Raw genomic sequence first — 115,343 nt, forward strand, 5'->3', positions numbered from 1 at the left:
TGCAGTACAGTACTGTTTTACCAATCACTTCATGCGCCTGACGGAAAGGTAAACCTTCGCCTACGAGGAAGTCGGCAATATCCGTAGCGTTGGAGAAATCCTGGTTGACCGCTTGACGCATTCGATCCTTGTTCACTGTCATTGTTGCGATCATTGGAGCAAACAGTTGCAGTGCACCCTCCAGCGTCGCTACTGTATCAAACATGCCTTCTTTGTCTTCCTGCATGTCTTTGTTGTATGCCAGTGGAAGAGATTTCAGTACCGTCAGCAAACCGATCAGGTTGCCGTACACACGTCCTGTTTTACCACGAACGAGTTCAGGAACGTCCGGATTTTTCTTCTGAGGCATAATGCTGCTGCCTGTGCAGAACGCATCGTCCAGTTCAACGAATCCAAACTCTGTGCTGCTCCACAGGACTAACTCTTCACTCAGACGAGACAAGTGAGTCATGATCAGCGAAGCTGCCGCCAGGAACTCAACGATGAAATCACGGTCACTTACTGCATCCAGACTGTTCTCGTACACACCATCAAAGCCCAGTTGTTCTGCCACAAAATGACGGTCAATTGGGAATGTTGTGCCTGCAAGCGCACCTGCGCCCAGTGGCAGGATGTTAATGCGTTTGTAGCTGTCCATCAGACGCTCTGCATCCCGTTGGAACATGGAGACATACGCCATCAGATGATGTGCGAACAGAATGGGCTGTGCCCGTTGAAGATGCGTATAACCCGGTACGATGGTATCGAGGTTATCTTTTGCTTGTCCAATCAGTGCTTCCTGCAAGGAATGCAGCATGCCTACAAATCCAACCACGCGCTCACGGAGGTACAAGTGCATATCTGTTGCAACCTGATCGTTCCGACTACGGCCTGTATGTAATTTGCCGCCTACAGGGCCAATCGTTTCGATCAGGTTTTTCTCAATATTCATGTGGATGTCTTCGTCCGATACGGAGAATTCCACTTCGCCCGCACGAATTTTGTGCAGAACGGTGATCAGTCCTTCTTTAATGGTCTCTACATCTTCCGCTGGCAGAATACCGCATTTGCCCAGCATCGTCACATGGGCCAGACTGCCCTGAATATCTTCCTCAGCCAAAGCCTTGTCAAAATTGATCGATGCCGTATATTCCTCAACCAAATGATTGGTTTGTTTTGTAAAACGTCCTCCCCACAGCTTGCTCACGGTGAGTACTCCCCTTTCGCTCATGGACAAAGCCGCTCCTGCCAGATGTGCAAGAACGGCCTGCCTTGTCATTTATATTGATATAGCTCTATAGATGCAGGTTGAAATTAGTTTTTGTTTTGCTCCACGCCGGAGTTTACTTTCAAACGCAGTGCATTCAGGCGGATAAAGCCTGTTGCATCACCTTGATCGTAGGCTTGCGTTGGATCAGCTTCCATCGTTGCGATGTCAGGATTGTAGAGGCTGACAGGACTTTTCACACCTGCGCCGATGATGTTGCCTTTATACAATTTCACACGAACGGTACCTGTTACATTTTTCTGGCTTTCAGTCACCAGCGCTTGCAGCGCCAAACGTTCCGGTGCGAACCAGAAACCGTTGTATACCAGTGTGCTATAACGTGTGATCAGGCTATCACGCAGGTTCATCACTTCACGGTCCATCGTGATGGATTCCATTTTGCGATGTGCTGTAAACAAGATTGTTCCACCTGGTGTCTCGTATACGCCACGGCTCTTCATACCAACAAAACGGTTCTCGACCATATCTACACGACCAATACCATGTTTGCCACCCAACTCGTTCAGTTGCTCCATCACTTGCAGTGGGCTCAAGCGCTCACCGTTCAGTGCAACACAGTCGCCTTGTTCGAACTCCAGTTCAACATATTCCGCTTGATCTGGTGCATCTTCAGGTGCACTGCTCAGCAGGAACATGTCTTTGTTCTCGTCCGCACTTGGATCGAACCAAGGATCTTCGAGCACACCGCTCTCATAGCTGATATGCAGCAGGTTACGGTCTGTCGAGTACGGTTTAGCCGCAGATGCGGTTACCGGAATGCCATGTTTTTCAGCGTAAGCAATCATCTCGGCACGTCCCGGGAACTGGTTACGGAATTCTTCCAGACGCCAAGGTGCAATTACGTTAATGTCTGGTGTCAGTGCAGCCGCGTTCAGCTCAAAGCGAACTTGGTCATTTCCTTTACCTGTAGCACCGTGAGCGATGGCTGTAGCACCTTCTGCACGAGCGATATCCACCATGCGTTTAGCGATCAGTGGACGAGCGATACTTGTACCAAGCAGGTATTGTCCTTCATAGAGGGCGCCAGCCTGGAACATCGGATAGATGAAATCTTTTGCGAACTCATCGCGCAGATCGTCAATGTATACTTTGGAAGCGCCTGTTGCCAGTGCTTTTTCCTCCAAACCGTCCAATTCATCCTTTTGTCCAATATCCGCTGTGAATGCGATAATCTCTGCATCATATGTTTCTTTCAACCATTTCAAAATTACAGATGTGTCCAACCCGCCTGAATATGCGAGTACAATTTTTTCCTTAGCCATGTTCAATGGTCCTCCCCAAGATCAGTTGCTATAAGTTAAACCCTTGTTCATCCACTGATCACTACGACTACAGAAAACCTTTTGATCGCTGTTATCCCCTAATTTTCTTGAATCCCTTTTAAAAGGAGAAAATTCGGTTATAAAGGCGAACGCTTCGCTTCTACAGGCTCTTTCTGTAATCTCCGTTTTTGTGTATGTTTCAGTATAAACTTATTAATCATTTATATTTTATCTATCATCGCGAAATCTGCGCCTAAAATCAACCCATTCAATGAAATAGCAGCTATTCGCTCATTAATGCAGCCATTAATGCTTTCTGTGCATGCAAGCGATTCTCCGCCTGATCAAAGATCAGGGAGTTCGGTCCGTCAATTACACCGGCACTCACTTCTTCACCGCGGTGTGCTGGCAGACAATGCAAGAACATGTAGTCCGGCTTCGCACCTTTCATCAGTTCCTCGTCCACTTGATATGCCGCAAATGCCTGCTCACGAATCTTCTGCTCTTCCTCAAAGCCCATGCTCGCCCATACATCCGTATACACGATATCTGCATCTTTGGCTGCTTCTTGTGCACTGTACGTTACAGTCACTTCAGAACCGCTCTCCTGTGCGATAATGCGCGCCTGTTCCACAACTGCGCTATCCGGCTCATAGCCTTCTGGCGTTGCTACAGCAACATGCATTCCCATCTTCGCTGCACCGAGCATCAGGGAGTGCGCCATGTTGTTGCCATCTCCGATGTAGGCCATTTTCAGACCTGCCAGTTTGCCTTTGTGCTCAAGCACCGTTTGGAAGTCCGCCAGTACCTGGCAAGGATGCGCTGCATCGCTCAGGCCATTAATGACTGGAACATCGGCATGCTCTGCCAGTTCAGTTACATTATGGTGTCCAAAGGTACGAATCATGATGCCATCCAGGTAGCGGGACAATACTTTGGCTGTATCATGTGTTGTTTCCCCGCGACCCAGCTGGATATCATTTTTGCTCAGGAAGAGCGCATGTCCACCCAATTGGAACATGCCGACTTCAAAAGATACACGTGTACGTGTGGATGATTTTTCAAAAATAAGTCCGATCGTTTTGCCTTTCAACGGTTGAAAAGGTACACCGCTTTTTTGCTTGCCTTTAATCTCAATCGCGAGATCAAGCAGATAACGAATCTCCTCTGCTGTGTAGTCCGTGAACTCGATAAAATCCCGGCCTCTCAGATCAATCTTCTGAATCTTTTCCGTCTGTTGTGCTGTCATCTATAATGTCCTCCTTATTTCCGGTTCCCTGCACCCGCATGGGCAGAAGAGAGCACCGTTAACATCGTGTTTGGTACTTCTCAAGTTTATCTTCCGCAAGTTCACCGCGCGGCTACAGGGATTCATCATCTCGTTCTGCTTCGAGGCCGGTAATGGCCCCGAGACAGAACGGTTCTCATTTTTATGTTAGGCTTTGGCCGTTACGTGCTCTTCGATCAATGTAGCTACCAGGGATACCGCCTCGTCGATCTCTTCTTTGCTCACATACAAGTTCGGAAGCAAACGAATCACATTCGGACCTGCAGAGACGAACAAGATCCCGCGTTTTTGCCCAGCAAGGACAATATCACCTACCGGCTCAGCACATTCGATGCCGACCAACAATCCCAAGCCACGAACTTCCTTCACAAAGGAGTTACCCGCCAAATGATCCCGCAGGGAGCTCATCAGGTATTCGCCCATCTCTGCTGCACGCTCTGGCAAGCGATCTTCCAGCATCGTTTCGATTGTTGCAATTACAACGGATGAAGCAAGTGGTGTTCCGCCAAATGTTGTCGCATGGCTACCTGGCGTGAATGCATCCCGCAGGAAACCTTTACCCAGCATCGCTCCTACTGGGAAACCACTACCGATACCTTTGGCAACGGTGAACACGTCCGGCTCAATACCATAATGCTCGTGCGCGAACAGTTTTCCTGTCCGTCCCATTCCCGTTTGAACTTCATCGACAATCAACAGCAACCCATGCTCGTCACACAGTTTCCGTACATGTTGGACGAATTCCGGTTCAACCGGATATACACCACCTTCGGCCTGAACCATTTCCAGCATAATAGCTGCTGTGTTGGGTCCAATTGCCGCTTCAAGGGCAGGGATATCATGCAAAGGTACGGTTACAAATCCGGCTGGCAATGGCAAAAATCCTTCTTTCACCTTATCCTGTCCAGTTGCTGTCAGTGTAGCAAGTGTCCGACCATGGAAGGACTGGGCAAATGTGATCACTTCATACCGATCTGTGCCTTTCACCTTCTGGTGATAACGACGTGCGACTTTAATAGCTGCTTCGTTCGCTTCGGCACCACTGTTACAGAAAAACACTGCGTCAGCGCACGTATTGGCTGTCAACAATGCTGCTGCTTTCTCCTGACCCGGAATCTGGAACAGGTTGGACACATGCCACAACTCATCAATCTGAGCTTTCAGCTTGGCTCCAACTTTCTCCGGTGCATGGCCCAGGCTAGTTACAGCGAGTCCGCACATGAAATCGAGATAGCGATTGCCCTGGTCATCCCACAACCAGCTGCCTTTACCTTTAACCAGACTGATTGGATAACGCGCATACGTTTGGAAAAGCGAGCTTTCCGTCTGTGCCGCTGCACCTGTTGCTGTTGCGCCCGCTACCGCTGTGCCAGAACCTGGCTGTTCGTTGCCTTTTGCCATGACCATATCACTCCTTATTGGTTGGTACACGCCTAAGGTGAATAAACATAACACTAGATCACTTCGATTGCAGTCCATCTTCCGAACGTATGCATACTTCCACTTCGATGACAGAACAACCTTCTGATCGCTGTTATCCCCGGATTTCTTTGATTAATTTTCTAAAGGGGGAAATCCATTGATAAAGGCGAACGCTTCGCTTCTTCAGGTTATTTCTGTCCTCTCCGTTCTTGCGTCTTTTCTTCAGATTGGCACTGCACTCTGCGTTATCGCGTTATGCCCAGATTCACAAAAAAGCCGTGCACATATTTTTTTATTTAATATAAGACTATTAAGACCCCAGCACACTGAGAGCAAATTATTGCATACGGATGATTCTTGTTCCGATGATTTCTCCGCCGAGCACTCGGCTCAGGATTTGGGGTTCGCTGCCGTCTACGATGACGACCTCACGTACTTGACCATGGATACAAGCGATAGCTGCACGCACTTTGGGAATCATGCCGCCATAGATTTCTCCAGTCTGGATCATGTCCTCAATCTCTTGTACAGATACGGATGGCAGTACTTTTTTCTCGCCGCCTACGTTCTTCATGATGCCAGGAACGTCGGTCACGACAATCATCCGGCTTACGCCGAGATGAGACGCCACTGCACCCGCAGCTGTATCTGCGTTGATGTTGTAGCGTTGTCCGGTTGTATCCACACCAACGGGCGCAATAACCGGCATATAACCCATGTTCACGATGCCTTGGATAATCTCTGCGTTCACACCAGTGACATCGCCTACCCAACCGATCTCTGCGTGGTTCGATACGGGCTTCGCCTGAATCAGACCTCCATCGACGCCGGACAAGCCTAGTGCACGACCGCCCACACGTTGAATCAGACGCACGATGTGTTTGTTGATGCTGCCCGCAAGCACCATCTCCACTACGTCCAGCACAGGTTCAGTTGTTTTGCGCAGGCCGTTAACGAATTCGGTTTCGATACCAAGCTTCGCCAAGTTATCTGAGATCGCAGGACCTCCACCATGCACGATTACCGGCTGTGTGCCCTGAGACTGCAGATCACGCAGATCCGCAAAGAAAGACTCGGGCAATGCTGCCAGCGTGCTGCCTCCACATTTCATGACAAACATCTGTTTCTCTGTGCTCGCTTCCGTTGCGGTACTCTCGTTTGGCATTGTTGAATTCATGAGGGCAAGCTCCTTCCATAGTAAAAATTACATTCAAAAAAATATAACACTTTTATAAGGTGACGAAGGCTGGTAGGAGTCCATTCCGAATTCGGATTGTTCTTTCGATCGCTGTTGTCTCCAGGTTTCTTGAATTATCCTTATATAGGGGAATACCCGGAGACAAAGGCGACCGCTCCGCTTCTGCAGAATCAATTCCGTCTTCTCCATTACTATCACTATATATCCAACACCAAACAACAAGTTTAAATTTCTTTTGATAATTTTTGAAACATCTCACGAAACAGCTTCACAATAGAAGACAGCTGTTTCGCAAAACTTTTATCCCAAAGACTAATCACGTGCGGTATGCGGCGTTAATTCGGACGTAGTCATACGTCAGGTCACAGCCCCAGGCTGTTGCTGTTCCTTCGCCGTGGTGCAGATCTACCACAATGCGAACTGTATCGGTCTGCAAATAGGCCAAGGCCGCTTCTTCGTCAAACACAACTGGGCGGGACTGCGCAAGTACCGAGATATCTCCCAAACGGATATCTACGGTATCCGGGTTCACCGGCTGTCCTGCACGCCCTACGGCTGCAATAATCCGTCCCCAGTTAGCATCTGCGCCGAACATGGCTGATTTCACCAGACTGGAACCGATGACAGTTTTCGCGATTGCTTGCGCGGACTCATCACTTACTGCTCCTGTAACTTCTACCTCGACCAGTTTAGTTGCTCCTTCACCATCGCGAGCAATGGCTTTGGCCAATACTTGGCATACATAGGTGAAGCCGGCTGCAAAAGCGTCCCAATCCGGATGCTCTGTCGTCAACTCTTCATTGCCTGCATATCCACTGGACATAGCTACCAGCATGTCGTTTGTACTTGTATCCCCATCGACGGTAATCATGTTGAATGTATGATTCGTAGCCTGGCGCAGCAGGCTCTGCAACGCTTTTGCACCAATGACCGCGTCAGATGTCATGAAAGCGAGCATTGTCGCCATATTCGGATGAATCATACCCGAGCCTTTGGCGGCTCCCGCAATCGTAACCGTCTTGCCGTTAACTATAACGGAGACGCAAGCTTCCTTTTTCACCAAATCCGTTGTCAGAATCGCTTGTGAAAATTGTTCCGCCTCATTCGACTCCTTGCCCATATGCGCCGGAAGTCCGGTGATGCCTGAATGTACAGCATCCATTTTGAGCAATTCCCCAATGACACCTGTGGATGCCACAGCCACGTCCTCTTCCGCCACACCCAACTCACGCGCAGCGGCCGAACGCATCGCATAAGCATCTTCTTCCCCTTGTTGCCCTGTACATGCATTCGCATTACCACTGTTAACGATAACAGCCTGAAGGCGTCCGTTGCTCAAGCTTTCGCGCGTTACTTTGAGTGGTGCCGCCTGAAACACGTTCGTTGTGTATACAGCAGCAGCTGTAGCAGGTACATCACAGCGGATCGCTCCGATGTCATTACGAGATGTCTTTTTCAATCCACAGTGAAGTCCACCAGCAGTGAATCCCCCAGGGGTTACAATTGTTCCGTTCTCAACCACGGTAAAAGTCTGTTGCTCCACATTCGTTCCCATATCATATCCCCCGTATGCGTTCAGCTATATGCTGATGATCGCTTGCTTAACCTTATCCGATCTCCCTAGTGACTCTGAGAGAGCACTTTTACACCGAATGTTCTAGTGCTCCTCCTGAATTCCAATCCCTTATGGATATACCGGTGTCATGTTCAGCCCGAGGTTCTCCTCCCATCCCATCATCAGGTTCATATTTTGAATCGCTTGCCCGGAAGCACCCTTCACCAGGTTGTCGATGACCGAAATAATCGTTAAACGCCCTGTGCGAGAATCCACCGCAAATCCGATATCACAATAGTTGGATCCGTACACTTCTTTGGTAGAAGGCCAGATGCCCGGTTCACGTACACGTACGAAAGGTCTGTTCTCATAATATTTGCGGTATAAATCTACGATCTCCCGGTCGCTGTGTTCCCCAACGAGGTTTGCATACATCGTACTCATGATTCCACGTGTCATTGGCACCAGATGTGTTGTGAAGGTAACCGTAACAGGCGTTCCCGTTATACTGCCAAGCACTTGTTCGATCTCGGGAATATGTTGATGTTTATTCAGTTTATAGGCTTTGAAATTCTCATTCATCTCTGCATAATGATTTGTCAGACTTGTTCCGCGTCCTGCTCCAGATACGCCTGATTTAGCATCAATAATAATAGTAGAAGGATCAATCCAGCCTGCCTCTACAGCAGGGATCAGTCCAAGAAGTGTAGCCGTTGGATAACAGCCTGGGTTGGATATAAAATTCTGTCCCTTCACTTCTTCGCCATACACCTCAGCCATGCCGTATACCGCTTGTTCCAGCAAATCAGCTGAAGGCGCCGGATGTTTGTACCACTCTTCGTACACCGTTCCATCCTTGAGTCTGAAATCGCCAGACAAGTCAATCACCTTAAGTCCTGCTGCCAGTAGGCTCGGTACGAGCTTTGCACTTACGCCGGACGGGGTCGCTGTGAATACCAGATCCGCACGACTCGCAATTTCAGCCGGATCTACACCGTCGAGTGGCCTGTGAATCACGCCCGTCAAATGCGGAAATCCATCTGCGATGGACTCACCACTGCTCGATGATGAGATCACCGATGTGATTTCAACCAGCGGATGGTTCTGGAAAAAACGAATCAGCTCCACCCCGCCGTAGCCGGTGGAACCGACGATTGCTACTTTTAATTTGTTATTCACTCTCGCTCCCCCAATCTCGATGTATGCGCTACTTGTGCTATGTCCTTCTCTGAAGGATAATCGAACACAGCAATTCCGTCGCTTATATGCATATTTGTGTATTATTATACGACTCTGGTTATATAAATACAACACTCTATCATCAATTTCACATGGATTTCCATCCAATCCGAACATATCTTTTTTAACATCTGGGACGAATAGGTATACATCTGTTAAAATACGTATTAGTAGGAAACATTACAATCAGGGTCTCATTCATAACTAACCTGCTAATCAAGGACATATGAATAGATTCATGATGGTCATAATGAGACATGGGGGACTATAGTGCATATCGAATCCATTTTACTTATTGTACTCCTTGGCCTGAATATTATTTTTGCGGCAGCAGTCGTTTTCTTCGAACGGAAGGATGCCAGCGCTTCCTGGGCTTGGCTGCTCGTCTTGAACTTTATTCCGGTGTTTGGGTTTGTACTTTATCTTTTAACCGGTCAGAATCTGACCCGATACCGGCTTTTCCAGTGGAAGGAACGTAAGAAGCTCGGGCTAGAGGAACGTATTGAAGCCCAGCTCACGCAGTTGCACGATAACCGCACCCCTTTCCGCAACCAAGCAACCGAGACTAGCCAGGACATGATTTATATGAACCTGAAGCAGAACGGTGCTCTGTTAACGGAGGATAATGCGGTTGAGATCATTACGGACGGAACAGACAAGTTCCAACGGCTCTTGGACGACATCGAAGCGGCTCAGGATCACGTGCACGTGCAATACTACATCTATAGAGGCGATCGTCTGGGTAAAAAAATCCGGGATGCACTTATCCGCAAAGCGCGGGAAGGCATCAAAGTCCGATTACTGTATGACGCGCTCGGATCACGGCGGGTTTCGAAACGCTTTTTCAAAGAATTGCGCGAAGCAGGCGGCTTGGTTGAAGTCTTTTTCCCCTCCAAATTCAGTCTGATCAACTTGCGTATGAACTACCGGAACCACCGGAAGATTGTCATCATCGATGGTAACCTGGGGTACACGGGCGGGTTTAATGTTGGAGATGAGTATCTTGGCTTGAACTCAAAATTCGGTTACTGGCGTGACACACATCTGCGTATTCAGGGAAATGCTGTCCATGCGCTGCAGACCCGTTTCCTTCTGGACTGGAATGAAGCGTCCAAACAACACGACACACCTTACGTTCCGGCGCATTTCCCTCATATCGAGGGCACAGGAAAGATTGCCATGCAGATTGTCTCCAGTGGACCAGATGCAGAGACTGAACATATCAAGAACAGTTATCTCAAGATGATTAACGGGGCCAAACAATCGATTCTGATTCAAACGCCTTATTTTATCCCGGATGCCAGTGTATTCGAAGCTATTCGTCTCGCGTGTCTGTCCGGCATAGATGTTCGCATCATGATTCCAAATAAACCCGACCATGCCTTTGTATATTGGGCTACGTTATCTTATATTGGTGAGTTGCTGAAGGTTGGCGCCAAAGTATTTATATATGATAATGGCTTCATTCATGCCAAAACACTTATCATTGACAGTTTGGTTGCATCCGTGGGAACCGCCAATATTGACTACCGCAGTTTCCGGTTGAACTTTGAGGTTAATGCCTTTATGTATGATGAAGCAATTGCAACAGCACTTGTACAAACCTTTGAGCACGACCTGCATGTATCGCGGGAAATGACGCTTGATGAATACCAAAAACGCAGTCTGATCATCCGCTTCAAAGAAGCGATTTCTCGTCTGCTGTCTCCGATTCTGTAGCGGTGGCACTCCAATGACAGAATCAACTTCCGATCGCTGTCATCCCCAGGTTTTTTTGATTTCTTCTTTTTGAAAAGGGAACAATCCGAGGATAGCTTACACTTCCGAAGTAGCTTCCTGCAGAAAGCTTTTAGGCGAGCGCTTCGCTTCTTCCGGCTATAAAAACAGGCACATCCTCTCCCGTCATTTTGGAGAAGGATGTGCCTGTTTTTTTCTTGTTTTGAACTCCCAAACTTATTAAGCCTATATGGCTCACTCGATATTCTTCACGCCGTTCACACATGTTCTCCACGCTTAAAACCTTCGCCGAGCACTTCGTGCGCGTTACTGATAATGACAAAAGCTCCCGGGTCCACAGACCGGATCAACGCTTTGAGTCTTGGCACCTCATTTTGCCCAACGACTACCATCAGTACGGTTCGCTGATCGTCAGTGTAACCACCTTTGGCTTCCAGCTTCGTTAATCCGCGATCCAGATCATCCAAAATCACTTTGCTAATCGCTTCCGTCTGGTTGGAGATAATATACGCCACCTTGGAAAAGCCTAGGCCCATCTCAACGGCATCGATCACTTTACCGGTAACATACAACCCAATCAGCGCATAGAGAGACTGCTCTAATGACAACACAAATGCAGCCATAATAATAACCGTAGCATCCATGATGACTACACACAATGAATAACTCAGTCCACTGTATTTCTGTACGATTCTGGCAAGAATGCTCATGCCACCTGTTGATCCTCTACCTCGGTATACAATTCCAATACCTAGACCAACGCCAATCCCACCATAAAGTGAACCAAGTAGCGGATTCGTTGTTGGAGTGGCCCAATCCTTCGTGAGATAAACTAACAGTGGCAGGACAATACTGCCCAGGACTGAACGAATACCATACTGCTTACCAATAAGCAGAAAACCCGCGATTAGAAGTGGGATGTTAATCGCCCATTGGGTATATGCCGGTTCCCAATTAAGCCATTCCTTGCCCAGGATCGATAACCCGGACACCCCACCTGAAGCGATCTGATTCGGTAATAAAAATAAATTAAAGGCCACTGCAATTAAAAACGAACCTAAAATGATAGATACCGTGTCCACGACGTTTCTCCATGGACCATTGAGTGGAATGAGGCTAGTTATCCTCTTTTTGCGGTTATTATGAAATTGTGATCGTTGTTGCATGTTCTCGTGCTCTCCTTTTATGTGACTGATCAGTTGATCGCTCATTTTTTCTATCCTATAAAATTATTCAAAAAAAAGCTCCTGCACACACCAGCATACGCCTACACGTATGGGTCCATACAGGAACTTATATTAATCGGTTTCTACTTTAATCTGGCTGCGCAAATAACCATCGATGAATGCATCGAGGTCGCCGTCCATTACTGCCCCTGTATTTCCAGTCTCTACGCTTGTACGGTGATCCTTTACCATACTATAGGGATGGAACACATAGGACCGAATCTGGCTACCCCATGAAATATCCGACTGATCTCCTCGGATTTCATCCAGCTGTTGTTTTTGCTCTTCAATTTTACGCTCATACAATTTCGAACGAAGCATTTTCATCGCCCGCTCACGGTTCTTGATCTGTGAACGTTCATTCTGACACGTTACAACTACACCTGTCGGAAGGTGGGTAATCCGCACGGCTGAGTCGGTGGTGTTGATATGCTGTCCACCCGCGCCACTCGCACGGTAGGTATCAATCTTGAGATCCTCTGTCCGAATGTCCAATTCAATCGTATCATCAATCTCAGGAACCACATCACATGATACGAAGGAAGTATGCCTACGGCCCGATGAGTCAAAAGGAGAGATCCGCACCAGTCGGTGTACACCCTTCTCGGCTTTCAGATAACCATAAGCATTGTGCCCCTTGATCGATAGCGTGACACTCTTGATCCCCGCCTCATCTCCTGGCAGATAATCCAGCACCTCAACCTTGAAGCCACGCTTCTCGGACCAACGTGTGTACATCCGGAGTAACATTTGTCCCCAGTCCTGTGACTCAGTACCACCTGCCCCCGGATGAAGCTCTAGAATGGCATCCATCTTATCATACGGCTGATTCAGGAGCAGCTGAAGTTCGAACTCTGCCACCTTGCTCACGATCGCTGTGACGCTTCTACCGATCTCTGCAGCGAGGTCTTCGTCGCCTTCCTCGTCAGCCAGTTCTACCATCATCACCGCATCATCATAATCCTGTTGGAGTTTGGTGTATTGATCCACAGATCCCTTCACCGCATTTAGCTCAGCGATTACGGATTGCGCCTTGTCACTATCGTCCCAAAAATCGGGGGCAGACATCTTCACTTCGAAGTTGCCGATCATCTCTTGCTTCAGATCTAAGTCAAAGAGACCCCCTAAGGTTTGTTAGTTTCTTGCCTATTTCACGCAGGTCATGCTTCACGTTTGGATCGATCATGTGCAATTCCTCTTTTCATTAAGATAAGCTCCCCGCATCCAGGGCATTCCTCCAGATCAAGTAAGTGATGCGCCACCCTGGTGTTGAGACTACTGTTGTATCAGTATATCTCTTCCCCGTGATCATGGTCATATTATTATAACTATGCACCATTAATCGGATTTGCATCCTTCACTTCATCCAATGAATACCCGGCTGCAAGGAGCCGTTCATGTCATGCTATTTAAGTTGACCTAGTAAATGTTACACCAGCCACTCCGATTGCAGTAGCATCTTCCGATCGCTCTACTCTTGACCGTGGCAGTGTTTGAACTTCTTGCCACTACCGCATGGGCATGGATCGTTACGCCCGATTTGGTCAGAAACCTTCACTGGACGTTTCTCAGCAGGTTCACCGCTTGTCGAGATCTGGCTTTCCTCAACAACCGCTTGACGCTCCTGATTGCTCTCGATCTGTGCTCTCATCACATAAGTCGCTACTTCTTCCTGAATCGAAGCGATCATCTGATGGAACATCTCGAAGCCTTCGAACTGGTACTCACGCAGTGGATCTGTACCGCCGTAGGCGCGAAGGTGGATACCTTGACGCAATTGATCCATAGCATCAATATGATCCATCCACTTGCTGTCTACTGCACGAAGCACAACCACTTTCTCGAACTCACGAACCATATCTTCGCCAATTCGCTCTTCACGTGCATTGTACTTGTTCTGAACTCTCTCGAACAGATACTCGATAATCTCTTCTGCTTCCTTGCCCCACAGATCATCTTTTGTTACCGAACCATCATCCAGCAATTTACTGTTCATGTAATCGGCAACTTCCTGCAGCTCCCAGTTTTCTGGAATATCGTCACCACAATGTGCTTCAACGATACGTTCAATGGAAGGTTTGATCATATCCATAACGATTTGTTTAATATTTTCGGACTCCAGTACCTCGCGGCGCTGTTTATATATAATTTCACGTTGTTGGTTCATGACATCATCATATTGGAGAACGACTTTACGAACGTCAAAGTTGTTACCTTCAACACGTTTCTGCGCTGATTCTACTGCACGGGTAATCATCCGGCTCTCGATCGGTTGGTCTTCTTCAAAACCAAGGCGTTCCATCATGTTCAGTACATTGTCTGCACCGAAACGTCTCATCAATTCATCACCCAGTGACAGGTAGAATTGTGTTGAACCCGGGTCACCTTGACGTCCTGCACGACCACGCAGCTGATTATCAATCCGGCGTGATTCGTGACGCTCTGTACCGATGATATGAAGGCCGCCTACTTCAGCTACACCTTCACCCAAAATAATATCCGTACCCCGTCCAGCCATGTTGGTTGCAATCGTTACCGCACCCGCTTGACCAGCTCCTGAGATGATCTCTGCTTCTTCCGCATGGTACTTGGCGTTCAGTACCTGGTGTTTTACACCACGGCGTTTGAGCATGTCAGACAGGCGCTCCGAGTTCTCGATGGACACTGTACCTACCAGAACCGGCTGGTTCTTACTGTGGCGTGCCACGATCTCTTCTACAACGGCATTGAACTTGCCATCGATGCTCTTATACACGACATCTGCCATGTCATCCCGTTTGTTCGGACGGTTAGTTGGAATCTGCAGTACTTCGAGACCATAGATTTTTTTAAACTCTTCTTCCTCGGTTTTCGCTGTACCCGTCATACCCGCAAGTTTACGGTACATCCGGAAATAGTTCTGGAAGGTAATCGTAGCAAGCGTCATGCTCTCATTTTGTACTTCGATGCCTTCTTTGGCTTCAATCGCTTGGTGCAATCCATCACTGTAACGACGTCCAGACATCAGACGACCCGTGAATTCATCAACGATCATAACTTCCTCATCACTGACCACATAATCCACGTCACGACGCATGATTGCATTAGCTTTCAAGCCCTGTACAATGTGATGGTTAAGAGTTACATTGGCATGATCATACAAGTTCTCGATACCAAATGCTTTCTCTGCTTTTGCCACGCCTGCCTCAGTCAACGCTACGGATTTCACCTTAATGTCTACCGTAAAGTCTTCTTCCGGCACCAAACGTTTCACAAAACGATCTGCTGCATAGTACATATCCGTCGACTTCTGAGCTTGTCCAGAGATAATGAGTGGCGTACGCGCCTCATCGACCAGGATGGAGTCTACTTCATCAATGATACAGAAGAACAATGGACGTTGTACCATTTGCTCTTTGTACAGCACCATGTTGTCACGCAGATAGTCAAAACCAAACTCGTTGTTCGTTCCGTACGTAATATCACATGCATATGCATGTTGTTTCAAAGCATGGTCCATACCGCTCAGGTTAACCCCTACCGTCATGCCCATGAATTCATAGATTTGTCCCATTTCCTGGCTATCCCGCTGTGCCAAATAGTCATTGACTGTGACCACGTGTACACCTTTGGACATCAACGCGTTCAGATATACCGGAAGTGTTCCTACCAGCGTTTTACCTTCACCCGTTTTCATCTCGGAAATACGGCCTTCATGCAGAGCTATACCGCCCAGCATCTGTACATCGTAGTGACGTTTGCCCAGTACACGGCGTGATGCCTCACGTACGGTTGCAAATGCCTCTGGAAGAAGCTCATCTGTTGTTTCTCCCTTTTCAATACGAGCACGGTATTCGTCCGTTTTACCTTTCAGTTGTTCATCAGACAACGCCTGAAATTGTGGTTCCAGTTTATTGATCACATCGACCGTCTTCATCAGACGTTTAACATCACGTTCATTCATGTCGCCGAAGATCTTTTTGACAAGTCCTAGCATGGTATACCCCTTTCGTGCAAAACAGAATAGACCCCCTGTTGCCGCCACGCGACACCATCGGATGGATGTTGCATCCACTTACCCGGGGGTGACAAACAATATGATTTGAGCTTAATGAAGGTACACTTCATCAACTCAGTTGCCAGAATGTCCTTTCGATCGCTGTTATCCCCTGATTTCTTTTAAACTCTCTTCGCAGAGGGGGAAATCCGGGGATAAAGGCGAACGCTTCGCTTCTACAGGTCATTTCTGCCCTCTTCGTCATCCGTGTAAAAATCAAATTCAAATCATATGCTAATAAGTAATATGATGAATCAACTCCAGGCTTGCCAAGGGTTCCTCATGAAGCTGATTCGGTATTCAAACGGATTCGGTTATTAAATATCTAGCCGAAGCCCGAGCCTTGCGAATCATGTTCATGGTGCTGTGCCTGTCATTGATTGTGATTAGCGATCATTCGTTGACAATTCCTCATCAGGACAATGATTCTCTTTGCATAAATTGTAACAGTTTGTAAGGGCCGCCGCAACACGCCACGTCACACTTCTTTGAACTTCTGAGACATATCAAATGGAGTTTAAGTGCAAAAAATCATAGTCGTTAGCGGAAGCGTCCGATTGTCATGTTTCCATTTTGCAGGGTAGACAGCCCTGTCAACGAATTTTGATGGTAAATTTGGATGGAAATCTCAATATCCAGTTCTCGAATGTAGGTATACCAATATTTTCGTAAGCATCGGAATCTGGCAGTAAACTTTTACAGTTTGTGCTTCTTCTTACTATCTATTAGACGCAGCAGCATAGGGAATAGTTTCACCATTTTATTTCCAAAGGTCATTTCCCAGCTCATCTACGCACAAAAGAGCCCCATCCCCTAAGGGATGGAAGCTCTTGTTAAGTCTAATCCAGGAATCTACAGTTCCTGTGTTCATTAATATTAGATATTCATATGCAAGTTCGATCCGATGATCCTGTACGTTAAGATTAACCTTGTTCGATCAATCCGTACTTACCATCGTTCCGTTTGTAAACAACGCTAACTTCTTCACTGTCAATGTTGGAGAATACGAAGAAATTGTGGCCAACCATGTTCATTTGGAGGATTGCCTCTTCCACGTCCATTGGTTTCAACATAAAGCGTTTCGTCCGTACAACTTCAAAATCATCGTCATCCGTATCCGTATCCAGTTCAGCTGTAGCTACAGTACCTGTTGGATCTTCAACGAAGAGTGTTTTCAGGCTGCCTTCCTGGCGGAACTTACGGTTAATTTTGGTTTTGTGTTTGCGGATCTGACGTTCCAGCTTGTCCACCACGGAGTCAATGGATGCGTACATATCGTCGCTCTCATCCTCAGCGCGGAGCACAATGCCTTTCAAAGGGATCGTCACCTCTACCGTATGCAAACCTCTCGTCGTGCTCAATGTAACAGCACCGTCAGAGTTAAGGGGTGCATCGAAATACTTCTCGAGTCTACTCAACTTTTTGTCGACATAATCCTTCAAAGCATCAGTAACCTCGATTTGTTGACCTCGAATACTTAAATTCATAGGGCACTCCTCCTTTTTCCTTTGCCACTTCATTATAACACGAATGTAAGCGCCATGTAAAAACTCCCGGTGACCGAATAATGACATCTGTTCAAGCCACATCTGCCAACATAGGCATAACGCCATATTTCGCGATATTTCATCATATTCAGCCATAATCGAATATTTACTTGGTATGAATTATTTGGCGCTTGATGATGTATTTAACCGTTTTTAAGCTTGCTCAATCTAATATGTAAAATGAACTTTAATCTATCTCTTAAATCGATTAAATTTACTAGAATTATGTGTCTAGGATGATCCTCAAATCTTAAATCTATGAGTACAAAAAAAGACCCCGGAACATACCGGAGTCTGATGCTAGCGATAATTCAATTTGGTAACCATCTAACCATATATGTAGGTCGGATTGTCCGGATGATTATAATTTGATTACGTTAGCTGCTTGCGGTCCACGCGCGCCTTCGACGATGTCGAATTCTACGGATTGACCTTCTTCCAAAGTTTTGAATCCTTCGGATTGAATTGCGGAGAAATGTACGAATACGTCGCCGCCATCTTCAGTCTCAATGAAACCGTAACCTTTTTCTGCGTTGAACCATTTTACTTTACCTTGCATGCACTAACATTCCCTTCGTCATCAAATGAAGTGAAGCTTTCGGCCTTAACCTCTGCCCACAATTCAGATGATACCACCCAAAGTTATCCATTGTCAATTGGTAAAGTAAATGTTTTCTTGGAATTTTTTGTAGATTAATTGGGGATTGTGTTGAATGGTGGGATATCTTGAATATATCAGGTAATTGGCGGGTTGGTAAGTTTAATTTTATCCTGTTTTGAAATGTAAAACAAATGTACGATGATTATTTCATATTAGACCTGGTGATAATCTACAGAAGAGAATGGTATTAGAAAAAATAATATATTATAAGAAAATAATAAAAAGTGAACAGACATAAAATTTTATGTTTGCTCACTCTTTTTATTATTTTTTTCTATCCATTAAAATGCTTTCAGGCGAGAAGTCACTCTCGTATGCATTACGCTGAGCCTTTGCCTGGTTACGCTTCATAAGCCAATCCTGAGCTTCAACACGTAGTAAATTCATTCGGCTTAAAATAGCATCATCATGGTCTGTTAACGCAACAATTCTAGCCTTCTGAGCTGAATCAATAGAAACATTGTTTAAATGATCTTGAATACGTTGAATGATTATTCCTCTTTTGTCCACATATTCAACCAATTCTTCATAATTCGCGTCTGACAATTCACTTATTATATTAGAGTTTAATAGTTCTAATTCTGCTATTAAATCATCCATGTGCACTCTCTGACTGCGATACAGCTATTTTAGAAGCCTGTATCCATGTTTCACGTAAGTCTGTAAGATACCCAATGGCTTCTTCAGCTTTATCAGGTTGTTTCTGAATATTAGCCTGTACTAGGAGATAATTAGTATATTCATACATTGAATACAATCCCTTTGAAATCTCAACGGAGTTGTCCAAGGTACTCATAAGTTCGCTAATAATAGTCTGAGCTTTACCCAAGTTAAGACTAGTCGCTTCATAATCATTTTGTTTCAATCCTTCAATACCGGTACGTGCAAATCGTATTGCACCGTCATACAACATAACAACGAGTTGTGAAGGAGACGATGTCTGAACCGAAGATTGCCGATACTTATCATAAGGAGATTTAATCATGTATTCACCCTCTTTAAGAATTCATTCCCAAGCTTGAAAACAAGCTAGAGGATTGGCTGCTAAGTTTACTCATAGCTGTTTCCATCGCAGTGAATTGTTTATAAAACCGTGTTTCAGCATTGTTCAAATTAGTTAGCATAACACTGATTCTATCATTATATTGTTTAAGTCTTTTTCCCATAACACTTTGATCATTAAATGTGGTGGTTAGATCTGTTGAGAACTTACTTGTACCCACACGCTTTACCATACTATCAAGGGTTTCAGTGAATTTAGATGCTAATTTATCAAAAATCCCACTTTCCGAATCACTAGCAGGACCTTGGAGTAAATCAATTGCTTTCTGTGGGTTAGCAGCCAGTGCTTGTTTCAATTTCGCTTCATCTAGCTCTAGCTTACCTTTGGTATTGTAATCTCCCAGATTAATTCCAATTTCTTTTAAGTTTACAACTTCTTTTGAAATAATGCTCCGCATTGAAGAAATTGTGCTTCGGAGAATGTCATCATTCTTCAAAAGTCCGCTTTTTGCTTTTTCTGTCCAGTTCTTTATGTCATCGTCCTTCATTGCCGATTTCTGCTCATCCGTCAAAGGTGTAAAATTACGATATTTGGCTTCATCTACTTTCGAATTCAGTAAATTAAGCAGCGAATTATAATCTTCTACAAAATTTTTAATATTTTGTACTGCCGTTTCAGTATCTGATTGGATTGAAATCTCAGCGGGTGTATCAGTTGTAACACTACCCACTGTGGTGGATGTTTCTTTTAATAAAGTTAAGGTTACACCGTTGACCGTGAAACTATTACTATTATTTTTAAATTCAACACCATTAACTAACGATATAGAATCTTTCCCTGTCTTTTCAACAAACTCTGTGGGATCGTTAACAGAATCATAACTTTGGTTAAATAATTTCAATGTGCTATTATCACCACTTGAGATTATTTCATCTGTATTACCTAAAGTACCACCTTTTTTTGAGGTAAACATCAATTTACCCGTAATTTCATCAAACTTAGCAGTAACATTTGACTTAGAGTTGCCGTTAATTGTGGATACTAGAGTTGCGATGGACGTAGTTCCATTAAACAATGGCTCCCCCTTATCGTCCTCAAAAGTAACCCCACCAATTGTTAATGGATACACTGCCTTGTTATAAGTCTCACGATCAGCATCAGTTAATACTGCCGGATCTGTCACACCATCACTAATCATTTTCAGGTCAGCAAGAGTTTTGGAGCTAGAAACGCTCTGCCCCACACCCCTTGTCTCCACAGTTTTGTTAGAAGCTAGTTGTGTTACACTTACCTTCATGTCTATTCCTGTAGCTGAAGGACCTGCCTCTGCTCTCACTGCTGTAGTATTACCATTAATAACTGATTTGTTCGTATTTAGGGCTGCACTTTTTCCGTACTTATCAACGAGTTTGTTGGTTCTAAACTCAACTAGCTTACTATTAATCTCTCGGTAGCTATCTCTTGTCCATTCTAAGATTTGTTTTTGCTGATTCATTTTGTCGAGTGGAACTCTCTTGGCAGCCATCATACTTTTGACCATACTATCAATATCCATACCCGAAAAACCATTAATACGAGTTACCATACCTTATCCCCTCTCTATATCTTCTCATCAACTAATATTCCGGCAATTTCCATCATTTTAGCAACTAAATCTAATGTCTTCTCTGGTGGAATTTCTCTAATCAACTCACCCGTATCTCTATTAAGAACTTTTACCATAATATCATGAGTTTTCTCATGCACGCTTATCTCTAAGGTTGTCTGAGGGCCCTGTAAGGACTGCACAGCACGCTCGATCGTTTTAATTAAATGTTCATCAGCAATAGAGACATTAGCACCTTGCAATTCTCTTAAATTCATCTCTTTCGTATTCTTTATAGCAGGTGTTGAGGTTACTGATTCACCCGTTCCTGAAGCATCAGATCTGGGCTGTCCGCTAACTGATCCTGAAGCAGATAGAGAAAGCTGTACATTCATGAGTCTATCCTCCAACAAAGCTTATTTATATTATATATCGGTTGCACTCAATCATATATTTAGGAAAATGCTAACAAAACAAAAAAAAGCTCCAGATTAATCCGGAGCTTTTAATAAGTTGAAAATTAACGAAGCAATTGCAGAACGCCTTGCGGTTGTTGGTTTGCTTGTGCCAACATTGCTTGTGCAGCTTGTGCAAGGATGTTATTTTTTGTTTGTTCCATCATTTCTTTTGCCATGTCTACGTCACGAATACGAGATTCGGAAGCAGTCAAGTTCTCAGAAGTTGTTCCCAAGTTGTTGATTGTGTGCTCCAAACGGTTTTGAACAGCACCCAGTTTAGAACGCTCAGAAGATACTTTAGAAATTGCGGAATCCAATTTAGTCAGAGCATTTTGTGCTCCAGTTTGGCTGGAGATATCTACACCGGAGATACCCAGAGCGTTAGATCTCATATCGTTAATGGAGAATGTAAGGTTTTGGCCTTTATTCGCACCAATTTGCAGAGAAACAGCACCCGTACCGGAAGCTTCGCGAGAAGCTTGATCAAGACCGAGTTTAGACAATACATCGCCATTAGCAAGTTCACCGAAATCAATTACTCCGCTTGGGCTAGTTACAGTCAGACGACCGTTTTCAGCTTTCACTTCAACGTCTTTAATTTCTTTGTCGGTGTCTGTAAATCCACCTTTGGTGTTGATATCGAGGATTTGAGCATTGATAGCTGTTGCGAGAGCATCAGCCAATGCTTTAGCATCGGAATTAGCAGCAGCATTGAGACCCGTAACTGTGCGAGTTTCACCATTGATGCTAAAGCTAAATTTATCAGCTGCGACAATTGCATCAAGAACTTTGTTCTCTCCAGCCGCCACTGTTACTGCAGTTGCTTGCTCAGCAGCCGCACCAACGAACACGTCTAATACAGAACCGCTTCCTGCAGCATCAGTTCCGTCTGCAAGCTTAGCTGTGAGGGTAGCACCGTCACCAAAGTAGTTTTCAACTTTCGAAGAAGTCCCTTTTGAACCACTTTCGATTTTGAACGTACCTGGAGTTGCGTCAGTCACTTTAATGTGCTCTACACCAGTTCCAGAATCATCAATAGATGCATTGATTGCTTTTTGCAATACATCACGGATTTTACCACTTGCAGTTGCATCCATTGCAGTTGTTGACCAGTCACCTGTCAATACAGCCTTATCAGCTTCGCTTAAATGTTTGCTCCAGTCGACAGTGATAGTTTTTCCATCAATTACGATTGCATCTTTTTTGTCAAACTTAAGCTCTTCTGCTCCACCCGTGTTAGTTGCTACTCCACTAGCGTCTGCACCTGTCAAAGTACCAGCAGTTTGTTTGAATACTTGGGAACCAGATAGTTGGTTGATACCGTTGGAACCACCAGCACCACTCAAGTTACCATTCAACAATTTTTGTGTATTGAACTCAGCAGTGTCACCGATACGGTCGATCTCAGATTTCAATTGGCTAACTTCGTTTTGAAGAGCTTTGCGGTCTTCTGCAGTGTTCGTTCCGTTGGCAGATTGGTCAGCCAATTCACGAACACGTTGTAGGATAGAGTGAGTTTCGTTCAAGTTACCCTCAGCCACTTGAATCAAAGAGATACCATCTTGAGCGTTACGGCTCGCTTGATCCAAACCGCGGATTTGGGAACGCATTTTTTCGGAAATTGCCAAACCAGCTGCATCGTCACCAGCACGGTTGATACGAAGACCGGAAGACAATTTTTCAATGTTTTTGTTTGTGTTAGCAGAGTTTGCACTCAGCTGACGGTGCGTATTCAACGCAGCGATATTGTGATTGATAATCATTAGATAGTTCCTCCCTGAAAATAAGTTAGTACCACATCCTTGTGGTAAACGCCGCGACATTAAGGTCGGCCGCCCTGCCGAAGCAGCGTCTAAATTATATATCGACAGGAGGAGAGCAAGTGTTTATAGCAAATTGGAATTTTTTTATTCTTTTTTGTTGCCACTATTTCGAAGACGTTCCATAAATGCTTCAACGTTAGCTGCAAGAGGTGTTGCAGACTCTCTGTTTGTCTCCTGAATCGATTGATATACTTCTTGTCTGAAGATATCAATATCTTTAGGTGCTGAAATACCAATACGCACCGTATCACCCTCTACAGATAATATTGTAACTTCAATATTATCTTGAATGATAATAGATTCACCCTTTTTCCGTGATAAAACCAGCATGTTACACCCCGCCCTTCACTGAAGTCTTCTCTTCTTCAGCCCAAATGAGATGGCGTGGTTCGTAACCAGATTGATGAAGTATAACCTGTTTACCTAGGCGATTTTCAGGATTCAAAACAATCGGCGCTAGCAAATTCATTGTAGAATTATTCGCCTGAGAATGTATTGTAACAATTGTGTATACGGTGACTTGATCTTCAATCGCGAGCTCTTCTTTGTCTATGTCGGCCAGTTCAAAACTATAGCTAGGCATAAACACAAATGGACTTACTAACAGAAATGAAAGTCCAGGCTCTTGTATCGACTGCAAATAAGTAAAAGGCGTATCCTCCCATGGGATTAATGTAAATTCTGTTTTATCTTCGAATCCCGGTAAACCTTTAGGAAACTTAAATATATCTTCTTCTTTAACTTCTATTTCTCCCCATATGCTTGTTTGGATATGAATGACAAACGCCTCCCTCGGCAAAAATTGATTAAAAAAAGCCATAGAGGACTGTATCAGAGACCGTCTATAGCTCTACATTATATCTTATAACCCCATATCTACAGTAGGTGGAGTATATTGAATTGATGCATACTGCTTAACATAGATATCGAGCTTTCCCCTCTGGTATTCAATCTCAGGTCTGTTGACCGTAACATTCATTTCTGAGACAGCGGCTTGAAAACGAATATCAGGCGGTCTCGTTTCAATACGAATATCTACGTTATCAAATGATGCAGGAGTTCTAGTCTCAGGGAAAGGCTGTGATTGCCAGTCCGTACCTATGATATTAGCAATCGTGTTACCCGGTTTGTGAATAGCTGCCAATTGATTGCCCTGTTGTACGCGATTGGCCATATTTTGCAGGAATTGCTGTTCAATACCTGAATATATTCTCGCATTCATATCTATCATATTTCCGCCAGTGTATGCAGAGAACGCCTTAGATTGATCTACATTCAGTCGAATAGGATAACTCTCCACCGTTAATTTAGAAGGCTTAGTATTAAGTTGCACATCTGCTTTTGGCTGGCGTATAGAAAATTGGCCAAGATCGGCATCTATACTTAATAACGATGGCGTTGTTCTAATTTGAACAATTGGAAGAGTACTCATAGATACATCCTCCTTTTATCTCAGGAAGTCTACTAACGATGGAGAGATGATTTTGGCTCCCGCAGACAAGGAAGCATTATAGATATTTTCCTGAATTTTAGATTGCATCGCAAGTTCCGAATAATCAGCATCCTCAACTTTGGCTTGAAGATTCGTTAAGTTTATGCCCAAATCGTCTAAGCGGCCTGCCATCAAGTCAACACGGTTCGTTTTCGCACCAATTTCAGAACGGATCGCTAACATCTTATCCATACGGCTATCGATATTTCCCAACTGATTGGAAAGTTCCGCCTTGTTACCACTGCCCAATGCCTTCATGATATTGTTCATGATACCAAATAAATTATCTTCTTCCGTAAAAGTACCAAACACTTCATTTCCACTCACATTTATCGGTAGCTGTACGCTCTCACCAACAATAAAATTAATTTTCCCTTTATCTGTAATGATTGATGTAGCTGTAGTTGTATCCATCGTCCCATCTGCATTAGTCGGGAAATCATAAGGCTTCACGTCATAGGTTTCACCATTAAATATATACTTGCCGTTAAGCTTACTGTTGGAAATATCAACAAGCTGTTCCTTAAGTTGACTAACCTCTTCTTTGATACTATCCAGTGCGGACTGAGGATTTGTTCCAGTCGATGCCTGAACCGTCAACTCACGCAGACGCTGAACCACATTACCCGCTTGATTCATTACGGTATCATTGAATTCTAGCCAGGATACTGCACTATCTACATTTTTCTGAAATTGTTCATTAGAAGACAGTTCAGCTCGATACCGAAGGGAGTATGTAATCCCTACCGGATCATCTGAAGGTTTGTTAATTTTACGGCCTGTTGCCAGTTGGGTCTGAGTATTGTTCATCTGCTGTGCATTCCGGTTCAGGTTCAAAAGCAACTGTGAACTAAGCATGTTATTCGTAATTCTCATGGTTGTTAGGTCACTCCCTTCTATTATCTGCCTACCATGCCGGTAGAGTTAATCAATTTATCGAGAAGTTGATCATATGTGGTCATAAAACGTGCAGAAGCACTATAAGCATGTTGGAACTTGATCATGTTGGCCATCTCTTCATCCAAGGATACACCACTGACGGATTGACGGCGGGTATCCACTTGCTCTACTAGGAACTCCGAGTTCGATGTTTGACGTGCGGCCTCTTGAGATTGCACCCCCAGTTGTCCCACAATCGCACTAAACTGTGCACCAATTGTTGCATTTCGCAGGCCGTCGGTCGTCTTCATTGGTGTATCCTTCAAATTAGCAATCAAAATCGCAAGTGTGTTGTTACCTTTAATTACAGTTTCAGTACCAGAAGCATCCGTTGTGCGGAGCGAAGTAGCAATCTTATTCGGATCAGCCAGAATCTCAGCGTTCAATGAGATGTTACCCGCTGTAATCACTGTTCCACCACCTGCTGCGGTAAAGAAAGGTAATCCTCCTGCATTGGTTCCATCCATGCTGTACCCGATTTGATGCAACCCGTTTAAGCCTTTAACCGTCACTGGATTTTGAAAACTTTCATCTATCTTGCGAGCTTCACCTGTGAGACCCCAAGGATTATTTTCAGGTAAAACAGAACCCACTGGAATTGTAATTTGAATATCACCGTTAGCAAGGGTATTAGCCAAGTCGTCCATTTGCTTCTGGTAATCACTCACCAACGTATCTCTGGACTTAATCATCCCATGGACTTCGCCGTTGGTGAGCGTACCTGCCGTATATGCAGCATTCAGAAAGACAGGGTCTACCGCAACTTGTACTGCCCCCCCTGTAACGAGTGCCTGTCCATTCATCTGAATCTGGTATCCTTGTGGAGAATCCGTAACCGTAATGTTCATAATTTTGGACAACTTATCTGACATCAAGTCTCGCTGGTCACGCAAATCGTTGGCATTATCGCCAAGAGACTCTACTTTCACAATGGCACTATTAAGGTTCGCAATGTTACCCAGGTAACCTTGGATCTCATTACCTTTGACCGCGATGTTACTATCCAAATCCTGACTGAGTGCATCCAGTTGGCGGCTAATCTGATTCATCGCATCCGTTAGAGCGAGTGTGGTTTCCTTGACAATCCGACGTGCTGTAACGTCCTCTGGGTTTTTACTTAGATCTGACCATGATTTGTAGAAGTTATCCATAACCGTTCGAAAACCCGTATTGGATGGTTCGTTTACAATAGCTTCGAGTTTCTCAAGTGTGTCTCGTTGAATAGACCAACTTCCGAAGTTGGTGTTTTCATTACGATATTGGTCGTCCAGGAATTTCTCACGCACACGGGTAATGGAATCGAACTCTACCCCTGTACCGAGCTGTCCTGGTGTTGTGCTATGCAGAAATGCGAACGGCTCCATTGGAATGGATGCCTGCATGTTTACCTTTTGGCGTGAGTACCCTTCCGTATTGGCATTGGCTACGTTATGGCCTGTTGTGCTAAGAGCTGTCGTCTGTGTGAACAAACTGCGTTTAGCCGTTTCGATTGAATGAAATGTAGATGTCACCTGGTTTCCCCCTAATTAATCAGGCACGCGTGTCAAACAGACCGATTCGCCCTGGATTGCCGTTCTTATCAGCAGGATGCTGATATGTGGCATCCTGTTCTGGCCGAGAAGCAAAGATATCCATTGAAAGATCAATAAACATCAACGATTGCTCGATCAGCTTTTGATTCAGTTGATTGATTTCCTTTAATTCATGCAGTGTTCCCGCCAGCTTCTTCTGGACTTCAAGCAATCGCTGTTTGTCAGCCGGATCAAAAATCAGCTTCGAGATCTCCGTAATGTTCAGGTTCAGCATGGACTTGATCCCACGCTCCTGAAGCAATTCGTGAACTGCGCTCTGCCGTTCAATCTCCAATGGCTCCTGTTGTTTCATGAAACGGGATTCTTTGTTCAGAACGGCAATGAGTTCATCCACATCGTTTTTGACAATGACCTGTCTCTTGACCTCGCTGAGTGCCAGCATATCGCGGTGACTTTGTTCCATTTGCTGCAAAACTGCAATTAATCTGTCCAGTGCTGCCATTACGTGATCACCTATTCCTTATCAAAAGACTTAAAATACGGTAGCAATTTGTCAGCAAGCTTGCTGCTGTCTACCTGATACGTTCCCGAATTGACCTGTTCTTTCAGTTCCTGTATCCGCTGAATGCGTCCTGCATCTTGTGTACGCCCTTGTTCCTCAAGCATCTTCATCGCCTCCGGAGAAATGGATACCTCGTCCTTACGGCGGCTCTTCTTGGCATCAGCCTGCTGATTGGATTCAACGTTCCTCTGATATGAATTGATGGCGCCAATCCTACTCGGTTCATTGATTTTCATTGAAATTGCACTTCCTTCCACATTAGGTTTTTACGATGATATACGTTTTTCTTACTTTATCTTTATGTTATCAAAATGATTAGGATAATATAAAAAACCGATAATCTTTAATAAGTTTATCGGTACGTTTCAAAACATTTGTTATAGCAAGATCTGTATTTAAGACCTCGTTCCTATGAATTGCGCAGTTTGTCGACAGCATTGTAGGTTCGTCCGCCTATATTGCCGTTATCCTTCTGACCTACTTCACGAGCTGCACCAGCCAAGTCTTTCGTCAAACGATTACGGCAAGAGTCACACATATGACCTTCACGAATCAATGTTCCGCATACTTCACAAGGATACATCATATTCGGGGCGTTTTCGATGGAAATCCGTCCCTCGCGGATGAACTTGGTAATCGTTTTGATCGAAACTTCTGTTGCATCTGATAGTTCCTGTATGTTGGTGCCTTTGTTTTCGCGCAAATAATCTACACAGATCTGATATTCCTGTTCCATCTCCTTAATACATTTCGAGCATACATCTCGAAAATTCAACGCATACAATTTACCACAGCGAGGACAATTACCTAGATTCATCGCTTAAACGCCCCTCTCAAACTTCCATTTCCGAATAGATAATAACTATACATTACCTTATTTTCTCTGATGAAGCCATAGTCTATTTACAAAACAAAAGAAGGGAACAGGATGCATATATACGCAAGCCCACTCATGACTACTTTAGTTAAATATCACTTCTATCTCCTCCCGTTGAATATATTATTCGTGTATCAAGAAGTGAAGCATTCCACAAATAGACAACAAGCCCATTTGTTAATTAGGATCTTGCCAGTGTCAGTGTGTAAATCTCGACCGGAATCTCCATGGAGAAGCCAGCATTTAGAATAACTCGCCCACAAGCATCCAAGGTGCTACCTGTTGTGTATATATCATCGATTAGCAGTAACTGTATGGGTTTGGCATGTGACATGCCCATCTGTGTTGGCAGATAAGATTCCCTGTATAGCTCTTCTATTAATTGCATGCCATCCGGGTTGATGGAAAAAGCGTTCTTCATCGTTTCAATACGCTCACCGCGTGATTTGAAGCTTTGTTTGGTGGTGTTGATCTGGCGCTGCAACAGATCAACACTGGGTAGGCGGCAGGCGGCGGCAAGTCCTGCTGCAAGCCGCTCTGCCTGATTGAAGCCACGCTCGGCCAGCCGCTCGCTGCTCACCGGGACATAGGTGACCGCGTCAGGCCGCCATTGTGGCTTCGTTTGTTGAGCATGTGTGGCGGAATGAGCCACGGGGGCTGGGGGTTCTTTTGCCAAAGCAGAATTTCGTTCTTCGCTCATCGCTTGAAAGGCTTGAATCAACAGCGCGGTTAGGAGCGGCGCGTATCGTTCATGACCTCGGAATTTGTACATGCCAATCCATTCTTTCATAAGAGCGTTGTACTGTACGGCGCTGCGGTTGAGGATAAAAGAACGGTTTTGCAAGTGTGGACGAGCACAGTCCGGGCAACCGACACCCCGACCACAACGCAGGCAACGGATGGAACGAATCCATGGAATCTGCTTCACACAACGTGGGCATATGCCTGGATAGGTAGAAGACAGAATCGCTCGTGTCCCACATGTCAGACAAGTCGCTCCCGGCGGGGCGAGCAGATGATGAAGGCGCTGAGTCAGGTACTGCACGTGATCGGTTATGTTGCTGAGCCAGTTGAACATAGGGGGACGCCTCCAGTATTGAGAATGTATTGTGAAATGCGGATACGAACTTGTCAGATGACAATTAGGTCTGGGATGGTGGATGCAGGTAACCTTTGCGACGAGCGATGGTGTTCATTTTCCGGATCTGTGCAACGGCCTTAACCTGGGAACGTGTCCGACGAGATGATGCAAAAACCACTCTACCCGCCGGGTCATCCATGGAACGCCCTGCTCTGCCCGCCATCTGAACCAGTGAAGCTTCATCAAAGAGACCATTGTCTGCATCAAATATAAAAACATCACTGCGCGGAATGGTCACGCCACGCTCCAGAATTGTTGTCGTTACGAGCAAACGAATTTTGCGTTCACGAAAGGCTATAACTTTGCTAGCGCGATCAGGATCCTGAGATGAAGTTCCTTCGATATGGATTCCGGGAAAGGTACGACGCATTAGATTCACAAACGCCTCAATCTGGGCAATACGTGTTACAAAGACAAATACCTGAGCGTCACGCTTCAATGAAATATGTATGTTAGCCTTCAAGGTAGAAGGAAGATTTCGTTTCTTAATACATTCAGCAACGGTAACCATTTTGATCAATCTTGGCACGGGCAAAGGATGACGGTGGAAACGTACTGGAACTTTGGCATGAGTGAGTTTTCCCTGCGCTGCTTCCCTCTGTAGCCGAGCTGGGGGTGTGGCAGATAGATAGACAAAATTCCCGTCCGGTTTACAAGAGGATGCCGCCGCGTGAGCGAGCATGGGATCATTGTGATAAGGGAACGCATCCAGTTCGTCGATGATAACGAGATCAAACCCCTGATAAAAACGCACCAGTTGATGTGTGGTCGCAAGCGTGAGCTGCGCGTCTTTCCAGCGTTCGTCACTGCCTCCGTAAAGGGTAGCGAGCGAGGTGTCCGGAAAAGCTTTGGCCAGACGCGGGGCTAGCTCCAGCACCACGTCCCTGCGCGGCGTAGCGACCAGTGCTCGTCCGCCACGATCCAATGTATGTTGGAGCAGGGGGAATATCATTTCCGTCTTGCCGGCCCCGGTCACGGCCCACAGCAAAAACCGCCCCGGCCCATCCCCTGCGGGTGGCCGGGCCAAAAACGCAAGCGCTGCGGCTGCTGCCGCGCTCTGCGCTGCGCTAAGCCCCCACCGGGCGAGCCCGCCGCCAGTGGGGGCCAAGGCCGTGCCACGCGGTGCTTCGCCGCGTCGTGGCACGGCTCCTTGCGCTGCACTGCGTAGCAGCAGCGCACAGGCACGGCTGCGCCCCAGCGCGAGGCAGGCCTCGCAGTAGGCGCACGCCGCCAGACCGCAGGCAGCGCAGGGCACGCGCTGCCTGGCTTCGCTGCCACAACGGTGGCAGCGGGCGCGCTCCGCGCGCGTCCAAGCCACGCGTGCCGACGGCGCGTGGCAGGCCCTTCGAGGGCGGCTGTGATGCTCAGCCGCCCGTGCAAGCGCGCGAGCTGCGCAGCCGCGCGCCACTCCCTTGGCGGCTGGGCGGTATCCGCCAGCAACGCCTCCGCCTCGGCCGCCAGTAATTGGCGGCCGCTGATCCGCTCAGCCAGCAGGGCCGCGTCCCGCTCCAGCTGAGCCCACTGCACGGCGGGATACGGCTCTGGCATCCCGCCTACCAAAGCACCACGCACAGTGGCACTCCCCGCTTTGCCCGCTGTAGCTTTCCTAGCCTCTGTTTCACCCGAGGCCGGTTCATACACATCCAGCTTCCGCGCAAGATAACTCTGCCATTCGCGCTCGCCCCACTGATCCATGCCCCGCCCCATCTCAAAATGTTCAACCAACCAAGATGCCTGACTTAACGGCAACGCTGTATCCAACAATAACCAGCGCAGCACATGTCGCCCACTTCTTCCCTCTAGCCACCAAGCTACATCCACTCGAATATCGAGAGACAAAGTCATGCTCCACCCTTCCCCTACACGGCATACATATAAGGCAACTTTCATTTACTCTCCTCCCCCATCGCACATTTTCCGAACGCAAAAAAAAGCACATGCCAACCCGGCTGTTCGCCGGAGCATGTGCTTCATGTCCATATTCTATCTCTTATTGATCACTCTACTTATTACTATATCAACTGAAACGCTACTCTACAAATTCAGCCATTCAAAAAACAGCTTATTTCCCAACTCGAATTACAGGTTGCTGATCAGGAGCTGTCTCAATATAGATCGACTCGCCAGGTTGTAGAATCTGACCATTCACCTCAAAAGTAAATATCGTTTCAGATGTCGTACCATATATATCAGGGACTTCTCCATCTTGTTTATATCCTTCTGCAATTACTTTGCTTGAGCTAAAACTCAATACCAGGATCAATGTTATCAAAAAAATCATTTTCTTTTTGTATTGCTGTCTCATTAGATCATTCTCCTCATGAACCACTTCATTAACAACCTATGACCGGAAACTTATATATAAAGAGAGATGAACCTTATTCTACGATGTACGTTTACTTCAATCATAATGGTCTGAAATGTCCAGGAACTGGTTATGTATTACTTAGTTTGGAGATGCCTGAGAACATTCGATTATATCGATTAATCAACTCATCTAAAATCTCGGATTGCTTAATTACGATTGGATGTTGTAAACCATACATCGCAACCAACGCGTGCAAACTTTCCCGTTCACGTTCCAAGTCACTTTCCTGATTGTTCACAACATATTTCATAGCATCCTCACCTCTATGAAATAGTGTAACCTTTTATGTAAAAACCAAGATTCATGTCAGATATACAAAAAACCTATAAGAAAATGAAATGTGGCCATCCTCTCACAGGTAATTATCTATAATCTATAAAATAAGATCTACCAACCACCTTGACCATGAGAATTAGTCGCTAAATTTTTTGGAACTTCAAGCGGTACATGCTCCGTAGCAGAAGACGTATTTAATGGTACCACCATCGTTGTGATGGTAATTAGGGTAGCAATAATCATATATTTAATCTTCATCTCTTTTTTCGAACCTCCTTCAGCAGTGTAGTGTACTTATGAATTTCTTCTTCTGTTGCTAAATGCCGAATGGAATCAAATGTACAGAACCCTCTCACCATACAAGCATCGTTGTTAATTTTAGCTGAGATTGCCAAACTATCCAGTACGAATTGAATCCCAACCCGGACCCGGTCTGAGTTTAGATAATAATCACCTACATCTGCCAAGAAATTCACGAACTGATCATCTATAATCTGATTGGTGTAGGAACCCACCTTCTCATGTGTGAACATATATGATGATATTGTGGTCTTAAAGCGTTCCAACACATGATCCATATTCATATTATATTTTAGTGCTGCCTTAATGAGCTTGAACAACCCACGTAGAATCTCATTTTCTTTTGTAGATAAATAATCCACATACTCATCTAAAATCTCAATTCTTCCTGCCATAATTTCAAAGAGGTACCTATTTGCTGTTGCCCACTCCCGAAACTGATTCTTTGTAAGCTCCGCCTCAAGATTATTCTCAATAATCCACTCATGATTCTCATAGCAAGATACGTAGTGTAACGCCTGCTGATACTCATTCTTTTCTCCATAAATTGATGCTATGATCAAATCCGAGTATAAAATATAACCAAACAAAGGTTTGGAAGGCTCCTGATAACTCTTCCCCATTCTAATCCGTTGCTGTTTGATTTTGTACTGCACCCTCGCCAGTTTGCCCATTCGTGTTGCCAGTTGTTCCGCTTTGTCCCAACGACGCAATGAGAGGTATAGATTCATCAGATCTTTCAGCGCATCCAGTTGATCCAACTCATTAAGGCGCGCGACATACGGATCAAATTGCACAGCACATTCCAGATTATTCTGCTGATCATCATTAATCGAGAGCTTGAATATTCGATACTGACAGATCGCCAATCTTTCGGCATGCTGGTACCGTTCCCCTTCACACACTTTACGATATATAATTAGCGCAGCTGCCGCGCTCCCTTCGGCATTAAATGATTCGGCACAATCAAACAAAGGTTTGATATACGAAGGATTTTCCATCATTAGATCTACTGTTCTTTCAATACAATCGTTTTTCCCAAGCTCTGCACAGCGAGTGATAAACGGACGCAGTCGTCTCCAGTTCATTGTAGGGTCATCAAACAACTCACTCACATACTGTTCATAAAAATATCCCTCTTCCAATCCCATGTATTCTGTCATGATATCCAGAATTTTCACCGATATGGGCTGTGAACCATTAATCACCCTGCTTAACGTTCCAGAATTAATGCCTGATTTCTCTGCAAAATGATAAAGAAGGATTTTGTTTTCCTCTATGTAATGTAAAAATTCTGTTCGGATCGTCTTATTCAATACACTCAAGAAGATACCCCCTTCCAGAAACACACTTTTCCCACGTCCAACATCCATTTTAAGTAATTATATGGTTTAATATACCATAGGTCAATATAATGGAAGAGTCCGCTCTCATTTTATGGGCTGATCTATCCCCTATAGTACACTCACACCACAATTCTGCTAATAACCAGAATCTTTCTTTAAAATTGCGAAACTTTTTCCAATCTGAATCGTCTATACTTTTAAATTAAGAGTTCTGACTTCGAAAAGTTTATTTTAGTGCTCATGAACTCATCGTAACCCAGTCAATAACCATAGATTGCATAAAAACCCATTTTTAATTTAAAAGCAGACTTGGCTACAATTACAAAAAAAGACTACAGCTTCTGCTGTAATCTTTTCACTGTAGATCTGCGAAATGTTAATCCCATTTCCCGCTCACATCATGATTTATTGCTCTGACTCGCGCAAATCAATCAGTCGAAACGTGTGATCGGTCTGTGCTACCCGTTCAATATCGGCAGGGACAGCAGGCAGATAAGATGTCTCCATGCCTTGCCTTTGCATAAGCTTTTCAATAATCGTAATCGTTTCCGCTTCTGTGCGATCAGCAACAACGGTTAATCTGAAGCTCTTACCACGGTATAATAATTCCCGGCAAAGTTCTCTTACAATGCCTTCGATCCGCCCTGCCTGATTGGAAGGGATGAGCAGAATCTGCTCGAAACCTTCAGATTCCGGACGGGAAAGATGGCGCTGGTGCATGGCATGAACGGCCATTGCCGCCAGGAAGTATATGAGCAGAATCATAGTCAGATGAGCAACCATGGCAACTGCACCTCCTCGGAAGGTCATGCTCACCCATGGCGAACATCCCTGTATACAACAAGTATATGCTGTACTTCCTGAAGGGTTACACTTGCATTTCCTATCACTCATATTCCACGCTGATCGACACCGGACGAAGAAAGACAGGCCAGGTCATTCATTCACGCCTAAGCTTGAACATATGTTCCGCACAACCTTACACTTTGCTCATTTGCAGTGATAAAGTCCATTAACCCGCAGACCAATCCAACATTCTGGAAAGGGCGCGAGTGAACACCAATCTATACTTCGTCTAGGTTGAATCAACCAATGGACTGACTTACCGTATGAATACTACTTTACGAAAAACATAAGGTATTAGAGCGTAACCCAACCATATTTGATCGAATTGATAACAGCTTGAGTACGGTCGTCCACTTCCATCTTCTGCAGAATACTGCTGACATGGTTTTTTACTGTTTTTTCACTGATGAACAAGAATTCACCAATCATTTTGTTGCTCTTACCTTCTGCCATCAAGCGAAGCACTTCAGCCTCACGACGTGTAAGCGGGTTATTGTCGCCAGCGACAAATTTAACACCTGCTTCCTTCGAAGCTCCTTCACTCATTGCCCCTGTTTCATTAAGATACGTCATACGACGCAGCTGCATGATCAGTTTGCCTGTTACTTTCGGATGTATGAACGCATGTCCTTCATGCACGGAACGAATCGCATTGATCAGAGACTCTGCCTCCATATCCTTCAGCAAATATCCGTTAGCCCCTTTACGAAGCGTCTCAAATACATAACTTTCATCATCATGAATGGACAAGATAATTACTTTGACATCAGGGAACAGCTCACGCAATTTCTCCGTTGCTTCAACCCCATTTTCGATTGGCATGTTAATGTCCATCAATACGATATCAGGTTTATCCTGATTGCAGAATTCGAGCACTTGAATTCCATCGCCGCATTCGCCGATGACCTCAATGTCGTCCTCCATATTTAAAATGCGTTTCAGTCCCTCACGGAACAGCTGATGATCATCAGCCAAAAGAACTTTAATCGATGCTTTACCAGTATCACGGTTTTCCATCATCCTGCTACTCCTTTCCCTTATCCACGTTTGTCGGGATATGAATCACTATTTTGGTTCCTTGATTTTCTCCGGATTCAATCTCTATTCTTCCTTCTAACAGTTCAACCCGTTCTCTCATCCCAATCAGACCGAAGTGGGTATGATCCTTGCTTTTCTTCGCAAGAAGCTCCGGTTTGAACCCAAGCCCATTGTCCTGAACGACAATTTTGACGAGCTGAGCCTGGTATGTAATTTCCACTACAACATATGTGGGATAAGCATGCTTTGCAGCATTCGACAGACCTTCCTGCACAAGGCGGTAGATTGCAGCCTCCATGGCTGAAGATAAACGATGTTCCTTACCTCTTGTTTCAAAAAGCGACCGGATTTTCGTTTTTACCTCAAAATCCTGCACGTACTTCCGAAGCGTTGGAATCAGTCCCAGATCATCCAGTGCCATAGGACGCAGATTGAAAATTACTTTTCTCATTTCTTCAAGACTGGAACGAACCTGGCCTTTCAAATCTACTATTTCGGCCTGGACCATCTTAAAATCCTGCTTAATGAGCATTCTTTCTACAATTTCCGTCCTAAGCACTAGATTGGCGAGCATCTGGGCAGGCCCGTCATGAATTTCACGAGCAATACGTTTCCGCTCTTCTTCCTGGGCCAAAATTATTTTCAAACCAATCATTTGTCGATTTTTGGCATTTTCAATGATCCGGGTCACTTGACCTAGTTCACCTGACAGGTATTCGAGTACAACACCCATCTGCGAACCGATGGTCTCGGCACGCTCCACAGAAGCTTCCACATTTTTGGCACGCTTCTGTAGGTCATCCCGACGGGCCTTCAGATACATTTCCTTCTCACGATAAATCATCAGATCCAGCTGCAGCTGTGTTGCTTTCTCATATGCCTGCTTGATATCATGCTCGGAATAACGGACAAAGTCGCGGCTAACCTCAGTCAGCCGGATCCGGGAACGGCGGTAGTTCAGCTCCAACTGATCTACTTTCTCGATCGTTTCCGCCGTCTCCTTCAACACCGACTTTAACTCCTCGTTGAGCGTTTTCAGCTCATCGCGAGTCGAGTCCATGATTTCGAACATTTGATATTTGCTGTTTTCCATGACTTGTATGGCGTTTTTAATGACGCGGTCTATGGCATCGGCTTGTAAATCCACGTTTGTTCGACTCCATTTCTATCGTTTCCGGTATATATCATACCATATCACGATGAGATGGTAACGGTCTTCGTTTTCTGTTCCCATTTTACAGTGAGACCAAGTTGCTCGGAAACGAGTCTGAGCGGGACTAAAGTCCTACCACCCGTTACGTATGGTGCAACAGTTGCGCTCTGTCTTTTACCATTCAGAATGAATTCTTTCTGCCCTACAACCAGATCAATCAGCTTGCCACCACGTAATACCGTGATCCGCTGATTTTTGCTATCCCAGCTTGCCTGACCACCAAAAGCGTCCAAAACATGTTTGATTGGCACATACGTTGTACCATTTTTTAGGACCGGTGCTGCATCAATCGCTTTTTTCGTTCCGTTCACCGTCATCGATTTCTGTCCAAGCACAAGTGAGGCAGTCCCCGTAGGCAATCCGACTTCACTGGACTTGGAAGGCATCGTGAATGCGATGTTGTCAAAAGCAACCGTACCTGATTTCGCACGCTCATCCTGACCTTCTTCCACGTTCACCACATAGACCCGCTTCAGCTTCGCGGGATAGGCGATGTTCAGTCCGTTCAGGTCCACGCTCAGCTTCTTCCAACCGTTCCAGTCAATCGCCTTGGCGAGATCGGCATATACCGTTTTGCCATTGGCATCCGTGAATTCGGCACGCAGCCAGTTCAGGCTTTTGTCACCCATAACATCCATCGACATTGATGTAGCTGCAGCAGATACCTCTCTGCCGGTAGAACCGTTCAGTTGTGCATAAGCGTACATTTTGCCTGTTCCAGCAGTCATATCATAATCGAGTTGCAGCACATTGGAGCCGGCTTTCTCACCAGTTCCTGCTGTAATACTTGCCGTACCAGTTACACCCGCTGCGTTCGTTGTGAAGTTGATCGGATAATTCACATTTTCGAAGTTCTCCCAGACCGTTTCGCTTGCAGAAGCCGAGAGTACTACCACTGTACTGTAACCATCATAACGACCAATTGCATATCCCACTTGTGCACCAGGATTGACAGAAGATACTGTTAATTGGTCAGCAGTAACTTTACCTTTGAATCCGATAAATTCCCATGTCAGTGAGTCCGCCGGAACCGTGACACTTTGTCCGCTCTTCGTTGTTGCCGTTACAGGAATCGACATCGTTGTGCCCGCTTTGAGCGAACCGAGACCTGATCCTGCTGTCAGGGAAGCCAATTCACTTCCACCCAATACCGATACTTTAATAGAAGATGAAGCTCCATTGCTCGTTGCTGTCAGCGTTGCTGTACCTGGCTTCACGCCTTTGATCGTTCCGTTGCTAACACTCACGATACTGTTGTTGCTGGACTTCCAGGACATGCTGATATCACCTGTTGCGATCGGGTTGTAGTAGGTGTCATATCCTTTGGCTGTGTACTTACCCTCTTGTCCCACCAGCAACGTTTGGCTGCCACTCACGGCAAAGCCCTTCAGTTTACCTACAGGAGCCGTAGAGAACACACCTAGCGTGTTTACAACCTGACGTTGCTCGGTGCCATACTCTGTGTTGAACGTCAGACCAGCGGTTTGCTCACCCAACGGACGGGTTACCATGGTTGTGGAGCCGCCTCCGTCAAGGTTCATGCCTTTCCAGACACCCACACTGGTCATAAAGGATTGCAGTTCCGTCAGCGACATACCGCTGCTGTTACTGTTTTTCTCCGCTGCAATGATGTAGACATACCGACCATCCTGGGAGTACCCTACTGCCGTTCTTGCACGAATGCCACCAATGCCGGAAGATGCGATATCACGCGAAAAGGAAGCTGCCTTTCCACCGTTCACCAAAATGGTATGACCGCCAATCATCATCTCCAGGTTACTAGGATCAACCGATTGCCCGGTTGTTTTGGCTTTTAGCTTGTAATCCGCATCCAAGGTTTGCCCAACGGATAGATGGCTCATGATCCATGTCGCCGCTGTTCCATGCGCACGCAAAATGTATCCATCCTTCGGCACCGTCATGTTTAGCGCTTTTTTATCCGAGATTTGGGTGATTACTCCGTTCTGCACAAGAACCTCTGTTGGCGTTGTGGAAGGATCATTTGGACGTTTGGAGGAGGTCCATGCCGGTGTATAAATATACATCGAGTTGGCATGACTATACTTCACCGCACCCGACTCTACCGTATAATCCTCTTTATTTATCCCACGCAAAGCAAAGGTTGAACCATCCTGCGCCTTCACAGTCCCATCAAAGGAGTACTCGTCGATCATCGGCTTGCCATCCTTGGTCACCGTAAGGGCATACATGCCCGACAGTTCGGAAGGTGTGGAGACCAGTACGCCATCGGAGACCTGTCCACCAATCGGCGCGAGCTCGCCGGATACATTGAAGTAATCGCCATTCACAGCGGCTACTGCACCATTTTCTTTAGCCATGGCACCTGTGCTCTGTTTACTGTTCAGATTACCGCCCTTGCCTGTCATCACATCCAGCTTCACATACGGGTTCTGCAGATCCACCTGGATGACATCTGCCAGTACGTTGACCTTGGAACCGGAACGTGTTGTCGTATATCTGTATTTCATGAGCTTCGCACCCGAAGTCAGAATTTCTTCACTCAACTTGCTTGTATTTGTAGATGCTGCAGCGGCCACCGATTGCCACGAAGTGCCTGACCATATCTGCCCGCCTGCGTTCATCACCGGTGCAATCCAGATCACACCCGCCAGCGTCACAATCGCCCATTTCTTCACCTTACTGCCCTTAACGTCTTCCAGCTGTTTCTCATGTTTCCCCAGCATGTCTGAAACGTCTCTCCCATCTTGTATATCAATCTTAGACATCACGAACACTGCCAAGTAGGCAGCAGATAGCGAGATCTCTAGTATACTCTTCTATTAATAGACTGCTTTTTGTGGAAAAAGTTACGCCCATAGCCAAGATTGAGGTATATATTGGTTAAATGACTTGTCACGAATAATCGTTTCTGGACCTAACAAAAATCCATGTATTGGTTGAAAATCTTGATAAATCAATTCTCAAAATCTTTCATATTGAGAATCTAGGTAATGTTCAAAAAGGTTCCCGTTCCTATATAAGGATACTTCTTTTTCCCTTTATCTAATTGTAAGGGAATTACAAATAGCTTAATAGATATGTATATTTCAATAAAAAATCACCCCATAGTTGGACTTTTTAAGTAAGTCCACACTATAGGGTACAATTATTACAACATTTCATATTCTCTGACATTTTGGAAGACTTTTATGAACTATACAAGCCCTAATATGGTCAGTGATTCAATAATTTTTCTTTCCACCAAACATAAAGATCACTTAACATGTTTATATTTCCAACATCACTTAAAGCCCTTGCCGTACAAACATCCACGACTCGAATTGGATTCAGTCGTATCTTCCCTGTCCCAGCCAGTAATGGTTGATTAACATCAACATGATTCCGTGGTTTATTAATTACCACCCATTTCAATTTATTGGATGAATGCAGCAATACACTGCTAAAATAAATACCAATATCTATTATTTGAATTTCTGTATCTCTACTAAACTTTAATACATTTTGTTCTACTTCAGGTCTCATCCAATCCGGTACTAGATCCAATTCTTCATTTATTTCTTCTATCGTCATTTTTTTCTGTTCAATTCTAGGAATAAACCATTCCCACAGAGAAATCAAAGAATCTTGACTGAAATCCAGCTGTACATGAGAACCAGATAATTCAACATATTCCTGTAATAATTCGATTCTTCGCGGGATGATCGAAAGGAACCATTCATAATATTCCTTAGCTTCAGTTCTGGACATCACTGAAAAGGGAGTGAATTCAAATGGCATCTCTATAGTTGGATACAACATGTCCACCGCACAATTACAATGATTCTAATTCCACATAGATTTCATTTAACTCCATGATTAGTTGTTTAAACAACTTATTATTCTCGTCAGAGTCAATATTCTTAAAATTAGTTTTTCCCAGAAAGGCCATATAGACACTCATCAACTTTTCTTGAATTCTGTTCTCCTCTTCTCTATAAAGATCCCTATCAAAAAAATTGTCAATCCTTACTCTCTCTGATTTTGGAAAGCCCTTATGTTCTATAGAAGCTTCCAATACTTCTACCACATAAGTTGCTTCATATACAAAATTACTTCCATTAGTCATATTACACCCCATTTGTAACAGAATCAGAAGGAAGGAACTAATTAGTTTAGTTGTCAAACTACCTTCTCCTTTTTTTGGTTTTAAAGTTGAATTCAGGCGGGTACAAGTGATTCGCATCCACATAATTTTCTGCCTGTCTAGTTGTCATTGACACAGTTTTACCATTACCATAATCCAAATAGAACTCGTAGAATATCTTCCCTTTATCGAAAAATTCAATATCCATATATAAATCACCTTCTACAATTATTCCTTTTATTGTTCGATACTGCGCTCCCCTAACAAGCTTTCCATTTACAGATTGATATTTTGTCAGTTGTTCTTCTGCATCTTCATAGTACCCGTCAGTATCACCGTAAGGAACATCTCGTCTGGCCTTTAATTCCCACATTTGACCGTTTGATGTTACTATATCTACCCAATAATGCTTATTAGGCCACCATGCAATTTCTTGTTCTATATGATATTCCAAAGTTGTGCTCAAGCCTGTTTTTAAATGTATTGCTTTTGCTGTATGAATTTGGGCAATTTCATGGAACGCTAAATATATTCGATTATCTCCATTAGCATTCAACACAGCATCGGATAATTGTAAATCTGTATATTTCGTTCCATCATTCCTACCATTCAAGAAGTCCTTCAAGAAGCCGTTTAAGAGATTTTTTGGCATGTGCCCACTAGGGTCCACGTACTTCAACGGGTTATTGTTTACATACGAATACAAATTCAAACTCAGTGGATCGTTCAGTTCACCTTCGTACGTATCCTCACCAATGAATCGACCCATGCCTGGATCGTACCATCGGGCTCGCAAATACTGTAACCCTATCGTTTCATCCCAATACTCGCCAGCATAACGAAGTATATTCGGTACGGTTTGTTCCGTCGTTGATGGCCCACCCCAGATATCATACGTATACTGGTTCAATACTTGACCGGCATCATCCACGAGTCCAACCACGTCTCCGTGACCGTTGAATTGGTAGTATTCCAGCTTGCCTGTTTGCTTGTCCTGACGTGCCCATAGTTGTCCATACAAATCATAGATGTAAGCATAAGTCAATTCTGCTTTTCCAGAAGTTACACTGGCCTCAGCCATGAGTTTGGCTTCTTCATCGTAGTAATAACGAATCGTTTGGTCGCCTTCCGTACGTTCATACAACAGTCCATCTCCATTATAGCTGTAGGTTACCGTTTTGCCTTCACCCGTTGCTTTAATCAGACGATTCTGGCTGTCATACGTATACTGTGCATCCTTTAGACCGTATATCTTACCACTTCCGGTACTGTACCGGTTACCATTCGGGTCATAAGTATACGTTTCTTTTTGTGTGCCCGTTTCGGTCTGAATCCGGCTCAATTCATCGTATGTGTATTGATCGGTTTCCCCGTTCTGTGTACGAGACGTGATGTTTTTATTACCATCATATTCATAGGCGAACTGTTGCACCGCAGATGTCCCTTGAGAGATCGTGATTCCCGACAGGTCATAGCCATTGAACTGGTAGCTTGTGCTGAGACCCTTGCCAAACGACAATTTCTCCAGCAAGCTATTGGACGCATAACTGAATGTCATACGATCCACAGGCGTCGTCCCCGATGCTGCGAGTGCAGAAGCCCCTCCTGAACCCGAGGTAATATCCATGGAGGTTACCCGATTCATGGCATCTACTTCGCCGTGAATGCGCAAGGATTGTCCTTTGGCATCCGTTAAGGTATACCCTAGACGTTGCTGGGTATTGTTTTCGTAATCAAGTCGTGTCCCATCCGGGAACGTCAGTCCGTTCAACATCCCATCTGCTGCTCGATAACTGTACGTGGTCTTTCCATGATCATCAGTCATCGATGTTCTGCGGCCAATCTCGTCGTACGTATAGGATACATTCGTATCTGGTGCTTTCATAGCTGTGAGCATATTGTCACTGTTATACGTATACTCTGTTACTTTCCCAAGTCGATCCTGCATCTTAACCAGATTACTCTTCTTATCATAATAGTAAGTTGTCGCAGCTCCATCCAGCATGGGTGGTGTCTGTTTGATGATGCGGCCCAGTTCATCATATTGTTTGGTCACCGTTTGCCCGTTAGCAGATACAACTTGGGTCACCTGGCCCTGATAGCTGTAAAAATATCGGCTGGTTTCTTGTTTGGGCGTGGTTGCCGTTGCTATTTGTCCGAGCGCATCGTACGTATATGTTGTGCGCTCCCCATTACCATCAATAGAAGCAGTCACGTTTCCGCTGAGGTCATATTCACTTTGCTGTAAAGGTACAAATGCGCCGTCCCGGTATTCTTCTACTGCTGTCGAGCGTCCCAGCAAGTCTTTCTTTTCACGAGTTTTATACCCTGAAGCATCCTGAACCGTTACGGTTTGACCAACAGAATCAATCGTTGTTGTATCCGTAGTTCCATCGGGATATTGGGTATCGGTCGTTTGCCCAAACGCGTTGACCACATACCTCGTCACATTCCCCTCAGCATCTTCCGAAGCCGTCACGTTTCCTTCGCCATCATAGGCATATTTATATGTTGCGTCCGCCGTTTGCTCTTCCACGAGTAAACCTAATGGATTGTATCGCTCGAAAGTCACAATGCCGTCTGGCGATGTGCTTGTAATGATGTTATTTGTATCATCATATGTCGTTGTTGATTTCGTGCCATCAGCATGCGTGATTTGAAGAAGTCGTCCTGCTTGGTCATATTGATTCGTTTCCTGTTCTCCTACAGCATTCGTTGTCGTTTCCAGTTTACCTGCAGATGTGTAGCTATATGACTCCACAAGATTTTCTGCTTTTCCAGCAACGTCATGGACTGTCATTGATGTCGACCTCATTAAATGTCCAGCAATAGAATCATAACTGAATGTCGCCGTCCGATCTTTGGCCAGCGTGCCGCCTTTGTCGGTTGTGCTGATGACACGGCCTTTGTCATCAAGCTTAACTTCCGATTCAGAAAGCAATTGTCCGCCATATCCGTTCTTGGTGCTAGTCCTCAACATGGAACCTTGATTGTTGTATGTCGTCTCGGTATATCGCTCCAACGTGCTATTAATCTTCGTGGTGACTCTCACAGGCTTAATCCAGTGATATGGTGCTTTGCCTGTTTCGTATGCATAGGTGGATTCTTGCCCTGTGCTAAGCTTTTTAGAGGTCACCATACCGCTTGCATCATACTTAATGGTCGTAGTCAGCTTTTCGCCTGAACGACCGCTCTCGCTCACCCACTCTGTCATTTGAGTTGGAAGATTTCGCTTCGTTTGGTCATCATACTGGAACTCCGTAGAGTAAGTCACATCATCTCCAGTTAACGTGTGCTGATCTGCGTGAATCAAATCTGGATGCGCTGCAGCGCTAAACGTTTTGGAGAACGTCCAAGTATCTACAGTGTTCTCTGCTTTCACTTTCGTTGTCCATGTTGCAGATTGACCGTAGGTGTCCAGATCTTCTCCAGAGTACTCAAAGTTAACCTTGTCCAGAACGCCTTCGCCTTCCGTTGTACTAAACTGGCTCTTGCGCTCTCTTACTTTGAATACGAAATGGGATGAAGCTTCACCGATCTGCTTCAGCGCCGGAATATATGCATAATCCGTTATAGCTGATGAAGGGCTTGTAATACGAGATAGCAACGCTGTATGCATCACACCGTGAACGTTTTGGTTGCTTTGTAACTCAGGTAAAAAGTTGAATTTGGATTCCGGATAATAATACGTATACTTCGTTGTCCGATCGAGAGCATCCGTGAATTCTCGCAAAATGCGAATGCCTTCGTCCTCGCGTTGCGTGTACGTTGCTTTCCGATCCGTTCCAGCAAGCTGTACAGTAACCTTCAGGTTGTCATAAGCAAATGTCAACACCTGACCTTGACTGTTTTCAATTCGTGCAATGGCTTGATTTCCGTTCAATGTTGTATAGTGAAAGTTCACGGTATTCCGGTAGCCATCTGTAATTTGCAACAGTTCTCCGGCTTCATTAAATAGATAATCGTAGCCGTTTCGGATGGATAAACGATAAGTGCTAGATACGCCATTAACAGTCACGGTCGCATCTCGCTTAACGGTTAAGTCATTCCATACGTAACCTTCCAGTTCCAGATTCGCGTTTAAGCGATAATAGCCTACGCCTGGAATCTGAATATACTGATTATCGCCACGTTTTTCCATGAAAGGAATGTCCCAACGCCAGCCTTGCCCCAATCCAGCAGAGAGTTCTTCCTTGCGTGGCGTAACTATATTGGAATACGTCAGTGTCGTTTCGTCATATTCAACGCCCAGCTGTCCACTCGCTCTAGCGCTGTCATAGACGCGTGTCAGATCAAACGGAATGAGTCCAGGAAGAGAAAGGTCAGTACTCTGAATCATCATTTCCCCTGTAGCAGTTGAGATAGATTCTGCTCCATAAGACGTCATATAAAGCGATGCGTCATCTCGGATATCTACATGGTTAAGTCCAGTTTCGTCCACGGTTGTTCCTGTACCTGGAGCATCCTCATTAAGAGCATTAATCGAGAAGTTGTTTTGCTGTGATGACCCGGAAGGGCGTAGCCCCTCCATTTGAATCGGTTCCCTTATTTCTTGTGCTTCTAGCCATTTTTCAGCAGCCTCGCCGCCTGTGCGATCTGTCTGTAAAGCTTTATACAACTGGTACAGCGAGTAACCTTGATCTAGTTTTTTCTCAATCCAATCTTCCTTAATACCAAATTGCTCTTTTAAACTATGGATAGTAATGTAGGTAGCGGAAGTGAGGGAATCCCTACCTTCTGCCGCCGCTGCTTGTCCTCCATATCCAAAAGAACCGAACCCACTAAGTACCAATATGACGCATAACCAAATAATCGTTATTTTCTTAAACACTCCATCACCTCAACCTAGATTTAGACAATCATTAATTAAATGGGAAAATCTTTTTCGTTCGTTTCGTTAAATTACCGTTGCGATCATACTCAAACACAATTTGATCTCCTGTGAATAGAACGACTTTAAGCAATTGATTGCCATAGCCGTACTCATAACTATTGTCATTACGAATGTTCATCCATGCTGCTTTTATGGCTCCCTGAATCGGTTTTCCTTCTTTTTCACTTAGCTTGAGATAATAATTCTGTCCACCTTCAAGCTCCCATTCAAGAACGGTATATTGCTCACCATATACCTGTTCTTGCTCGATTGAAGCAGCTACCGGAATGCTCAATTCCTTATCTGAATACAATTCGATCCGAGGTTCAATGGAAAAATCACCTGATTCCTTTATGGCAATCCGATACTTGTCAGAGCTATACGGACTAAAACGGTAGTACACATTCCCTTGCTGAACTGTGGGAAGCGCCGTCTCTGTGTTTTCATACAAAGTCAGAAACTCCACTTCCGCTTCCTTGACCGTAAAATGGCGGTAAGCAGCTACAAATTTCAGCGTTTGGGATGACACATTATGCACCTGAATATCAGACTTTCCAGGTATGTGTTGTGATCCTACCGTATTCTCACCTTCCTTAACAATCACTTGGTTCTGGTTCCGGATAACGTAATCATAGGTTAATCCTTCTGTATGAGATGTAAAGAGCAATGACGAATAAGATGATGTGTTTGAAAACAATACCGTGGTGTTTGGCTCCACACTCTGTTTGATAAGTGCAGGCTCCTGACTGGGACTGGCTGTCACAGGAATGTTATATTGAATCGTTACCGGTTCTGGAGATATTACAGTGATGACAAGCGTTCCACCCGCTGGAATATCCCATGTTTCAAGACTTGAACCTACCACTAAATACAAATATTTATTGTTTGCTTCGTAGACCACAAAATCCACAATGGAATTGGTTACTCCAATCCGGTTAAGCTGTGCCGGTTCCGAACTCGGATTCGTAAATACTGCGCTCTGCCCCTGGTTAACAGTGATTTCCGATTCTGGTGAAGGGACTTGATCGTCTTGTCCACGGAAAACACGGTAAATGCCACCATACGTTATGGGTTGATCTGAGATGTTGGTAACGACAACTTTTTTACCACCCAGGACATACGCTTCGATCGCTGTTGCTGTTCTACTACTTGACTCTGTTCCATCTACGTTATAAATCGTGTAATCATACACCCGCCCCGCGCTGCTGGAAGCATCATTTCGGAGCCTTTCCGAATCCGAACTTGTATTGGTGAAGGCATAGCTTTCACCTTTGTTCAACGTCACGCGCAGATAAGCCGGTTCCTGGCTATCCACTACCGAGAAATCATCCGTGTATTCTAATAACACAGGTGTACTTCCCCCTACGGTAACGATGGCTTCACCACCAGCTGGAATGGTAGCGAGACTTACATTGCTATTGAATTTGTCACTATGTGCTCTGCCGTCTGCCTTATACACAACAATATCAAACAGTGCGCCTATTTTTTTGGCGTTACTCCGTATTGGATTGCTGAGTGAGCCTCCATTATGGAATTTGACCGATTGGCCTGGTGATAAGGTAATCTTGGTTAGTGCTTCATTTGGTCGATCCTCCACATCAAAAATGGTGTAAATCGCACCTATGGTTACAGGTTGAGCGGATACACCCGTGACTACTGCTTTATTTCCATAGTAAACAACAGGTTCAACCGCTGTTGCTTTTCTTGTGCTCCGTTCTGTGCCATCCGGATAATAGGTGACGTAATCAAATATCCGCCCTTGACTGGTAGAAGCATCACTGTCTAGATATTCCCGATCGGTGCTGTTATTCCAAAATGTCACGCTTTCTCCCTGTTTCAGTGTTACACGATGGTATGCAGGTTCCATGCTTTCTTCAACCGAGAAATCATCTGTGTAACTAAACTCAATAGGGACTTGCCCAGCTACCGTCACAATCGCATACCCTTGTGAGCGAATGATCGGATTGGTATTTTTGTTAAAACCATCCGAATGAACGACGTTTTCTGCTGTATACAGGACGTAATCAAAAACGGCTCCATTGGTACTGCTTGCATTGTTTTTTATCGGATTGGCCAACGAACCATTATTACTGAAAATCATAGATTCTCCAGGATATACAGTAATTCGAGTAATCGCATCACCACCTGCTTTTTGGACATCAAATGTCCGATATGGCACACCATATGTTACAGGCGTTGCTGTAACCAAGGTTACAACAGCGGTTCTTCCTGCTGCTACAGTAGGCTTAGTGGATGTATTCGTACCTGTAGAACTTTCTGTTCCATTTGGAAGATAAACGACATAGTCATGCTTATCTTTGGTGGAACCATCACTTTGGAGCGCATCTGATTTGGAACTGATATTGGTGAACTGGTAGCTCTCGCCCTGATGTAAAGTCGTACGCGCATAGGCTGGTTCATCACTCCATTCACCAGTATATACTTCGTAAGGTAGTCCAACGGTGACAGGCTGTGCTCCGGCCCCCGTAAATATGATCTCATTTCCTCCCCCTAAGTATGGTTTGCCGGTTGATTCAAAATTCGAACTAGAAAGGCTTCCATCTTCATTGTAGTTTGCATAGTCATATCTCCGATCTTGAGCTGTGGAGGTATCCGCACTAACCGCTCTCGTTTGTGTTCCTTCATTGACGAACCGATAGCTCTCACCTTTGGACAAGGTCGCTTTATGTAAGGCAGGATTCGCAGATACACTATAAGTAAATTCAGCAGGTATTGTTACTGTAAATGCATTGCTCCCACTTGAAGTCACGACGGCGGTGTACCCTGCTCCTACGGATAAGCTACTAGTCGAATTCATGTTATCCGTTGAAATACTTCCATCTGTTTTATAAACAGCATAATCATAAGAACTGCTTCTCGATGTCGCAGCATCTGTGCTCAAGGATCTTGAGCGAATTCCATTATTAGTGAAGCTATAGGAATCACCAGGATACATAACTATAACTTGCTCTTCGGCAAATGCCATGGCTTGAGGAGTAAAGAAATCTTCTTCGTACGTATCCTCAGTTACGGTCTGTGCATCATCTACATCTTCGTCTACACCTTCTGGTTCTTCGTGGATATCCGGATCAATAAGATCTAGATATTCGTCGTCTGCTACAGCTGATTCCTCCATAAAAACATCGACATTCTCAGCGCTACTTTCAGTCGTTATTATGGCATCCGATTGATCGGAAAGCGCATAACTGCTAGTTGGATACATGGTTCCAATCAACAACAAAGCCATCAGAAAAACAATAAAACTTTTTCTTAAACTCATGAAATTTGTATTCCTCCTTTATGTTTTTTCTCCATTTCCTCCCTCAAAAGATGTATAAATGGAGCCTGATAAATCATTATCGTCATTTTCCTTATTTTAAGTAATAGTAAGATGGTCCTTATTTTCAGGTACTATCCTCCTCTTGAATTTCAGATAACAAGAAGTCAATCATACTTATTTGACATGAAAAGATAATCCAGACAACGAGGGTTGCAGTAACTTTACCTTTAACTTAAGACGTAAGACAGAGCTTACATCCTTAGACAAAAAAAGAACACCCCAAGAAATGCGCTTCCTTGAAGTGTCCCAATTAATTTATAGATATCCTAACTTGTCCAAAACCCGTTTCAACATGACTGCTGCCTGTGCACGAGTTGCATTTCCTTGAGGTTCAAATGTTCTGGCTGTCATGCCTTGAATGATTCCCTCCTGCACCGCTTTGGCAACAGAATCCTTAGACTGGATTTTGTTGCTGTCCTTGAACTTGGATAGAGTGGTAGCAGCCGAAGATTGAAGAGAGACTGTTTTCCCACCGTAGTTCATCGCACGTACCATCATAAGTGCCATCTGTTCACGCGTAATGGGGCGATCCGGCTTAAACGTACCATCGGTATTCCCCGTAATGATCCCCGCTTCAGCGGCAGCACCGATATAGGCACTTGTCACGCTACCACTACGAACGTCTTGGAAACGACTTGCTGCGGTTGGTTCTCCATTCAGTCCAAGACCTCTAGCGACCAATTCAGCAAATTCCGCACGTGAAATGTTCTCATTCGGTCGGTAGAAGGAACCACTTGGTGTGCTAATAATCCATTTGGCTGAGAGCTCCTTAATGACTTCACTAGCCCAGTGTGACGTCGTATCCGGATAACTAACGATGTTGTTAACAGGGACTACCGACTGATTGCCATTCAGCTGTCCTTGAACTACTACACCACCTGTCGTATTTTTAAAGGAACTAGGTACATTGGATAACCTAAACGTAACTGGATCGATATAAGTAAATCCGGATGTTACACTTGGGGTATTGGCAGCCAATTGCATGGCCAGTTGGCTTTTGGCATTCTGATCTACACGTTGATCGCTTGTTCCATTACCGGCATACAAATATACATCCGTATAATTCGCAAGCTTCTGCGCTCCTGCACCTGCAATTAAACTTTCCATCGTCCCTGATGCAGACACAGGCACCGTCTCTAACTGAACGTATAAGGATGGAACTGCTGCTCCTGCCGTTATACTTGTGTTTGACGTTCCTACACTTCGACTCATAGCTGCCAAATCTATATTAGACAGTTGTACCGTCCAGAGACGATCGCCATATTGCACACCAATCGTGCCTGTGCGGTTACTTGCAGCAATAGAAGTCAATGCATTCAACGGGAAACCAACATACGCAGCGGATTCGCTGGCCGGAATCTCGAACACCACCGGCTGATTCAATTTCCCCACCGTCGAAGCATATTCAAAGGACTGGATCAATTTGGTTGCATCCACGTTGAATTGACGAGTCGGGCGGTTAAAATGTGACATAGCAGATACAGCAGATGCTGTATTATTATTCATCACAAGTAAAGACTGACCATAGCTCGATGCATCCAATTCCGACAACCAGGAAGGACGGTCTCCCGACTGATTATTGTTCGAACTATTATTCGTCTGTTGCAACGTAAGTGGACCAAATGCTGTTATCGTGACATTCGACGCATCCCGTAACGGCACTGCCCCAGGTACATAACTCACCGTTCCCGTCTGAGTAGCTGTCGATGTTACTGCTGAAGTATCCACTTTCAACGTCACCACAGAGCCAGAAGCTGAAGCAGACAATACAGTTGTGGTTGAATTACCAATCACTACACTGAACTGAGATGCTGTTAGTGCAGCCTGGGACTGGATTGAATCACGAAAATTAATCTGAACCGTGTCTCCCTGAAGCGTAGCCGAAAGAATTTTGCCATTTCCATATGTGTACGTTACTGGAGTCAGATTGAGATATCCTGCCGGGTTATTGTTCAAATCCGTTAATCGCAATGCTCCGGGTACATATGATAACGATATATTTTGTGTATCTTTCACCGCTGAAGCCAGCGTTAACGTGACCAGATCATTTTCGATTTCAGAATCATTAACGAAGACTGGCTTGCCATCGACCAGAACAGAATATTGGCTGTTGAGCGGTTTATTCGTCGTGTTCAGTGGTTCATTGTAACGCACCCATAACTTGTTACCACTCACCTCAGCACTCTTAAACTCAGGTGGTTTGGTATCAATTGAATTGCGGACATAGAAGCCGCTGAATCCAGCAAGAGCCTGTCCACGTGTATCTTTTACAGGCCATGAACCTGGCGTGTATGCGATTCGCACGACTTCACCATCCGTAACGGATCGACTGAGATTCAAAGTCACAACCGAGCTATTATTAACCGAGATGCTATTAATGCCTACAGCCGACTGATCCGCAGTTACACTGAATTGTCTTGCTGCATCACTTGAAGTGATATATACCGTCTCAGGGTAGTACAACGTAATTGTACTGTAATACACGTTACCTTCTCGCGGCTTGGACATAACAGAATCTAAACCGTTCTCCACATCTCGTGCGCCAAAAGCAGCCGCAGCATTGGAAGACTGATCTGTAAGACGATTACCTGTAGTACCGGGTGCATATGCGATCCGCACAACCTGTCCTACCGCTACACCCGTATCCAAGACAACATATACACTGTCACCTGAGATATAAGTGGAGCTGACATTTCTCTTTTCCCCATTTACAGTTACAACATAAGTACTACTCAGCGAATTAGTGCTGTACAGCCACTCATCATAAGTCAGGCGAATGGTGTTATTGCTATGCATCTTAGCATTCTTCAACACAGGTGCAGTTGTATCTGCACTTAATGTTTTAAATGCCCATGATGTAGACCCATTAAGGCCTGTAAATGTATTTCCTGCTTTATCACGAAACGTATTGGCTGGAATGTCTACCACATAATTTGTGTTGCTATCCAATGCGTTCGTAGGTGTAATCAGCAATTGTCTATTGTTTGCACTATTAATGACTGTCTTGGATGCAACCGTTGCTCCATTTGATTTTTTGAGCGTTACATTCTGAATGTAATTCGGATCAAGTTCTTTGTTGAACGTAACTGTTAAATTTCCCGTTAAGGGTGCATTGGTAGTACCGTTTGCGGGAGATACAGTAGATACCATGAGGGACGTCGGATCGGATATGATATTGAATCCCCAAACATTCCCACTAATTGCACTGATATCATTCTCATTGCTATCCCGCAAATAACCTTCTGGCATTACGATGTAATATGTAGTGTTGTTGTTCCAATTATTCGTGGGAACGATCGTAATCGTATTGGTTCCAAAACCTGTAATTCGAGGTGCTCCTGCGTTTACTGGAATCTGCTCAAATACAGTACCACCAACTCTTCCCTGATAAATAATGAGATTCCCTCTACCTGCGGTTACAGGCTTATCGAACGTCATCACTACCTTAGTTGAAGGGGATACCATTGCTGCGTTATCAGGAACTCTACTCACAAGGGAAGCTGAGCCTAGCCCCAAAGTACTGAAGGTCCACTCTTTGTTAGTCAGTCCCGGAAATGCAGTATTGTCCGCGTAAACAAATGATTTATTATCTATCTCTACGTAGTATGTTGCTCCCGGTAGAGTCTTGCCCAGTGTAATCGTCACTCGTAGGCCAACAGCTGGTACAGGCGTACTGTCTCCCGCATCCGGTGTCGTAGGATCTGTAATCGGTGGTGTGGGATCAATCAATACTTGTTCACTGGATACCGGCACCGAACCCATCGTTGTATTGTCATCCAAACGCTTAATCAAGATTGAACTTTGTGTACCTGGTGCCTTCTGAACAGGTTTATCAAAATCAATAACGAATGGTATTGAACTATCCACATTCGTTCCTTTCACGGCAGGAACAGTATTCGTTATTCCATTTGCACTTAATACGTGTGCAGCATATGCTCCCTGTTCGACTCCACTCCAACCCGTAAGCCAACCTTGAGCGGTCAGCATAACAATTAAGATTCCGAGCATGCCTTTTCTTGCAATTCTCTTCAATTCCACTGATCTTCCCCCTTATCTGCATTTCTTCTCCTGTCTGATGTACAGACCTCATTATGTATTTCGGTTAGAGAAGGGATTTCATTTAGTTATTTGGGGATTTATTCCATAATTTTTCCTTTGTCCATGACAAGCAGTGAAATCGATGGAAGCACAAAAAAGCCCTTAATTCCTTTAACGGAATCAAGGGCTTCATTACTTTTGAATCTAACTTACAGACCTGCTTGAGTTTTCAAAAGGTCTACTTTGTCCACTTGCTCCCAAGGTACATCCAGGTCTGTACGGCCGAAGTGACCGTAAGCAGCGGTTTGTTTGTAGATTGGGCGACGCAGATCCAGCATACGAATGATGCCAGCCGGACGAAGATCGAAGTTGTTACGCACAAGCTCAACCAATTTCTCTTCGCTGACTTTGCCAGTTCCGTATGTATCCACGTTAATCGATACCGGGTTGGCTACACCAATCGCGTAAGCGAGCTGGATTTCAACTTTGTCTGCAAGACCTGCAGCTACAAGGTTTTTCGCTACGTAACGTGCCGCATATGCTGCGGAGCGGTCTACTTTTGTTGGATCTTTACCAGAGAACGCACCACCGCCGTGACGTGCATAACCGCCGTAGGTATCTACGATGATTTTACGTCCAGTAAGGCCTGCATCTCCCTGAGGTCCGCCAATAACGAAACGTCCTGTTGGGTTGATGAAATATTTAGTCTGCTCATCCAGCAATCCAGCTGGAACGACAGGCAAGATTACATGTTCTTTGATATCTTTTTGGATCTGCTCCAGCGTAGTCTCTTCAGCGTGCTGAGTAGACACAACGATTGTATCCACACGTACCGGTTTGTCACCGTCGTATTCAATCGTTACTTGCGTTTTACCATCCGGACGAAGATATTCCAATGTACCATTCTTGCGCACTTCCGCCAGACGACGCGCGATACGGTGGGACAGAGCGATTGGCAAAGGCATGAGTTCAGGTGTTTCGTTCGTTGCAAAACCGAACATCAAACCTTGGTCACCTGCACCAATGTTTTCTGTTTCACGAGCGACTTGTTCCGGGTCACGGTTCTCAAGCGCTGCGTTAACGCCTTGGGCAATATCAGCGGACTGCTCATTCAGAGAAGTCAGAACTGCACAAGTGTTATAATCAAAACCGAACTTGGCACGTGTGTAGCCAATATCCTTAATTGTATTACGAACGATGGACGGAATGTCCACGTATTCAGAAGCTGAACTGATTTCACCGATGACAAGCACTAAGCCTGTGGCTACGGAAACTTCGCAAGCTACGCGAGCATTGGGGTCGTTTGCAAGAAATGCGTCCAATACGGCGTCTGAGATCTGATCGCAGATTTTATCCGGATGTCCTTCGGTTACAGACTCCGATGTAAATAGATGCCGGCCTTTAACAGACATGAAGTTTCAACCTCCCATAACTAGTAGTATGGCGATTGCCCGAACAAAACATGACAGCGATTCGTTCACTGTACCCTCGAAGCTTTCCAAAATGGAATAAGGACGCAGGGTCCGCAGTACCGAAGATAAGGATTTTTCAGGTAATTGCCTCAAACGAAAATCAACCTTTCCCTAGTGGAAAAGGTTGCATACCTCAAGTGCCATCTTAACGTATTTGTCAAGACGTGTCAAACGAAACGGGGTAAGGAAAATGCCCTATAAGTGCTGTTCTGCCTGGCGAATTAGCCTTTTCGTGATCTCTCCACCAACCGATCCATTCTCGCGGGAAGTCAGATGTCCCCACCCTTTGTATTGCCCATAAGAGTGATCACTCACTTCACCCAGTTCAGATCCAAATTCTGTATCCGCACCAGCCAAACCTCTGCCACCATAACCTACATTGAGACCAAACTCTGCAGCAATCTCATACTTCATTTGATCCAGAATTTGACGACTTTCGGGTACCACTTTGCGATTGCTTCTAGCCATGATTCCTGCACCTCCATTAATTGATTGTCAACAGTTATAGAGTGAGCAGGAACAAGGCTGGCTAGCCGTATTAATGTTTGTTAGAACTGGGTAATCTGAGCAAATGAAATGTATAACTAATGAATAATTCCTTTAACAGCTACAAATCCTATTTCAGAGTATATCCACCACGAACCATTACAGTTAAGCTGTATTTGTTTCCTTCCAATACCGTGATCCCCCGTCCATCCCTTGGAAAAGAGAGCAGGTGATTGGTCGGCGCTGCCTGTCCATTCGTCAGGTCAATCCCGTCCGTCAGATCAGCTACGCCATTCGTACCTTCACTGACGATCACAGCTTTACCGCTACGTACAATGAATTCCGCGCCAGACTTGCCGATCAGCTGTTGACCCGGCTTCACCGTTACGATCTCAACGGCATCAGAAGCGCCCGAGACCAGTGGAGGAAGTGAAGTGTCTCCACCTGTGCTACCGGAGTTCCCGGTTCCTGTAGAGCCAGTGTTGTTACCATTTCCTGCATTGCTGTCTGTTCCCGTATTGGTACTACCGTTTCCAGTCGGGATTTTACCACCCAAAGCCTGTTGGATCTGCTGATCTACATAACTCTTTGTTACCACCGGATCATCTGCTGTTCCTGGCTGGCTGGTACCTGCTCCAATGGCTGTATTGCTGTATACCGACCCAACCCACACGCCAACACCAATGGCCAGCGCAGCGAGGGATACTTTCATATAAGGTTTCATGTGAATCATTTTCCTCCTCTGGTAATCTATTAACTTTAACTATAGAGAAAAAGTAGGGATGCGACAAGCAAAACCTCGTCTCCATATTGTCGAAGACGAGGTTTTGCTTTCATAAATAGCAAGAAATAATAGCAAGTATATATAGTACGTATTCTTGAATTGTTGTTATCTGGTTATTCAGCTCCACCCTCAGGAATCACAGGAATTTCAGGTTCTTCTTTTGGCAACTTGGACACATCGTATCCATAAGCTTGCTCTGCAAGGAGCAAACGTTGTCCTTGGAACTGATCATATATCGCTAAGCGGTAAGACCCACCTCTCAATTTTTCGAAGAAGCTGTCCTCTAAGCTCCAACTTAAAGTCTGATTACTTCCCACTTTCAAATCCGTACCTGGAGTCAGTTCTTTCTCAAATACTTTTCCATTCTGAGCTGTAAATGCAAGAATCCATTTGTGTTCATACTCAGCCATTTCGATCTCTTCACTACGATTAAGCGTGTAATTCATGTCAACTTGTACAGAATTGCTGCCCACAAGATATGCTCGAACACTGTTAGCAGTTAATGTGTACGGATAAAGATCAATGTTGTTGAAGTTCCCTTGAACACTTATTGAGGTTGGTGGTACCTCGAATGCCATTGCATTCACATAAGCGGTAGCTTCACCTTCACCAGTAACAAACTTGCTATCTGCAACGCCCTCACCCACAAGCAGACGCAAATCTGAAAATGTAACTGACTTCGGAAGTTTCGCCGAGAACGTCACAATTGACTTCTGACCTGGGCCAGGTGAGCGTTCAGATTGTTTAGCAGTGGCTTTGTAATATTGACCGTCCGATGTCTTAAAATATCCTACCAATTTGCCAAGTCCGTTCTGACGTAGTGATTTATTGGTCATCTCAAATTCGGTATATACTATATCTGAGGATGTTCCAGGATAACGTATCGTTCTACGAACACTCATTTCAGTCTCTTTATCCAGAGCACCAGATGTATAAGTCTTACCTGAGCCAACATAAGATACAGGTTGAATCAATCCTGATGTGTTCAAGGTAATCCACTCATTCGTTTCTTCTTCACTAATTTTCTCGATCAAACTCACTTCAAGACGCCCCATGAGGAGTTCAGAAGGGATTTTGGTCAGAAGATACGCTTCAGTGGTCATGCCTGCCCCAAGAAGCTTCCCACTTTGGGTGTAGATCAGTTTCTTGTCACCATCGATCTGAGCTGAATCAATCGTGAACATTGCTTCGAGCTCTGGAAGCTGCACTGTTTTGGTTCCCGCATTACGAATCGTGACTTTAGCTGCCACAATATCACTGTCTAACCACGGCAAGCGTTGTAATGAACCCAAAGATACGCCAAATGTACCTTTATTGTTCTTGATTACAGTCTCTGTAGTTAGACCATCACCGCTTGATACAGATTCTGGTATAGCATAGATTCCTACAGGATAGGAAAAAACTAAGGTGCTAGATGAACTCGTGGATTCTGTAGTCTCGCTCTTATCCAAAGGACTCATCGCATATAACTTGATCTGACTTGCGTCACCGTTGCCTTGAATTGTGGTATTAAGTTTAATAGTTTTGATATCTCCAGGATTTAACTTCAACGTATCTAATGCCTTTGTTTCAATGGGATAAATGGTACCATCTGCAGTACGAACTTCAAAAGTGTAAGTAGGAACCTTAATCACCTTTTTGCCCTCATTCTTCAATACAAACTGCATATTCAAATCATATTCATTCTCATTTACACGTATTTTTGCAGACTCAAGTAAAGTGGACAGTCGTTGTCCGTCTACAGAAATTATATTAGGTTCATTTGCTGTCGTTTCTACGTTTGATGTGCTTGCCTGCGGTAATTGTAAAGCCGCAACAGGTAGTGCTGTCTTCTCTTCACCCTGTTCCTCTACCAGTAACAATTCTGATTTTAATAGCTTTACCGATGTTGGTAAGGATACCATTAAGCTAAGTGTCTTGTTTGCCTGCGCCTGAATACTGATGCTTGCACTATCCTTATCTGGAGTTAAGGGATAATTGGTACCGCTTGGCGTGCGCAAGATCCATTTGATATTCGGGTTCTCAAGCAATTTGTAGCTGATATTATTGAGGTTCACACCGACTTTGACATATTGATTCTTATTTTCCCCAGGAAACACCTTAATACCTGATACCTTAACCTTCACAGACGAGTCACTGAGACGAACTGTTTTTATCTTCCCTACAGGTGTTGTAATACTATATGATGCAGGAACATTAAATTTCCCTAAGGTACTTTCATAATTAGGCTTACTGAAATCCCACTTCACGATTAGGAAATTCAGATCACTCAATTTCACTTCTCGTCCGACCTTCATCGTATAAGTTAGCTCTATACTTGATCCAGCAGCTACGGTTTTCTTTTCTTGATCCTTCGCAATCAGTTTAGGAGAGAACAATGTACCACCTTTTGTTTTCACCTTACTCCAGTAATCTAGCATCATTAATGGTTTGCTATCATTGTTCTTATAGGTCAATGTGTATGTAACAATATTACCGTCATCTTGTGAAAGAATGTTTACGTCAGTTAATCTAACTGAACTACGCGCGGTTACCTTAACAGGAGACAAGTTCCCTAAAGTATGTACTACCTTATTCTCTGTCGCTGATTTACTAGATGTGGTATTTGAACTATTGGTAGTTGTTTTATTTGCATTATTATCAGTGTTCGCTGCAACTGTAAGTCCAGCAGTTGAACTCAAAACCAAGGCACTTGCCAGAAAACTCACTAAAACCTTTCTTTGCTCCACTTCCAAACCTCCCATAAGTTTCTTATTGCTTTATAGTATAAACGTTTGAGAGAGCGAGAAAGTTACGATGTTGTTGGTTTTAGTAAATAAATAGGTTTGAGAAATAGGTTATTCTCACGAAGTACATATATATAAGATAGAACCTCGCTCCTTCATTTTCAATCCGATAAAAAATACTTATAGTTTAGATATTTTTTAATAAAAGTTATTTTACATATCTCATTTCAAGGACCGATACTGTTATTTCCAGGAGTAGTAAGTGCCCGAAGATTATAGTACGTTCCTAAAATACTAATTTTGTTAAAATTAAATATATTGATTAAAAAAGCCCTGTAGAGATCACTCTCTACAGGGCTTCTTCTGATTCAACGATCTTATTCAACAGAACAAGATTGTCTGATCTTTATTTAGTTCTTAGTAACTCCAGTGATAACAGTACCATCACCAACTACATCAAAAGTAGCTGTAGTAGAAGTACCTGTTCCTTTAGTAAATGTTGCAGTTAAAGTTGCAGTATCAGCAGAACCTGATGCTTGGTAAACACCTGCATTATTAATTACTGTTGGAGCATTTGAAGTCCATGTTACAGTTACTCCATCACCAGCTGTAGCCGGCAGAGTTACTGAAAGATTATTAGCAGCCACTGTTAGTGTAGTGAGACCAGCTTCTGCAGCATTAATCGATAATGTGTTTTCAGCGGCAGTAACAACAGCATTATGAGCATTAACAGAAGTTGTCAAAGCATTTGTATCTGCTGTTGGAGCACCTGCAGTTACAGCTTCTGCGATCTTACCAGTAGCAACTACACCTGCAGCTTTAGCAAGAGTAATCTGATTGCTAGTAGTCAAAGGCAATGCAACATAATCAGCAACCGCATCTTGAGCAGCTACTAAAGCAGCTTCTGCAGCAGTTTCAGCAGAACTTGGTGCAGCTTTAGCAACTGTTACTGTAGTTACAGCACCAGCTGGGATTGCTGGAGTAGATCCAGAAGCAGCAATTGCAGCAACACGTACATTGTAAGTACCAGCAGCCAGACCATCAATCTCAGTCGCATTTGCTGCTACAGTAGTGTAACTTGTAGCAGTAGAAAGTTTATATTCATAGCGTTTCGCAGCATCAAGACCTTTGATTACACCATCATTGTTATTAGCATATGATGCATTTACTGTAGTCAAAGTTGGTGCAGCCGTACCTGTGACAGTACCATTAGTTTCTTTACCAGTAAAAGCAGCAGCTTCATTTTTCACGACTGAAGTATCTGTAAGATACTTAGATCCTTTGAAGTTCACTGTGTATTTAGTAGTAGTAGTTCTGCTAGCTGCATCTTTAAGTGCAATAGTAACATAATCATTTCCAGCTACAAATGTTACATCGAAGTCAACACCTGCTACCAATGTTTTGTTGTCACTATAACGAATAACTTCAAAGTCTTTAGTAAGCAATGTGTTATTCGCATCGGAATCCAATTGAAGGTTCTCAGAGAAATCTACTTTGATGTTCTCGCCGCTCAATTGAAGATTTTGGTACCCACCAGAAACGTTAGGTTTAACAACTGGAGCCACTTTATCAAGTACAGTAGTAGTTTGTTCTGCCACAGTTGCAGAAGAACCAGCCAGTGTGCCCAGTCTATTAACGTTAACCTTCACGTTCAAACCACTTGCAGCAGTACCGATATCATTTTCAAGAGTCAATTTAACAACAGAAGTTCCATCCAGTACAACTTCTTTGATAGCAACTACATTACCAGCTGCATTAGTTACAGTAAATGCATCCTTAGGAGCAGATGATACGCTTGAAGAAAGTTTAACTTGAACAGTGTTTTGTGCTGTCAGAGCTGCACTAAATCCAGCATAGTCTGTGTCATAAGTAGCCAATCCAACAGTAATATCAGCAGTTGTAGGAATCACATTCAATCCGCTGTTATCAACAAATTGTTTCAACAAGTTACCAGCTGTATCTTTCACACCAAGAACATACAAGTTTTGAACATTTCTTTGTGTAGTAGAGTTACCAGCTGCAAATACAACAGGTTGATTTTTGTAAGTTTCAACAAATTTGATAGAAACCGCTTTGCTGTCGTTCAATACAGTGATATCAGCCAATTCAGGAGTCAAAGTAACTCTGTCTCCGTTAATTTGGACATGATAGTTAGAGTAGTCAGCAAGTGTTGCTGGATCCATTTTCTTGTCAAATCCAACAATTACAGTACGGTTACTAACGCTAACCAATTTGGAATCCAATTTAGGAGTCGTTACATCAGCCAAGTTCACTTTACCGCTGTAGTCAAGCATTGTGTTACCAAGTCTTGTGTTGTCTTTGATGTTTTTGATTGTCACTGTGTTATCGCCTGTGGACAATGCAGTGTACAATTCAATTGTAATAACATTATTGTCATTACCACTTCTTACTGCGTCTTTCACAGCAACAACTTTTCCATCTTTATCAGTTACACTATAGTTCTTAGTTTCTTTTACAGAATCATTAAGAAGTGCTTTAGAGAAAGTAACTTGAATGTGTTTGGAGTCAATTGCTTCTGCTTTTCTTACTTCAGGACGAGTTTGGTCAATTTCAGCGTTAACTGTAACTGAAGTGTCCTTAGCAATTTGGTTACCGGAGTAATCCTTCACTCCTTCAACATAGATCAATACAGCACCTGTTGGCAGAGCATTTGCTTTGTCAAAAGTAAATTTGTATTTGTTGTCAGCCAATGCTTTTGGTGTTCCAGTAGCTTTGATTTTGTCAGTACCGGTTTTCCAGTATACGTTGTCTGAATCCAGAGTTTCTGGATCAACTTCTTCGGAGAATGTAAGAGTTACACTTTCCAAAGTTGCAGTTGCTGCAGTGATTGTTGGAGCATCTTTGTCTTCAACAACTGTGATGTCATGTGTAGAAGTCAGGGATACAAAACCAGCATAGTCTTTAGCGCCAACTACAGTCAGTTTGTGATCTCCAACAGTAAGAGCTGAAGTGCTGTAAGGTGTCAACACAACTGTTCTCAATGTAGGTTGAGTGATTTTACCGAAGTATGCTTTGCCATCAAGTTCGAAGTTACCTTGTGCTGGCAATTGTACCGGCTCACTGAATACTACTTTAACGGATTTAGTACCCAAAGATTTAACTGATTCAACTTTAGGAAGCTCATTGTCCGCGATTGAGAATTCAACGTCTTTTGCACTTACTACAACATTACCAGCTTTAACGTTGGAAACATTCAAGAAGTCAACTTTATTGTTGTTCAAAGTACCTTGCAATTCAACTGTAACTGATTTCTTATCATCAGACAATGTAGCAGTTTTGATTGCTTTGCCTGATTTCAAAGAGTAGTTAGAGATGTCAGTAGCAGTATCTTCATCAACAGTACCATCAAATGCAACAGTTACTTCTTTCAAGTTAGCTGCAGATACTTTTTCTACTTTAGTAGCTGTAGTTACTACATAAGTAACTTTCTCAGTGAACTCTTTATCTTTGTAAGTGAATTTCACTTCAGTTTCTTTGTTAGCTTCAAGAGCTTTATCCAAAGTTACTTTTACAGTTTCGCCATCGCTGATTTTGAACTCAACTACTTTACCAGCTTCAGATACTGTGTAAGATTCAACTTTGATGCTTTGAGCTTCGTCAATTGCGTAAGCAGCGCCTACAAGCAATTCACGGGAAGCATTTCCAGCGAAGTTAGCGTTAGCGTCGATCAGACCTGCATTGATCGCTGCTTGAGCATAACCTTTAGCCCATGCTGCTGCACTGTTGTTTGTTTCAGCTGGGATTTCAAGGTCAAGTGCACGAGTCAGGATTGTAGCCATTTCAGCTACTGTCACTTTACCATTGAAGTCGAAGATTTTTTTCTCAACGTTTTTACCTTCCATGATACCTGCAGCAGTTACTGCTTCGATGTAAGGTACAGCCCAGTTTTTAGCTGTGTAGTTTTTGTCAGTGTAAGAAAGAGTTCCAGTGATCTCTTTCAGACCCAGCAATTTAGTGATAACTTTTGCAAACTCAGCACGAGTCATGTCTTTGTCAAGACCTGCTGTACCATCCGGATAACCGTTGAAGATACCTTTTGCTTTCAATGCATCAAACTGTTGTTGTGGGGAAACTGCTGTGTCACCGAATGCTACAGATGCAAACATTGAGAATGCCATTGCTGTAGACAATGCTACGGATAAAATTTTCTTCATAACCTTTTTTTCTCCTCCTTGGGCGTTCATAACATTTGAATTTTCTTTAATAGGGTCGCTCGTATTTCTCATATATTGTTGCACCCCCTTTCCAGAGTTTGTGAGCAAGTTAATATAAATGATGTCTGTGAGCATATCACAGAAACTTGTAAACTAGGTTGTAAAACAGATTTATACGAAAATAGAGTAGTTTCCTAATCCTACCTACGTATTATACAATGGGTCTTCTGAGTCGTAAAGCAATTTTTTCTAATAAATAGACAAGATTCTTCACGAGGTCATTCTTGGTAACAGGCCCAATGTTTTCGACTCTACACTTTAAACGCAGTAGATTTCAAAAAGTTGCGGATTGCACAAAAAAAGTTTTGATTTTTTTTATGTATAGGTACAGTGCGGGTATTGAAGCCATTCAAAACCTTTTCAAACCGTTGATACAGCAGTGAATCTGGAATGGTGATCTCTGGTTTGTCTGTGCTTCCAACGTTTATTTATACCCGCAACTTCAACCTATGAAGCGACAAAATTCACAAAAAACAAAATAAAGTAGGGGAACCACTCTCATGGCTCCCCCCTTATCGAACCGCACGTGCCCTACTAAGGCATACGGCTCACCAACGTGATTCAACCTGTAATCAATATGTCGCTAAACGTTGTGCGTATTGCATCTTACGGACGAGTTCAGGAGTGTAATACTCTTGTCCTCGTTCCTTTGCTTTTTGCACCTTCCGGGCATGCTTTGTCTTCTGTCTGTTCTTCATGTACTCGATGTAGTTTTCCAGTGTATAACCATACTGCGCATTGTAATATACCCAGAACGCAGGAACAAGTCCAATTCGAGCAAAGAATTCGTTGTTCCATTTCGTCTTCATCGCATGCCCTTTTCTTTGGCTTGGATGGCTGTGAATCATGGCGACTCGCAGTCGTTGTCTTACATACCCGTCCAGATCCATGAGCTGGTTTCTGCATGCATTAAAGAAACAACGACTTTCCTGTCCATATCGTTTGTTTTCCTCTACGGCTTTGTACAGGTTTAGGTAGTAGTTTACCTTTCCATGAATAATCGGATTGACGCGTTCGAGCCATCCTTTCTTGTTCAGCGTTAGTGTTTTCCTCGTTTTTGCCTTAACCTTCTGCTTGAAATCCTTCCACGTGGCGTCCTTTGGCTTTGCGATGAAGTAAGGTTTCCCGTCCTTCTTTCGATTTCGCCAATGCTCAAACGTGAAGCCCAGGAAGTCGAAGTCGTCTTTCTTGAAGTTCACCGTTTTCTCCATGGCCACTTCCAATCCTAGCTCTTTCAACGTTCCACGGGTGACTTCTGCCGCTTTCCGGATTTCTTCCTCCGTTTTCGCGAACAACAGAAAATCATCAGCATAACGCACGAATCGTATGCCTTTTTCCTCCAACTTCCAGTCCAACTCATTGAGATACAGCTTGGCTAGTATCGGGGAAATGACACCGCCTTGCGGCGTTCCAGCATCCACTTCATGGTATTTTCCTTCTTCCATGTATCCAGCCTTGAGCCACTGCCAGATCATATCCAACACTGTTCCGTCCGCTATGTATTTCGTTAACACTCCCATCAATTTCTTATGCGGGATATTATCGAAGAAGCCGCGAATGTCACAGTCATAGATATAATTATAGTCTGTCTCAATGTTCCACAGGATAATCTGGGCGACGCGTTTCGCTCCATAGTTTGGGCGATACCCGCATGACCAACGATGGAATATGCTTTCCTCACACTTTGGCTGTAACACGTTCACAATGGCTTGTTGTACAATCCGGTCTTCAATGTTGGGTATACCTAGCGGACGCATCTTCCCGTTTTTCTTTGGGATGTATCGTCTGCGTACGGGGAGGGAACATACGCTTTGTCCCGGAGTTTTTGCAAGAGTTCGCTTAGATTTTCGTCTAGCTTCTTCTCATAACTCTCCAAGGTTTCGCCGTCGATTCCACCTGCACCTTTGTTTTCCTTCACTTGTAACCATGCTGCGTGAAGTTTTCGATCAAACAGAATTTGCCCATAAATACTGTGCCATTTTAGCTTCAATTCTTGATTCAAGTCTATCGCTCACCTTTCATCGTACCCATTCCGTTCGTTCTTACCGCAGTAGCGTGACGGTTGTTCAGCACCACATTCAAGTGTTTGTCCACGAGGTCATTCCCCTTCCGTTCAGCAAACGTTTAGTCATCTGCCTACTTCCGTACTATGAGAACGTCTGAATTCTCTACCATGTCTACAACTTCGGTGAAACCTTATATGTAGCCATCCTGTTTTTTTTCCAGGGAAGCAGAGAACCTCACGGGGTCATCGTATCTTCCTTCTGAACATACCCAGCACCTTCACTTGATAAGCCATCGTTGTTCGTCTGGTTCATTGGACAACTTTTTTTCCTAGGCTTCCCGTTATTTACGCACAGTCGCCGACTTATCCTGCCGCTGCGTGCTTCACGCTTTCGCATTTGGGTCTGCTCATCTGCCTGCGGGTCTCTCGATTATCCGCATCTCCTTCAGACAAGTACCTCGCGATATTGCCCTAGATTAGGCTTCTCAAGTCGCACCAGAGCGCCTGAGGAGGGACTTTCACCCTCCAGAAAACATCCTTCCAAGCTCTCGGCTCGTGTTTACCTAAGGTAACGTAGCCGCCGCTTTTAACAGATTGCTTATAGCGAATAGTTCGCTAAAGATACGACTGCCCGTCGCACATAAAAAAGCACCCCTATTGGGATGCTTTTCCTGCATTTCCGGAAATATAAGTTATTTAATCTTCATCGCGAGTTCAATAATTTGAGCACGCATATTTGGATCACTGTTCAATCTCAGATACATATCGTCAATTGGTTGTCTGTTCTCACGGTACGTTTTCTCATGCTTCATCGTCGTGTGAGACCATTCAATCAACTCATTCTCAGCCAGAACCAGATTGTTATACGCATCATGGAAGCCAGTGGACTGTACAAGCCCTTCCATAACTTCCTGAGAGATCTCCTGAGTCTTGCGTGTATCTTCCAACTTTTTCTCCAGAATGACTGCCTGCTTCTCAAACTGTGTCTTTGCCTTCATGTAGCCCAGCTGGGCTTTCGAATAAATCGGTTTCATTAGCTAACTTCACCCTCTAGATCATTGTGTATTTACCGTTATTGTATCTTAAACTCTAGCAAATTACAAAAATAGTTATTGGTAAAAATTCTGTTTCTTCTATTATAAAAGTACTCTATGTCAATTCATTGACAGCCATGAAAAGGACCTGCCCCTTTAGAGTAAGGGACAGGTCCTTCCTAAATTGCATCAATGTATTACATGAATTAACTCAAAGTTTTAGGGAATAAACCTGTGCTCTTTTTGAGTAATTCCACAGCAATCTTCGCCGCTTCCGCGCGAGTCATGTTCCCTTTTGGATTGAATTGATATGAAGGTTTCTTAGCCCCTGGAACAGTCACAGGGCTTCCCTCCATGATCTTCGCTTTTGTTACTGCTTGTACAGCTGGACGAGCATAATACTCGATTGAAGATGAATCCAGGAATGACTTGCCTAGTGCTGAAGATAACTTGCTATCATTGGCCGCAAGTTTCGCGTTCATTGCACGCGCAATCATAACAGCCGCCTCTTCTCTGGAGACTGGTAATTGTGGCTGGAAGAATCCATCACTGCGTCCTTGTACAATCCCCACAAGCGCTGCTGTCTCAATGGCTTCATAACTCCAAATCTCAGCTCCAGTGCCTTTCCCTACGTCACTGAACGTTTGTTTGGTTGGATTTATCAATGGAATATTCATTCCCTTAACCAACAATGTTGCGAATTCCCCACGTGTTGTTTGATCATCTGCACCGAATGAATTACTCTTCAACGGCTTCATCAACCCTTTGGAATACATCGCATTGAGTACATTTCTTGCCCATGGATGATTTGTGATATCCGAATAACTTCTGCTCTGCTTCATGACTTTGTAATAACCAAACTCATCAAACGGTACAGTAATCGTATGCTTCTTCGTATCTACTTTACCACCAATGGATACCCAGTTACCTGGATTTGTTTTATCTGAGTATTTGTAAACCGTAATTGTAGACCCTACATCATCTACAATGGATGGATCATAATTCAATGTTAATGTTCCCCGCTGTGAAGGTGTCAGGATACGTTCTGCAGCATAGTTGGTAAATGTCCCTTCTACGCTATAAGGAGCTAGACCGTTTGTGCCAGGTTTGTATCCATTGTCACTTTTGTTACCTAGCTCTCCTAAGCCACCATTGATCCAGTAGATATCCGAAATCAGTGTAAAATCACCTGTACTTAAAGTAGATGCGAAATTACCAGAAATCGTTGGAGACACTTGTATTGGTGTTTTTTGAACATTTGTACCTCTTTCATCCGAATCAACGCCGATTGAATTTCCATAATCATTAATTCGCTCTACAATACCTTTTGCTGGTTCTGCAATACCAAACAAAAGTTTGTTGTTAGGATAAAATTTCGTGATTCCTATCGAGTTCTCCGACTGAAGAACCGTCCCTTTAGGGAAGGACAACGTTAATTCTTTATTGAACACAGTGTATTTATTGGCTACTTTAGGCGCCATATACTGCGTATCTGTTGTAACCGCACTGGTGTAATACACAGTTACCGTATCATTAGTAGTTCCACCATCACGAGTAATGCTAATCTTGATTTTGTTTTCTTTGTCGGCTTTTAATCCCACGTAATCTAGTATGAAACGATTGTTAAAGTCAGGACGTTTAACCGCTGCTTCTTTTCCAATAAGAACCTCCGTTGCTCCCTCTGCCTCGATATCAAACCGAACAAAGTTTTTATTAACCACAATCTGATTACCAACTGTTGGCTGAGGTGCAACAATTCGATATGCCGAAGGTTCGCGGACAATTTCGATTCTCTGTGTAGAGCGGGCACCTGTACTATTAATTAATTCGAGTGTATACACTTGAGTTCCCGGTGCATCAAACTTCAGCCCACGAAGCCGAGCAATAAACTGATCTTCATTACCCGCAAAGTCAGAGCCGGTCGTTTCTCCTCCAAGTGATCCATTGTTAATAGTGTCTCTAACTGGCGCTGTGCCAACGGTTTTACTAAAGATTACTTTTGATCCATATGACACATTAATGTTCTGTGCACCACTACCCCGGAATACCAAGTCATATTCTTTTTCACTTGTTACGTATTTGTTATCTTTGAGCACAAAGTCTGGAGTAACGGCAAAGATCTTACTCAATTCATCTTCCGTATAAGCCGATACTGTGTCTTTATCAATAGGACTTCTGGCATCTTTAGGAATCAATGTGGGCATGAATGTAGAAATCGTTGAATTATTCGTATCAACTACATTGATCTTCAAAATTATGGATATCGTTCTAGGGAGTCCACCTGCATCTTCTTCGATAGCCCGTATTTCAATGGTATTCTCTCCGTAGAAGATAGGACCTGTTCTCTGAATCGGAAGACTGAAGTTAAAGTCTTTAGTTTTAGGGAAAGCAAGAACTGGAGCTTGTACCAGACTTGCATCAGTCGTTGCCTTTAATTGACCATTTACAATCAACTCAGCCTTGAGATCTGTCAGGGATTTGAAACCAAGCAATTCCCCTTTAAGAGTCAGGTTTTGAGTGCCTTTAGAAGAGTCAAAGGTATATGTTCTACCATTCTGCAGGCTCTCTACATAGATCGAACTGATTGTAGCATAAGTCAGCTCAACAACTTTTGAGAGTTCTGGTGAAACATTAGTTCCAAATGAGAAGCGGATCTGTTGTTTACCGCTCGCAAGCTTCTTAATAACGTATACTTTTTGATTGGACTCTAAGCCACTAGCAGCCGGAGTGCCAGTATATTCTGTAATATCAAGCTCATTAGCTCCAGCAGGCAGATATACAGCTTTTAGTGTTTTTGAGATCGGTCTGCTAGACTCGACTAATATATACACTTCATCATCCTGCAATGTTGCCCCATTCAACGCAGTTCTGGAGTCGATCACCCCACCCTTATAATTAGGTAAGTAGTATATGTTAGTGATATCCTGTGCATCCGATGAATATACATAATTTGCTGCATACTCTGCACTGAATGTTCCTTGTGTTACTTTAACTTTAAGAATTTGATTCTTCGCTACGATTGATCCCTCAGGTGTCAAATTATAGGTTGCATTCCCCTGGAACTTAACCATTCTATATTTCACAGATTTTCCATCTGGACCTGTAATCAGTTTCTCATCTTCTACCGTAACATCATAATCCTCAAAGGTTAATTGTCCTCCAGGCTGTATTGTTACTTCCCCGTCTGTTTCAAAGTTATTACTACCTTCCTCAAACGGAATCAACACTTCACCAGACAACGTTGCAGTACTTTGGTTTGGATCTGTGAACGTTGCTGGATCATTTCTGCTCAATACAGATTTCGTTTCACTACCAATATTCACTTCGAGTTCGACGAACGGCTTCGTTTTATCAAAATAATAAACCGCACGCTCTGTTTCAATTTGATTGGCTTCACTTATAATTTTAAACTTCAGAATATTTTTACCTGGCAACAATTTCATTTGTGCAGCAAAAAAACTCCCATCTGGTCGTACAGGTGTATCAATGTCATCCTTACCATTAACAGACACGATCACTTGAGTTGCATTCTTCACATTACCTTGAAAATCCACTCGTTCTGTATCAACTACAGTCTCTGTACCTTCATTCAGATTGTAAGCTACGCTACCTCCCTCAGCCGAAGGATCTGTGAAGAGCGTGAAATTTTCAATAAATGGGGCAGGATCATATAAAACATAGAATGTATCTGAACTTTCCACAGTGCTCTGTCCTTGTGTCCCGATAAATGTAACTTTGTTAAATCCAGAAAACAAACCTACACTATTTGCTGTAAACCGATTGTTACCATTGTCAGTTATGGCAGTCGTAGTCGTACGTGTCTCATCAACTTTCCATTCTTGGACAGCTCCAGTTTGAGTAAGATTCAACTGCTCTACTTTCACTTTAAGTGATGTTCCATTAACCATAGAAAATGTACCTGATATCGTTAATGATGACGTTGGGCTTTTATAAACATTATCCCGAGTGATAAATTCACCTTTGTTAGAGACTAACGAAAGTCTTGAACTTTCTCGGATCGTTCGATCGGATGGCGTAAAATACGTTGAAAATGCATCTGCAGCGGACGCAACGGACCCACCGAACAGACCTTGTGGGAACAATGAGAACACCATGGTGACCAACATGATCCATACCAACGGCCGTTTCTTCTGTTGCATTAAATATCATCTCTCCTCTTTTTAAGTCAGTTACCTTATATATCGGCAAAAGGTTCCAATTATTTAGTAAAAATCTCAAAATAAACAAAAAACCTTATCCACAAGGGATAAGGTTGGGTCTGGAATAATATTCAAGAATAGCTATAACCATTACATTTATCTATTTATGATTTCGAACGGGTCTCCGGATTCAGCTTGACGCGCATGCGCATCAGGAAGTTAATAACCGGTCTTCTCGTTTTGCTAACAAGCCCGATGACTTCTGCTCCCACCTGGAGGAAGAACATCATGATACAGATGACCACAAACGTTACCCAGTTCGCTTCAAACATGGCAGCGGAAGATTGGATAATCGCCAGAACTCCGAAGAACGCGGCAATTCCATAGATGATCAGTACCGTCTGACGGTGACTGAATCCAAGTTCACGCAAGCAGTGATGCAGGTGACCTTTGTCCGGTGCGAAAATCGGTTTCCGTTGTACCGCACGACGAATAATCGCGAAGAAGGTATCCGAGAGCGGCACACCGATAATGATCAGCGGTGTAATAAAGGACACGATAGCAATTTGTTTGAATCCGAGCATGGATAACATCGCCAGAGAGAAACCAAGGAATAGTGACCCGGTATCCCCCATGAAGATCTTGGCCGGGTGGAAGTTGAAGAATAGGAATCCGATAATACTACCCAGCAATACAAGACACATCAAGGCAATCATCATGTTACCCATCAGGAAGGACATCACGGCAATGGTACCAATTGCAATGCCAGATACACCGGCAGCCAGGCCATCCAGACCATCAATCAGGTTAATCGCATTGGTTACACCAACGATCCAGAAGATCGTCAGGGGAATGGATACCCAAGCTTCGAGTGAAGAATAGGAATCCTGAAAAGGAATGTTAACGAAATCTACCCGGATATTAAATCCAAATACAACGACAGAAGCAGCAACGATCTGACCAAGCAGCTTCACTTTGGCCGATAGTTCAAACCGATCATCGAGTGCTCCGATCAGCACGATAATGGTTCCACCAATCAGAAACGCACTGACAAAACTCATGTCCCGAGTCGTGAACCACGCCGATACAAACGGAAGCAATGCAGCAACTGTAATAATAAAGGCCAGGAATATCCCCAGACCACCAAGCCGTGGCATGATCCGTGTGTGTACTTTACGTGCATTCGGCGTATCCATTGCACCAATGCGGACTGCGAACTTTTTGACAAGTGGTGTCAGGGCAAGAGCCAGTCCCATTGACACGATAAATCCAATGATAAAGATCGCTACCATTTGAACATTCGACCCCCAATTATAATACCTGTACGAAATTATAAATCCCCTGATCTCTTTTTATATATAAAAAATATTGTTAGTCACTTTTGATGAAAAATCATGTTACACGATAACGAAGAGTGCAAGGAAAACCTAGAGAATTGTAGCGTTCGCATTTATCGCGGGATTTCAACCTTGCAAAGGTGGATAAAAGAAATCCAGAGATAACAGCGATCAAAAGGTTATTCTGACATCGAAGTGGCCGTATGCAACAACTTCCGTTTTTCATGGAGTGGCACACATGTAATCCGGAATGAATTATACGCTCATCACACCCGAAAAGCCATCCTCAATTTCTAGCAAAAACACGCATTTATCTCGCAATTACCTGTTTTTAACGGACTTTCGTCACGTTTTCTTTGTCACGCATCACCTTAACAGCGAATTTCGGAAGCGCAAGCATCCGGCCAGCCCGGCTTGGTTCACGCAATAAGCGATAGAACCACTCCAGTCTTAACTTTTGGAACAGCATAGGCGCACGTTTGGCTTTGCCCGAAATCACATCAAAGCTGCCGCCAACGCCCATGGTTACAGGAACCTGTAGTGCATCTTTGTGCTTGTGAATCCACGGTTCTTGGGTGTCCGCCCCACGTGCTACAAACAACAGATCAGGTGCCGCTTCCCGAATGGAAGCGATGACCTGTTCATCCTCAGCCGGACCAAAATAACCGTCGCGATAACCTACAATTCGAATCGCCGGATATTGCTGTTGTAACCGAACTGCCGTTTCTTGAATCACCTCAGGTGTGGAACCCAGCAGATATACACCCCATCGATAGTTTTCTCCAACACGCAGCAATTCATGTAAAAGCTCAAATCCCGGCACTCGCTCAGCTACAGGATCTCCACAATAATTCGCAGCCCATACGACACCTGTTCCATCAGGAACAATCAATTCCGCAGCTTGCATGACTTCCATGATTGCGGGATTTTCCAATGCGGCCATGACCATAATTGGATTGGCTGTAATGACCTGATGTGGTGTCTGCTTGGACAGCACAGCTTCCTGGAGAACCTTCACCGTTTCTTTCATCGTCAGTTTGGAAAAAGGAATGCCGTAGATCGAAACGGTAGGTATTGATCCGGTCTGACTCATCTTTATCTCATCCTTTGCGGCCTAAATAGTTAATAATTTGCTGTGCAGGCACTCTGGCTTCCTGCTTCAGTTGGGTGATACCTTCTTCATGTTCCTTCAACCACTGTGAACGTTGATCCAGCAGTCTAACAACAGTCTTGGCGAGTTTGTCACCATCTAGTGTATCCGTATTGCCTGCTGGTTCACTATCCAGACGAAGCAGGAATTGATCAATTTTCGGATCATACGAGATGCCCACCGGAGGCACATACTGCGAAGCTGCATAGATCAGACTGTGCAGACGCATACCGATGACGAGATCACACTTGCTGACTTCCTCCAGCATAAGCTGAGGGTCGGTCAGATCCTGTGTGATGCTAATCTCACTGCCTTTGCTGGTCACATCACCGAGCATTTCCATAAGGAATCGTGATGCCTGTTCATCAACTGGCAAATGAAATGGTAGAAAACGCAAGTGCACTGCTCTTTTGGAGCACAGCTTTTTCAATCCGGCAGCAATAGCCGTAAGTTCCTTCCGGTCTGACTCCCAGAAACGTACCGATACGCCGATCACAGGAAGCTTGGTATGTTCTCCAGTTGAAGGTTCCACTCGATTAGCCTGGTTAGCAGCATCTGCTGAAGTAGCGCCAGCTACAGCTTTCGAATTTGTTTCAGGTAATGGCAAACCCATTACTGGGTCGGGTACAACATGGATCTGATTCCACTGTAACCCGAGCCCACGCAGGTAGTCTGCAGATTGTTCATCCCGAACGGATAAATAGGTGCAGGCCTTAAAAACCGATTTGATCATCGGATTAAAAATTTTACGATGCACAGGGCCAATCCCCTGTGCATAGATAAATGTTGGTTTTTTCAGCCACTGGGCCAGCTTAATTACACCCAGATAATAAGGAATGGATTTCAGTCCAGTTGCATCCTGCAATAGACTTCCTCCGCCACTGATTAACCCGTCGCTCTCCTTGAGTGCTTCACGGACTTCCTTCAATTTCATACGATGCACGGAGCGCACACCGTACATGGCGGTTGTCGACTCGGGATCACCCGAGAGAACAATAGGTTCAATGGTTATGTTCGACCTTTGGCTTTCCTCTTCCAGCGCTGTCAAAATCGACTTTAGCACCGCTTCGTCTCCGCTATTGCGGAATCCGTAATACCCCGAGATGACTAACTTTTGAGAAGTGGTGACCATTTTTTCCAACATCCTTCCGCTACTTGCCACACACCCACAGCAATGATACCGAAGATTAAGCCAAGTCCCAATCCCATCACTCCACGAATGAGTGACAATACAGCCGGCGTATGGATATGCGCGAACGTATCCACCATGGACAACTGTCCAATCGCTGCAATAATGAGCACAAAGATGACTTTACGATATTTTAAAGCGGCGAACACGCCAACGATAAATAGCGGGTGTCCCAGCATAAATTCTTTGAATCTCGGCCGCACACCGAACGTATCCTCCAACGTGGTACGAAGGAACATCTCGAATGGCGTTACTGAACCCGAGTTGCCTGTACGGCTCAAGTAATAGTACCCAACAACGGCAGCAACAAGCGCCAAAACAACCATTAACACATTAATTGGCATACGAAGCATTTCTTTAATTTTCTTAATAGAGAACGAACCCGAACCACGATAAAACACAATGTAAATCGCTACCAGTGCCATAGGTGCAAAGTGCAACAAACTCACGCCGCGGAACTGGTTAATCACCAGACTGTACGTAATACTGTTAAGCAACGCGATGACAAAAGGTACCGCCAGGAATGACAGAATCGAAGTTCTTACATATAAAATTAACGTTTGTTTCAAACGACGACCTGCAGATGCGTCGGGTTGACGCTGTTGCTGATAGTTCACTGTCCGAACGGCCAGCACCATCGCTATGGTCGGCGCGGCAATTGCCACAAGCAAGGCGATTCCTTGCTCCAGCAGCGTTGGTTTCAAGAGGAACAATCCTGCACTGCCCACCAAAGCAACCACAAATGCGATCAAAGTCAGTAGTGGGATAAAATAAGAAACCATAAGTGCAATCATAGCAATTGCACCTACAAGAGCAACCAGCTTGGCATAACGCTGAATCGAAGAATCCTTAACTGTAAATGCTTCTGCTTGTCCTAGCTCGAATCCATGCTTCGCCATGCGTTCTACCGCATGACCCGGCTCACCTAGGCTATTGATCAGATTCTCAATTGGATCTGTAATCATGGCCTTTGCTGTATTCCGGCTTGGCGATGCATTCATATAGAGCATACGAATGTTACGATCCTTGGTTGCGAGAACAAAACGGTCAGCAATGACATCAACGTCCAGATTGGCATCTCCATCACTAAGCGAGTACAGACGCGTAACGTTGTAATCCGTTTTATAAGCGAGGGTCTGGAACCCAGACTGCGGTTTCTTCAAGTTCTCGATGGCTGCAAGACCAATATTGTGCTTGTTCAGCAACTGTGCGAATTGGTCGAGACTTTTCATCTCTGCATTATCATTGTACCCTTTCACAGCATCCCCATCAAACAAGATGCGCTTTACGCCATTCTCTTCGAAGAAGGTAAGCAAGCGCTCCATCGATTCCTGGCTGTATGGCACACTGTCCGAGATCCGCGGCAAAATGTAGAAACCTTTATCACGCAGCATCTTCACAGCAACCGGATCGGGCTGCAAAGGCTGCATGTTGGCATTCTCTGGAGGAGTCTGCAATATTAAGCCGCTACGACCTTCATATTCCCATGGTACTACCGGAATCTGCCGATCAGCGAACGTTTGTTCAATAATAGGGGTATACGTCTGTGCATTTTCCTCCGATGTAAATAACACATACGTGTAATTTTCATTAGAAGGAATCACATTTTTGGTCAGGTTCGCGAGATCCTGACCATTATATACCATTAGTCGGCGTGTCTTTCTCAGCTCGTCCAATGTACTTTCGAACACAGCCATCGTTGTTACGCCTGCGTCTTTCAGACGAGTCAATTGTTCATTCATAAAATCTTGCGGATGTGCCTGATAGGCGGAGATATCCAGAAGACCCCGATAGTTGAAAACAAGCTCTACCTTTTTGGCAGAAGATTCCGTCTGCACCCGATCACTGATTACAGGGATGGACGCAACCAGACCGATAATAACGACGAGCCACAACCACTTCCGAGAAGCGTTATTCCAATAAAGCCATTTTTGACGCACTACATGTACCTCCTCAAGTGTTGGAACCAAATGCACGTTCAGCTCAAGTAATTCGTTCAATTAACATTTATACAATAATAGGATACAAACAGCTTGTGTCAACAAGCCCTCTTATATGCTAGATAGATTGAACTAAAGCATTATTTACACTTGCCACTTCGATGACAGAACAACCTTCCGGTCGCTGTTATCCCCCGATTTTTTTGATTCACTTTTAATAAAGGTGAAAATCTGGTGATAAAGGCGAAGCATATCCTTCCGATGTAGCTTTCTCTTAGAAAGCTTTTAGTTCCACTTCTTCAGGTTATTTCTGCCCTCTACGTTCTCGTGTAAATGTTCAGTTCAATTTATATAGATCCATCTGTAATATTATTTCAAAGAAAAACCCCTCCGCCAACCAACCTTACGGTGCGGAGAGGCCTTCTCATGTTCTTGCTCATTGTTGCATTATTATTATTGTGCGTCTACACGCGACATTACGGTAGTCACCAGACGCTCGATCCGGCTTTCCGCATCTTCCAAATTCTCTCCACGCACGGCGAAGTATACTTTGATCTTCGGTTCTGTTCCTGAAGGGCGCAAGCAGAACCATGAACCGTCTGCCAAAATGAACTTCAGTACGTTCTCCTTCGGAAGACCGTCCAGACCAAGGGAGTAGTCCAGTACATCTTGTACAGCAATTCCCGCTACTTCTTGTGGCGGATTGGAACGCCAGTCCGTCATTTTGGCCTGAATCTGAGCTACGCCGTCTTTGCCTTTCAGCGTACGGGATTCAAGCTTCTCCAAGAAGTATCCGAATTGGTTGTACAGCTCTTGCAAGACATCATACAACGTCTTGCCTTGACTCTTATAATACGCAGCGGCTTCAGCAATCAGCATCGAGGCAAGGACAGCATCCTTGTCGCGGGCATAGTTACCTGAAAGGTAGCCATAACTCTCTTCATATCCGAACAAGAAAGTATGACTTCCTGTTGCTTCGAACTGGTTCATTTTTTCACCAATATATTTGAAGCCTGTCAGTGTGTTCATCACTTCTGCACCGTAATGTTCAGCAATGACAGCACCCATCTCACTTGTTACGATTGTTTTCACAACCGCACCGTTACTTGGGAGTGTTCCGGTCTCTTGCAGGCGACTGAGCAGGTAATGTACCATAATGGCACCAGACTGGTTACCGGACAAGACGAAATATTTGCCATCATTATCTTTCACGACAGCACCCATACGGTCTGCATCCGGATCTGTTCCGATCAGAATGTCAGCGCCTACGGATTCTCCCAGCTTCATTGCAAGCGTAAACGCTTCGCGTTCTTCCGGGTTAGGGGATTTCACGGTAGAGAACTCAGCATCCGGCTGTTCTTGTTCAGCTACAATGTGCACTTGCTCGAATCCGATCTGCTCCAGCACGCGACGTACAGGAATGTTACCTGTTCCGTGAAGCGGTGTGTAAACGATTTTGAAATCACGGCCTATGCCGGATTGGATCAGTTCACGGCTCAGACTGCGGCTCGCTACGGTATCCACAAACGCTTGGTCTTGGTCTTCACCCAACCAGATCAGGAGTCCTTGAGCTTCTGCTTCTTCTTGCGTCAGCTTCTTCACGTCAGCAAGGGAAGGGACTTCCTGAATGTACTGAATGACTTTTTCCGCTTCATCCGGAACCAATTGACCGCCCTCATGATTGTAGACTTTGTAGCCGTTATATTCCGGTGGGTTATGACTCGCTGTTACGACGATTCCGCCAGTAGCCTTCTGATTACGCACCGCAAATGACAACTCAGGAGTTGAACGCAGGGATGGGAACAGCTTGGCTACGATGCCGTTTCCAGCCAGTACAAGCGCAGCATCCAGTGTGAATTCAGGTGAGAAATGACGGGAATCATGAGCAATGACAACAGAAGGTTTGCCTTCTTGGTCACCATGCTGCTCAAGCAAATAACGCGCAAATCCTTGCGTTGCCCGACCTACGGTGTAACGGTTCATCCGGTTGCTTCCGGCACCAATGACTCCGCGCAATCCACCTGTACCAAACTCCAGGTTTCTATAAAAACGTTCCTCCAGCTCTTTCGGCTGATCCTGCAAGTCACGAAGCTCCTGTTTCGTTGCTTCATCAATCGAAGCATCCTCCAACCATTGCTGCAACGTCTCTGCTGCTGCTGTGCTTAACTGTTCCATTCCGATAAACCCCTTCCGTCTATATAAATTCAGGTGTGCTGAGTTACTTCAGCATCTTGCATCATTTGGTCCGTCTACGTTCCTGCATGATGTAAATGCTCACGTATGTAATCAGCTTGGGTCAGACAGTGCAAACATGATCTCGCCTTCAGCGACCACTTTGTCGTTCACTCGGGCAGTTGCTTTACCTTTACCGATAGAACCCTTCAGACGTGTAATCTCCACTTCCAGAATCAATGTATCTCCGGGCACAACTTGTCCACGGAATCGGAAGTTGTCCAGTCCCGCCAAAAATCCGATTTTTCCTTTGTTGCCTTCCAAATTCAGAATGGCTACCGCACCAACTTGCGCCAGCGCTTCTGTAATCAGTACACCCGGCATTACCGGATACTCTGGGAAATGACCAATGAAGAAAGGTTCGTTAATGGTTACGTTTTTCAAACCAACGGCACGTTTGCCATCCTCAATCTCTAGAATCTTGTCCACCAGCAGAAACGGGGGGCGGTGCGGGATGATTTCTTGAATCTGTTTGATATCGAGCACAGTTTAATCTCCTCTCGGGATGTTTATATGAGCGTTCTTCATCATGGATTTTTCATGTGCGCATAGGTGACCGTTACGGTTACGGATCGTTCTTTCGATCGCTGTTGTTTCCTAATGTTTCTGAACTATTTTTCAGATGGATAACATTAGGAAACAAAGGCGAGCGCTTCGCTTCTTTCGAACGATTCCGTTCCCTTCACTGACTTTAGTGCGGACATGGAAAACCTGATTATGATCAAGTCGAAGCTCATATAAAAGGTTTTTAATTTTTGAATTTTGTATGGAAAGCATATTTTCGGTTAACACTAGTTATATCCTTCATGACTGCAGTAGTGAAGGTTAAGATAAGGGGTCTCTCTTCGCGATGACGAATGTCTTTCGCAGGGGAGGCCTCTTTTGCTATGAAACGTCATCCATCATTATACTGTTTTCAACGTCAAAAAGAAAACTCCTGCCTGCGCAGGAGTTTTCGCTTAACTCGTTACATTATGGAGCGAATACCAGATTATATACATGTTCCCATGTACTCCATTGCCATACGGAACCGATATCCTGTTTGCCCAGTACCACATATCCAGCTACCATTCCGCCAGCGAGGGCAAGAACAAGCAGGACAGGAACCAGGAACCATCTTGCGATGCGCCATCCACTCTTCTTCTTCTTGACTTCCTTTTTCTCCGGCTTACTGTTCTGCTGCTGTGTTTCTGTCATCACATTCACCTTTTACGCTCTCATATTGTTGGCAAGACCCAACATGGAATCACTTGAAGTTAGCGCCTTTGCCGCCAGCTGATATGTCCGCTGTCCTTGCATAAGCAAAGACATCTCCTGTGTTAGATCAACATTAGATTGCTCCAGGAATCCTGGACGGATCAAGGCAGCTGCTTGACGTGTAGCTGCATTAGCGCCAAATACATCATCTTCGGTTAATCCCGCATCCAGACCAAACAGGTTATCCGCAAACTGCACCAGCCCCTCTGGACGTTCAATGTCTACCACTTGCAACTGTGCTCCAATGGTTGCGTTTGCCGCATTACCGCGTCGGATTAACAGGTTGCCATTTTCATCAAAAGCAACTTTGCTATTATTCGGTGCCGTAATACGATTGCCTTGACGATCCAGGGCAAAGTGGCCTTCGCCATTGACCATCACCATCATATCTGGTGAGTTCGGAGTAGGCTTAGGTCTTGTATCAGGTACAAAATGAAATGCACCCTGACGTGTCCACATTTTCTCCCCATTCGCTTCAACCGCAAACATCGCATTTCCCTCAATGGCCAGATCCGTCGGAAGGCCAGTCTCGTTCAAGGGACCTTGAGACATATCCTTCGTTACATCTGCTAAACGAGCACCAAAACCGAGGTTATATCCCATCGGTGTGGAACGTCCATCCAGTTTGTACTTGTCCGGTTGTTGTTGAACCCGGGTGAGCACATCCTCGAAGGCCGCTTGTTTGCTCTTATAGCCTGCCGTATTCACGTTGGCAATATTATCGGAAATGACATCCAGACGCTGCTGTATGGCAGTCATGGACACCTTGGCACTAATCATAGAATTATTCATCGGTGGTTACCCTCCCGCTGCGCGGTTATATTTAAAGGTCAGCGTTATACACGCCCGACTTCATTGACGGCTTTATCCAGACTGCGGTCATAGAATTGCACGATCTTCTGGTTTGCTTCATACGCACGGTATGCAGCGTTCATATCAACCGTTGCCTGTGAAGCATCCACATTGGAGCCTTCCAGGTACCCCTGACGGATCTGCACATTATCACCGGCAGCCATCATCCGGGACGTTGCCCCGTTTGCATCGCTAAGACTGAAATTGCCATTACCTTGACGAACCAGTTGATTCGGCTGGTCAATGACACTAATGCCAAGAGTAACCCCTGTTGGTGCACCTGTTGCTGCATCCACGAGACGGCCTTGCTCATCCACTTTAAATTGCTCTACGGAACCTGTCAACACTACAGGTTGTCCATTATTATCCAACACTTGTGAACCTGTTGAACTCAGTAATTGTCCCGTTCCTGTGATCTCGAAGTGACCATCGCGTGTATATCCGGTGTTACCTTCTGCATCCTGAACTGTAAAATACGCCTGAGGCTGGTAAGTTACCGTGCCGTCGGCCCGTACAAATTTGCCTGATGCGTCAAACGGGACAGGTTGTCCAGTCTGCGGATCATTGACCGTCATATTGGATGAAATGGAAAAATCATTTTTCTGCCCAGTCTCCATAATGGTCCCCTGCAAATTCATGGACAAACTCTCTTCCGCGAACACCCCCGTGTTCAGCTTGCCCAGCCGCTTTGTTGGAAGATTTGCATCTCCACCTACCAAAGTAATGAGCATTTCCGGGAAGGAACGGCTTACGCTGTTCACCTGTTTATATCCCGTGGTGTTCATATTTACGATATTCTGTGTTGCTGTGTCATGGCGGCGTTGTTGCGTAATCATTCCCGCAGTAGCGGTGTACAGACCTCTTAACATGAATTAACCCCTCTCCTCAAGCGCTTGACCTGCATCGCAGGTTGGCTGCTTGTCCGTTCTGCTTGCCGAGCATGGCGAACCTTTGCTATTTATATCGGCAGATTAGAACTTTTTCTTAACCACCTGATCCAAATTATTAAGCATTATGCCTGTCCCCTTCACGACACAGTGCATTGGATCTTCCGCAACCCATACCGGTACATGCAATTCATTGGACAAAAGCTCGTCCAGTCCATTCAGCAATGCTCCTCCGCCAGTCAATACAACACCACGGTCGATAATGTCCGCTGACAATTCAGGCGGTGTACGTTCCAATACCGATTTGGCTGCCACGATGATGGATTGAACGGAATCCCACAGTGCTTCCTGTACTTCTTTTCCCGATACCGTTACAGTAACTGGCAGACCGGATACCATATCGCGTCCGCGAATATCCATCTCCGTTTGGCCTCCATCCGGATGCACGGAACCAATCGCAATTTTGAGATCTTCAGCGGTCCGTTCTCCGATCATGAGCTTGTACTTGGCTTTGATAAACTTGATAATGGCTTCGTCGAACTTGTCCCCTGCAACTTTAATAGAAGAGGCGGTGACCACGTCGCCCATAGAAAGGACTGCAACGTCAGTCGTACCGCCGCCGATATCCACGACCATATTGCCGCTCGGCTGAAAAATATCCATTCCCGCACCGATCGCTGCCGCTTTCGGCTCTTCTTCCAGAAACACTTCTTTGGCACCACTGCGTTCTGCCGCCTCACGGATGGCCTTCTGCTCCACGGAAGTAATGTTCGTTGGTGCACAGATCAAAATCCGAGGGTGGCTGTACCAGCTTCTTGCACCCACACGATTAATGAAATGTCTGAGCATCGCTTCTGTAATCTCGAAGTCCGCAATAACGCCGTCACGCAGCGGTCTAATGGCAACAATGTTACCTGGAGTACGCCCCACCATACGACGCGCTTCTTCCCCAACAGCAAGGACACGCTTCGTATCTCTTTCAATGGTCACGACGGAAGGTTCATCGAGGACAACCCCACTTCCTTTCACGTGAATAAGCACGTTCGCCGTGCCAAGATCAATACCGATATCCTTGCTAAACATAAAAGAGCCCCCAAAGTGATATTATTTGGTCAGCGTATCCTGTGAAAAAGAGTCCCTTATCACGTCACCGCTCGTTCGACAAAGTGCAACATATATATGTAAAAATCGGGCTGATAAGATGTCATAATTCGATCCTGTACCAGCATTTAACATATCATACTTCAGGGGAGGGATTCAATGCATGTGTGAGCTTTTTGGCCTACGTCTTTAAGAAGAGGCTTACGATTTGGCGGAAGCCAACACCTCACGTTTCTTGCCACTCGTTTTTTTGTATTTGATTTTGGTCGCCTCACCGCCCCGCAAATGGCGGATCGACTTGTGATACTCCAAAATGTGTTTCACCTGGTCAGCAAGATCAGGGTTGATTTCCGGCAGACGCTCCGTCAGATCCTTATGCACAGTACTCTTTGACACGCCGAATTCCTTGGCTATGGTACGGACCGTATTCCTCGTCTCAACAATGCAGCGACCAATTTTGATGGTCCGTTCCTTGATGTAATCGTGCACGCTCCCGCCTCCCTACTGTGTGGATAGTTTGGTACATTATATGAGGAGCATGCCTATATATTCGCGGTTTAGAGGTGTGACAAGCTTCGAAGGTCCCATTATTTTCTGAAAAGCACAAAAAGAGCAGAGGTTTAACCCTCTGCCCGTCATGTTGCTGCGGTAAAATTCATTTATTTTTCCGGAAGATATCCTTGCGGGTTAACTGGCTGTCCGTCTTCGTACACTTCAAAGTGAAGGTGGTTGCCAAGCGTTTTACCCAATTCATTGACGCCAGCGGATGCAATCGCATCTCCCTGTTTCACTTCGTCGTCCTGTTTCACTTTGACGTCTGCCAAGCTTTGGTATACCGTTTTCAGGTTATCGCTGTGTGTGATTTCCACAACTTGACCTGTGAGCGGATTTTGCTCAACCCGGGTAACTTTACCGGCAAGCGCTGCTTTGACTTCAAACGTTTTGTTATCCCCACGTGCCAGATCCACACCTGTGTTCGGGATGAATGTATCATTGTACTGCACCATTGCCGCTTCATGTTCCTCGGTTGAAGCTTCGCTATCATAGAAAGGCTTTACTACCGAAATTTCGGACGGTACCGCTACCGGCCATACAAAATTCTCCGACTTTGCAACAACTTCCACACTTTCTTCTTCTCCGCCTACTGCTGTTCCTTCTGTACCCGCCAATGCGCCTGTTTCAACTACCCCGCTAGCAGGGTCCGAGTTCAGCGTTTTGTCGCCTGTGCCCTGATAGACCCACACTAAGGTTAGTATAATGCCTGCTGCTGCGATGTAGGCTGCCGGGAAGACCCAGCGTTTGGACATTGCTCTTTTCCATGAAGAGGGCTGACTAGCCGGTACTCCTTGAGTTGTTTTAGGAGTTTCTTCTTGGATTGTTTTTTTGTTTTGTTCATTCATGTTAATCACCTCAGTAACAAGTGTTACCGGGTGCAACTCTTTTATACACGCGCGACTCTAATTATTTTCACGGAAGTTTCAGAGAGTGCTATATATGGAGTGTGTGTGCAGCTAGTTGGTGCGCCGCTTCGGGGCCAGAAAACCTTTCGACCGCTGGTTACTACCAGATTTCTTCTATCCCCTTCTTCAAAGGTGAAATCCGGTAGTAAAGGCGGACACTTTGTTTCTACAGGTCTTTTCTATCCCCTGCGCTCCCCATACACTAGCACTCTCCTCATATATAGCCAAATCTCGAAAGCTCCGGAATGGGTGTTGGTAGACTGGTCTGGATTGGCTGTAGAGGCCAATCCTTCTATGAAGTGCTTTTATCGGTGAGAGCGAAATGATATAGGATGTGACTGGACAATACAGATGTAAGGTACTCTAGGTTCGTTAAAGTGAGATGTCTGAGATTTGTTAGAATTCCCATTCGCTGTGATAACGCCCAGTAAGGTCTCTCAGATTCGTTAGCGCGCCAATGTTGTATGGGAAGTCTGATGAGTTCCAAACCTATACTGCTCTCATTCACATACATTTGCATACATTCGTATCCATTTAAATTATTTTGCCTTATCCGTGTTCATCCCTCCTACTTCGATGCAAGCATCTTGGATGCCTGTCCGAATGAAATGCCGGTATAATAGTGTTTGAGAATCTGGGTGGCGGTGTGTCCCTCCTGCGCCATGCCGTTTGCTCCCCATTGGCTCATGCCAACCCCATGCCCATACCCGAACGTTGTAATTTGGACCTCGTCACCTGTGGTCTTCCAACTGAACTGGCTGGATCTTAATCCAAGCAGCTTGCGAACTTCGGGTCCGCTGAATGTCTCACCTGCAATCTGCATTTCCTTAATCCGATGCCCTTTGGTTGTAGACAATACTTCCATCCACGATCCACCCTTCTGGGCGGTAACCGGAATGGCATCCAAGTTTAACTTCTGCAGAATATCATTACGCTTCATGGTGACGGTCTGCTTGAATCCTGGTGCCAAATTTTTGTCCCACGGACTGTCTACACTTTGCAGATACGGCACAGCGTTCCCCCACACATCCTCCGCATTCTCGGTATACCCATTACTTGTGGAAAAAAAGGATGCGGTGATTGCCTTGCCCTGATATGTCATCACCGTATCTCGACTTTCGCGTACAGCCTGTTGCAGCTTCTCCCATTCCTTCGCCTTCCCTAGACGCGTCCAATCCGCTTTCACCTGATCTGGCGGAATAAACACCTGATGGCTGACCGTATCTGTCACATCCGCCGCCCCCGATGGAACACCGCTTGTATCACTCGCAGCTAACCTACGCACGATAAATGTCCGAGCAGCTATTGCCTGTGCCTTTAACGCCTCCAGTCTGAATTCCGCCGGCATCTCAGCTGCCACCACCCCGGTAACATAGTCTTCCAATGGCAGATTCATCGTTGTGCCCGTTGCGGACAGGTATACGCGTACTTTAGGTTCAGGGTAGGTAACTGGAACGGCTGGCGCAGGAGCTGGGGTCCTTACACTGCTTGAATCTGTTGGAGCAGGGATCGGCTTTGGTGATTCGCTTGTCCGGGGCCATACCAGAATTACCGGAATCAGCAACGCCATTGCCAATAAGGCAGATACAGCGGCGGCAGGTTGCCATCGCTTCGTATTACGTCCCCATCGGGGTTTTCGTCCAAATGTCCGCATTCGGCGACGCTTCACTCGGCGGAATTGGTCCAGCTCAATAACAGGTATATGAATATGCTCGGTTGTCTTCCGGTTCAGTTCATCTGTCGAAACCCGTCCTGGATTGGAGAAACTTGCAGGCTGTGATGGAACAGTCCTCAGGTTCGATGGGGCAGGCTTGTCTTTTTCCACTCCAGAAACGGTATTTCCCTCCTGCTCTTGCATACCTGGACGAGGGACAAGGGGTACCTTTACCTGTACACGAGCTTCTTTCATTCGAATATAACCCTCCATTATCTATGGCCGGTCATGTGCCGGTCGTGTTGTTCAAATCCATAGTTTAGGTTATGAGCTGACTTGATCTGATAGAACCTGATTTGAGAGAAACGAGGCCCTTTTCGTTCTGTTCAATTTCCTTTTTTCTTTTGCTATGTACATCTTAGAAACGTTGATCTGTCGCTGAATACCGGTGTTTAATTGGAACCGACACCCTATATAAAGTACACTCTTTCATTTGGTTAAGAATCGATACAGAAACAATGTTATGCTATACAAGGTTAGGACCAGCTATTAATAGAATCAGGTATCAAATATCTCGTTGTCTTCTTAAAAGTAAACACAAAAAAAGCCAAGCCAGATGGCTTAGCTTTATCATTTTTTACAATATACGTTCCTTCACATTCATAATCCACACAACTGTGTGACTCATCATAGGGGGATCATATTTTTTCTAATCAATCCAGTGTTAAGCCAAAGTTGGTTGCACCTTAAACATTGGTACTTCTTTCTCCACTTTTTCACTAGGTGCTTTGGTTGCTTCCAGCTTAGGCTCATCAACCGAGATCCGATAGATGTCAGCGCCAAGTCCATTAAGCTTCTCAGCGAGATGTACATAACCACGGTCTATGTGATGAGTACCGCCCACTTCCGTTGTACCTTCAGCAACAAGACCTGCAATAATGAGTGCGGCACCCGCACGCAAATCGGTAGCCGTTACTTTGGCACCCTTCAGTTTGGCATTACCTGTGATGATGGACGAACGTCCTTCAACTTTGATCTCCGCATTCATCAATTGGAACTCATCCACATGCATGAATCGGTTTTCAAAAACAGTCTCTGTCACGACACTTGTTCCTTCAGATGCGAGCAAGAGTGCCATCATCTGGGATTGCATATCTGTCGGGAATCCTGGGTATGGTAATGTTTTCACATCCACAGCCTTAAGAGGACGATCTGCGATTACACGCACGCCATTCTCATCCGGTTGGATTGTAACACCCATCTCTTCAAGCTTCGCGATAACGGAGCCTAAATGATCAGAGATCGCACCTTCAATGTACACGTCACCACCAGAAATTGCTGCAGCAGCCATATACGTACCAGCTTCTACCCGATCCGGAATAACTGTGTGTGTAACACCTTTAAGTTTCTCCACACCTTCAATGCGGATGACTCCAGTACCAGCACCACGTACGATAGCACCCATTCCATTCAGGAAGTTGGCAAGATCCACAATCTCAGGTTCTTTCGCCGCGTTCTCCAGAACAGTTACACCTTCGGCCAATGTTGCAGCCATCATAATATTTTGAGTGGCACCTACGGAAGCCACATCCAGATAAATTTTCGCGCCACGCAACCGTCCTTGGCTACGAGCTTCGATATAACCTTGGCCCAAGCTGATCTCTGCGCCCATGGCTTCAAAACCTTTCAAATGCTGATCAATAGGCCGTGTACCGATGGCACATCCACCAGGAAGTGAGATTCTTGTATGACCCATACGAGTCAACAAAGGCCCCATGACCAGGAAAGACGCCCGCATTTTACTTACCCATTCATACGGGGCTTCACAGGAAGTAAGTTTCTCCGCATTTACGGTAATCACTTCGTCCCGGTATGTAACTCCCGCTCCCAGCGATTCCAACACCTTGTTAATCGTCATCACATCGTCTAGAGGAGGCGCGTCAATAATAACGCTTTGTCCTTCTTCCCCTAAGAGAGAGGCAGCGATGATCGGAAGAACAGAATTTTTAGCGCCGCTAACTTTGACACTTCCGGTCAACCTTTTGCCACCGCGGACGATAAATTTGCTCATCATGGTTCCCTCCGCGCTTTTATTCCCTTTTCTTCATTCCGGAATACGTAAGCCCCACTGTGTGTAGAAAGGACTGTTGCTGTGTGTGGAATTTCGACATATTCTGGCATATTGCCACAGATGTCTGTTCAGAAAAGAATTGGTTTTTATAATCCATATCAATGATACCATGTGCCGTGCATCTTGCTATTCAGCTGTAAAATAAGTGTCTTACAAGCCAGCAGAGCATCAGAACAGACAGAGTGGGATGGTTATTAGCCGGCATGAACCGGATATCCCGTTTATAACTACAAAATAAGTGAACAATTGTGAATTCCCTAACTTCCATCATAACATTGTTGAATTGTACGATACAAGCATTTTTACATAAAACATCTCAAATTCATCCAATTTTACGTCACATTTTTTTCTTAATTTCTTTACCGACAACTCATACTCTAATTGTTAACACAATTAATCGATGTTATTCGACAATGAGCAGCTTGAAGAACCTAACAGATGATTAACCAACCATCTCAACATTAAAACAAATTACGCAACATTTGAGTCCAGGACAAGTAGTCAATGACAAAGCCAGCAACGGCATGCCCCAAAATGATTGCGAGCAACAAATGCAACAGTCTTCCCTGAGCACCTCGTGGTTGCCTGATGATTAAATCCAGTTTGAGATTTGTCAAAGCCCACCAAGACAACGCAATACATAACAGGGAGACGATGATTGAGACCAAGCCATTGGTGCTTAACGCCTGGTTCACCTGATTCGTCAGATCAGTATCCATATATTCTTTACCTCCACATTTGTTGCAGCGATCAGCATATCATATGCCCGGCACCCATAACTTGTTAGTATACTGGAATGTCTTGAGCACAACATACTGAGCGTACTGTCAGATTTACTCCTGCCAGGCAGGAATCTCCTGATGCCCAATCACCGAGCAGCAACAATGCGGCTGTGCATGACTATGGAATCTACTACGCAGCTTCCTGCTTCTGCTGACTCTATGGAATATAGGCTCTTTCATCATACATTGTCAATTACATTGATTTCCACTTCTAAAATATTTTAATTTTAAAATGCCGGGATTTTGTGACTAAAACGACATAAAAGAGCGCTATTTCGATATCGATTCTGTCATTTCCTCGGAAATAATTTAAATTCATTCATGAAAAAAATGGTTCTCTTAGTGGTAAAAGCGCCCACTACTTTAGTCCTACATTCTATTCAAATCCTCATAATCGGTGAATATTTTGTTTAAAATACTTCTGTTTACTGAAGGAATAGGATGGATATGTGGTCAGCCATTTTGATATATTCGATAGAACAATTCTATCAAACAAACTCAAAAAAGCCCGGCAGACTAAGCCGCCAGGCTTCCAAGAATCGTTTATTTGCCGAATACATTAATCCGGTTAACCGCTTTTTGAAGTGCAATCTCTGCACGACGGTGATCAAAGTGGTCCTGATTGCTTTGGCTTGCAAGCCGACGTTCAGCCCGCTCTTTCGCCGCACGCGCACGATCCACATCAATGCTTTCCGGGAATTCAGCACTCTCTGCGAGTACAACAACCTTATCTTTACGAACTTCGATAAACCCGCCACCAATAGCAACTCGTTTATTTTCTTTTCCGTTATGGATATAGATTGGTGCAATCTGCAAAGGTGTAACCATAGGAATATGACCTGGCATAATGCCAAGTTCCCCTTCAATACCACGAGCCGTAATGCTATTCACCTGTTCTGAATAGACCAAACGCTCGGGTGTTACAATTTCCAACAAAAAGGTGCTCAATTCCATCCCTCCTGAAATATCCGAAGGATAGCCCGCTTCATAAGGACAATCCTGGATTCAGACTAAACCAGTGTTTTGGCTTTCTCCACTGCCTCTTCAATTGTACCAACAAAGAGGAAAGCTGCTTCCGGAAGATCATCATACTTACCTTCGAGAATCTCTTTAAAGCTGCGCACCGTTTCTTTAACTGGAACGTATTTACCCGGAATACCGTTAAATGCTTCAGCAACGTGGAAAGGCTGGGACAAGAAACGTTGGATTTTACGAGCACGGTATACAAGCGCTCTGTCTTCTTCACTCAACTCGTCCATACCCAGGATTGCAATGATATCTTGCAATTCATTGTAACGTGCCAAGATACGTTTAACGCCTTGAGCGACGCTGTAGTGTTCTTCTCCTACAACTTCAGGGGACAAGATCCGGGAGCTGGAAGCCAGTGGATCTACCGCAGGATAGATACCCATCTCGGAAATTTTACGCTCCAGGTTCGTCGTTGCATCCAAGTGGGCAAACGTCGTTGCAGGAGCCGGGTCAGTGTAGTCATCCGCAGGCACGTAGATGGCCTGGATGGATGTTACAGAACCTTTTTTCGTTGATGTGATACGTTCTTGCAGTTGACCCATTTCTGTTGCCAGTGTAGGTTGGTAACCTACCGCGGAAGGCATACGTCCAAGCAAGGCAGATACTTCTGAACCCGCTTGGGTGAAACGGAAGATATTATCGATAAAGAGCAACACGTCACGGCCTTCTTCATCACGGAAGTATTCCGCCATCGTCAGACCTGTGAGAGCTACACGAAGACGTGCACCTGGAGGCTCGTTCATTTGTCCGAAGACCATTGCTGTTTTGTTGATAACGCCGGAATCACTCATCTCGTGATACAAGTCATTACCTTCACGTGTACGCTCACCAACACCCGCAAATACGGAGATACCGCCGTGTTCTTGTGCGATGTTGTTGATCAATTCCTGAATGGTTACCGTCTTACCTACACCGGCACCACCGAAGAGACCGATTTTACCACCTTTAGCGTAAGGAGCAAGCAAGTCGATAACTTTGATTCCTGTCTCCAGCATCTCTGCTTGGGTAGTCAGTTCATCAAATGCAGGTGCCGAACGGTGAATCGGGTTCTTGTGCTCAGCAGCTACGGCACCGCCAGTATCAATTGCTTCGCCGAGTACGTTAAATACACGACCCAGTGTTGCTTCTCCGACAGGTACAGAGATTGGTGCTCCTGTATCTAAAGCTTCCATACCACGAACAAGTCCATCCGTGGAGGACATCGCAATACAACGTACTCGGTTGTCACCCAGATGTTTCGAAGCTTCGAGTGTAAGGTTTACACTAACGCCGCTCTCACTTACTGTAGTGATCGTAATGGCATTGAGGATTTCCGGCAGACCGCCGCGATCAAACTCGACGTCAACAACCGGACCCATGATGCTCACAACGCGTCCTTTGTTCATCTTAACGTTCCCCTCCTACAAGCCTGCTACTTTTGCAAAAATAATGTACCGTTCGTTTATCTTTGCTCTGCAAGCCTTCATTAATAAAAAAACGGTTAGCCTTGTGCTGCGTTGGCACCTGCCACAATTTCCGTAATCTCCTGCGTAATCGCCGCTTGACGGGCACGGTTGTATGTCAATGACAAGTCGTTAATGAGTTTGGATGCATTTTTGGTTGCATTACCCATTGCCGTCATTTTCGCGCCGAGCTCACTTGCCTTACCGTTCAGAAGTGCACCATAGATCAGCGTTTCCGCGTAACGCGGAAGCAGAACCTCCAGTACAGCTTCAGCAGACGGCTCGTATTCGTAGCTTGCCGTTGGTCCTTCCGCAGCAGTTACCTCAGGTGTTTCCATCGGAAGAAGTTTCTCTACCGTAGGAATCTGGGTCAACGCATTCACAAAGCGGTTATAACAAATGTACAATTCATCAAATTCAGCCAGTTCAAACCCATGAACCGCTTCGTGTGCGATGGATTTGATATCTGCAAATGAAGGCGAATCCGACAGATCCGTTGTTGTGGATGCCATCGCCATTTCACGACGTCTGAAGTAATCGCGTCCTTTACGTCCAATGACGAACAATTCGTAGTCATCCTGGGAGTTGTGGCGCTCTTTGAGCGTCTGGTTAACCTGACGCAAAACGTTTGCATTGTATCCACCTGCAAGACCACGGTCCGATGTAATGATCAGGTAAGCTGTCTTTTTGACCGGACGGCTCTCCAGCATCGGATGCTGTATCCCTTGCGTGCTTGATGCAATACTAGCTACAACTTCTTTCAGCTTCTCCGAATAAGGACGGGCTGCTTCCGCTTTTTCCTGCGCTTTACGCAGTTTTGCAGCAGCTACCATCTCCATTGCTTTGGTGATCTGCTTGGTGCTTTGTACGCTTTTAATTTGCCGCTTAATTTCGCGCATGCCTTTTGCCATGATTTCACCACCTTAAAGTTTTGACAAAGTCAAAACTACATCGTAAGCACAACCCTACTTTGACGGGGTCAAAGTTACTTCGTAAGCATCACCACTAGTTTTGACAGAGTCAAAACTACATCGTAAGCATCATCTTTTTTGACAGAGTCAAAGTATTACATGCAGACATGCGGAATCGGTTAGACAACTCCGCACCTGCAATCATTTATTTAGACAGAGACAGCAAAGCTCTTTCTGAACTTCTCAATTGCACCTTTCAGTGCATTTTCGTTGTCTGCAGTCAATTCTTTAGTATCACGGATGGATGCAAGAATCTCCGGATGGCTGCTCTCCATGAACGCGAGGAACTCACGCTCGAAACGAGTAACATCACCTGTTGGAATCTCATCCAGGAATCCTTTAACCGCAGTGTACAAGCTAACAACCTGTTGTTCTACAGGCAGAGGCTGGTTAACACCTTGCTTCAGGATTTCCATCATACGCGCACCACGATTCAGGCGGGCCTGAGTCGCTTTATCCAGATCGGAACCGAACTGGGAGAACGCTTGAAGCTCACGATATTGAGCGAGGTCGAGACGCAGGGAACCTGCAACCTTTTTCATCGCTTTGATCTGAGCAGAACCACCGACACGGGATACGGAAATACCTACGTTGATCGCTGGGCGTTGTCCAGCATTGAACAAGTCAGCTTCCAAGAAGATTTGTCCGTCCGTGATGGAGATTACGTTCGTTGGGATGTATGCAGATACGTCGGAAGCTTGTGTTTCAATAAACGGCAGTGCGGTTAAAGAACCACCACCAAGTTCATCATTCAGCTTCGCAGCACGCTCCAGCAAACGGGAGTGCAGGTAGAAGACGTCACCCGGATAAGCCTCACGGCCCGGTGGACGACGAAGCAACAAGGAAAGCTCACGATATGCAGAGGCTTGTTTGGTCAAGTCATCATAGATAACCAGAACGTGCTCGCCTTTGTACATGAAGTACTCACCCATCGAACAGCCGGAATACGGTGCGATGTACAAGAGTGGTGATGGATCGGAAGCTGCTGCAGTTACAACGATTGTGTACTCCATTGCGCCTTTACGACGAAGAGTTTCCACAACTTGAGCAACCGTAGACTGTTTCTGACCAATAGCCACGTAGATACACTTCATGCCGCTGCCTTTTTGGTTCAGGATCGCATCAATTGCGATGGATGTTTTACCTGTTTGACGGTCACCGATGATCAACTCACGTTGTCCACGACCGATTGGAACCATTGCATCAATGGCTTTGATCCCTGTTTGCATCGGCTCATGAACCGATTTACGATCCATTACGCCTGGTGCTTTACCTTCAACCGGACGGAATTCCGTTGTAGCGATTGGCCCTTTGCCATCTACAGGAATACCGAGCGGGTTCACAACGCGTCCAATCAATGCTTCGCCTACAGGCACTTGCATGATTTGACCAGTACGTTTCACTTGGTCACCTTCACGAATATCGTAGTAAGGTCCCAGGATAACGACACCGACATTGCTTTCTTCGACGTTCATGGCGAGTCCCATAACACCGCTTGGGAATTCAACCAACTCGTTGGACATGACGTTCTCAAGTCCGTAAACACGAGCGATACCATCACCAACCTCGATTACCGTTCCGACTTCGACTACATCGATATCGGTCTTGTATTGTTCGATTTGGCTCTTAATTAATGTACTGATTTCTTCTGGTTTGATACTCAAGTGTCCTCACCCCAATCTACTGTACTCGTCTGTTAAAAGACTGCTCAAGACGTTCGAGCTTGCCAGCCAAGCTGCCGTCATAGATCGTATCGCCAATGGCGACTTTCAATCCGCCCAGCAGAGTCGGATCAACAATGTTCTCGATACGAATCTTTTTATTCACACGGCCACCGAATTCACGGGCTACCGCTTCTTTTTCTTCATCATTCAACGCATAAGTCGAGTAGACACGTGCATCAGCGATGCCCAGCGACTCACCTTGGATCTTCCGATAATCATTCAGCAAGTCTCCCAGCAATTCAACGCGTCCGCGCTCAATCAACAACAAGACTGTACGAAGGACTGAATCGGATACCTTGCCATCAAGACTTGAGTGAATTACGTTCTGCTTGGCTTCATCAGAAATATTAGGGGATACGATAAATTTCTCGATATCTGCATCTCCAGTCAACGCACTGACTACTGCAACCAGTTCCTGTTCAACCTCAAGCACCTGCTGTTGCTGAAGAGCAACTTCGAACAATGCTTTCGCATAACGCTTGGCAACTATCGTATCGCGGCTCATTGTCGGCCTCCTACCTCATTGAGGTATTGGTTCACAAGCTCTTCTTGTGCAGGACCGTTCTCAACTTCTTTTTTGATCAACTTGGATGCAATCTGAACGGAAGCTGTACCCAGTTCGCTGCGAAGTGCTGCGACTGCTTTGTTCTTCTCGCTCTCGATTTCGCGTACTGCATCGTCTTTCAGACGATTAGCTTCAGCTTTTGCATCAGCCAAAATCGATTCAGCTTGTTTGCCACCTGTTTGTTTTGACTGTTCAATGATGTCGTAAGCATCTTGACGTGCTTGCTCAAGAGCTTGTTTTTGTTCCTCCACATAGGCAATGGCCTGTTCCCGAGTCTGTGCAGCCTCATTCATCTGCGTCATCACGAGTTCACGACGTTTTTCCATAATGGAGAACAAAGGCCCGAAGGCATAACGGCTAAGCAGCCAATATAAAATTGCAAATGCAACAATCGCAAGAAGCGTATTTTCCCATATGAAACTCAATCTGTTCACTCCTTCCTGGAGGTATCCTTGAAACGTCATCCGTTAGAACGGACATTACCTAAAAAGAAGGCGCGGATGGCTATGGCCTTCCCCGCCAAACCTTTAAAATTTAATTAAGCCATACCATAGAACATGAACGCGAGTACCACACCGATGATCGGCAATACCTCGATCAAACCTACACCGATAAACATTGTTGTTTGAAGAGTGGATTTTGCTTCAGGTTGACGGGCAATACCTTCCACCGTTTTGCTGATTACCATACCGTTACCAATACCTGCGCCAAACGCGCCCAGTCCTGCAACAATTGCTGCTGCGATTAATGCCATTGCTCCCATTTGTATATCCTCCTTAAAATAATAAATCGAATTTTTTATTGTTCAGCCTGGTGAAGAAATCTTCGTAGGGCTTGAAACTTAATGCTCGTCGTGCGTCTCGATGCTCTGTGAAATGTACACCATCATCAAGATAACAAACACAAATGCCTGGATCGCGCCGATAAAGATACTGAAGCCTTGCCACACCATCAGCAGCGGAATCGCTGCAATAGCACCAAACACTTTAAATGTGGTCAGTTTCAGGATCGTTGCGATCAGTACCTCACCCGCGAAGATATTCGCGAATAGACGCATACCGTGTGTCAACAGCTTGGATGCCGTCTCAATCAAGTTGATTGGCAAGAACAAGGCGAATGGCTTCAGGTAATGCTGGAGATATCCTTTTGTGTTGCGGAACAATCCTAGTCCATGAGATACAAGGAACGCTACAAGAGCTAGTCCCATCGTTACAGACAAGTCGGCTGTCGGTGATTTCCACCAAGCCAATTCAACGTGTGGGTGTGCTTCAGGGTCCTTGGCATGCGCTTTTTCAAACGCCTCCACCGCTGTAACAATCGGTTTACCAAATACCTGTGCCTGATTAACATCTGTTACCTCAGATACAGCCACGAGCGGAAGGCCAAGCATGTTCCCTACAAAAATGAACATAATCATGGAAAGAGCGAGAGAGATAAAATGTTTACCTTTCTTCATATCCATTGTGCTGGAAATCAGATTGCGGACGAATTCTACTGCCCACTCCATAAAATTTTGCAGCTTGCCGGGATTTTCAACGGATAATCTCCGTGTTGCCAGTACAGCAAAAATAAAAACAATTGCACCTGTAACTACCAGCATCAACAGAACTGATAGATCCAGTCGAAATCCGCCAAGCATAATAATTGGAGCTTCATGCATATTTTTCTCACCCCTTTCTCGACTTGAAAGCTGCAGCCCTTAACATCATTCTGCTCTGCGGGAATAGACAATCCCTATAATCAATAAGGAATATTGTGCAATGACGAGACCGCCTGCAACCGCATATGTATTGAAGTACTGCGGAAAGCGCATCGATATGAATATACCGAGCACAGCGAATGCCGCTCTTGTCAAAAATCCCAAGTTGACACGCTTCAAGTTACCTTCTGCCGCATCATCAGACATTTTCCTTACTTTGTAGCCCAGGTAAAATGCATTGATCCAGCTAACTCCTGTACCCAGGGCCAGTCCCAAAGCAATTGTCTCCACACGTGGCATAAAGGCCGCTGCGAGAAAACAAATCATAAGAAAGTACATGACGAAAACAGTCATCGATCTGCGGTATCTGGTTAGTTCACTCATCACTTTCCCCCATGATTTTTTTCGCGATAAAGTAGATGCTTACACCGCCTGCCGCAAGAAAAAAGAGAACGCTTACGGCGATCCATATTCCGTTACCTCCGATGGTCTTGTCCAACCAGGAGCCAGCGTAATATCCGGCAACAGCGAGAATGGCAATCTCGATCCCAAAAGCTGTCACGAGTCCCATCGCTTTCCATACATTATCGTCATGGTTACGGGATGAATTTGGTTTGTTCGAATCGGCCATTTTCCACGCCACCCTTGCAATCCCAGTTAATTTTACTGAATGATGAGAGCCTTTGTCAATTGAATGATTTTAGCGTTTTAAAGGGGGAAACGACGGGAATACAGACCCTCAAAGCCCATAAACCCGCGTAAACCGTACAGTTTAACTGTATGCTTGCCCTTTATAAATCCGTCAGAAAAAATGTATTATTTTTTGAATTTTCTGTGAAATGATTCCGGACGCTCACTATTTACACCGAAATGATGCAAAATCGCATTGACAATTCTTTCCGAAGCATGTCCATCACCGTAAGGATTGGCAGCCTGGCTCATGCTTGCATACAGGGTTTTGTCTGTAAGCAGAGCTTTCGTCCGTTCATACACACGTTCCTCTTCGGTACCTACCAATTCCAGCGTTCCGGCTTCAATACCTTCCGGGCGTTCTGTTGTATCGCGCAATACGAGCACAGGCACACCAAACGAAGGTGCTTCTTCCTGCAAACCGCCTGAATCGGTCAAAATCAAGTGAGTGTGCGGGTAAAAGTTATGCAAATCCACCACGTCTAGTGGATCAATTAATTGAATACGGGGATGATTCCCCAAGATCGCGTGAGCCGGCTCCTTCACAGCAGGACTTGGATGCACCGGGTACACGATGGCAATATCTTCGAATTCGTCGGCAATCCGTTTGACGGCCTGGAAAATGTTGCGGTGAGGCTCGCCTTGAGATTCACGGCGATGAGCTGTCATCAGCACAAGGCGTTTGCCTTGGGCCCAATCAAGTACCGGGTGTGTGTAGTCCTCCCGTACTGTATATTGAAACACATCGGTTACCGTGTTGCCTGTGACGTACGTACTAGACTCTGATTTATTTTCTTTGGCAAGATTGGAAGAAGACCAATCCGTAGGCGCAAAGTGTAGATCAGCGAGTACTCCCGTCAGCTGACGGTTCATCTCTTCCGGATATGGAGACAGCTTGTTCCACGTCCGCAGCCCCGCTTCCACATGCCCTACCTGAATCTGTTGCAGGAATGCTGCATAGCTCGCTACAAAGGTAGTTAATGTATCCCCGTGAACCAGTACAATATCCGGCTTAGCTTCGGCTAACACTGGCTCCAGGCCGCCAAGCACACGAATTGTAATTTCATTCAATGTCTGACGGTCCTTCATCACATCCAGATCATAATCGGGATGAATGTCGAAAACTTCAAGTACCTGATCCAACATCTGGCGATGCTGCGCAGTTACGCAAACAATAGATTCAATAGACTCAGGGTGTTTTTGCAATTCCAAAATTAGCGGAGCCATCTTGATGGCTTCCGGACGCACCCCGAAGATCGTCATAACTTTAATTTTGTTGGACATTCGAGCAAAGCCCCTTTTCTACTCCGCATGCAATATGCTTATTTAGTGCCGTATAGACGGTCTCCTGCATCTCCAAGCCCTGGAACGATATAACCATGATCATCCAGACGGTCGTCCAATGCTGCTACATAGATGTCCACATCGGGATGTGCATCTTGCACAGCTTTTACGCCTTCCGGTGCTGCAACCAGGTTCATCATCTTGATTTGGGTACAGCCACGTTTTTTGAGCACGTCAATAGCTGCAATTGCCGAACCACCCGTTGCCAGCATCGGATCAATTACAATCAATTGACGCTCTGTTACGTCTGTAGGCAGTTTGGTGTAGTATTCTACCGGTTGCAGTGTTTCCGGGTCACGGAACAGACCAACATGTCCAACTTTTGCCGCTGGCAACAATTTCACAACGCCATCCAGCATTCCGAGTCCTGCGCGCAGAATCGGCACCAGTCCGAGCATACGTCCAGAGATAACTTTACCTTGTGTTGCAGCTACAGGTGTCTGTACATCAATCGTTTCCAGTTCAACATCTCTTGTAATCTCATAAGCCATCAACGTTGCTACTTCATCCACCAATTCACGAAAATCTTTCGTATTCGTACGCATGTCGCGTATAAACGTCAGTTTGTGTTGAATCAAAGGGTGATCACATATTACTAATTTTCCCATCTAATTTGTCCCTCCGGTAAGTTCTTCATGTTCAGCATTTCCAAATATACCTAGCCACCATTCATGGGCTCGATAAATCCTGTATATTATATCATCACCAACAACGAATTACACCATCAAAGGGCACCCAATCATTACAGAATACCGAATCCTATAAAAAACAGGACCGGAAAATGATCCATCCGGTCCTGTTTTGCTCATGTTGTTATGTCGTTGAGTATGTTCAAAAACGTGTAACCACTGATAAATCCTCCGCAAACCGAATGACCTTCCGATCGCTGTTATCCCCTGATTTCTTTGATCCAATTATAATTGTTGAAATCTGGGGATAAAGGCGAGCGCTACGCTTCTTCAGGTTCTTTCGGTTTGCTCCGTCCGAGTGTTTACATTGAAAAACTCAAATACAAACACCATGAGCAAAGTTTTTTAGTATTTAAGATCTGTATAGAGCGGGAATTGGTCTGTCAGTGCAGTCACTTCTGCACGGGCTTCATCCAGCTTCGCTGTATCTTTTGGATTTTTCAGCGTTTTGGCAATGATCTTACCAATCGCTACCATCGCTTCTTCGTTCATGCCACGGGAAGTTGCAGCAGGTGTACCAATTCGGATACCGCTCGTCACAAACGGGCTTGTAGGGTCGAATGGAATTGCATTTTTGTTCACGGTAATACCGATGGAATCAAGCACATGCTCAGCTTCCTTACCTGTGATGTTCACACTGCGTGTGTCGATCAGCATCAAGTGGTTATCTGTACCACCGGATACGATGTTCAATCCTTCAGCGATCAGTGTTTCAGCCAGAACCTGTGCGTTTTTCACAACGTTCTGTGCATATGTTTTAAATGAAGGTTGCAAAGCTTCTCCGAATGCTACCGCTTTGGAAGCGATCACGTGCATCAGAGGTCCACCTTGGGAACCTGGGAATACCGCTTTATCAATCGCTGCTGCCCACGCTTTGCGGCACAGAATCATACCACCACGAGGTCCACGCAGCGTTTTGTGTGTAGTTGTTGTTACGAAATGCGCATGTGGAACCGGGTTTGGATGCAAACCAGCAGCAACCAGTCCTGCGATGTGAGCCATGTCCACCATGAACAAAGCGCCTACATCATTGGCGATGGAAGCCAGCTTTTCAAAATCAATGGTACGTGGATATGCACTTGCACCTGCAACGATCAGACGAGGGCGGTGTTTGAAAGCCGCTTTGCGTACTTCATCATAATCAATCAAGAATGTATCTTCCTGTACGCCGTATGCTACAAAGTTGTACAGCAAACCAGATGCGTTAACCGGGCTACCGTGTGTGAGGTGTCCACCATGGGCAAGGTTCATACCAAGTACAGTATCACCAGGTTTCAACGCTGCAAGATAAACTGCCATGTTCGCTTGTGCACCGGAGTGAGGTTGAACATTCACGTGTTCTGCTCCGAACAATTCTTTTGCACGATCACGCGCGATGTCTTCAACGATGTCCACATGCTCACAACCGCCATAGTAACGTTTACCTGGATATCCTTCAGCGTACTTGTTGGTCAGAACAGATCCCATTGCTTCGATTACTGCTTCACTTACGATGTTCTCGGATGCGATCAGTTCGATGTTGTTCTGTTGACGTTTCAGTTCAAGATTCATCGCTTCCAGTACTGCCGGGTCATTCTTGCGCAATTGTTCCATGATTAAATTCCTCCCAGGTATAAGTGAAGTTATAAAGTGAAACTAATGTTTACACGAAAACGGCGAGTGCAACACCAATCTGAAGAAACGAAGTGGTCGCCTTTATCACCGGATTTCCCCTTTAAATAGGGAATAAAAAAATCTGGGGATAACAGCGATCGGAAGATGGTGATGCAATCAAAGTCAGGAGTGTAACCCAATTAGTCTTGCTTTATATGTTAGTCACAAAATGTCGAATCTGGTTGTTCTTCCATACGATACACCGCGCGTTCGCCGCCAATCAACTTCGGACGAGTCAACGCTGTGGTTACACGAGCATCTCCAACATAGCGGAGCGCTGTGCGATAGGGTACGGCTACATGCTGGAGATGCATCCCAATCATCGTCTCCCCAATGTCCAGGCCAGCATGGGCCTGCACATGTTCAGCCAGGCATGGATCGGTCAGCGAACGATATGCTGCGGATGCCATGGAACCTCCGGCTTTGGGCACGGGTACTGCGCCAACCTCGGTCAATCCAAGTCGAGTAAGCACAGAACGCTCCATTACCAGCGCACGGTTCAGATGCTCACAACATTGGAATACCGTGTCAAAACCGAACTCCTCCTGCACCTCGCGTATACCCGCAAGAAGCTGCTGTGCCACTTCAATGGCACCACTCGTACCAATCCGAGCGCCTGCGACTTCACTTGTGCTTGTACCGATCACAACGATCTGTCCAGGTCCAAGCTGTCCGGCAAGCGCCAGTTCATGCAGAATAGACGCGGTCTGTTCCTGCAATCCGGGTTGTTCCGAATCTAACTCTATAGTCATCCTATCATCGCCTCCCGATAAAATCATGCCTGCTTTCTCTTGGCTGTCCTTCGTATTCTTGCACGGCATCTCAGGTACTATTATAGCGAATAATCAGATGAAAGACGAAAAAAAGAGCAGTCTGCGGGTAACGCAGAATTGCTCTTTTGCCCAGGCGACCGGCCGTTTGTTCCGGTGCTCCATCGTGGTTATGCCCACTTCGTCGCCAGTTACACCGGATCCCTGTTTTCCCCTTCATCATAAAACAACCCGCGGCTAAAATCAACGGTTAATTTACATCACGTGTCCTATTTCTATAACCTGCCCCGCAGGATCAGATTTAACCCAGCTTATCCAAAAGCCGGTCCAACGCCGTCCGAATCTCAGCTGCAGCTATATTGTAATCATCACGACTTCCCCCAAACGGATCGGAGATGTCGAAACTTGGAATTCGTTGTCTGATCTCAATGGCTCGCTCACGCTCCGATGCCAAGATCTCTTGCCCAAGGGCACGTTTCATTTCAAGCGTTGCAAACAGGCTGTCCAACTCCTGAACATCACTTAATACCTGTTCATCATCCTCCACATATTCTTTCAATGTATAAGTTTTGTGGACTGAATCGGGAAAAACCTGCATGACATGCTGCTTATGACTCCGTGTTAATGTAAGAACCAGATCAGCCCAACCTACCAGGTTAGCGCTAAGCTGTGTGGAATGAGGTGGACCTTCAACGTTATGATCTCTCAGAACTGCTTCAGCATGGCGGGAAATCGGCATACCCGATGTTGCTGCCACACCTGCGGAACGAACCTCTACCTGAATGCCGCGCTCCGATGCCAATTTTCTCAAAAGCCCCTCTGCCATGGGGCTGCGGCACGTATTTCCTGTACATACGAATAAAATATGTTTCATTGTGTTAGCCTCCCCATTTTACATATGATGCGAATGATATGATATCTCAAGTTTTATTCTAAAATATAAACAAAAGTCCAAACGCAAGCAAGATTGCGCCACCAATAGCTTCGCCGTAATCCCCAAGATTCTGGCTCACCCGACGGCCTAATAGCAGACCCATAACCGACATCACCCCGCCACAAACACCGAAAGCAAGTACGGTCAATATCAGATCACTGCTAAACATCCCTAAGGAAACGCCAACGGAGAACGAATCCACACTTACGCTGAGGGAGAACAAAACAACGCCGAGCAGGGAACGGTGGTCCACCAGCTTGGTATCGCCTTCACGGAATGCATTCAGAATCATATGAGCACCCAGCAAAACAAGCAATCCACCTGCCGCATACGTCGTAATGTCACCGAGCAGGGAGCTGACGTATTTGCCCATATACATGCCGATGAGCGGCATGATGATATGAAACAGCGCAGTTACAATACTGATTCGCAATACATCCCGCAGCCGAATGCCCTTCATGCCAATTCCGATTCCGAGTGAGAACGCATCGAGGCCAAGCGCAATAGCCATGATCAAAATGGTTACAAACTGCCCAACATGGGCAGACACATCCCACATCCCCATACCCCCAAGTCACGTAAAGGTTCTTGTACACGATATGCGGACAAGGACCTAAACATGACCGATGAAAGGCAAACGGTGACGGATCTATGGTTGGATGCCGGCTTTATAGAATCTTGATTTTGTTTCGGAAAAAGTTAAGCAACTCTCCTGAGATATGATCAGGAGAGATTAAGAGGGTTGCTGGTTGCCAACTTGTATGAGTTGGTTACCTGCAGCCTTGAGCAGCCGATTCATGACGGCTGCTCCCAGCCCTTCGCGTGAGCAGGCTTCAGCCACTATATATGTGGCGCCTTGCTCATCGCAGCTGCGCAGCGCGGCGTATAGCCGGCGCGCTGCTTCTTCCAGCTCGCTGGCGTCTCCCAGCGAGAACACGGCATCGGCGCGGTACTGCTCCGCGTGCTCGGCGAACGCCAGCACCGCGGTGCGCTCTCCGCGCTGCGCCGCCTCTGCGAGGGCGGCGCTGATCCAGGCCGCCACCGCTGCGGGCGGCCCCTCCACCACGCACAGCGCCCCTGTGGGTGCGTAGTGCGTGTACTTCATGCCCGGCGAGCGCGGCGCCGGGCTGCCCACGCCATCGGCCCCCTCCGCGAGTAGCGCGGGGTCCGTGGCGACACGGGCGGCAACGGCGGACAGTTGTTCCGCCGTAATGCCGCCAGGGCGCAGGATGGTGACGGTATCGTCGTCACCGACTTGCACAACTGTGGACTCGACGCCCACCCCGGTGGGGCCGCCGTCCACAATGCCACCGATGCGGCCATCCAGATCCTCGCGTACATGAGACGCGAGTGTCGGACTTGGCCGCCCGGAGCGGTTGGCGCTTGGCGCAGCCACAGGGCATGCCGCCGCCGCGATCAACTGCAAGGCCACCGGATGGTCCGGCATGCGCACGGCCACCGTGTCCAGACCGGCGGTGACACGTGGTGACACTGCCCCCGGCCTAACGGGCAGCACCAGCGTCAGTGGTCCCGGCCAGAAGGCCGCCATCAGCGCTTCCGCCGTTTCGTTCACTTCCGTGACCAGCGTATCCAACTGGTCACGGTGCGCGATATGCACGATCAGTGGATTGTCGGAAGGTCGGCCTTTGGCGACAAATACAGCCTCGACGGCTGCTGTGCTACGCGCATCGGCACCCAGGCCATAGACCGTCTCGGTCGGAAAAGCCACCGTCTGACCTTGACGAATGCAGGTTGCGGCAGCCTGCAAGTCGGCGAGCGCCTGTTGATCGGCGCTCCCCTTTTTCACATCCAACCACTCATTATTACCCATTCCGTGATCGTTCTCAGCGCTCACCAAGACGCGTACATCCCACATCTCAGTGACCAGCTCTCCCGGAGCTTTCATATCACGATCTTCTCTACCATCCCTCATCTCAGAGGTGTGTTGCAATGGTTCGTTTTCTTTGCTCATATATCATCATTCCTAAACTTCAAGTAGGTTACTTCCTATCCATATTCAATATAAGTAATTATAACATACCTGTCCCAACTCGGATGCCCTTCATACTTCGCTCGGAATTTCACCACTAATTCATATCAAAAGGGCAGCTCCATGAATAGAAGTCTCCCTTTTTTGTAGTATAAATACGTTGTTATGCGAATAATCCAGTTACCCAACTCCACAGTTTCACGGCCATATCCCACAGAAAGAATCTCGCTTCCGGTGTATCTCCCTGCACAGATGCCTCGGCATCTCCTGGTTCAGCAGCTGCGGCCGATACCGTTGAAGGTTTCGCCAGTGCATCCCCAGTCCCTGCATCAATGAAGCACAGCGGCGGGAACAACACACACCACCAGTTCTGACCTTTGCCTTCGCCCAGCGTGATCCGAACCGCTTCATAATCTCCGGCAGGATAGACGGTACCCCCATACAGCTTGGTCGGGAACGGAACGGAACCCAGCTCCACCTGATACTCATAATTTAAACCACGACTGGCCAACTCTTCTCCTACTCTATTCTCAATCTCGGACAAATGCTCACGAATAACCTTGCGCGCTTCATCCAGATTTTGCGGATTCTCCAGTTCGGCTACCCACTCGCCCATCTGAGCAACGACAGCATCCCGAATCTCGCGTTTCACCAATTGATCTCCGGGTGCATCCGAGTTTGCTAGAATACGCAAGCGAATCGATTGTTCAGGAATTGCTGTGGCCGCCACAGCTGCATCCGTTTTCTGACCTTCCCACATCATGATAATCATCATAAGACATACAATAATAAGTCCAATTTGCTTTACAATTCTTCTGCTCATTCCGTTCTCCCCCTCGGCTCTCTGATCACGTTGCCTGCAACTCTCTCATGTCTATCAGTATGCCCGGTAGAGACGGAAGTAAACCTATCATTTGCAATAAATCTACTAAATCAATTCTATGATTTACATTCACTCACCAGTCATGCTAAAAAGGCTGATCTGCACCTGGTTAAAGGGCAAATCAACCTCTTCATTTCTAAGTACGATCACGTTATACACTCCACAGCTTCGCTTTTCACCTACACCGACTCAACAGTTACACAGCACTTTTTTCTTTCTTGAGCATATTCCATAAACGTTCCGACAACGGGGGTTGCTGCTCCCCGATCAGAAGTTCATCCTCCTCTTCTTGCCCGTACAACTTAATGCTCATGACTACACCGATGCAAGCCATATTAATAAGCAAAGAGGTGCCGCCGTAACTGATGAACGGTAACGTAATACCTGTGAGTGGCATCAGTCCGAGGAACGCCCCCACGTTCTCAAACACTTGATACAACAACATTCCGATAATACCTACAATGATGACGGGTCCCGCGCGATCTCTGCATGCCAGAGCAATCAGCACCATACGGTGGATCAGGATAAAGTACAACAGAATCAGTACGGATGCACCAACAAAGCCAAACTCCTCTGCGATCACAACAAAAATGGAATCAGAATACGTATAGGGGACTCGTCCACTCTGAACGGATGTTCCTTGCAAATAACCTTTGCCGATGATGCCCCCTGAACCGATGGCTAAACCTGCATTTTTCGTATGCCAGGAAGCTTTGGAGGTAGCCTTTTCCGGTACAAGCCAAGGATCAATCCGCTCCGCCCAATGCTCACGTTTTATCTTCTCAAGAAAAGTGAATACTTCATCATGGTAGAAGGTATAAGCTTTAACAAAGCCAAAAAACGTCACTCCCACAATCGCCAGTGCAATCAATGCGTGCTTCAGCCTCATATTTCCGATCCAGAATACCGCAGCCAAAATTACTACATACCCCAGCGCATTCCCCAAATCATTCTGAGCCATAACAAGGGCAAACGGAATAAAAGCCCAGCAGCCAATCGGCACAATATCTCTCCAGAACTCCAGCGTGCTTCGTTGCCTCTTCACAATTAAATGGGCGAGGAACAGGATCATAATCATCTTGAACAGCTCTGCCGGTTGAAAAGAAAAATTGTCGCCCAGCTTCAGCCAGCCATTAGCATTATTGATCGAACTGCCCAGGACATTCGCAAGGATCAATAGGATGATCCCCAAGCCATACAAATAAAACGCATATTTCACGTATAACTTGTAATTCACAAGCCCGATCACAAGCACCGCGATGAACCCGGCCACATAGAAATACATCGTTTTGACATGGTGATTCGCCAGGTTGGCATCTGTCTGCGTTCCGCTATAAATCGCAAATACACTAATAATCATGAGCAACAGCATTACAAAAAGAATCACACCGTCCATCTTTTTCAACATTCTCAACATGACGCCGTCCATCCCCCTGAAATCTAGCATTCTATCATTTCCAATTGAACTCAATATTACCATTGTATAAAAATGGATGATAAAATGGAAATCAGGATCGTTTCAGGCTAAAAAGTGAACTATTCAATGGCCTGAATTTACACCGTAAAAACAATAAAAACCCCAAAACATCCACCCAATGTAACTTGGGTTGGTCTGTTCCAGGGCTCTATAGTTATCTAGCTTATATACATAAATCTGACGTGTTATTTCACGGTTTGATTCGAGAGCGTTATTGCTCCTGTTGCGACGGCTTGCGTCTTAGCAATTTCATCACCAAATCGGTAATACTTGGTTGTTCCGCAGAGCCAAGAATATCCTCGTTCTCTTCGGTGTGGACCTTAATACTCATTACAAGACCCATGCTGATCATGTTGATCATAATGGAGGTACCACCCGAACTGATAAACGGCAGCGTAATCCCTGTCAACGGCATCAGACCAATGAATGGACCAATATTAACAAAGATCTGGTAAAGCAGCATCGCTATAATCCCAACAATGAGATAAGGCCCCGCGCGATCCTTACACTCCAGTGCAATCAGCACAAGCCTGTGAATCAGGATAAAGTACAGGAGAAGCAGTACCGAGGCACCGATGAAACCAAATTCTTCCCCAATCTGCACAAAGATGGAGTCAGCATAGGCCAGCGGCACCCGATTTGACTGAATCGTCGTGCCTTCCATATAGCCTTTGCCTGTAATCCCACCAGAACCAATCGCAAGCTTTGCATTATACGTCTGCCAGAGTACATCTCTTGAGGTCAGCTCTGGTACAAGCCAAGGGTCAAAACGATCCGCCCAGTGCGAACGTCCAATTTCATTCAGAAATTTAACAATCTCATCATGGTAATGAATATACGCCTGTGTACCACCGATAAAAGCAGCCACTGCGATCATAAAGCCAATGAGAGCATGCGTAAATTTAATGTTACCAATCCATAGTAGGCCCACAAGAATGACTACATAGCTTAATGCATTTCCCAAGTCATTTTGAAGCAATACGAGTAGTAACGGCGGCAGAACACAGAGCGAAATCGGAATAACGTCACGTCCAAAATAGAGCGGACGGTTCTTCTTTCGGGCCAAAAAGGCCGATAAAAACACAATTAGGCATAACTTGAACAATTCAGCAGGCTGCAAACTGACCCCGAAGATGGACAGCCAACCTTTTGCACCATAATACTCCTTACCAAAGAACATAACGAATATGAGCAGGAGCATCCCCACGCCATAGATATATAAATAATTTTTGATTATGAATTTATAGTTAATCATCGACATCCCAAAAAAGACTACGAATCCCAAAATATAAAAGATCACTGCACTTTTCGGGAGTCCCTCCAGCTTTGGACGACCAAACGTTGTACTGTAAATCGACAAAATACTGATAACCATCAGAATAACCAGTATAAACACGATAGAATAGTCTATCTTTTTAAATTTGTGCAGCATGTAATTATGTTCCCCCAAGCATTCAGAAATCTTCGGTATATCTCATTGTAGAGGATTTCACGGCAAAAAGAAAACCCGCGGAACCTTACATTTTCGTCACCTGTTCCGAAGTACGAACACCCAGGACATGCCGCTCGATTCCGGCAAGGTCCGGTACAATGATAATTTCCGGCCAATGTCCCGCCGATTCAAGCAGAGCTGCGATGTCGCGAGCCTGCCCTTGGCCCAGCTCAAAACCAATGATCTGCGGCGGCGCAGGCAACAGCGCCAACTGCTCCAGCATGATACGGTACGGTGCAAGCCCGTCCGGACCGCCGTCCAATGCCATGCGCGGCTCATGATCGCGCACCTCTTGCTGTAACCCGGCGATATCTGCCGCCGGGATGTATGGCGGGTTGGACACCAGGATATCCACCCGTGCCCCGGCGAACGGGGCCAGCAGATCGCCTTCACGGAAGTCGATCTGTACCCCGTTCGCGGCCGCGTTCCGCGCGGCCACTTGCAGGGCAGCCGCCGAGAGATCCCCGGCGCCGACCTGCCAGCGCGGGCGCAGTGAAGCCATCGTCACCGCGATGGCGCCACTGCCCGTGCCGATATCGACGGCGAGCGGAGCGCCGTCAGGAAACACGCGGTCGGCTTCGCGCAGCACAGCCTCGACCAACAGCTCGGTCTCCGGCCGCGGAATCAGCACGGCCGGCGTGACCTCGAACAGCAGCCCATAGAATTCCTGGCTGCCGATAATGTATTGCGCCGGCTCACCCGCAGCCTTGCGCGTGACGGCGTCCTCCCAGCGGCTGCGATGCTCGCTGGGAAAAGGCTCCGGCTGCATCATGTAATACGCGGCGCCATAAACGCCGAGTATATGTTCCAGCAGCAGCCGAGCATTGTTTTGCGGCTCGTACACGCCGCACTTCTCCAAAAAAGAGGAAGCCTCCACGAAGGCTTCCCGACAGCTCTGTTCCGGCGTCATGACAAACTGCGCGCGGGTCACAGATTATTCTCCTCTATCCATCAACTCGGTCTGCTGAGCAATCGTCAGTGCAGACAAGATATCTTCAATCTCCCCGTTCATGATCTGATCCAGCTTGTGCATCGTCAGACCGATACGGTGATCCGTCACACGGCTTTGCGGGAAATTGTACGTACGAATACGCTCACTGCGGTCGCCTGTTCCCACTTTGCTCTTCCGCTCAACAGAGATCTTTGCTTCCTCTTCCATACGTTTCATATCGAAGATACGTGTACGCAGAACCTGCAACGCTTTTTCCTTGTTGGAGTTCTGTGATTTTCCATCCTGACATGTCGCCACGATTCCCGTTGGAACGTGCGTTACCCGTACTGCGGATTTTGTGGTATTAACCGATTGTCCACCAGCACCACTGGAACAGAAGGTATCAACACGGATGTCTTTGTCATGAATTTCAATATCAAAATCTTCGGCTTCAGGCATAACCGCAACCGTTGAAGTTGACGTATGAATACGTCCGCCGGATTCGGTTGTTGGAATACGCTGCACACGGTGTGCGCCACTTTCATATTTCATTTTGCTGTATGCGCCGCGTCCGTTGATCAGGAAAACAACCTCTTTGAATCCACCGAGATCATTTGTGTTAACGTCCATCAGCTCTACACGCCAGCCTTGTGCATCTGCATAACGTGTGTACATCCGATACAGATCTGCTGCAAACAACGCTGCTTCATCTCCACCAGCTGCTCCGCGAATCTCAACAATAACGTTTTTGTCGTCATTCGGATCTTTTGGCAACATGAGTACACGAATCAATTCGTCCAGTTCCTTCTGGCGAGTGCTCAGTTCGTCAATTTCCATTTTGACCATTTCACGCATCTCATCATCCAGTTTCTCACCCTGCATTTCCTTTGCAGCTTCGAGATCCTGACTTACCTGTTTGTATTCATTGTACGCTTCATAAGTTGGTTGCAGATCGGATTGTTCTTTGGAGTATTCCCGCAGCTTTTTGTTGTCACTTGCCACATCCGGGTCACACAAAAGCTCGCTCAACTTGTCATAACGGTCGGCTAACGCCTGTAATTTATCCAACATGTATAGTCACCTCACACATTATTTTGTCCATGCAAAAATCGTTTTTAATAATTATTTCGGTTTCATTATTCATAACATCTATAATCTATATTCCACAACGCACAGGATTCTCACCGAATCCCCTGACCGCAGCATGTATTCACATTCCTGTATGATCGACGTATAACATCGCTACAACGTCATCAAATCCTTTACTTTTAAAGTGAAATCAAGTAATCGCGTACCCTGTATGAAACTCGCTTAAGCTCATCTGTTACAGCGCGAATTTTAACGTGGTATACGACTCTTAATTATAGCATATTCTTAGGGTTCTGAATAGTAACTGTTCCGCATGCGGATGAACTAATTTTTGGTGCTGCGAAATACAAAATGAAATTGTTGTTCGATGTTGTTCCGAAATGTAAAATAAACAAAAGCCACGATGCGCTAACATCGTGACTTCTCTAACAAAGGCCGGTGAGCGACCACGGCGAATTTCAATCAAACGAATGAAAAACCACCGGATTGCAAGGTGACCAACCTATTCCCGGTAGTTTTTCTTGTTCCGCGCTACTTTCCACGCACAAAGACCCCACGAACTTCACGAGAAGGTCGCAGGGTCATGTTATTGAATCTACATATAAAGGTGTAACAACTTATACGTTGAAACGGAAGTGCATAACGTCGCCGTCATTTACAACGTACTCTTTACCTTCAAGACGAAGTTGTCCGCGCTCTTTAGCACCGTTCATGGAACCCGCTGCAACCAGATCGTCGTAGGAAACCACTTCTGCTCGGATGAATCCGCGTTCGAAGTCGGTGTGAATGACACCGGCTGCGCCAGGCGCTTTGGTACCCTTACGAATTGTCCAAGCACGAACTTCCTGTACACCTGCTGTGAAGTATGTGTACAGACCGAGCAATTTGTAAGCCGCTTTGATCAACAGGTTCAGACCGGAATCCTCGATACCGAGTTCTTCCAGGAACATTTGTTTATCTTCGCCTTCCAGCTCGGAGATCTCTTCTTCAACCTTCGCACTGATTGGCACCACTTCTGCGTTCTCAGCAGCTGCGAATTCTCTTACTTTTTGCACGTAAGCATTGTTCGCCACATCGCCGATTTCGTCCTCAGCTACATTGGCTGCGTACAGAACAGGCTTCAGGGTAAGCAAGTGCAGATCGCGCACGATCAGAAGCTCATCATCCGTAAGTTCCATGCTGCGTGCTGGCTTGTCATCGTACAGAACAGCCTTCACTCTCTCCAACACTTCTACTTCTTGAGAGGCAGTCTTGTTGCCGCCCTTCATGTTTTTCTTGGAGCGATCGATTTTCTTCTCAACACTCTCGATATCGGCCAGGATCAGCTCCAGATTGATTGTCTGGATGTCGCTTACCGGGTCAATTTTGCCATCGACGTGTGTAATGTTCTCATCTACAAAGCAACGTACCACGTGTACAATCGCATCTACTTCACGAATGTGGGCAAGGAACTTGTTACCCAGACCTTCGCCTTTGCTCGCACCGCGAACAAGACCAGCGATATCTACAAACTCAAACGCCGTTGGTACTGTTTTCTTAGGTACAACGAGTTCTGTCAGTTTGTCCAAACGCTCATCGGGTACTTCAACGATCCCCACGTTAGGGTCAATCGTACAGAACGGATAGTTTGCCGATTCGGCACCTGCTTGTGTAATTGCATTAAACAATGTAGATTTACCTACGTTAGGCAAACCCACGATTCCAGCTTTCAAAGCCATGTATATGACAACTCCTCATTGATTACTTGTTCGGTATGGATAATCCTATACATTATATATGACAAACCTCAAGGCATCAAGGAACTTCGCCAATTCGACCAGAGTCCCTTCCGCTTCCCGAAATCCCCAGTTAATGCGGATAATTCGTTTTGCGCAGATCTTAAGTTTGGCCTAGATTATCTGCTATTAGGTTTACCCTTTAATTTCCTTGTACATGGTTAGATCCGTTACCTCATATCCCATCTTCCGATACAGGCTGCTCGCCCGCACATTATGTCCAAACACATGCAAACCAATACGATCCACGCCAAGGCTCAAGGCCGTCTGTTCAAGCGCCTCCATCGTCTCTGTTCCATACCCTTTACCGCGGTGTGCTTCTTCAACCACAATATCCAGCAAAAAAGCATCCTTCCCACGACGATTATCCGTGATGTTAAACCAGATATACCCTACATTGCCGTCCACAGGATGCACCAGATTGTAGAGATATGCTCCGGGTGTGTTTAAGCCTTCTGGCAGATAACGTTCATAAGATTCCTCGGCCAGTTGCTGCGCCTCTTCCTCAGCCCAGGTGCCCGCTTCTACTTTTTCCTGTGCAAAGTCTTTAATCGATCGAATGCGAAAACTCGCATAATCTTCCTGATTCATTGGAGAAAGTTCCAAGTTATTCCCCTCCTTATTAAGAGTGATCTTAATTATGTATGAACTCTGTGCAGTCCTTTTTGCACTACTAGTATCTTATTGTATCCTGTTCTCCCGTTTAGCGCATGAAGTTATTCTGACGATTTGAATTCAAATTTCATATTATCCATTTTGTTTATAACTATTGATCTCTTTGAAGCGTTTATACCTCATGAAGGAAAGGAGTGGGTCATATTGAACACACGTCGCCGATTCTCCAAAAGGAAAATGATTATCTTGTCCGCTATCATACTCGGAATCGCCATCGTCGCTTTTATGAGCTTTCTGAATGCAATTGATCCCTTTCGCCACTTAAGGATCACGATCCACAATCAATCCGACTATGACCTCACCAATATTCAGGCTAGCCTAGTCCAAGGCGACAACTCGTTAAACAACAATGAGAGTGGCTCCACCTACATATTCGAGAAGGATATTCCCAGCGGAGCAAACGTGAAATTCGCCCCGCAGCTGAAACTTTCCGGGGAGGGGGCCGTCTCCCTTGCGTTTACAGACAGCCGCGGTAAAACCTATAACAAAACGGTTTGCGGTTATACGGAATACTTATCCGGCAATTCATACGTCACTGTTACCAATGAGAATGTAACCGTGAAAGAGGAATGTATGTAATCATTCGGCAACATAATTATATAAGTAATTGGAACATCCTCATTACATACTAAAAGCATAGAGGAGGAAATTACATTGTCATTAAACATAATTTTAGGTGCAGGCTTAGCTTTCTCTATATTACTTTCTGCACATCCAGATAGTGCTGTTGGATTAGTGGATAGAGCGAAAGATGCTTTTACTAACCCTCCAATCACTGTGGAAAACTCTAATGATCCGATTGTTGCTCCATTGAATATACAACTTATAAGACCATTCAATTACAGTAGTTACAGTGCATATGAAAAATCATTCACATTGGATTCTGACAATGGAGAGACTTCTAATCTTTGGATTAACAACACTAGTACGGATACTATTTATGCCAAACTTACTGTGGGCAATCTTTCCCCAATTGATATTCCAATCAAAAAAGGGACTCAAAAAACAACAAGAATAGGTGTCATAGGCACAACAAACGTCAAAGTTTATATCTATAGTTCAACAGGTCATAAAATGGATATGAATATCAGTGCCCGACAATTTTAATATTAAAAATAGTGTAGAGGATATTTCTTAATGAAATATCCTCTACACTATTTTTGTTCCAGTTACATAGGAAGTAATATGAGTAGACTCAAAATATATAATTAAATAACTCCAATGGGGTTATATCATCTTCATTTTAACCCCGCGCCTAACGCCGTTCCACCAGACGTGACGTCTGCTTCAGATCCTCAATCCGACCTGCACCAATGCCGAACATGACGGTACGCAACTCAAACTCAACCTGTTCCAACCGCTCATTCAGCGCATCATCCGATGCGACTGCGGATTCGAGCAGAGATCGGCCAAAACCAGCCAGGTCCGCACCGAGCGCGAGGGCTTTGGCCGCATCCATGCCTGTGTACAATCCACCGCTGCCGATCAGGGCACCAGTAGGGTTCAGTGCTCGTACTTCCTGAATACACTCCGCTGTGGGAATGCCCCAGTCGGCAAAAGCTTCCGCTGCCGCCCGGCGTACCGGGTTATTGTTGCGGTACTTCTCCACCTGTACCCAGCTTGTGCCCCCTGCTCCGGCTACATCAATGAACGCGACACCCGCTTCATATAAGCGTTGAGCCGTCACGCCATCGATGCCAAAACCTACTTCTTTTACGCCAACAGGCACATCTAGCTCACGACACAAGTTCTCAATCCGTTGAAATAATCCGCTGAAGTTAGTATTACCTTCCGGCTGGAAAACTTCCTGCAACGTGTTCAGATGAAGCACGAGCATGTCCGCTCCAGCAATGTCTACGGCACGTTGAAAATCAGCTGTGGTGAAACCATAGTTCAGCTGCACCGCGCCCAGGTTGGCAATGACCGGGATGTCCGGTGCCCAACGGCGGACATCGAACGTATTCGCCAGTTCCGGCTGTTCCACGGCAGCCCGGATCGAACCTACGCCAAGCGCCCAGCCTCTGGCGTTTGCTACTCGGGCGAGACGTTCATTGATGGCGCCCGTTGTTTTGCTTCCACCCGTCATCGAACTGATGAGCAAGGGTGTGCGCACTTTTTTGCCAATAAACGAAGTCTCCAGATGCACCTCTTCAAAATCCAGTTCCGGCAGTGGGTGATGGCGAAACGCATACCGCTCCATACCGCTGGTTACCCCTTCTCCTGCCACATTCTCCTCAAGACAGAGGCGCACGTGTTCCAGCTTCCGTTCTCCCGTAGCCACTTCGGGAAGCAGCCGTTCGCCGGCTCGCTCTTGTTCATTCATGATGAGACCTCCTATGTGAGAATCGTGCGGATCGACAGGATAACCTGCCCGTTCCTAGCTTCTATGTATATAAGTCTTTTGTAAAAAAGACAAAACATTTATTAAATAAGCATTACAGCTCAACTCTATCCAGTATAACGTTCCAATCCACCTATTGAAAGGATGCCCCGACACCAAATATCTCACTTAAATCTCGGAGCACCACTATTTTACGCTTCTCAAAAGCACGGATCTTCCGTCTCAACTTCAAAGCTGGTTAACACGGACGATGAACACGCACTTGGATTAACAGATCACATTTTTACTCCATCATCTGCACAACGAACTTATCTCAAAATTTCCGATGCCAACTGCTCACCAACAAGCTGCCCGGACAATGTCACAATCGGTGTGCCGCCGCCTGGATGTGTTGTTCCGCCGACGTACCAGAGTCCTTGTACATCTTTGCTTCGGTTACCCGGTCGCATGAAGGTCTGCTTCACGGAGTTGGATGAAATGCCGTAGATCGAGCCTTGATGCGCCAAAGTATCCCGTTCGATATCTCGCGGCGTATATCGGATCAGCACATCGGATTGTTTCAAACCGGTAATTCCCCGCGTCGCTAACTGTTCAAGCACAAACTCCCCATAACGTTCCGTCTGTTCCTCCCAATTCCACGCGTCCGACAAGTAGGGGGCATTAACCAGAATGAACAGGTTACTGGCTCCCTCCGGGGCCATGCCTGCTTCCGA

93 protein-coding genes and 1 riboswitch (2 of these 94 only partly in view) are annotated in these 115,343 nt (G+C 45.4%); of the genes, 3 read left to right on the top strand and 90 right to left on the bottom strand.

Translation table 11 applies throughout. The annotated features are described in order from the left end of the window. The 7 genes from argH to argC form a co-directional block, all read right to left on the bottom strand. Positions 1-1,186, bottom strand: partial view of an argininosuccinate lyase gene (gene argH / locus MKY92_RS27335; protein WP_036612430.1) — the 5' portion only. 218 nt of this gene lie to the left of the window's left edge; the window shows 1,186 of its 1,404 coding nt (coding positions 1-1,186); it begins with the start codon at positions 1,184-1,186; its stop codon lies off the left edge, out of view. 107 nt (positions 1,187-1,293) lie between these two features. Continuing rightward, on the bottom strand, positions 1,294-2,529 hold the full coding sequence (locus tag MKY92_RS27340; protein ID WP_017692004.1) for an argininosuccinate synthase: 1,236 nt from the start codon (positions 2,527-2,529) through the stop codon (positions 1,294-1,296). Between the two features lie 283 nt (positions 2,530-2,812). Then, a complete protein-coding gene (gene argF, locus MKY92_RS27345) occupies positions 2,813-3,778 on the bottom strand; it encodes an ornithine carbamoyltransferase (protein WP_047840650.1) in 966 nt (321 codons plus the stop codon). A gap of 186 nt (positions 3,779-3,964) precedes the next feature. After that, positions 3,965-5,218: an aspartate aminotransferase family protein gene (locus tag MKY92_RS27350; RefSeq protein WP_339298280.1), complete on the bottom strand. Its 1,254-nt coding sequence runs from the start codon at positions 5,216-5,218 to the stop codon at positions 3,965-3,967. Between the two features lie 358 nt (positions 5,219-5,576). Then, positions 5,577-6,416: an acetylglutamate kinase gene (gene argB / locus MKY92_RS27355; protein ID WP_339298281.1), complete on the bottom strand. Its 840-nt coding sequence runs from the start codon at positions 6,414-6,416 to the stop codon at positions 5,577-5,579. A 337-nt stretch (positions 6,417-6,753) separates the two neighbouring features. Next, positions 6,754-7,992 carry a bifunctional glutamate N-acetyltransferase/amino-acid acetyltransferase ArgJ gene (argJ, locus tag MKY92_RS27360; protein WP_339298282.1) on the bottom strand — a complete coding sequence of 413 codons (1,239 nt, stop codon included), beginning with the start codon at positions 7,990-7,992 and terminating at the stop codon, positions 6,754-6,756. 129 nt (positions 7,993-8,121) lie between these two features. After that, entirely contained in the window at positions 8,122-9,171 is a 1,050-nt protein-coding gene (gene argC, locus MKY92_RS27365; protein ID WP_339298283.1) for an N-acetyl-gamma-glutamyl-phosphate reductase, read from the bottom strand. Between the two features lie 330 nt (positions 9,172-9,501). On the opposite strand from argC, the gene cls reads away from it, so the two are divergent. Then, on the top strand, positions 9,502-10,950 hold the full coding sequence (gene cls, locus MKY92_RS27370) for a cardiolipin synthase (RefSeq protein ID WP_339298284.1): 1,449 nt from the start codon (positions 9,502-9,504) through the stop codon (positions 10,948-10,950). Between the two features lie 275 nt (positions 10,951-11,225). Here cls and MKY92_RS27375 read toward each other — a convergent pair whose 3' ends face one another. From MKY92_RS27375 to MKY92_RS27775, 81 genes are all read right to left on the bottom strand, one after another. Beyond that, the gene (locus MKY92_RS27375) at positions 11,226-12,134 is read right to left on the bottom strand and encodes a YitT family protein (RefSeq protein WP_339298285.1); all 909 of its coding nucleotides are present in this window, start codon (positions 12,132-12,134) and stop codon (positions 11,226-11,228) included. Positions 12,135-12,266: 132 nt separating this feature from the next. Next, positions 12,267-13,380, bottom strand: a protein-coding gene (gene prfB, locus MKY92_RS27380) for a peptide chain release factor 2 (RefSeq protein WP_101313559.1) whose coding sequence is annotated in 2 segments (ribosomal slippage) — positions 12,267-13,307 and positions 13,309-13,380 — 1,113 coding nt in all. Because the reading frame shifts where the segments join, the coding sequence is not laid out codon by codon here. A gap of 285 nt (positions 13,381-13,665) precedes the next feature. Then, a complete protein-coding gene (gene secA, locus MKY92_RS27385) occupies positions 13,666-16,170 on the bottom strand; it encodes a preprotein translocase subunit SecA (protein ID WP_339298286.1) in 2,505 nt (834 codons plus the stop codon). 983 nt (positions 16,171-17,153) lie between these two features. Further along, complete coding sequence (raiA, locus tag MKY92_RS27390; protein ID WP_036667734.1) at positions 17,154-17,717, bottom strand: ribosome-associated translation inhibitor RaiA; 564 nt, start codon at positions 17,715-17,717, stop codon at positions 17,154-17,156. A 421-nt stretch (positions 17,718-18,138) separates the two neighbouring features. Then, positions 18,139-18,336 carry a cold shock domain-containing protein gene (locus MKY92_RS27395; protein WP_024631599.1) on the bottom strand — a complete coding sequence of 66 codons (198 nt, stop codon included), beginning with the start codon at positions 18,334-18,336 and terminating at the stop codon, positions 18,139-18,141. Between the two features lie 366 nt (positions 18,337-18,702). After that, positions 18,703-19,038, bottom strand: coding sequence for a hypothetical protein (locus tag MKY92_RS27400; protein ID WP_339298287.1), 336 nt, complete (start codon positions 19,036-19,038; stop codon positions 18,703-18,705). After that, positions 19,031-19,423 carry a flagellar export chaperone FliS gene (fliS, locus tag MKY92_RS27405; protein ID WP_251383480.1) on the bottom strand — a complete coding sequence of 131 codons (393 nt, stop codon included), beginning with the start codon at positions 19,421-19,423 and terminating at the stop codon, positions 19,031-19,033. Before fliS ends, MKY92_RS27400 begins: the two co-directional genes overlap by 8 nt. Before the next feature lie 13 nt (positions 19,424-19,436). Continuing rightward, entirely contained in the window at positions 19,437-21,026 is a 1,590-nt protein-coding gene (gene fliD, locus MKY92_RS27410; RefSeq protein WP_339298288.1) for a flagellar filament capping protein FliD, read from the bottom strand. 14 nt (positions 21,027-21,040) lie between these two features. Then, positions 21,041-21,421 (bottom strand): flagellar protein FlaG, encoded by a 381-nt coding sequence (locus MKY92_RS27415; protein ID WP_339298289.1) that lies wholly within the window; start codon positions 21,419-21,421, stop codon positions 21,041-21,043. Between the two features lie 125 nt (positions 21,422-21,546). Continuing rightward, positions 21,547-23,247, bottom strand: coding sequence for a flagellin (locus MKY92_RS27420; protein WP_339298290.1), 1,701 nt, complete (start codon positions 23,245-23,247; stop codon positions 21,547-21,549). A 144-nt stretch (positions 23,248-23,391) separates the two neighbouring features. Continuing rightward, entirely contained in the window at positions 23,392-23,637 is a 246-nt protein-coding gene (gene csrA, locus MKY92_RS27425; RefSeq protein ID WP_339298291.1) for a carbon storage regulator CsrA, read from the bottom strand. 1 nt (position 23,638) lies between these two features. Further along, the gene (gene fliW, locus MKY92_RS27430; RefSeq protein WP_339298292.1) at positions 23,639-24,127 is read right to left on the bottom strand and encodes a flagellar assembly protein FliW; all 489 of its coding nucleotides are present in this window, start codon (positions 24,125-24,127) and stop codon (positions 23,639-23,641) included. A 42-nt stretch (positions 24,128-24,169) separates the two neighbouring features. After that, positions 24,170-24,739 (bottom strand): DUF6470 family protein, encoded by a 570-nt coding sequence (locus MKY92_RS27435; protein WP_339298293.1) that lies wholly within the window; start codon positions 24,737-24,739, stop codon positions 24,170-24,172. Positions 24,740-24,754: 15 nt separating this feature from the next. Next, on the bottom strand, positions 24,755-25,675 hold the full coding sequence (flgL, locus tag MKY92_RS27440; protein WP_339298294.1) for a flagellar hook-associated protein FlgL: 921 nt from the start codon (positions 25,673-25,675) through the stop codon (positions 24,755-24,757). Between the two features lie 23 nt (positions 25,676-25,698). Then, entirely contained in the window at positions 25,699-27,249 is a 1,551-nt protein-coding gene (gene flgK, locus MKY92_RS27445; RefSeq protein WP_339298295.1) for a flagellar hook-associated protein FlgK, read from the bottom strand. 19 nt (positions 27,250-27,268) lie between these two features. Next, on the bottom strand, positions 27,269-27,772 hold the full coding sequence (locus tag MKY92_RS27450; RefSeq protein ID WP_062836995.1) for a flagellar protein FlgN: 504 nt from the start codon (positions 27,770-27,772) through the stop codon (positions 27,269-27,271). 11 nt (positions 27,773-27,783) lie between these two features. Next, entirely contained in the window at positions 27,784-28,068 is a 285-nt protein-coding gene (flgM, locus tag MKY92_RS27455; RefSeq protein ID WP_339298296.1) for a flagellar biosynthesis anti-sigma factor FlgM, read from the bottom strand. A 173-nt stretch (positions 28,069-28,241) separates the two neighbouring features. Then, positions 28,242-28,649 carry a TIGR03826 family flagellar region protein gene (locus MKY92_RS27460; protein WP_339298297.1) on the bottom strand — a complete coding sequence of 136 codons (408 nt, stop codon included), beginning with the start codon at positions 28,647-28,649 and terminating at the stop codon, positions 28,242-28,244. Positions 28,650-28,890: 241 nt separating this feature from the next. Next, on the bottom strand, positions 28,891-29,787 hold the full coding sequence (locus MKY92_RS27465) for a ComF family protein (RefSeq protein ID WP_339298298.1): 897 nt from the start codon (positions 29,785-29,787) through the stop codon (positions 28,891-28,893). Positions 29,788-29,851: 64 nt separating this feature from the next. Next, a complete protein-coding gene (locus MKY92_RS27470; protein WP_339298299.1) occupies positions 29,852-31,168 on the bottom strand; it encodes a helicase-related protein in 1,317 nt (438 codons plus the stop codon). Between the two features lie 744 nt (positions 31,169-31,912). Beyond that, positions 31,913-32,155, bottom strand: a complete 243-nt coding sequence (locus tag MKY92_RS27475) for a hypothetical protein (RefSeq protein ID WP_339298300.1) — start codon at positions 32,153-32,155, stop codon at positions 31,913-31,915. Positions 32,156-32,285: 130 nt separating this feature from the next. Next, positions 32,286-32,468: an aspartyl-phosphate phosphatase Spo0E family protein gene (locus tag MKY92_RS27480; RefSeq protein WP_339298301.1), complete on the bottom strand. Its 183-nt coding sequence runs from the start codon at positions 32,466-32,468 to the stop codon at positions 32,286-32,288. Between the two features lie 137 nt (positions 32,469-32,605). After that, a complete protein-coding gene (locus MKY92_RS27485; protein ID WP_339298302.1) occupies positions 32,606-32,752 on the bottom strand; it encodes a hypothetical protein in 147 nt (48 codons plus the stop codon). Further along, entirely contained in the window at positions 32,749-34,119 is a 1,371-nt protein-coding gene (locus MKY92_RS27490) for a helix-turn-helix transcriptional regulator (protein ID WP_339298303.1), read from the bottom strand. Before MKY92_RS27490 ends, MKY92_RS27485 begins: the two co-directional genes overlap by 4 nt. Positions 34,120-34,545: 426 nt before the next feature. Continuing rightward, the gene (locus MKY92_RS27495; protein ID WP_036612497.1) at positions 34,546-34,923 is read right to left on the bottom strand and encodes a hypothetical protein; all 378 of its coding nucleotides are present in this window, start codon (positions 34,921-34,923) and stop codon (positions 34,546-34,548) included. 357 nt (positions 34,924-35,280) lie between these two features. Beyond that, complete coding sequence (locus tag MKY92_RS27500; RefSeq protein WP_026081439.1) at positions 35,281-36,003, bottom strand: response regulator transcription factor; 723 nt, start codon at positions 36,001-36,003, stop codon at positions 35,281-35,283. A gap of 7 nt (positions 36,004-36,010) precedes the next feature. Beyond that, positions 36,011-37,171 (bottom strand): sensor histidine kinase, encoded by a 1,161-nt coding sequence (locus MKY92_RS27505; RefSeq protein ID WP_036612500.1) that lies wholly within the window; start codon positions 37,169-37,171, stop codon positions 36,011-36,013. A 47-nt stretch (positions 37,172-37,218) separates the two neighbouring features. Then, positions 37,219-39,942 carry a stalk domain-containing protein gene (locus MKY92_RS27510; RefSeq protein WP_339298304.1) on the bottom strand — a complete coding sequence of 908 codons (2,724 nt, stop codon included), beginning with the start codon at positions 39,940-39,942 and terminating at the stop codon, positions 37,219-37,221. 490 nt (positions 39,943-40,432) lie between these two features. After that, positions 40,433-40,966 (bottom strand): hypothetical protein, encoded by a 534-nt coding sequence (locus MKY92_RS27515; protein ID WP_339298305.1) that lies wholly within the window; start codon positions 40,964-40,966, stop codon positions 40,433-40,435. A gap of 64 nt (positions 40,967-41,030) precedes the next feature. After that, complete coding sequence (locus MKY92_RS27520; protein WP_339298306.1) at positions 41,031-41,381, bottom strand: hypothetical protein; 351 nt, start codon at positions 41,379-41,381, stop codon at positions 41,031-41,033. A gap of 1 nt (position 41,382) precedes the next feature. After that, positions 41,383-46,173 (bottom strand): RHS repeat-associated core domain-containing protein, encoded by a 4,791-nt coding sequence (locus MKY92_RS27525; RefSeq protein ID WP_339298307.1) that lies wholly within the window; start codon positions 46,171-46,173, stop codon positions 41,383-41,385. 31 nt (positions 46,174-46,204) lie between these two features. Then, positions 46,205-49,495 carry a hypothetical protein gene (locus MKY92_RS27530; RefSeq protein WP_339298308.1) on the bottom strand — a complete coding sequence of 1,097 codons (3,291 nt, stop codon included), beginning with the start codon at positions 49,493-49,495 and terminating at the stop codon, positions 46,205-46,207. Between the two features lie 315 nt (positions 49,496-49,810). Further along, positions 49,811-53,593 (bottom strand): SwmB domain-containing protein, encoded by a 3,783-nt coding sequence (locus MKY92_RS27535; protein ID WP_339298309.1) that lies wholly within the window; start codon positions 53,591-53,593, stop codon positions 49,811-49,813. Positions 53,594-53,802: 209 nt separating this feature from the next. Beyond that, positions 53,803-55,005, bottom strand: a complete 1,203-nt coding sequence (metK, locus tag MKY92_RS27540; protein ID WP_036612510.1) for a methionine adenosyltransferase — start codon at positions 55,003-55,005, stop codon at positions 53,803-53,805. A gap of 255 nt (positions 55,006-55,260) precedes the next feature. Then, positions 55,261-55,533 (bottom strand): alpha/beta-type small acid-soluble spore protein, encoded by a 273-nt coding sequence (locus MKY92_RS27545; protein WP_339298310.1) that lies wholly within the window; start codon positions 55,531-55,533, stop codon positions 55,261-55,263. A gap of 148 nt (positions 55,534-55,681) precedes the next feature. Further along, the gene (locus tag MKY92_RS27550; RefSeq protein WP_339298311.1) at positions 55,682-56,275 is read right to left on the bottom strand and encodes a hypothetical protein; all 594 of its coding nucleotides are present in this window, start codon (positions 56,273-56,275) and stop codon (positions 55,682-55,684) included. A gap of 173 nt (positions 56,276-56,448) precedes the next feature. Beyond that, positions 56,449-59,064: a hypothetical protein gene (locus MKY92_RS27555; protein ID WP_339298312.1), complete on the bottom strand. Its 2,616-nt coding sequence runs from the start codon at positions 59,062-59,064 to the stop codon at positions 56,449-56,451. Between the two features lie 407 nt (positions 59,065-59,471). Then, complete coding sequence (locus MKY92_RS27560) at positions 59,472-63,308, bottom strand: S-layer homology domain-containing protein (RefSeq protein WP_339298313.1); 3,837 nt, start codon at positions 63,306-63,308, stop codon at positions 59,472-59,474. A gap of 560 nt (positions 63,309-63,868) precedes the next feature. Further along, positions 63,869-65,053 (bottom strand): reverse transcriptase domain-containing protein, encoded by a 1,185-nt coding sequence (locus MKY92_RS27565; RefSeq protein WP_339298314.1) that lies wholly within the window; start codon positions 65,051-65,053, stop codon positions 63,869-63,871. After that, complete coding sequence (locus MKY92_RS27570; protein WP_339298315.1) at positions 65,041-65,298, bottom strand: hypothetical protein; 258 nt, start codon at positions 65,296-65,298, stop codon at positions 65,041-65,043. The genes MKY92_RS27565 and MKY92_RS27570 overlap by 13 nt, the downstream gene beginning before the upstream one ends. Positions 65,299-65,993: 695 nt before the next feature. Then, entirely contained in the window at positions 65,994-66,335 is a 342-nt protein-coding gene (locus MKY92_RS27575) for a hypothetical protein (protein ID WP_036612519.1), read from the bottom strand. A 206-nt stretch (positions 66,336-66,541) separates the two neighbouring features. Beyond that, positions 66,542-70,243 carry an S-layer homology domain-containing protein gene (locus MKY92_RS27580; RefSeq protein WP_339298316.1) on the bottom strand — a complete coding sequence of 1,234 codons (3,702 nt, stop codon included), beginning with the start codon at positions 70,241-70,243 and terminating at the stop codon, positions 66,542-66,544. 416 nt (positions 70,244-70,659) lie between these two features. After that, on the bottom strand, positions 70,660-71,787 hold the full coding sequence (locus MKY92_RS27585) for an MraY family glycosyltransferase (RefSeq protein ID WP_036667762.1): 1,128 nt from the start codon (positions 71,785-71,787) through the stop codon (positions 70,660-70,662). A 376-nt stretch (positions 71,788-72,163) separates the two neighbouring features. Further along, complete coding sequence (locus tag MKY92_RS27590) at positions 72,164-72,925, bottom strand: WecB/TagA/CpsF family glycosyltransferase (RefSeq protein ID WP_339298317.1); 762 nt, start codon at positions 72,923-72,925, stop codon at positions 72,164-72,166. Between the two features lie 7 nt (positions 72,926-72,932). Next, positions 72,933-74,114 (bottom strand): polysaccharide pyruvyl transferase CsaB, encoded by a 1,182-nt coding sequence (gene csaB / locus MKY92_RS27595; RefSeq protein WP_339298318.1) that lies wholly within the window; start codon positions 74,112-74,114, stop codon positions 72,933-72,935. Next, positions 74,090-76,111: a DUF5693 family protein gene (locus tag MKY92_RS27600; RefSeq protein ID WP_339298319.1), complete on the bottom strand. Its 2,022-nt coding sequence runs from the start codon at positions 76,109-76,111 to the stop codon at positions 74,090-74,092. The genes csaB and MKY92_RS27600 overlap by 25 nt, the downstream gene beginning before the upstream one ends. A gap of 453 nt (positions 76,112-76,564) precedes the next feature. Further along, positions 76,565-78,286, bottom strand: coding sequence for a phospho-sugar mutase (locus tag MKY92_RS27605; RefSeq protein ID WP_339298320.1), 1,722 nt, complete (start codon positions 78,284-78,286; stop codon positions 76,565-76,567). Between the two features lie 111 nt (positions 78,287-78,397). Then, positions 78,398-78,829 (bottom strand): 3-hydroxyacyl-ACP dehydratase FabZ, encoded by a 432-nt coding sequence (gene fabZ / locus MKY92_RS27610; protein ID WP_036613058.1) that lies wholly within the window; start codon positions 78,827-78,829, stop codon positions 78,398-78,400. 486 nt (positions 78,830-79,315) lie between these two features. Continuing rightward, a complete protein-coding gene (locus MKY92_RS27615) occupies positions 79,316-79,540 on the bottom strand; it encodes a DNA-directed RNA polymerase subunit beta (RefSeq protein WP_017691949.1) in 225 nt (74 codons plus the stop codon). Positions 79,541-79,552: 12 nt separating this feature from the next. Further along, complete coding sequence (locus MKY92_RS27620; protein WP_076319216.1) at positions 79,553-80,392, bottom strand: flagellar hook-basal body protein; 840 nt, start codon at positions 80,390-80,392, stop codon at positions 79,553-79,555. Between the two features lie 44 nt (positions 80,393-80,436). After that, a complete protein-coding gene (locus tag MKY92_RS27625; protein WP_339298321.1) occupies positions 80,437-81,321 on the bottom strand; it encodes a flagellar hook-basal body protein in 885 nt (294 codons plus the stop codon). Between the two features lie 102 nt (positions 81,322-81,423). Next, positions 81,424-82,422, bottom strand: coding sequence for a rod shape-determining protein (locus tag MKY92_RS27630; protein WP_076209800.1), 999 nt, complete (start codon positions 82,420-82,422; stop codon positions 81,424-81,426). A 219-nt stretch (positions 82,423-82,641) separates the two neighbouring features. Then, a complete protein-coding gene (gene spoIIID, locus MKY92_RS27635) occupies positions 82,642-82,929 on the bottom strand; it encodes a sporulation transcriptional regulator SpoIIID (protein ID WP_024632710.1) in 288 nt (95 codons plus the stop codon). 170 nt (positions 82,930-83,099) lie between these two features. Beyond that, complete coding sequence (locus MKY92_RS27640; protein ID WP_339298322.1) at positions 83,100-83,840, bottom strand: M23 family metallopeptidase; 741 nt, start codon at positions 83,838-83,840, stop codon at positions 83,100-83,102. 628 nt (positions 83,841-84,468) lie between these two features. Beyond that, complete coding sequence (spoIID, locus tag MKY92_RS27645; RefSeq protein ID WP_339298323.1) at positions 84,469-85,809, bottom strand: stage II sporulation protein D; 1,341 nt, start codon at positions 85,807-85,809, stop codon at positions 84,469-84,471. A gap of 469 nt (positions 85,810-86,278) precedes the next feature. Continuing rightward, the gene (gene murA / locus MKY92_RS27650) at positions 86,279-87,625 is read right to left on the bottom strand and encodes a UDP-N-acetylglucosamine 1-carboxyvinyltransferase (RefSeq protein WP_339301924.1); all 1,347 of its coding nucleotides are present in this window, start codon (positions 87,623-87,625) and stop codon (positions 86,279-86,281) included. 521 nt (positions 87,626-88,146) lie between these two features. Next, on the bottom strand, positions 88,147-88,404 hold the full coding sequence (locus MKY92_RS27655; RefSeq protein WP_017691941.1) for a DUF1146 family protein: 258 nt from the start codon (positions 88,402-88,404) through the stop codon (positions 88,147-88,149). Between the two features lie 606 nt (positions 88,405-89,010). Continuing rightward, positions 89,011-89,415, bottom strand: coding sequence for a F0F1 ATP synthase subunit epsilon (locus MKY92_RS27660; protein WP_221821821.1), 405 nt, complete (start codon positions 89,413-89,415; stop codon positions 89,011-89,013). Between the two features lie 62 nt (positions 89,416-89,477). Beyond that, positions 89,478-90,881: a F0F1 ATP synthase subunit beta gene (gene atpD / locus MKY92_RS27665; protein ID WP_047840699.1), complete on the bottom strand. Its 1,404-nt coding sequence runs from the start codon at positions 90,879-90,881 to the stop codon at positions 89,478-89,480. Between the two features lie 95 nt (positions 90,882-90,976). Beyond that, positions 90,977-91,849, bottom strand: a complete 873-nt coding sequence (gene atpG / locus MKY92_RS27670) for an ATP synthase F1 subunit gamma (RefSeq protein ID WP_076209796.1) — start codon at positions 91,847-91,849, stop codon at positions 90,977-90,979. A gap of 209 nt (positions 91,850-92,058) precedes the next feature. Beyond that, complete coding sequence (atpA, locus tag MKY92_RS27675) at positions 92,059-93,573, bottom strand: F0F1 ATP synthase subunit alpha (RefSeq protein ID WP_047840700.1); 1,515 nt, start codon at positions 93,571-93,573, stop codon at positions 92,059-92,061. A 16-nt stretch (positions 93,574-93,589) separates the two neighbouring features. Beyond that, on the bottom strand, positions 93,590-94,138 hold the full coding sequence (locus tag MKY92_RS27680) for a F0F1 ATP synthase subunit delta (RefSeq protein ID WP_036612565.1): 549 nt from the start codon (positions 94,136-94,138) through the stop codon (positions 93,590-93,592). Beyond that, a complete protein-coding gene (gene atpF, locus MKY92_RS27685) occupies positions 94,135-94,623 on the bottom strand; it encodes a F0F1 ATP synthase subunit B (RefSeq protein ID WP_036612568.1) in 489 nt (162 codons plus the stop codon). The genes MKY92_RS27680 and atpF overlap by 4 nt, the downstream gene beginning before the upstream one ends. Positions 94,624-94,736: 113 nt before the next feature. Beyond that, entirely contained in the window at positions 94,737-94,961 is a 225-nt protein-coding gene (gene atpE / locus MKY92_RS27690) for a F0F1 ATP synthase subunit C (RefSeq protein ID WP_017691934.1), read from the bottom strand. A gap of 78 nt (positions 94,962-95,039) precedes the next feature. Next, positions 95,040-95,858, bottom strand: a complete 819-nt coding sequence (gene atpB / locus MKY92_RS27695; protein ID WP_221821822.1) for a F0F1 ATP synthase subunit A — start codon at positions 95,856-95,858, stop codon at positions 95,040-95,042. A gap of 45 nt (positions 95,859-95,903) precedes the next feature. After that, a complete protein-coding gene (locus MKY92_RS27700; RefSeq protein WP_017691932.1) occupies positions 95,904-96,281 on the bottom strand; it encodes an ATP synthase subunit I in 378 nt (125 codons plus the stop codon). Continuing rightward, a complete protein-coding gene (locus MKY92_RS27705; protein ID WP_017691931.1) occupies positions 96,274-96,528 on the bottom strand; it encodes an AtpZ/AtpI family protein in 255 nt (84 codons plus the stop codon). The genes MKY92_RS27700 and MKY92_RS27705 overlap by 8 nt, the downstream gene beginning before the upstream one ends. 185 nt (positions 96,529-96,713) lie before the next feature. Beyond that, on the bottom strand, positions 96,714-97,871 hold the full coding sequence (wecB, locus tag MKY92_RS27710; RefSeq protein ID WP_036667768.1) for a UDP-N-acetylglucosamine 2-epimerase (non-hydrolyzing): 1,158 nt from the start codon (positions 97,869-97,871) through the stop codon (positions 96,714-96,716). Between the two features lie 38 nt (positions 97,872-97,909). Further along, on the bottom strand, positions 97,910-98,539 hold the full coding sequence (gene upp / locus MKY92_RS27715; RefSeq protein ID WP_017691929.1) for a uracil phosphoribosyltransferase: 630 nt from the start codon (positions 98,537-98,539) through the stop codon (positions 97,910-97,912). Positions 98,540-98,965: 426 nt separating this feature from the next. After that, positions 98,966-100,213, bottom strand: a complete 1,248-nt coding sequence (gene glyA, locus MKY92_RS27720) for a serine hydroxymethyltransferase (RefSeq protein ID WP_017691928.1) — start codon at positions 100,211-100,213, stop codon at positions 98,966-98,968. A gap of 218 nt (positions 100,214-100,431) precedes the next feature. After that, on the bottom strand, positions 100,432-101,025 hold the full coding sequence (locus MKY92_RS27725; RefSeq protein WP_339298324.1) for a TIGR01440 family protein: 594 nt from the start codon (positions 101,023-101,025) through the stop codon (positions 100,432-100,434). Between the two features lie 141 nt (positions 101,026-101,166). Further along, a riboswitch (ZMP/ZTP riboswitch) is annotated at positions 101,167-101,248 on the bottom strand. Between the two features lie 96 nt (positions 101,249-101,344). Continuing rightward, positions 101,345-101,917 (bottom strand): low molecular weight protein arginine phosphatase, encoded by a 573-nt coding sequence (locus tag MKY92_RS27730; RefSeq protein WP_221821825.1) that lies wholly within the window; start codon positions 101,915-101,917, stop codon positions 101,345-101,347. Positions 101,918-101,975: 58 nt separating this feature from the next. Further along, positions 101,976-102,536 (bottom strand): manganese efflux pump MntP family protein, encoded by a 561-nt coding sequence (locus tag MKY92_RS27735; RefSeq protein ID WP_221821826.1) that lies wholly within the window; start codon positions 102,534-102,536, stop codon positions 101,976-101,978. 174 nt (positions 102,537-102,710) lie between these two features. Next, on the bottom strand, positions 102,711-103,949 hold the full coding sequence (locus MKY92_RS27740; RefSeq protein ID WP_339298325.1) for an L-threonylcarbamoyladenylate synthase: 1,239 nt from the start codon (positions 103,947-103,949) through the stop codon (positions 102,711-102,713). Positions 103,950-104,130: 181 nt separating this feature from the next. Beyond that, a complete protein-coding gene (gene spoIIR / locus MKY92_RS27745) occupies positions 104,131-104,790 on the bottom strand; it encodes a stage II sporulation protein R (protein ID WP_339298326.1) in 660 nt (219 codons plus the stop codon). A 256-nt stretch (positions 104,791-105,046) separates the two neighbouring features. Beyond that, positions 105,047-106,267 (bottom strand): FtsW/RodA/SpoVE family cell cycle protein, encoded by a 1,221-nt coding sequence (locus tag MKY92_RS27750; protein WP_339298327.1) that lies wholly within the window; start codon positions 106,265-106,267, stop codon positions 105,047-105,049. A gap of 271 nt (positions 106,268-106,538) precedes the next feature. Continuing rightward, positions 106,539-107,759: an FtsW/RodA/SpoVE family cell cycle protein gene (locus MKY92_RS27755; RefSeq protein ID WP_339298328.1), complete on the bottom strand. Its 1,221-nt coding sequence runs from the start codon at positions 107,757-107,759 to the stop codon at positions 106,539-106,541. 85 nt (positions 107,760-107,844) lie between these two features. After that, the gene (prmC, locus tag MKY92_RS27760) at positions 107,845-108,729 is read right to left on the bottom strand and encodes a peptide chain release factor N(5)-glutamine methyltransferase (RefSeq protein ID WP_339301926.1); all 885 of its coding nucleotides are present in this window, start codon (positions 108,727-108,729) and stop codon (positions 107,845-107,847) included. 24 nt (positions 108,730-108,753) lie between these two features. After that, positions 108,754-109,821, bottom strand: coding sequence for a peptide chain release factor 1 (gene prfA / locus MKY92_RS27765; RefSeq protein WP_017691918.1), 1,068 nt, complete (start codon positions 109,819-109,821; stop codon positions 108,754-108,756). Between the two features lie 635 nt (positions 109,822-110,456). Next, positions 110,457-111,557, bottom strand: coding sequence for a redox-regulated ATPase YchF (gene ychF / locus MKY92_RS27770; protein ID WP_017691917.1), 1,101 nt, complete (start codon positions 111,555-111,557; stop codon positions 110,457-110,459). 192 nt (positions 111,558-111,749) lie between these two features. Next, a complete protein-coding gene (locus MKY92_RS27775) occupies positions 111,750-112,220 on the bottom strand; it encodes a GNAT family N-acetyltransferase (RefSeq protein WP_339298329.1) in 471 nt (156 codons plus the stop codon). A 213-nt stretch (positions 112,221-112,433) separates the two neighbouring features. Here MKY92_RS27775 and MKY92_RS27780 point away from each other — a divergent pair, with 213 nt between their 5' ends. Then, entirely contained in the window at positions 112,434-112,868 is a 435-nt protein-coding gene (locus tag MKY92_RS27780) for a hypothetical protein (RefSeq protein WP_339298330.1), read from the top strand. Between the two features lie 75 nt (positions 112,869-112,943). Continuing rightward, positions 112,944-113,396: a hypothetical protein gene (locus MKY92_RS27785; protein WP_339298331.1), complete on the top strand. Its 453-nt coding sequence runs from the start codon at positions 112,944-112,946 to the stop codon at positions 113,394-113,396. A 148-nt stretch (positions 113,397-113,544) separates the two neighbouring features. Here MKY92_RS27785 and fni read toward each other — a convergent pair whose 3' ends face one another. Both fni and crtI read right to left on the bottom strand, forming a co-directional pair. Next, positions 113,545-114,612, bottom strand: a complete 1,068-nt coding sequence (gene fni / locus MKY92_RS27790) for a type 2 isopentenyl-diphosphate Delta-isomerase (protein ID WP_339298332.1) — start codon at positions 114,610-114,612, stop codon at positions 113,545-113,547. 326 nt (positions 114,613-114,938) lie between these two features. Then, positions 114,939-115,343, bottom strand: partial view of a phytoene desaturase family protein gene (gene crtI / locus MKY92_RS27795; RefSeq protein ID WP_339298333.1) — the 3' end only. 1,077 nt of this gene lie beyond the right edge of the window; the window shows 405 of its 1,482 coding nt (coding positions 1,078-1,482); the start codon falls outside the window, past its right edge — the gene reads right to left on this strand; its stop codon occupies positions 114,939-114,941.

This window comes from Paenibacillus sp. FSL R5-0623 (assembly GCF_037974265.1).
Lineage (GTDB): Bacteria > Bacillota > Bacilli > Paenibacillales > Paenibacillaceae > Paenibacillus.

What these genes read in the sequence shown, in the direction of transcription:
- MKY92_RS27340 (WP_017692004.1), bottom strand. Translation starts at nt 2,529, where the DNA reads ATGGCTAAGGAAAAAATTGTACTCGCATATTCAGGCGGGTTGGACACA.
- argF (WP_047840650.1), bottom strand. Translation starts at nt 3,778, where the DNA reads ATGACAGCACAACAGACGGAAAAGATTCAGAAGATTGATCTGAGAGGC.
- MKY92_RS27350 (WP_339298280.1), bottom strand. Translation starts at nt 5,218, where the DNA reads ATGGCAAAAGGCAACGAACAGCCAGGTTCTGGCACAGCGGTAGCGGGC.
- argB (WP_339298281.1), bottom strand. Translation starts at nt 6,416, where the DNA reads ATGAATTCAACAATGCCAAACGAGAGTACCGCAACGGAAGCGAGCACA.
- argJ (WP_339298282.1), bottom strand. Translation starts at nt 7,992, where the DNA reads ATGGGAACGAATGTGGAGCAACAGACTTTTACCGTGGTTGAGAACGGA.
- MKY92_RS27375 (WP_339298285.1), bottom strand. Translation starts at nt 12,134, where the DNA reads ATGCAACAACGATCACAATTTCATAATAACCGCAAAAAGAGGATAACT.
- secA (WP_339298286.1), bottom strand. Translation starts at nt 16,170, where the DNA reads ATGCTAGGACTTGTCAAAAAGATCTTCGGCGACATGAATGAACGTGAT.
- raiA (WP_036667734.1), bottom strand. Translation starts at nt 17,717, where the DNA reads ATGAATTTAAGTATTCGAGGTCAACAAATCGAGGTTACTGATGCTTTG.
- MKY92_RS27395 (WP_024631599.1), bottom strand. Translation starts at nt 18,336, where the DNA reads ATGCAAGGTAAAGTAAAATGGTTCAACGCAGAAAAAGGTTACGGTTTC.
- MKY92_RS27400 (WP_339298287.1), bottom strand. Translation starts at nt 19,038, where the DNA reads ATGGATGATTTAATAGCAGAATTAGAACTATTAAACTCTAATATAATA.
- fliS (WP_251383480.1), bottom strand. Translation starts at nt 19,423, where the DNA reads ATGATTAAATCTCCTTATGATAAGTATCGGCAATCTTCGGTTCAGACA.
- fliD (WP_339298288.1), bottom strand. Translation starts at nt 21,026, where the DNA reads ATGGTAACTCGTATTAATGGTTTTTCGGGTATGGATATTGATAGTATG.
- MKY92_RS27415 (WP_339298289.1), bottom strand. Translation starts at nt 21,421, where the DNA reads ATGAATGTACAGCTTTCTCTATCTGCTTCAGGATCAGTTAGCGGACAG.
- MKY92_RS27420 (WP_339298290.1), bottom strand. Translation starts at nt 23,247, where the DNA reads ATGATTATCAATCACAATATCGCTGCGTTGAATACGCACCGTCAGCTG.
- csrA (WP_339298291.1), bottom strand. Translation starts at nt 23,637, where the DNA reads ATGCTGGTTTTATCACGGAAAAAGGGTGAATCTATTATCATTCAAGAT.
- fliW (WP_339298292.1), bottom strand. Translation starts at nt 24,127, where the DNA reads ATGGCTTTTTTTAATCAATTTTTGCCGAGGGAGGCGTTTGTCATTCAT.
- MKY92_RS27435 (WP_339298293.1), bottom strand. Translation starts at nt 24,739, where the DNA reads ATGAGTACTCTTCCAATTGTTCAAATTAGAACAACGCCATCGTTATTA.
- flgL (WP_339298294.1), bottom strand. Translation starts at nt 25,675, where the DNA reads ATGAGAATTACGAATAACATGCTTAGTTCACAGTTGCTTTTGAACCTG.
- MKY92_RS27450 (WP_062836995.1), bottom strand. Translation starts at nt 27,772, where the DNA reads ATGGCAGCACTGGACAGATTAATTGCAGTTTTGCAGCAAATGGAACAA.
- flgM (WP_339298296.1), bottom strand. Translation starts at nt 28,068, where the DNA reads ATGAAAATCAATGAACCGAGTAGGATTGGCGCCATCAATTCATATCAG.
- MKY92_RS27460 (WP_339298297.1), bottom strand. Translation starts at nt 28,649, where the DNA reads ATGAATCTAGGTAATTGTCCTCGCTGTGGTAAATTGTATGCGTTGAAT.
- MKY92_RS27465 (WP_339298298.1), bottom strand. Translation starts at nt 29,787, where the DNA reads ATGTTCAACTGGCTCAGCAACATAACCGATCACGTGCAGTACCTGACT.
- MKY92_RS27475 (WP_339298300.1), bottom strand. Translation starts at nt 32,155, where the DNA reads ATGAGACAGCAATACAAAAAGAAAATGATTTTTTTGATAACATTGATC.
- MKY92_RS27480 (WP_339298301.1), bottom strand. Translation starts at nt 32,468, where the DNA reads ATGAAATATGTTGTGAACAATCAGGAAAGTGACTTGGAACGTGAACGG.
- MKY92_RS27485 (WP_339298302.1), bottom strand. Translation starts at nt 32,752, where the DNA reads ATGAAGATTAAATATATGATTATTGCTACCCTAATTACCATCACAACG.
- MKY92_RS27495 (WP_036612497.1), bottom strand. Translation starts at nt 34,923, where the DNA reads ATGGTTGCTCATCTGACTATGATTCTGCTCATATACTTCCTGGCGGCA.
- MKY92_RS27500 (WP_026081439.1), bottom strand. Translation starts at nt 36,003, where the DNA reads ATGGAAAACCGTGATACTGGTAAAGCATCGATTAAAGTTCTTTTGGCT.
- MKY92_RS27510 (WP_339298304.1), bottom strand. Translation starts at nt 39,942, where the DNA reads ATGCTGGGGAAACATGAGAAACAGCTGGAAGACGTTAAGGGCAGTAAG.
- MKY92_RS27515 (WP_339298305.1), bottom strand. Translation starts at nt 40,966, where the DNA reads ATGTCCAGAACTGAAGCTAAGGAATATTATGAATGGTTCCTTTCGATC.
- MKY92_RS27530 (WP_339298308.1), bottom strand. Translation starts at nt 49,495, where the DNA reads ATGAGTTTAAGAAAAAGTTTTATTGTTTTTCTGATGGCTTTGTTGTTG.
- metK (WP_036612510.1), bottom strand. Translation starts at nt 55,005, where the DNA reads ATGTCTGTTAAAGGCCGGCATCTATTTACATCGGAGTCTGTAACCGAA.
- MKY92_RS27545 (WP_339298310.1), bottom strand. Translation starts at nt 55,533, where the DNA reads ATGGCTAGAAGCAATCGCAAAGTGGTACCCGAAAGTCGTCAAATTCTG.
- MKY92_RS27550 (WP_339298311.1), bottom strand. Translation starts at nt 56,275, where the DNA reads ATGAAACCTTATATGAAAGTATCCCTCGCTGCGCTGGCCATTGGTGTT.
- MKY92_RS27560 (WP_339298313.1), bottom strand. Translation starts at nt 63,308, where the DNA reads ATGAGAAATACGAGCGACCCTATTAAAGAAAATTCAAATGTTATGAAC.
- MKY92_RS27565 (WP_339298314.1), bottom strand. Translation starts at nt 65,053, where the DNA reads ATGCGTCCGCTAGGTATACCCAACATTGAAGACCGGATTGTACAACAA.
- MKY92_RS27575 (WP_036612519.1), bottom strand. Translation starts at nt 66,335, where the DNA reads ATGAAACCGATTTATTCGAAAGCCCAGCTGGGCTACATGAAGGCAAAG.
- MKY92_RS27580 (WP_339298316.1), bottom strand. Translation starts at nt 70,243, where the DNA reads ATGGTTAATGGAACATCACTTAAAGTGAAAGTAGAGCAGTTGAATCTT.
- MKY92_RS27585 (WP_036667762.1), bottom strand. Translation starts at nt 71,787, where the DNA reads ATGGTAGCGATCTTTATCATTGGATTTATCGTGTCAATGGGACTGGCT.
- MKY92_RS27590 (WP_339298317.1), bottom strand. Translation starts at nt 72,925, where the DNA reads ATGAGTCAGACCGGATCAATACCTACCGTTTCGATCTACGGCATTCCT.
- csaB (WP_339298318.1), bottom strand. Translation starts at nt 74,114, where the DNA reads ATGGTCACCACTTCTCAAAAGTTAGTCATCTCGGGGTATTACGGATTC.
- MKY92_RS27605 (WP_339298320.1), bottom strand. Translation starts at nt 78,286, where the DNA reads ATGGAACAGTTAAGCACAGCAGCAGCAGAGACGTTGCAGCAATGGTTG.
- MKY92_RS27615 (WP_017691949.1), bottom strand. Translation starts at nt 79,540, where the DNA reads ATGACAGAAACACAGCAGCAGAACAGTAAGCCGGAGAAAAAGGAAGTC.
- MKY92_RS27620 (WP_076319216.1), bottom strand. Translation starts at nt 80,392, where the DNA reads ATGAATAATTCTATGATTAGTGCCAAGGTGTCCATGACTGCCATACAG.
- MKY92_RS27625 (WP_339298321.1), bottom strand. Translation starts at nt 81,321, where the DNA reads ATGTTAAGAGGTCTGTACACCGCTACTGCGGGAATGATTACGCAACAA.
- MKY92_RS27630 (WP_076209800.1), bottom strand. Translation starts at nt 82,422, where the DNA reads ATGTTTAGCAAGGATATCGGTATTGATCTTGGCACGGCGAACGTGCTT.
- MKY92_RS27640 (WP_339298322.1), bottom strand. Translation starts at nt 83,840, where the DNA reads ATGAATGAACAAAACAAAAAAACAATCCAAGAAGAAACTCCTAAAACA.
- spoIID (WP_339298323.1), bottom strand. Translation starts at nt 85,809, where the DNA reads ATGAAAGAAGCTCGTGTACAGGTAAAGGTACCCCTTGTCCCTCGTCCA.
- murA (WP_339301924.1), bottom strand. Translation starts at nt 87,625, where the DNA reads ATGAGCAAATTTATCGTCCGCGGTGGCAAAAGGTTGACCGGAAGTGTC.
- MKY92_RS27655 (WP_017691941.1), bottom strand. Translation starts at nt 88,404, where the DNA reads ATGGATACTGATCTGACGAATCAGGTGAACCAGGCGTTAAGCACCAAT.
- atpD (WP_047840699.1), bottom strand. Translation starts at nt 90,881, where the DNA reads ATGAACAAAGGACGCGTTGTGAGCATCATGGGTCCGGTTGTTGACGTC.
- atpG (WP_076209796.1), bottom strand. Translation starts at nt 91,849, where the DNA reads ATGGCAAAAGGCATGCGCGAAATTAAGCGGCAAATTAAAAGCGTACAA.
- MKY92_RS27680 (WP_036612565.1), bottom strand. Translation starts at nt 94,138, where the DNA reads ATGAGCCGCGATACGATAGTTGCCAAGCGTTATGCGAAAGCATTGTTC.
- atpE (WP_017691934.1), bottom strand. Translation starts at nt 94,961, where the DNA reads ATGGGAGCAATGGCATTAATCGCAGCAGCAATTGTTGCAGGACTGGGC.
- atpB (WP_221821822.1), bottom strand. Translation starts at nt 95,858, where the DNA reads ATGCATGAAGCTCCAATTATTATGCTTGGCGGATTTCGACTGGATCTA.
- MKY92_RS27700 (WP_017691932.1), bottom strand. Translation starts at nt 96,281, where the DNA reads ATGAGTGAACTAACCAGATACCGCAGATCGATGACTGTTTTCGTCATG.
- MKY92_RS27705 (WP_017691931.1), bottom strand. Translation starts at nt 96,528, where the DNA reads ATGGCCGATTCGAACAAACCAAATTCATCCCGTAACCATGACGATAAT.
- wecB (WP_036667768.1), bottom strand. Translation starts at nt 97,871, where the DNA reads ATGTCCAACAAAATTAAAGTTATGACGATCTTCGGGGTGCGTCCGGAA.
- upp (WP_017691929.1), bottom strand. Translation starts at nt 98,539, where the DNA reads ATGGGAAAATTAGTAATATGTGATCACCCTTTGATTCAACACAAACTG.
- glyA (WP_017691928.1), bottom strand. Translation starts at nt 100,213, where the DNA reads ATGGAACAATTGCGCAAGAATGACCCGGCAGTACTGGAAGCGATGAAT.
- MKY92_RS27725 (WP_339298324.1), bottom strand. Translation starts at nt 101,025, where the DNA reads ATGACTATAGAGTTAGATTCGGAACAACCCGGATTGCAGGAACAGACC.
- MKY92_RS27730 (WP_221821825.1), bottom strand. Translation starts at nt 101,917, where the DNA reads ATGAAACATATTTTATTCGTATGTACAGGAAATACGTGCCGCAGCCCC.
- MKY92_RS27735 (WP_221821826.1), bottom strand. Translation starts at nt 102,536, where the DNA reads ATGTGGGATGTGTCTGCCCATGTTGGGCAGTTTGTAACCATTTTGATC.
- MKY92_RS27740 (WP_339298325.1), bottom strand. Translation starts at nt 103,949, where the DNA reads ATGAGCAAAGAAAACGAACCATTGCAACACACCTCTGAGATGAGGGAT.
- spoIIR (WP_339298326.1), bottom strand. Translation starts at nt 104,790, where the DNA reads ATGAGCAGAAGAATTGTAAAGCAAATTGGACTTATTATTGTATGTCTT.
- MKY92_RS27750 (WP_339298327.1), bottom strand. Translation starts at nt 106,267, where the DNA reads ATGTTGAGAATGTTGAAAAAGATGGACGGTGTGATTCTTTTTGTAATG.
- MKY92_RS27755 (WP_339298328.1), bottom strand. Translation starts at nt 107,759, where the DNA reads ATGCTGCACAAATTTAAAAAGATAGACTATTCTATCGTGTTTATACTG.
- prmC (WP_339301926.1), bottom strand. Translation starts at nt 108,729, where the DNA reads ATGACGCCGGAACAGAGCTGTCGGGAAGCCTTCGTGGAGGCTTCCTCT.
- prfA (WP_017691918.1), bottom strand. Translation starts at nt 109,821, where the DNA reads ATGTTGGATAAATTACAGGCGTTAGCCGACCGTTATGACAAGTTGAGC.
- ychF (WP_017691917.1), bottom strand. Translation starts at nt 111,557, where the DNA reads ATGGCTTTGAAAGCTGGAATCGTGGGTTTGCCTAACGTAGGTAAATCT.
- fni (WP_339298332.1), bottom strand. Translation starts at nt 114,612, where the DNA reads ATGAATGAACAAGAGCGAGCCGGCGAACGGCTGCTTCCCGAAGTGGCT.